Below are 115,343 nucleotides of genomic sequence, written 5' to 3' on the forward strand. Positions count from 1 at the left end.
GAACTTAAAGAGTTAGGAATTGATAAAGTATGGTTACAACCTGTTATGGTACCAAAATGGACTAGAGGAGTAACCGAATTTGCATATATAGAAACTACTCCCGGTAATACTACAAATGTGCCAATTTGTGCACTAGGAGGATCTGTACCAACACCAATAGGTGGTGTAAAAAAACCTATTATAGAAGTAAAAAGCTTAGATGATCTAAAAACCTTAGGAACAGATAAGATAAAAGGAAAAATTGTATTCTTTAACAGACCTATGCAAGCTGATCTGATTAGCACATTTAATGCTTACGGAGGTTGTGTGGATCAAAGATACTCTGGAGCAGCAGAAGCTGCAAAATACGGTGCTGTTGGTGTTCTTGTTCGTTCAATGAATTTAAGGTTAGATGATTTTCCACATACAGGAGCAATGAGTTATGGGGATTTAGCGAATATGGACAAAATTCCTGCGGCAGCAATTAGTACAAACGGGGCTGATTTATTGAGTTCTATGCTCAAACTAAATCCAAAAATTAAGTTTCATATGAATATGAATTGTCGTACTTGGAAAGATGTGAAATCATATAATGTGATTGGACAAATAACAGGTAGCGAATTTCCTAATGAATATATGGCCGTTGGTGGACATTTGGATTCTTGGGATTTAGGAGATGGTTCTCATGATGATGGCGCGGGTATAGTGCAGTCTATGGAAGTTCTTAGACTTTTTAAAGAAATAGGATATAAACCAAAACGTTCTATACGTGTAGTGTTATTCATGAATGAAGAAAATGGATTACGAGGAGGTAAAAAATATGCCGAAATAGCCAAAAATAAAGGAGAAAATCATGTATTTGCTTTAGAAAGTGATGCCGGTGGTTTTACACCTAGAGGATTTTCTTTTGATTGCGATGTCGATAATTTTAAACAAGTCCAAAGTTGGAAACCATTATTTGAACCCTACTTAATTCATTATTTTGCTTTAGGTGGAAGTGGAGCAGATATTGGTCCATTAAAAAAAGATGGTATAGTATTAGCTGGACTTCGACCAGACTCACAACGATATTTTGATTATCATCATGCTAAGAATGATACTTTTGATGCAGTAAATAAGCGTGAGCTAGAATTAGGCGCTGCTACGATGGCGAGTTTAGTATATCTTTTTGATAACTATGGCGTAAAATAGAGCGATTTAATCTCCGAAATCAAAAGATATATTTTTATGAATAAAGAACAATTAATTCACGAATTTAAAAGTGTACATTCATTGTTTATAGATGATATAGAAGTATTAGATGAACATGATTTTGTGAGTTATTTAAAAGGTAAATGGTCTGCAGGTCAACAATTAGAACATATATATCTTTCGGTAAAACCTCTTATTCAAGTATTTTTACTTCCAAAATTTATTTTAAAAATATTTTTTGGTAAGGCTAAAAGAGAAAGTATTTCCTATGATGCTATGATCACAAAATATTCAAAAGTCTTAGAGCAAGGAGGAAAAGCTACTTCTAAATATATTCCCAAGAAGATAACTATCCAACAAAGAGCACAACTCGCCAAATCATTAAAAAGTACCGTAGACACGTTATTGATCAAAATTAAAAGTACAAAAGATCAGGATTTAGATGAAATTTTGGTTCCGCATCCATTAATGGGAAAGTTAACACTTAGAGAAATGTTATACTTCTCTATCTATCATGCTAAACACCATCATAAGTCACTAAAAAAGAATATAGTTGAAAATAAAATATGACTAGTGTGAACTATGCATTTATTAAAAATGATATTGAAAAGACTCTTTTAAAATAATTCTATAATAATACTATAACCAATAGATATTTATGCGATTTCGATTGCTATAATATTGGATATTTAGGCTAGTATTAACTTTTTAATCGATTCTTGTACAAAAAATGTGATCAAAATTTAACCTCCCAAATGAAACGAGCTACGCAGAATGATGAAGAAACAGTAATCAGAATTTTAACCGAATCATTTGATAAAAACAAATCAGTCAATTTTATTATTAAACAAGACCGAAAAAGAAAAAAGAGAATTAAGTTTTTGATGAAATATTCTTTTTTTATAGGAATGAATTTTGGTGAAGTTTTCTTAGGAGAAGATAAATTATCGTGCTGTATCGTTATAGATTCTAAAAAAAATAAAAATACATTTAAAAAACTAATTTTTGATATTAGATTAGTACGTAATGCTATTGGTTTTTTTAGGATAAAAAAAATATTAAAAAGAGAAAAGATTTTAAGACGACATCAACCTAATGAGCCTTTTTTTCATCTCTGGTATATCGGGGTACTACCGCAATATTTCGGAAAAGGAAAAGGAAGTGTTTTATTAAAAGAAGTACTTGCATATTATGAACCCTTTAAGAAGAATATATGTTTAGAGACTTCTATGGTAGAGAATATTAAATTTTACCATCGTCATGGTTTCGATCAAGTTAGTAAAATAGATCAAGAACTTGCATATGAGCTTTTTATATTTAAGCACGAGTTTCCTAAATGATTATAAAGGTGAAATGTATTTGACATTAATGGTTATTAACAATATCAATATGGTAATTATAGTTCCGAAAATATAGTGTTAACACTTAGCCCGAATTTTAATAGTTACTTTTTTACTAACATGCAAAATTTCCATCACAGAAAATAGACATGTAAATAATTGCACCTATACCGATAAGAATATTTAAAAAAGGTAGACTGGCAGAAAGGATAGCCCCAAAAAATATTTTTCTGACAAACAATATCCAAGCTACTATAATACTTATAGATGTTACAAAAGGATAAGCGATTAAACTAATCACTAAAGTGATTGTTGGAATGCTATCTTCTGACCCCGGACTATCAAACATCATAGCAGACATCATGATCATAGGTAAAGAGGGGAGTATTAAAATTCCGAAAACAATGCTAGCTATAATAAGATAGATTTTAGTGGTATTCTTTTTCTTTCTCTCTTTTTGGGATACTGTAGTTTCTAACATGAAATTTAATTAAATAAAGTTAAATATACGATAAGAATATTTTAGTTTATTTTGCATCCAATACCTTTGCGTCTTCAAAATTATATAATGCTGTACCAATATACCAAAGAGTTTAGATATAACTTAAAATTAGCCGCCCCGGTAATGATGGGAATGTTAGGTCATACTTTTGTAGGTTTGATCGATAATATTATGGTAGGACAACTGGGAACGGCAGAATTAGCGGCAGTGTCATTAGGGAATAGTTTTATGTTTATTGCTATGTCCTTAGGGATTGGTTTTTCTACAGCAATTACACCATTAGTTGCAGAGGCAGACGGAGAGCATAATTTTAAGAATGGTAAATCTGCTTTTAAGCATGGTTTAGTCTTATGTACTACATTAGGGATTGCACTATTTTTAATGATACTATTGGCAAAACCGTTAATGTTTTTAATGAAACAACCTATAGAAGTGGTTGAGTTAGCTATGCCATATTTAGATTTGGTAGCTTTTTCATTAGTACCATTAGTTAGTTTTCAAGCTTTAAAACAATTTTCTGATGGCTTATCTATGACCAAATATCCAATGTATGCAACGTTAATTGCTAATGTCGTTAATGTTGTTTTAAATTATCTGTTAATCTTTGGAAAATTAGGATTTCCGCAGATGGGGATAGTAGGTGCAGCGGTAGGTACTTTGGTTTCAAGATTTGTTATGGTTGTTTTTCTATGGACACTACTTAGAAATAAAGAAAAATCAAGTAGTTATGTTACTAACATTAAAATTTTTGTGTTAGAAAATAAAATGATGAAAAAAATAATAGCACTGGGGTTTCCTTCTGCTTTACAAATGTTTTTTGAGGTGGCTATTTTTACTGCTGCAATATGGTTATCTGGTATTTTAGGAAAAAACCCTCAAGCCGCAAATCAAATTGCACTAAATTTATCATCAATGACTTTTATGGTAGCTATGGGATTAAGTGTTGCAGCTATGGTACGAGTAGGTAATCAAAAAGGATTACAACAATTTTCGGATTTAAGAAGAATTGCTATTTCAATATTTCTATTAGGGTTTTTAATAGCTACTGTTTTTGCATTGATTTTTATCATTTGCAATCAAATGCTGCCTAGAATATATTTAGATGTTAGTGATATAGAAAACCTTGCAGATAATAATGAAGTGATTAGAATAGCTGCAAAACTTTTGATTATAGCAGCATTATTTCAAATATCAGATGCTGTTCAAGTAACTGTTTTAGGTGCATTGCGCGGGTTGCAAGATGTAAAAATACCCACATTTATAACGTTTATCGCTTATTGGATAGTAGGGTTTCCGATAAGTTATTATTTGGGGTTACATACTGCGTATAAAAGTGCCGGTATTTGGATTGGTCTCTTTGCGGGGCTTACTACTTCGGCATTGTTATTGTATATTAGATTTAATAAATTAACCAAAGACTTAATTCAAAAGAAGTAAGTTATTTTTAATTAAATTAGGAAAGAAATACGTTTTATCTACATTATTCGTTTATTTTGTATTAACGAATAATTAACTATCTTTCCAAAAAAACAGAACACAAAAAATGAGAGTCCCAAATTCTAAATTTTGTCTGCTGCTGATTCTTTTTACAGTAGTATGTGCATCACCTGGTATAAGCCAAGAGTTCGAACATAGTAAAAAGCAAAACCTTATTCCTAACCCTAGTTTTGAAGATGTAAATACATCTCTTAAAAGACTAGATATGGAGATGCAAAATTTTGCTTTTATGAAGGACTGGAAACCTTCAATAAATACTCCAGATGTACATCATCCAGATCTAGAATTAATTAGATTTATTCATAAATCACCAAACTTCTTAAAGCAGTTTGGCCCGCAAGAACCAAGAACTGGAAAAGGGAAAGTAGGGATGTATATCGCCGGAGGAGCTTATAAAGAAGGCGTAACAGCCAAATTGAAGAAGCCTTTAGGAGCAGGAAAATACTACTATTTTCATATGTATGTTTCTTTAGGAGAGGGGATATCTAATTCATGTACTTCTTCTATTGGCTCATATTTTAGTGCCAGAAATCCTAAGATTACCATGACCTCAAAACTTCCTTTGCATGTCGAGTCTTCTAAAATGGTTTGTGATACAAAAGGATGGGCGAAAGTTTGTGGAGTATATAGAGCAAAAGGTACAGAGAAATATATTTCTCTTGGATTCTTTTCTGATAGCCCAATAGGAAAATCGGTAAAAGGAGGGAAGTATGATACAGGTTATTATTATGTTGATGATGTTTTACTAATGGAAATGAGAGATCCAAAAAATCTAGTATCGGGTCAAGTTTGTGATATGGCTTTAGACTTTTCACCTATTGAATTTTTAATTGGAGAAAGTGAAGCATATACCGAGATCAAAAAAGCTCTGGATTCCTATATCCAGTATGTTACTATTTTTAAAGTTAACACGATCAAAATTACAGGGCATGCAGATGATGCCGGTTCTACTTTTGAAAATGAAATTATGTCAGCAATGAGAGCTAGTAATGTAAAAGCTTATATGATTGAAAAAGGAGTAGATGAATCGTTAATCGAAATTATAGCTGCTGGTAATACCGAACCTATTGTTACCGAAGGATCAGATTTAGATCCAGAATCAAATAACAGAGTGGAAATTAAAATTGAATAACACTAAGATAATTTGTTAGTTTAGTTAAATAACTTATTACCTTTGAACTGTAATTTTAAGTAGTTATTTATGGACTTTCCTAAATTCTTGTTGGGCGACAATACTGATTATCCTTCGGCTATATTTGTAATTCATACCGAATTTCCTAGATTTATTATTAATTTAGAAAATGATGAGGTGGAGTGGTTAGAAGAATTTGATAAGGGAGAAGAGAAAGAATTGTTAGAAGAGGCCGAAAATCTTTTTCAGGCAGCTAATGAATTTTATGACAGAGAGATTGAACGTTATGATGGATAATAACATACTTGAATAATGGAAGAACTTATACAATTAGATAAAGATCTTTTTTTATACCTGAACAATTTAGGAACATCTACTTGGGACTGGTTTTGGTTGTTTATGACTGAAAAGCTTTATCAAATACCATTGTACTTAGTATTGCTTTTCTTTTTTTATAAATATTTTGGATTAAAAGGCACTATTATTACTTTAGTAATTGTTGCTGCTTTGATTACTGCTACTGATCAGTTATCAAATCTGTTTAAAAATGTATTATTTATGAGGCCTAGACCTTGTCGGGCAGAAGGAGTGGCAGAATTTACACGTTTTATTGCAGAACGATGTGGTCGTCACGGTTATTTTTCAGCTCATGCTGCAAGTTCTATGGCTATCGCATTTTTTACAGGACTTGTGCTACAAAAGCGATTAAAGTATATTTTTCCATTTATGGTGATATGGTCTATTGTAGTAAGTTATAGTAGAATTTATTTAGGAGTTCATTATCCTGGAGATATTATTACGGGTATGGCTATAGGTATTTTACTGGGTTTAGGAGCGTACAAATTGCATATATATATGATCAGTAAGTACGGAGAAAAACAACATATTGCTATCTAAATAGCAAGCTCTTCTTTTATTCTGTAGTAAACCTTTTCTTTTTTTTCTTTTTTCCAAAAAGACGTTTTAATAAGTTATCTCGTTTCTCTGGTTTGCAGTCTAAATCTTTTAATACTTCTTCAGACGTTTCTGTAAATTTACTTTTTGTAATCGTATCAAAAGTAGGGTCGATATTCATTTTTTGATACCATTTTGCAAAAATTGGTAATGCGGTATTTGCGCCTTGACCTAGTGCGGTTGTTTTAAAACCAATATTGTAATTATCGTTTCCTACCCATGTGATAGTTACTAAATTTGGTGTAATGCCTACAAACCAACCGTCTTTATTGTCTTGTGTTGTCCCTGTTTTTCCTGCAATATCGTTTTCGAGTTTGTACGTAGTTCGTATTCTTGTCGCCGTACCACTTTCTACTGTAGATTTCATCATTTCTAGCAAAGCTTGCCTTGTATACTCACTATACCCTGGAGTTTCCAGAATATCAGGCTTAAAAGAAGCAATAAGGTTACCATTTTTATCTTCAATTTTTGAAATAAAATATGGAGTAACTCCTTTTCCTTGATTTACATAACTGGCATATGCACCGGCAAGTTCTTTTATCTTAATTGCATCTGTTCCTAAAGCCATAGCAGGCTCTTTGGATAGAGAATCGGTAATACCTAATTTTCGAACTTGATCTATCACTTTTGGAATTCCTACCTCGTTTAAAACCTTTACAGCAATTGTATTTACAGAATTGCTTAGCGCTTTCTCTAGAGTGAAATTAAGATGGGGGTCTTCTTTTTCTGAAGCATTTTTTGGAGTCCAATTGTTTAGATTTGTATATGTAATTTCTTTTGTCGAGAAATAGGAGCATGGTTTCATCCCGTTTTCTATAGCAGTTGTATAAACAAAAGGTTTAAATGTCGATCCAATTTGCCTTTTGCTTTGCGATACATGATCATACTTAAAGTAACGGTAATCAATTCCGCCAAGATATGTTTTTACGGCACCAGTTGAAGGCTCTATAGCAATCATTCCGGTATTTAAAAATTTAAGGTAATGTTGTAAACTATCTAATGAAGAGATTTTTTTGGTGGTATTACCTGTCCATTCAAACAACTCAATTTCTTTTTTTATGGATAAAGAATCTTGTATTTGATTATCTGTGAGTCCTATCTCTTTATATGTTTTATAAACATCAAGATTCTTAATAGCATTTTGAACTAAGGAGGTGTTGTTTTTCCATGGTGCCATATCCCCATAAGATATCTCATAGTCGTTTTGAAGCATTTGCATATGTTCCTTCATCGCTTCTTCTGCAAGAACTTGCATTTTATAATCTAGCGTCGTGTGTATAATTAAACCATCATTGTAAATGTCGTAGGCCGTGTTGTCTGGTTTTTTATATTCTTCAAGAATCGAAATGAGTTCTTTTTTAACGGCTTCTCTAAAATAAGGTGCTACACCAAGATCATGATTAAAATATTGATAATTAAGCAGTATAGGCTTGCTCATTTCTTGATCGGCTTTGTTTGCGTTTAGATATCCATATTTGATCATTTGTTTAAGGACCACATCTCTTCTTAGCTGACTCCTTTCAGGAAAAAGCCTTGGATTATAACTATGATTAGCCTTTAGACTACCTACTAAAACTGCAGCTTCAGATAAGGATAATTGGCTAGTAGACGTATTAAAAAATTTATGGGCGGCACTTTCGATTCCATAGGTGTTATCCGAAAAGGGCACGGTATTGAAGTAAAGCGTAAGGATTTCTTGTTTAGAATAAATGTCTTCTATTCTTTTTGCTACAAAAGATTCCTTTAATTTATTAACTACAGTACTAAATATTTTGTGTTTTTCTCTACCAAATAAGTTTTTTGCTAGCTGTAAGGTTAGAGTACTTCCTCCGCCAGAAGATTTATCCCGAAGTAAAATAGTTTTAAAAAAAACTCTTAAAAGACTCTTGTTATCTACGCCATCATGTTCATAAAATCTAACATCTTCTGTCGCAATAAGTGCGTCTATAAGATGTTGAGGCAAATCTTCAAAGTGAATAGGTTGTCTATCAAAAATATAATATTTACCTATTAATTGGCCATTTTGATCTAGGACTTGAGTAGCCTCTGCTTGTTTGAGTGTACTTAATTCTTCTTTAGTAGGTAAATCCCCCCAAAAACCTAAATAAATACTGGCATAGAAGCACAAAAATAACACGGTAACTGTGCCTATTAAAAATAATGGCAACTTGACCCATTTCTTTTTTAATAATTTTTTAATCATAATCATAATATCCACTAGATAACGGCTAAAACAAAATATTATTAGACAGTTGAGTATTCTTACATTTTTTTGTAGTAGTAAAAGATATGAAAGTAGTAATAAGTTTTTAATGGTTTTATTGTTATGTCATGATAAATCTTGTTTTTTAAGGGTGAACCTTATGTTTTTTATGTGATTTATATCTAAAAGAGTTAAAATGAAATAATTTGATTTTTGAATTAAATATTCTACACTTTTTAGCAAGTTGAAAAGAGTAAAAAATATCAGTTTTTTAAAGATAATTTCTTAGAAATTTCATTTTTTTTAGTTAGAATTGTAAGTGTATAATGTAGATTATTATATTCATATACCCAATTTGAACACTACTTGAGGTATTGCCGTAAAGTATCTCAGGATTATAATTAATAATGTGCTTAGCGCATTTTTTGACTACTAAATATTGTAACTAACTAAACCTGCAAACTCATGAAAAGAGTAATTGTTGATTACAAAAAATTAAATAAGAATATTTTAAATCTTCTCGTAGAAAAATTTCCAGATGGATATAATGATAATGATATTATTTCTTTTCGGAATCATCATAACGAAGCTATTGAAGCGGTTGAAGTGAAAACAGAAGATACGATCTATCTGGTAAAGATCAGTAAAAGATTAGCAGATACGATGGAAAGTTTTGATGACGATACTACCGACTCTACTACAGAAGTTCCTGTTGCAATGAGTAAAGATCAGGTAGAAGATCTAGAAGATTGATGAATTAAGGGTTCTGTTATATCTTTAAAATGCTAGTTTAAAGACATTGTATTGATCATATAGTTTATGTATAACTTTAATATGTGCTATTAAAAAGTTATTATTACATTATATTAATTTGATTTAAACAATGAAACTAGGGTTAAGAACTACCCGTTTGTAGTTGGAATAAAACTTATAAATGGGGAATAAAATATATTGTTTACTTATATTTTTTATAGGTATTAAGTTTTTTGGACAAGATTCTGATACAGTACATAAGAATTCTTTTTTTATAGCTCCAGAAATTGTCGTTGGAAAAACTGGAGAAGCCAATACTGGTTTTCCGGATACCGAAATACAAAAGTCACTTTTTGTAAGTTTTGGGGTTTATACTACTTTAACTGGAAAAAATAGGAGTAGATTAAAACCGTTTAAAACTGGTTTTTCATTAGGCATAACTGATTTTGGAAACATAGAGAAATTGGGTTTAGCGTATACCCTAATGCCTTTTTCAGAGTTTAAAATATTTCAAAAATATTCTAATCGATGGAGTTTAGATTTGGGATTAGGAGTAGCCTATTTAGATACACAATTCGATGCAGATAGAAATGCATTTAATAAAGCGATTACAACAAAAATAAATTGGGCTTTTAGATCTTTTATTTATTATGATCTTATAAAGAAAGATAAGATTAATTGGCGCATGGGTTTAGGGTACGCTCATTTTTCAAATGGACACACACGTTTGCCTAATCAGGGTCTTAATTCATTTTTAATTAGTCTGTCTTCTTCGATTGGTAATGAACCAGAAATGGAAAAAATCGAGAAAGTCAAAGACAAACAAAAAAAACGTTTTTCTGAGACTTATTTTTCCTTTCGTACGGGTATTGGTCAAAATGTACTTTCTCAAGTGTTTAATGATAAAAAAGAAGTATATTCAATAGCATTGTCTGCTGGTAAAATTTTAAATAAAAGAATCAAGCTAGGTACGGGTATTTATTACAGGTTTTATGAGCATTATTATGATCATATAAAAAATGATGGACAATTAATTAGCGAGCAGGTACCAGAATTTAAAGAAAACCCTTATCGATACGCTACTAATCTTGGAGTATTTGTAAATGCCGAACTTTTACTTGGACATTTTGGGACTGAATTTGAATTAGGTATAAACATACACAAACCCTTTTATAAAATTGATTGGCAACTTAGTCAAGGGTTTTTCTTTAGAGGAGAATATACAAAATTAGGAGAGTTGGATTGGTATTATAAAGTAAAAAGAACTGTGTCATCAAGATTAGGAATAAAATACTATTTAATAAATACTTATAAGTCTCCGGTAAATAATGTGTTTTTGGGAGCAAATATCAATGCAAATCTTGGACAAGCAGATTTTTCAGAGTTTAGTATCGGATATGTTTATCGCCTAAAACATTAGATAGTTTTATTTCTCGTTTTTATGTTCACTTAATTTTAGAAGATATCTTGCTGCGGCAAATGGTGTTATTTTATGGTGTATAACATCATCAATTTTAGAGGTAAGCGCTTCTTTAATATTTTTGTGATTATAAAACGAAGTTTTCAATTGTTCTTCTATAGTCTGTAATAACCAGAATTTGTTTTGGCGCATACGGTTTTTTTCAAAAAAACCATTTTCTATGGTTATACTTAAATAGTCTTGGATAAGATCCCAGACCTTATTTATACCTTTGTTTTCGAGTGCACTACAGGTTAACACATCGGGAGACCATTTATTTTCTGATAAAGGATAAAGATGCAATGCTTTTCTAAATTGATTTTTTGCCTCACGCGCTCTTTTCTCATTATCACCATCTGCTTTATTAATTACAATAGCATCTGCCATTTCTATAATACCTCTCTTAATACCTTGCAATTCATCACCAGCCCCAGCTAATTTCAATAATAAAAAGAAATCAACCATACCATGAACTGCTGTTTCACTTTGTCCAACACCAACAGTTTCAATAATAATAATGTCATAACCCGCAGCTTCACATAAAATAATTGATTCTCGCGTCTTTTGAGCTACACCTCCTAAAGAGTTACCCGAAGGTGACGGACGAATAAAAGCCATTGGAGATCGAACTAAAGATTCCATACGAGTTTTATCACCAAGTATGCTACCATAAGAAACGGTACTACTTGGATCCACAGCTAAGACAGCTACTTTCTTGCCTTTATCCAATAATAAATTACCTAAAGCTTCAATAAATGTGCTTTTTCCAACCCCAGGTACTCCCGTTATTCCAATTCTTATAGATTTATTTGCATACGGAAGACATTTTTCTATGAGTTGTTGTGCTTTTTCGACATGTTCTTGTTGCGTGCTCTCTATCAAAGTTATCCCTTTACTTAGAGCAGTAGTGTTCTTAGAGACGATATCATTAAAGATATGATCTATTGAAATTTCTTTTTGTTGTAACCTTTTAAATCTATCAATTACTTGATGATTAGTACTAGATGGTACTTTTGAAGGGTGATTAGTTTTATTTGTAATTTCTTTAGGCACAAAAAAGCTTTATAGCAAAGTTATACATTCCTTTTTGGAAACACATAATAATTTAAGTTTTGAATACTTACTTTTTAAACTTTAATAGGTACAGCTACAGCTGTTCGGTCCCATGCCAAGTATAATATTGTAAAGTCATTCGCATTTTCGAAATATATAGAGAATTGTTCTATTTCGTTTAATAAAGGTTGAGTAGGAACTTCTATGGTTAATACATCAAATTGATCATCACGTTTAACCGTACCATCCATGTTAACTCCCCAATTATATGTTTTACTATTAAAAATAACTTTCCAAGATTTCAAGTTTGGGATAGTCCACAAGGTGTAAGTTCCTGCTTTCAAAATAGTACCATCTACCATAATATCTTTGTTCGTAGTAAATGTTGTAGCTTCATTTGCTCCCGTTCGCCATATTTCTCCAAAAGGAATTAATTTCCCAAAAATTTCTCTTCCTTTTTTATAGGGTCTATTATAAAAGATAGTGAAAGTGGCATCATTTGCGATATGAGTAATAGTTTGTTCAGGGCTATGTTTTTTTGTGTTTTGTCTTAATATATACACTGTAGAAACTCCAATAACTAAAAGACTAATAAGAACAATTATGGTACGTTTTAATAATTTTGACATAATAATTATTTGTGTTTAAAGATAGTTTTTAGAAAATTGTTTACATCTAAAAATAGTTTAAAATATGCCCGACATTACTATTTAGCTACGCGAGCAAGGTTCATTACATGTATAGCACAGGTGTTTCGTATAGAAGTAAGAATCTGAACTATTGATTCGGATAGATGTTTGTTCTCGAGAAGTAGATCAATATGCTTTATTAAAAGCTGTGCGCAATTACTATTCTTTTTTACAAGATTATATATATCATTTACATCATCGATACTCTGATAATCGCAATCATTTTTTATTGTGTGCATGATTTTCTATTTATTGATAAAAGCCGTAGAGTAGTATCGTTTTGCTAGTATTCCTTACTTTGTAAATAGTTAAATTTGTATTAATTGTTTGATATTCAGTAATTTGTTGGTTTGTAATTTTTTTTATGTATAATTTTGCAACAAAGAAAATAGGATTACGTCTTTATAAATGAGTACGATTTAAGATAGTTTTTCTAGTATTAATCACTAACCTAAATAAAGAAAGTTTGTTACAAAGCGAGCTAATAGAACAATGTAGGACTAATGACCGTAGAGCCCAGATGAAGCTTTATAATAAATACTCAAAAGGTATGTATTATGTAGCATTACGATTCCTCAAAGATCCTTTTGAAGCAGAGGAAGCGATGCAAGAATCTTTTATCAAAGCATTTACAAGACTTCATCAATTTACAGGTGATGTGACTTTTGGTGCATGGTTAAAACGGATCGTTATTAATAAAAGCATAGATATGCTAAAAGCCAAGAAAATGAACATGGTAGCAATTAATGAACAAGTAATGTCTACTGTAGAAGAACAAAACGACTGGTCAGTATCAGATTCAGTTACTGTGGATGAGGTTAAAAAGGCTATTGAAAGGTTACCCGAAAAGTATAAATATGCCGTCATGCTTTTCCTTATAGAAGGATATGATCATAATGAGATAAGTGAAATTTTAGATATAACATCAGTAGCATCGCGGACATTGGTGCATAGAGGTAAAAAACAACTACAAGAACAATTAAAACATTTAAGAGATGGCACAGGATATTAGAGAGCTTTTAAAGCAAGATGAGCACATTCCTGTAGAGCAAATACAGGAAGGTCATGAGGATCGTTTTATGGCCAGATTGGAAAAAGAACTTCCAAAAAAAGCAAGACGTTTTAATTATAACTGGCTTAAAATTGCAGCGAGTGTTGTTGTTATTCTTACCGTTTCTTTAATGTCTATTAACCGATTTGGAGATAATTCTGATGGACCAAAAGTAGTAGATACAGATAATGGTCCTGTTCAAAATGCTACAATTAAAATGAAAAAACAGACTTCTACTTTGGCAGAAGCATTCCCAGAATATGAAGAGGTAGAGAATAATATACTAACTACTATAAAGTTTCAACTTTCGAATATAAAAGTAGATGATACGAATAGGGATTTGGTAGATAGTTTTATGAAAAGGTTACAAAACCTAGATAAAGAGTATCAGCAGCTTAATAAAGAACTTATCGAAGTTGGACCAAATGTACAAAGTGTAGAGGCTATGATGGATAATTTGACCATTAGACTATCACTTTTAAAAAGGCTAAATGATAAATTAAAAGAATTAGAGAGAATTGAAAAAGAAAATTACAATGAGGTACAAGCTTAATATAGCTGCGATTAGCGTGTTATGTTGTGCAGGGTTGTTTGCACAAGAAAAGCATGATAAGTTAAGTGAAAAACTAGCTGTAGAAGAAGACGTTACTGTTACTCTTAATACAAGTCATACTAATATTGTCTTTGAAACCTGGAATAAAAACACAATAGCTATAGAGGCATACTTAGAAGGAGACCTTGACGATGATAATAGTAAGCGTATTTTAGAAAGTTGGCAAGTTGATGTGTTAGGAAATAGTAAAGAGATTACTATTAATTCTACTGCGGGTAATTTATGGAGAGGAGAAGTCACAGCTTCTAGTATCAGAACAGATGAAAAACTAAGACAACAATTAAAAATGTTAAGTCCGGTTATTTCTGAAAGATTAGGTCCTCTAATAGAGAATATGGCAAAAAACCCTATGCCAAGTACGCTAAACAATGATAATCAAGCAAATGTAGCTCTTAGTAACGGTCAGTATAAATCGAAAGATGAAAAATATATCCAACAATGGGAGAGTCAAATACGTGAAAAGTTTGATGATGGTAAAAAGGAGGAAAATCAAAAATGGACTTCAAACCTTACCGATGGTTCACAAAATATTTCAGGTAAAATGCAGATTCGTGTAGAAACATGGACACAACAGTACGGGAAACAAATGGAAACATGGGTTACACAAAATATTAGAGATGTAGATGATCAACACGGGGGTACTGCTAATGTAACAGTATATCAATACAGCACTAGCAGAGCAAAAACAAATAATGGCAATAAAATTATTAAAGTTCGTATGCCTAAAAAAGCTAATTTAAGACTTAATATTCGTCATGGCAACGTGCAATTAGCAGAAGTATCGACTAATGTTAAGGCATCTTTGTCCCACACAACCCTCTCTGCAGATGTGATTAATGGAGATCAAACATTTATTAAAGCATCTTATTCTCCAGTTTTTGTGAGACAATGGGATAACGGTAAGCTTGTTGTTAATTATGTCAAGAACTGTAGAATACAAAATGCTAAAAACCTTTTAGTTAATGCAGATTCTAGTAACATATATATTCAAGAGTTAGATAAAAATGCGGCTATCTCTGGAAGTTTTGGAGTAATAACAATTGCCAACCTAGGAGAGTCTTTCTCTACACTCGATCTTGCTGTTCAAAACAGTGACTTTAAATTAAAATTGCCAGAGACATCATTTAACTTGTCTTATAGTGGGGCTCAAAGTATTATTTCGTTGCCTAGAACTCTAGAAATAAATACTCGAAAGAATTTTGGTAATGTATTTATTAATGGATTTCAAAATACTCGAAGTACTGATAAAATGATTACAATCAATGCAAAATACAGTAAAGTAATGCTTAATAATAAAGAGTAAATGCATAAAAGAATTTAGTAGTAATAATGTAGTGTTAATTATAAAAAAGCTCGGTCAGTAGAATGATTGAGCTTTTTTAGTTAACAATACTTTAAGAAATTTTGTTAACTAAAACCTTAAGGTTTAACAACTCTAATATTTAGTATAAAATCCTTCTATAAGTCAAAAAATCAGCAATATACTAGTGTTTTCTTACCTGATTATGAAGACAAAAACTACTTTTTATGAATGTAGAATAAAGTAAGAATAATTGAAATATTGTCTTTTAGTCCTTATAAATTGCATTTAAACCGTTTTGTTTCAATTATTTAAAAAACAAGTAATTGATAATCAGGTACTTAGTGTTTTTTTAGGTCAATTTTAACACTTTTTGTGTTTTTTATCGAAAATCAATGCTATTTGATCTAAAAGTCTGATTTATAGTTTGTCTAACTAGAATTAAGTGATATTATTGTATGGTAAAACCGTAATAAAAACATGGCGATGAGATTGACAGTATTTATTTTTAGTTTATTTTTCTTTTTAAATAATTATGCAAATAATGATGATCAAACTCTTTCTGTAGAGAAAGATGGTCTTGTTGTTATTGTTTTAGATTTTGAAGAAGGAGATAAAATAAAACTGTTTGAATTAGAAACAGGGGATCACATCTTATCTAAGACCTATAGCCAAATAGACCTTAGTCAATTACCTGTTGGTTCTTATCTGTTAGAAAACAGCTACGGTAAATCTGTAGTTATTAATAGATTAGAAGAAGAGCTTAATGTAGACGGTGCTATAGAAACAATCCATAATGACTTTTTAGTAGAGATGGATAGTAAAAAAGCTTTAATGCCTGCTGAAATTGATGTAGAGCAAGAGTTTATTCATTACTATGATAAAACGCAAACTAATTTGTTAGCTATCACAAGAGAAGGTGATATGATAACAGTAGTTGATTTTGAAGAAGGAGATAAGATAAAATTATTTGAATTAAAAAATACGGTTCATATTTTATCAAAGACAACGAACTATGTTGATATGAGTCAATTACCAGAAGGAGTTTATGTACTTGAAAATGGTAATGGAGATTCTGTAGTAATAGAAAAATATTCTGAAGACGAAAGTCTAGTAGCAGATACAGATATGTAAGACATTATAAATACTTATTTCATAAGCCCATTCTAATTTAGGATGGGTTTTTTTATGGTATGAATTGTAATTTGGGCTTGGATGATTTATTAAATGTATTAGTATACAAAACCCTGCTTATACGCAGGGTTTTGTATACAGCAATTAGATAAATTTATTTATCTAATTTTTTTGTCATATTAAACCCTGTAAATAATCCAACTCCTGCCATTAAGAAAATAGTACCAGGATAAGCTATGTCCTCTTCTACACCAACTGAAACATGCAAAATCCCTGCTATAAAAATGCCAATTCCAATTCCCATTAATAGTAAAGAAAAATTTAAAATAAGCACTTTCCAGATTGGAGTTACTCTTTTTTCTTTACTACTATAAAAGATAGACGCATCCGCGCCTTTTTCTATAAGTGCCATGCGTTCTTTGTTTCTTGCACTAATGAATAAATAAAATATGCCAAATAATACTCCAAAGATTAATGGTAAAATAACTACTTCTGATCCCATATTTTTTGATTTAAAAGTTAATAACTGTTCGTTTTCTTGGTATGACGAGGTTTGATTTAAAATGGTTACAAAAAAAGAAAAAAAATAGAATCATATTTTCTGTAACCAAGTAAGACTTAATATCGTCTTATGAATAAATGAACCATCAATCAGATCAATATTATATCGATAAAGTTCTCGAAGGAGAAGTAAATGCTTTTTCAATACTAGTAGAACGCTACCAAGGTTTGGTGTATACTGTGGTATATAGGATGGTGAAAAATAAAGAACATGCAGAAGAAATAGCGCAGGATAGTTTTATTAAAGCATTTAAATCATTAAAAAATTATAGAGGCGACTCTAAATTTTCTACTTGGTTATATACAATAGCATATCGTAAAAGCTTAGATGCTATAAAATCTAAAAATCGAGTACTGACATCCGAATTGATTGAAGAAATTAGTGAAGGAGATATTGCTTTAGTCAGTGATGCACTTAGTTATTTGCAAGCAAAAGAAAGAAAAGAAATGATATCAAATAGTATTTTAAAGTTACCAGAAGATGAGGCAGTTATTGTGACTTTATATTATTTTGAAGAGAAAAGTGTAAAAGAAATCGTTGAGATTGTAGATTTAACGGCAGATAATGTAAAAATAAAGTTATATCGTAGTAGAAAAAAACTATATTCGATATTGAAACATCACATTTTGCCAGAAATTAGTAATAAAAATGGACAAGCAATATAAAGACATAGAACATTTAGTCAAAGATGCTGGGTTGGATAATCCGTCCCCAGACTTTTTGAAAAATGTAATGGATCAAGTTGAGGTTTCAAACATTTCGGCTCCTGTAATATATAGCCCATTGATTTCAAAAAAATCTTGGCTGGTAATAGGATTAATTTCTTTAGTTTTATTATGCATTGTGCCCTTTCTTTCAAATACAAAAATTGATTTTATTCAAAATATTGACTTTTCCTTTTTTCAAATACTAAAAATACAAAACCTATTTTCTGGATTTACATTTCATGTTTCCACAATTTATGGCGTTTTGTTTTTGGCACTTTTGTTTTTTATTCAAATTCCAATACTCAAAAAAAGAATCGACAAAAGTTTTTCATAATGTAGTGTCTGATTTAGAAGCTATGAATACTTATATAGATTCATTTTAGATCACTTTTTCTACTCATTTTGATATGTTGGGTTACATGAATTAAGTAAGCCCATGAGCCAAACTATGTACAGTGTTTGTATAACGGCAATGCCTTTTACTTAAGATATCCAAGAGCACTAGGATATTAGTTTTAATACTTTTAAATAAGTGAAACGAAAAAATATTTTTTAAACTGAAGCACATTCTCTATTTTACAGACATAAATCAAGCTACAAGAATTACAAAAGGTATGTATCCACTTTTATTTTGTTATTCTTTATTATCATTTGAAATATGCAAAAAAGAGTGTGTGTTATTGGTGCAGGACCTAGTGGTATTACTGTTATTAAAAATTTAAGAGATAAAAATATCAATGTTATTTGTTATGATCGAAATACCGAAGTAGGAGGTAACTGGATTTACTCAGAAGATGAAAGTCACTCTAGTGTTTTCGAAACTACTCATATCATTAGTTCCAAAACACTATCTCAATACGAAGATTATACTTTTGACGATTTTGATAAGACAGTCGCAGATTATCCTTCTCATGATGAGCTAAGAAGGTATTTTCAAAGTTATGCCAAACATTTTGATTTGTATTCGTTTATTGTATTTGAAACAAGTATAAAACATTGTGAAAGAGTTGCTGATAATGAATGGCATATTACTATTGTTCAAAATAATAAGGAGCGTATCGAGGTATTTACAGATTTAGTGGTTTGTAATGGTCATCATTCTGTTCCTAGGATGCCAGAATACCCGGGCAACTTTACAGGAAAATTCATGCACTCACATCAATATAAAAAAGCAACTCCTTTTACTGATAAAAAAGTATTAGTTATAGGAGGAGGTAATTCTGCTTGTGATGTAGCAGTAGAAACCAGCAGAGTTAGTCAAAAAACAAGTATAAGTTGTAGAAGAGGTTATCGAATCATTCCAAAGTTTTTTTTCGGACTTCCATCAGATGTTATAGGCGAGCGTTCTTCATGGTTACCAATTAGAATTAGACGTTGGTTTTTTGATAGATTATTAAACATTATGTTGGGTAAAAACAAATTATATGGTTTACAAGAAGTTAAAACTAAATTTGGAGAAACACACCCCACCATTAATGATGAATTATTGTATAAAATTAGACATGGTAAAGTACAACCAAAAGTTGATATTGAAAGATTAGAAAAGAATACAGTCTATTTTAAAGATGGCTCTAAAGAAGAAATTGATGTCATAGTGGCTTGCACAGGATATGTACTCAAACATTCTTTTTTTGATAAAGATTTTATTGATTATAGTAATGGTCCTGTACCGTTATATTTAAAGATGTTTCATCCAGAGTATCATGATGTGTTTTTTGTAGGAATGTTTCAACCATTAGGGTGCATATGGCCGGGGTCAGAATTACAAAGTAAACTATTGGCAAATTATTTAACAGGAGATTGGAAAATGCCATCTAATATCAAGGCTCTTTGTGAAAGAGAGGTTACAAACCCGCATTACAAACAAATTGATACTCCAAGACATACCATTACGGTAGATTTTCATACTTTTAAAAAGGCATTACTAAAACAATTACCTAAAGACTGGAAAGTAAAGAAACTTAAAGTAGTATAAAAAAGGGTTTATTTTATTTTCTGAAGATAAAAAAAGAACTCGTATTTAGCTTTACCTTTCATATCCATTATCCCCATAATAGTATTTTGATCAATTTTTCTAAAATGATCTATTATCGGAAGATAGTAATACACCATGCTTGAAGATGTCTTGCCTCGATAATGGATTTCTCTTAAACATGCTTTGGTAGCAGGCATTCTGTATTTTTGCTGTTCTGTCCATATTTTCCAAGGAAAATAAAGAAGAGTGCCAAGAAAACCAACTACAGAGAAGAATCGAAATTTATGAACCACAGCATCTACATGATTGATGGTGTGAAAAATCTTACCATACCATTGTCCAAGTTCTAATAACCCATCTAAAGGAGTTCCTACTTTCCAAGAACCACCTTTCCAATGGCCTAACATCTCATTAGGTAGAATTTCTGGTAAAGAGTCATAAAAGGTAAATAATTCATCTTTTAGTAGTGTCTTTTGAGCAGTATTCTTTGTTTGTTTACCCTTTGCAATAAGTTGATTAAATATTTCTAAGTTTTGTCTCAAATCATCCCGCATGCTTTTCTAAATAACCGTTAGTAATTATGTTTTTGTAAGATACAATAACTTTAATGCAGTTGAAAAAATATAGAAGAAAGAACCTGTTGGATTTAGTATATTTGAAACTGAATATCTTATATTTCAAACCCAATTAATGCTACAAATTAATGATCATAAGAGATTTTTCAGGATTTATTGAGAATGTCGAGTCAAATTTTATACCGGTAGTATCTTCAAGGTTTTCTCAAGAAGAATATATTGAGATAGATCTATCTGAAGATAATCATAGACTAGATGTAATAGATGTTTCTTCTTCTAAGGCCTTTGAAATTTATATTAACCGATATCTAAAAGAGAATAATGCAAGTATAGCATACGGGGGATATAATGAGATAAGAGGAATCTATCGTAGAAGCACACATTTTAATCAAGAAAACCCAGAAACAGAACGTAATATTCATTTAGGCTTAGATGTTTGGTGTGATGCTAATACTTCAGTTTTAGCTCCTCTTGATGGTAAGATACATAGCTTTAAAAACAATACTGGCTTTGGAGATTATGGTCCTACTATTATTTTAGAGCATACGATACATGATATAGTTTTTTATACGCTGTATGGGCATTTAAGCATAGCTTCGATCGCTAACATTAAGATAGGTGAAAAAATTAAACAAGGACAAGAAATTGCTGTCCTAGGTGACGCATCAGTTAATGGAGATTATGCTCCTCACCTTCATTTTCAAGTCATTAAAGATTTACAAGGTAATATGGGAGATTACCCTGGGGTTTCGAATAGAAATGATATAGAGTTTTATCTTCAAAATTGTCCCGATCCTAATCTATTGTTGAAAATTTAGATTTGTTTATATATAGTATAGCTCTTTAAAAACACCGAAAATATACGAATTCGGTGTTTTTAGAGAGTATATAAACTTAACTGTTAGTTTAAAATTATTTGATCATTACGTAGCGTTGCAGATTTACGAACTCCAGAATCATTATCAATAGTTAAATCGGCAAACGAGACAAACACATTAGCACTGTCATAAATTATTAAAGAAACTTCTATAGTTACTTCTTCATCATTTGGCATTGTGAATTCAATGCGTTCTGTTTCGATATTGAAAGAAGTTATACCCTCAAAAGTATCAGTTACGTATGTAATAGTTAGTCCGTTTTGTTGCGAAGCATCTAGTATTTCTTCTCCATTTTTCTTTTTTACAGAAAAGGTACTTTCAATAAAAATAGAATTTGGATCTATATCTTGTGCTAAGCTCCCAAAACCATAAATCTGTAATGTAACTTTTGAGTTTGCAGGAGCTTTATAAACACCTGTTGTTTCATCATATGATGTAGGGTCTTCTATAACTATAAAATCTCTAACTGCACTTATAGAATTATCCGCTACAGAAGTAACTATTACACTGGTATTTCCAACACCAACTGCCTTGGCTATAGGTCCACTGCTAATTTCCATAACATTTGGGTCTGTAGAGGTAAAGATGATGTCTTTATTAGTAGCATCTTCTGGTTCTATTCTTGGAAATACATTTTGTGACTCACCTGTAAATAAAGTCTTCGGGTTTTCAGAAAAGAACGTAAAACCGCTAATTGGAATTGGTGTACTAACTATACGCAGCATAATACTGGCGGATATTGTGGTGTCAACGGTAGAGGTAACTGTGATAGCTACTGTGCCTTCTTGTAATCCAGTAACATTTCCATCAGCATCAACAGATGCTATTGTTGGGTCACTTGATGTAAAGGTAAAGCTGTCGTCGGCAGAACCTGTTTCGATATTAAATTTATTGACTTGTATTTTTTTACTATCATTAACTAATAATGAGGATCTTTTTGGTTGCGCTGAAATAAATTTAGCACCTATCGGCCTTGGTTCGGTAACTGTGAGTTCAATTGAAACGGTTATTTGAGGGGTGTCAACAGAAGTTGCAGTAATAGTGGCGATTCCAATATTTTTTGTAGTAACATAGCCAGATTTATCTACAGAGGCAATAGTTTCATCACTACTTGTCCAGACTAGATCCACAGCATTTGCATTTGCTGGTGTAAATATTGGAATTAATTGCACAAAACTTTTTCCTTCAAAACTAGTAGTTGTCCCTCTAAAGAAAGTAAAACCAGTTAATGGTACTTCACTTGGATCGGGTAATGTGGTGAATTCAAAATCCAGAGCTGCTGATTTTTGATTTGTACTAATAGCCAAAAGAACACCACTATACGTTGTATCTGACTCTAAATTTTCAAATATATAAGAGGTTTCTGTTAAGTCACTAGAGACCAAATCGCCGTCGACATAAATAGTATATGTTATGGTAGAATTGTCGCTTATAGTGGCAGTATCCCAATTTAATGTTGCGCTATTATTAGTTATATTATTTGCGGTAAGATTAGAAACTTGTGGTATGGGAGCATTAGGATCTGCAAATTGTTTCGTTTTAAGAGAAAATGGGATAGGAGGCAACTCGACAAACACTTTATTCTTTGACCTACTATCATCAGTGGTTTTGGGTACTATGCGTCCTGTATAGTCGGTATTTGCATCTAGTTTTGTTAATGTATAATCTGTATCTGTATTACTATTTTTGATTTTAGTATCACCCAAATAAATATCATAGACTATAGTTTCATTATTTTCTCCCGTGACTACTGGCCATTTGAGATTAACTAAGTTAAATGAAATGTCGCTGTCATTAATTATTATTTCTGAATTTTCCGGACTTTCTTGAGGATTAGATTCATCATCACTACAACTTACAAGTAGTAACAGTGATAGTAAAAAGATAATAGTTGTTGTAAATTTCATAAGACTTGAATAAATAATTTAATTGTAATCGCCTTGTTTTTTTACCAAACAAACCACAAGGCTACATTTGTTAACTACAAATCTTCTAAAATGTTACTTCTATTGGGTACGGTAGTTCATGATATTTATAAATCCGGACTAATTAATTAGATTAAACTTCCTTTTTGAATTAATACTGTACATGCTTCGTTTTCTGAAAATTATTCATTTCGCTGTTAACTATTTCAGAAGAACAATCATTAATGTCACAGGAAAAAAACAGAAAAGCCTGAAGGAATTATCGCTTCAGGCTTTTCTATATTTAACATCAAATATTGTTAATCATTAATAATGACCCACTCTCCTTTTTCGATTAAAGGAATCGCTTGCTTATATTTGACAGTTTTATTTTCACCACTCATTACATGCTTGATGGTAACTTTGTCATTACGTCCAATTTTTGGTTGTTCACGCACTATGGTCTCAGTCACCTGAGGTCTTGATTGTGTTTGACCAGCTTCTCTATTTTGAGCAGCTCGTTCATCCATGTTTGGAATTTCTTCTTTAGAAGTTTCAAGGTTTTCTTTTCTACGTACCTGACGAGCTTCAGAAATATCTTGAGTGTTCCCAGTTGGCAGTTCTCCTTTAAATAAGAAAGAAATAACATCTTTATTAACTTCCTCGATCATGGCTTTAAATAATTCAAAAGCTTCAAACTTATAAATTAACAAAGGATCTTTTTGTTCATGAACAGCTAATTGAACACTTTGTTTCAGTTCATCCATTTTACGAAGATGTGTTTTCCAAGCATCATCGATAATTGCTAAAGTGATGTTTTTCTCAAAATCTGTTATCAGTTGTTTACCTTCAGATTCATATGCTTTTTCAAGATTTGTAGCAACATTTATGTTTTTTACTCCATCTGTAAATGGTACCAAAATACGTTCGTATTTACTAGATGGATCTTCATAAACTTGTTTGATTACAGGATATGCAGCTTCAGCATTACGTCTCATTTTATCCTGATAATGTGTATATGCCGATTTGTAAATTTCACCGGCTATCTTTTTAGAATCCATTTTTTCGAATTCTTCTTCAGATACAGGACTGCTCATAGAGAAGTAACGTATTAGTTCAAATTCAAAATTCTTATAGTCTAGAGATATTTTATTTCCTTCTGCAATAACTTCAGAAGTGTCATAGATCATATTCGCAATATCCACACGTAAACGTTCTCCAAATAAGGCGTGATAACGACGCTTATATACTACTTCACGTTGTGCGTTCATTACATCATCGTATTCTAATAATCGTTTACGAACTCCAAAGTTATTTTCTTCTACTTTTTTCTGCGCTCTTTCGATAGATTTTGAGATCATAGAATGTTGGATAACTTCACCTTCTTTTAATCCCATTCTATCCATCATCTTTGCAATACGTTCTGATCCAAAGAGTCGCATTAAATTATCTTCAAGAGATACATAAAATTGAGAACTACCTGGATCTCCTTGACGTCCTGCACGACCTCTTAACTGTCTATCTACACGACGAGAATCATGACGTTCTGTACCTACAATTGCAAGACCGCCGGCTGCTTTTACAGCATCAGATAATTTAATATCGGTACCACGACCTGCCATATTGGTTGCGATTGTTACAACACCAGGATTACCGGCTTCTGCTACAATATCAGCTTCTTTTTTATGCAACTTCGCATTTAATACATTATGTGGGACTTTACGGATGGTTAGCATTCGTCCTAATAATTCCGAAATTTCAACAGAGGTAGTACCAATAAGAACTGGTCTTCCTGCTTGAGATAGTTCTGTCACTTGCTCAATAACGGCATTGTATTTTTCACGTTTGGTTTTGTAAACCAAATCCTCCATGTCATTTCTAGCAATAGGTCTGTTGGTTGGAATTTCTACAACGTCTAACTTATAGATTTCCCAAAGTTCACCAGCTTCTGTAACGGCAGTTCCTGTCATTCCAGATAATTTACCATACATACGGAAATAATTCTGAAGCGTTACTGTAGCAAAAGTCTGCGTTGCATCTTCGATCTTTACATTTTCTTTAGCTTCAATAGCTTGGTGAAGACCGTCACTATAACGACGACCGTCCATTATACGACCAGTCTGTTCATCAACAATTTTAACTTTATTGTCCATAACTACATATTCAACATCTTTTTCGAATAAGGAATATGCTTTTAACAATTGGCGTAATGTATGTATACGTTCACTTTTTACACTATACTCTCTAAAAAGATCTTCTTTCTTCTCGGCTTCTTCTTCTTTCGATAACCCACCGCCTTCGATTTTAGCGATTTCCATGCCGATTTGAGGCAATACAAAGAAATCAGGATCATCTTTACCAGAAAGATATTCTACACCTTTATCTGTAAGATCAATTTGGTTATTTTTTTCTTCGATCACGTAATAAAGATCTGCATCAATTTTGTGCATTTCTCTATTATTATCTTGCATGTAGAAATTTTCTGTTTTTTGTAGTAATAGTTTTACACCTTCTTCACTCAAAAACTTTATTAAAGCTTTGTTTTTAGGGATACCTCTATATACTTGTAGTAATTTGAATCCTCCTTCTTTAGTATTTCCTTCTTTAATCAGTTTTTTAGCTTCTGCAAAAACGGTAGTCAAGTATTTTTGTTGTACCCCAACGATATCAGCTATTTTTGGCTTAAGTTCGTCAAACTCATGAATATCACCTTTTGGTATAGGACCTGAAATAATTAAAGGAGTACGTGCATCATCGATTAATACAGAATCTACTTCATCAATAATCGCATAATTATGTGGTCGCTGTACTAAATCTTCAGGGGCGTGAGACATATTATCACGCAAATAGTCGAATCCAAATTCGTTATTGGTACCATATGTAATATCTGCATTATAGGCTGCACGACGTTCTGTAGAGTTTGGTCTATGATTATCTATACAATCAACGGTTAAACCATGAAATTGAAATATAGGAGCCATCCACTCACTATCACGACGAGCTAGGTAATCATTTACCGTTACAAGGTGCACCCCGTTACCAGAAAGTGCATTAAGATATACAGGAAGTGTAGCTACTAATGTTTTACCTTCTCCAGTTTGCATCTCGGCAACTTTTCCTTCGTGTAAAGCAATACCTCCAATTAATTGCACATCATAGTGGATCATATCCCACTTTACTTCTTTTCCGGCGGCATCCCAACTTGTTGACCATATGGCTTGATCACCATCTAAAGTAATGTGCTCTCTCGTTCCAGAAAGCTCACGATCATATGCAGATGCTGTTACTTCTATGGATTCATTATTTGCAAAACGTTTTGCTGTTTCTTTGACTACAGCAAAAGCTTCTGGTAAAATATCATTAAGAGCATTTTCTGTAATCGTATACGCTTCTTCTTTTAATGCGTCTATTTCTGCATAAATATCTTCTTTTTTGTCGATATCTTCAGTGTTATTGGCATCTTCATTAAGTGCGTCTATTTTGGCATTAACCTCTGCACGCGCTTCGTTTATCTTATTTTTAAACTCAGTAGTTTTGGCACGAAGCTCATCATGTGTAAGATTTGATAAAGCCTTTTCTGCTTGCTTTACCAGTTCAACCTTTGGTTGAATACCTTTTATATCTTGTTTGGATTTATCTCCAACAAATACTTTTAATACAGAATCTAAAATTCCCATAATTTATGGTTGTTGTGTGTTTAATGAGATTTTAATTTCAATAATGAAATTAATTTACCATCTCTATTGAGATACAATCGGGAAAATTCCTAAAAATGGGACATCCTTAAGTTATCTCAAAGCCTTTATTGGCTATGTTATACAATGTTAAAACGTAAAAAGCCGTAAAGCAACATAATTTACGCAAAAAAAAAGCCTCTTGCGAGACTTTTAATACTATTTCGATGTTTTAATATTCATCCTCATTCCAAAGATAATCTTCGTCAGTGGGATAATCTGGCCATATTTCTTCAATAGAGTCGTATGAATCTCCTTCATCTTCGATTGCTTGTAGGTTTTCTACAACTTCTAGAGGTGCTCCAGTACGAATTGCATAATCTATTAATTCGTCTTTTGTAGCTGGCCAAGGCGCATCACTTAAATACGATGCCAATTCTAAAGTCCAATACATATGTTTACTGGTTTATTTTTTGCAAAAATAATTTTTTAGTTTAAAAAGTCAAGTAAAAAATTAATTATTTCAACAATAATTATAAGAACGTAATTTTTTTAAGGATAAATCCTGATAAATTTTAAAAGGAAAATGGATTATGAATTCTTTGTTGGAATCCATTGTATTTCATTTGCCTTTAAATCGTGGGACAACTTTCGTGCCAGTACAAAAAGATAGTCAGATAGTCGGTTTAAATATTGTAAAGTGGTCTCTTCAAAGGGTTCTAACTCGTAAAGTGCAGTCGCCAAACGCTCCGCTCTTCTGCATACACAACGGGCAATGTGACAGAATGACACAGTTTGATGTCCACCAGGTAATATAAAATGTGTCATCTGTGGTAAAGCGTCGTTCATTCGATCCATTTCTTTTTCTAGCAACTCGATATTTGTAATCGAAATAGTAGGAATGTTTAATCGTTTTTGTCCACTCTTTAGAGTAGCTTTTTCTGGGTCTGTAGCTAGAACAGCACCCACAGTAAAAAGTTTATCTTGTATGTCTACAAGTACTTTTTTGCTTAGTTCATCAATTTCTTGATCTCTAATCAGGCCAATATGCGAGTTAAGTTCATCTACCGTACCATAGCTATCAATGCGAATATGATGTTTAGGTACTCTGGTGCCGCCAAATAGAGCAGTGGTGCCTTTATCGCCAGTTTTTGTATATATCTTCATTATGAGTTTAACTTTAGAATTATAAATTTTGAAAAGTACTATTGTTTCTTTTTCTTATCAAAGTAATTTTTCTTGAAATTACGTTTTTTCCGACCGTATAACTTATTTTTATTCCGTTTGGTGTTCCATGATACTGCAATAAATAGAATCGCAATTCCTACCACCATTAAAATAAGCTGTATTTCTTCAGAAAGGGAATCGAACATTATTTTTACTTTTAGAGTAAAAGTAGAAAAATGCTTTTAAATGTGTAGTAATAATCAAAAGGTATTTATGAAGAGGTCTTCATTAAAAATAGTAAATTTGCTTAGCTATGGAATTTTCTTCAAAATTATTAGAAAATGCAGTATACGAGATGTCGCAGCTACCCGGAATAGGAAAAAGAACGGCATTACGATTGGTACTTCATTTATTAAGACAACCCGAATCACAAACGGCACACTTAGTAAGTGCTTTAGGTACTTTGCGTAAAGAGATTAAATTTTGCAAAAACTGTCACAGTATTAGTGATGATCAGATTTGTGATATTTGTAGTAATAATAGTCGGTTCAAAGATATTATTTGTGTTGTTGAAGACATAAGAGATGTAATGGCTATAGAGAGTACAGGGCAGTATAGAGGTTTATATCATGTTCTTGGTGGAAAAATTAGTCCTTTAGATGGTATTGGACCTCAGGATCTAACAATAAGTTCTTTGATAACAAAAGCTAAATCAGGAGAGGTAAAGGAGTTGATATTTGCATTAAGTGCTACTATGGAAGGTGATACCACGAATTTCTATATTTATAAGCAGTTAGAAGAAATAACGATTAAGACCTCTACTATTGCAAGAGGTATTAGTGTTAATGACGAGTTAGAATATGCAGATGAAGTTACCTTAGGAAGAAGTATTCTTAATAGAATCCCTTTTGAAAATGCTTTAAAAAATCCTTAGAATGAGGTGATTTATGAAATTATCTATTATTATAGTTAGTTATAATGTACGTTATTTCTTAGAACAATGTTTGCTTAGTGTTTATGAAGCTATAGAATCGATTGATTCAGAAATTATTGTTGTAGATAATTGTTCCCATGATGATAGTCTTCATATGTTGCAAAATCAATTTCCGAAAGTTACAGTAATTAAAAATAAAATAAATGTAGGCTTTGCAAAAGCTAATAATCAAGGGGTATCCATTGCGAGAGGAGAGTATGTTTGTCTTCTTAATCCTGATACCGTGATAGGTGCAAATATATTTAAGGACCTTTTAGGTAAAATAGTTAAATTACCTCATGCTGGATTATTAGGTCCAAGATTAATTAATGGTAGAGGAGATTTTTTACATGAGAGTAAGCGAAATATTCCATCACCTTTGTCATCGCTTACAAGACTTTTTGGAATTAGAGTGGAGCAGATAAAAAGCTACTATGCTGATCATATTTCTGGAAAAGCTATTGGGGATGTAGATGTACTAGTTGGAGCTTTTCTATTTGTGAAAAAAGAAATATATAAATTAGTAGAGGGTTTTGATGAGGATTATTTTATGTATGCCGAAGATATTGACTTGTCATATAAAATTAAGAAAAAAGGGCTCCAGAATTATTATATAGGCAATGTTTGTGCAATTCATTATAAAGGAGAAAGTACAGATCGCAATGCAACATATGTGAGAAGGTTTTATACTGCTATGCGGTTGTTTTATAAGAAACACTTTAAAAGTACTAGGTTTTTAGATTTTTTAATTTCGATTGCAATACATATTGTATCTAGGATTCAATCCTTCAAGAATTTTGAAAAAGAAAAAAGAAAAATAACTTTATATTGTTTGCTCTCTAATGATAACGATTTATATGATTTGATAAAGAAAACATTAGGTAGGAACTTAGAGCTTAGAAGCAGTATAGCAAAAGAAGATTTGGGAGATCAAAATATCGAGATTATCTTTGACAATAGTTTTATTAGTTTTGATGAAATTATTAATCAAATGCAAAAATTACGAAAACGCAACGTAACTTTTAGAATAAGACCTAAGAATCGCAATTATATCATTGGGAGTGATTTTAGTGATGGAAAGGGAGAAGTATTATCTTTTTAGGTAAATTTTAATAGAGGAAAATTAATTTTTAAGGTTAATTTTAAGTAAATTCGCAAAAAATATAACGTACAAACACTTTTAATTAGGAATATGGCAAAATTTGAGCTTAAGCTTCCAAAAATGGGGGAGAGTGTTGCAGAGGCAACAATAACAACTTGGTTAAAAGAAATAGGAGATACTATCGAGTTGGATGATACTGTTGTTGAGATTGCAACAGATAAGGTAGATAGTGAAGTACCTAGTGAAGTAGAAGGTGTTTTGGTAGAAAAACTATTTGATGTTGACGATGTAGTACAAGTAGGCCAAACAATAGCTATTATAGAAACTGAAGGGGATGATGTTCCTGTTTCAGCTCCGGAAACGACCAAAGTAGATACTAAAGACGCTCCTAAAGAAGCTGTAGTTATAGAAACTCAAATAGCAGAAACTACTGAAGCAGTTACTAATGCGGCTGTAGATTTTTCTGAAAGTACTTCATTTTACTCTCCGTTGGTAAAAAATATTGCTGCAGCAGAAAATGTTTCATTGGCAGAATTAGAAGCTATTGCAGGTACGGGTAAAGATGGTCGTGTGACCAAAAATGATATATTAGGATTTGTAGAAGATCGTAAGAATGGAACGACTACAACTAAGACTGCAGCTCAACCAGAAAAAGTTCAGCCTGTTGCTGCTCCAAGTAAAAAGGAGAGCGCTCCTAAAGCTACACCAGTAGTAGCCTCTGGAGAAGATGAAATCATAGAAATGACAAGAATGGGGAAACTCATTTCTCATCATATGGTAGAATCTGTTCAAACTTCTGCTCATGTTCAGTCATTTATAGAAGCCGATGTAACTAATATCTGGAACTGGAGAAAGAAGGTAAAAGGTGATTTTATGAAAAGAGAAGGAGAGAACTTAACGTTTACTCCGATTTTTATGGAAGCTGTCGCAAAAGCAATTAGAGATTTTCCAATGATTAATATCTCTGTTTCTGGAGACACGATAATTAAAAAGAAAAATATAAATCTTGGTATGGCAGCTGCTTTATCCGATGGTAATTTGATTGTTCCTGTTATAAAGAATGCAGATCAATTAAATTTGGTAGGAATGACCAAGGCAGTAAATGATCTTGCAAATAGAGCCAGAAATAATGCGTTAAAACCAGATGATATTCAAGGGGGAACGTATACCGTAACCAATGTTGGAACGTTTGGTAGTATTATGGGTACACCAATTATTAACCAACCACAAGTAGCTATTTTAGCACTTGGAGCTATTAGAAAGGTACCTGCTGTTATAGAAACTCCTGATGGTGATTTTATAGGGATTAGATATAAAATGTTCTTATCACATTCATATGACCATAGAGTAGTCAATGGAGCATTAGGTGGTCAGTTTGTACAACGTGTTAAAGACTATTTAGAAGCTTTTGATGTAAATAGAGAGTTTTAGATAAAATAGATTATGTAAGTAGTAATACTGCTTCAATACATCAGATTGATAAAAAACCATGAAAAACTATATTCATGGTTTTTTATTTATAGCATGTCTTATCTCAATAAAGAATTTATATAATGATATTGTCTATAGAAACATTACAAGCAATGAAAGATTAAGGTAACATTTTGTTTTTGTAAGACACAAACACATAATTATTAATAATTTTAAATAGTAAATTGAAGACATGATTATTTTAGGGATGTTAGGCATTTGGCAAATTTTACTTATTCTATTATTTCTTTCGCTTCTTTTAATACCAATAATGGCTTTGATTGATATTTTAAGAAACGAATTTACAGGAAATAATAAACTGATTTGGATACTGGTAGTACTTCTGTCCAACCTTATAGGTGCTGTTTTATACTTTATAATAGGAGTAAATCATAAAATAAAAAAGCAAAAGTAAAAGAACCAAGATAGTACTAGGATCTTGTGTAATTCACGTTAGTCAGGTTATGTCATAATTGAGCAATTTGTTGCATCATTTAAAAGGTATGTTCTCTAGTTTTTACTCCTAAGTTTTTATTTTTATATAACAACCAAAAACAAAAAACTCAGGAATGAAACAGTTTGTCATACAAGTCCTTTTGCTGATATGTATTTCGCAGTATACAATAGCACAATATCAAGAGCAATCTTTTAAATCAAATAAAAAATACAGTAGTAAACAATGGGAGGTTTTGGATATCAAATTAGAATCCAAAAAAGTAACTAATCCCTTTAAAGATTCTAGTACAGTAGTATTTAAACATAATACCGGTAAAGAATTAACGCTGCCTCTAATTTATAACGGAGATGATGCATCTAAAAGCAAGTGGTTGATTCGGTTTTCTAGTGCTATATCTGGAGAATGGCAATTCGTTACAAAAAGTGATCACGCTACTTTAAACAAAAAACAAGGAGTAATAACTGTTTCTGATAATCAAGATCATAAGGGAGGTTTACAATTATCTAAAGAGGATACTCGCAGTTTTTATTATGAATCAGGAGAGAAATATACACCAATAGCATTTGAATGTGATTGGTTATATGCACTGGATTATACTAATCCAAATGAAATACCTAAAACAAATCATTTACTAGATCTGATAAAAGATAATGGATATAATCAGATTGTGATGAATGTGTTTTCTTATGATGTAAGCTGGAAGAAAGATGAAAAGTTAAAGGCGCACAAAGATCATGAATTTGGAGGTCCCGAAGCAATTTTTCCTTTTTTAGGAACAAATGAATCTCCGGATTTTAGTGGTTTGAATATCGATTTTTTTAAAAAATATGATCGTACGATACTTGCAATGCACGATCGACAATTATTTGCTCATATTATGATTTATGTGTGGAACAAGTTGGTTGCTTGGCCAGATATGCGATCCGATGCTGATAATATGTATTATGACTATGTTATTAAACGTTATCAAGCGTTTCCAAATGTACTTTGGGATGTTTCTAAAGAGGCCTTGTATTACGGTCGAGCCGATGAAGCGTATATATCCGAACGTATAGAACGTATTAGGAAGCAAGATAGTTATCAACGTTTAGTCACGGTTCATGATTATGGTTTCTGTAAAAAACATGCTGATGAGGTCGATTATATTTCTTCTCAAGATTGGAGTCATAATCTTTATAATCGTACACTAGAAGTTTATCAAACGTTTAAGAATAAACCTATCTTTAATATTGAACATGGCGGATATGAAACTTCTGACTATACAGTTTTTACAGGTGATTATACAAATGCAGAAGTATGCTTAAGAAGAAATTATATGTGTTTATTTGCTGGAGCAGGAACTACATACTATTGGCAAGGAAGTTCTTGGAATGTTCTAGTATATAATCCATTTGAACAGCCCGAAGACTCTTACAAGCCAAAATTCTCTTATTTTAAACATTTAAGTACTTTTTGGAAACAATTTGTAAATGAAGATTTAAAACCAGCACCGTGGACAAATAGCAGTGGCTATGCTTTGGCAAATAAAAAAGGGTTAAAATTACATTATGTACCCAAAGAAAATTTTCAAATAAAATTGGGTTGGATTTTAAAGCCGGAAAAAGACAAGGTAAAAACTTATTATTGGTTTAATACACTTACAGGTGAAATGACTAAACCAATACCAACCAAAGGGTCAGATTATGTAAACCCTTGGCGATACGAAGCAGATGCTATTTTAGTGTCAAAAGTAATAGATAAAAAGTAAAGGATGTCAGAAAACCTATATCATCATTATAATTTTTAGTATTTTCCTTAAATATTGAATTATAAGTAATAGGGTTAAATGGTTTCAGAAGAATATATAGGCAGAATAAATACTATTTTAAGGTTTATTGATAATAACCTTGATAATCAACTGTCTTTAGAAAAGATTGCTGAAAAAGCAAGCTATTCGCCATTTCATTTTCATAGAATTTTTAAAGCAATCACGGGCGAGCCATTAAATGCATACATTATTCGTAAACGAATTGAAAAAACTGCAGGCATTTTAATAAGGCAAAAAGGAGCTAGTGTCTCAGAACTTTCTTTACAATATGGTTTTAGTAGTAACTCTTCTTTTACACGAGCATTTAAAAAGGTTTACGGGATAAGTCCTTCAGAATTTAGGAAATTGAGTCCAGGAAAATATAGCAAGATATGTAAAGTTGAAAGCAAGAATGGGCAAGAAAATCAAATCTTTGAAAAATATATTTGCAACATTAATAATCAAATAACTTGGATTAAAATGAATGCAAAAATTGAAATTAAAGAATTTTTAGAAACAGATATAGCATATGTAACCCAAATAGGTGTTGAAGGTATAGAACAAGCATTTGATAAAGTACTGAGGTGGGGCAGATCAAAGGGAATGCTAGAAAACCCGAATACTAAAATAGCCAGAATATTTCATGATAGTTTTAAGATTACAGATCCTGATAAAGTGCGTATGAGTATCTGTATGTTTCTAGATAAAGAAATGAAAGCCGAAGGAGAAATAGGAATGGATAGTATAGCCGGTGGAAAACATATAGTAAGTAGGTTTGAAATTACGGTAGAAGAGTTTGAAAAGTCCTGGAGTGGTCTTTTTATTTGGATGAATGAAAACGGATATCAAAAATCAGCACATGATCCTTTTGAGATATATCACAATAACTTTAATGATCATCCTGAAAAAAAATGTATAGTTGATTTTTGTATTCCGATTAAATAAAAGTCTAATGGCTATAAAGTAAAAGAAGATATTTACAAAAGACTTTAAGAAACTGTTTTAATGTGTTTACTAAGAGGTTCCTGTAAATATCTTCTCTTTTTTAGTTAATTTTATTTCTCTCCGGGTTGATATGTTTTTTTTGCTCTTTTTACTACATCTTCTTTGTAATAGGCTACATCCTTAAATTTGACATCAATGTAACGTTGCGCTTGGTCATCAAAATGTGGAGAATCAGGATCACCACTTTGTCCACCAGCTAGCATAGTTTTGGCTTTCACTTTGTCTCCAAATTCAACAACTGCGACAAAACTGTTGCCCGAATTCCCATAAATGCGCTTTGTACCATCGTATGATTTGGCACCATATGAGGCTAAAGCTCCCCATCTACCAGAAGCTAATCCAACTGGCAGACTCGGTTTTGAATCATCAAAAGGTTGTTGTATATCGCCATTAATACGTTGATATCTATTGATTTCTCCCCAAGGAGTATTCCATGAACCAAAATCCGTATTAAGTTGTGAAATAGTTTTAGAAAAAATAGAAAGTCGCTCTTGAGTAGGTGAAGAGGTACCAAAGTAAGTGAAAGTTTCCATTGCACTCAAATTCTCTGGTTTTTTCCCTAGTTTTCGATAAGTTAATCCATAAAAATGCGCCAATGACATTGCCACGGATTCTGAAGACACTGCAAAATCCCATTTTCTTAAAATATCTATAGGTTCTTTTAGGTCTGTATTTTTAACAGGAGATTGGTCATAAGCTTCTATTAATCCTGGGATCAAAGTTTCAAAAGCAGGTAAGTATGGGTCATAACCAATCTCAATCAGCTTGTCTAGCGTTAGGCTGTCTACTTTTTTTAAGAGACGAATCGCATGTATACCTCTAAAATTTTCTCTGTCGATTGACATGTATTTAGGATAATCCTTTTTTTTAGGGCTATATTCGGCTGCAGAAGTGAAAGGAGTCGAATTACAATTTTGTATCCAACCACTTTCAGGATTTACGACCACAATACTTTCATCAACGGTATGTAATCCTTTCCAATCGGTTGCAGGATTACTTCCATCAACAGGTTTTCTAAAATTAAATATGGTATCTCTTTTAGGTATAAAATTACCATGATAATAAGCAATATTTCCATCCGCATCTGCATAAACTGTATTATTAGAAGAATTAGTTCTAATATTCATCATTTGCTTAAACGCTTTATGACCGTTTAATTTTGTGCGAGTGTATGATTGTTCCAGAGCTTTAACTGGGCTCCACATTAGTGCGGTCGAAACCCATTTATCATCTATCATATGGGTAATAGGACCATGATGTGTTTTGTATATAGGAAATTCTCTTTCTCTAATTTGATCACCATCTTTATATTTCAAAGTCACTTCTGAGGTGGTTACATCCCTAGATTCATCGCCATAAGCGTATTTTAATTGTCCATCTTGGCTGGATATAGTCTCTATATACTCATCGATCACATCAGTATAGGTCGAAGTATGCATCCAACCTGTTTTTTCATTAAACCCTTGGTAAACAAAAAACTGCCCCCAAGTAATAGCACCGTAAGCATTTAACCCTTCTTCACTAACAACATGAACTTCACCTCTAAAGAAAAAGGAAGTATGTGGATTGATTAAAAGCATGGCATTACCTGATTGAGTACGTTTTCCCGAAATAGCAAAACCGTTGGAACCACTGGGTTCTGAATGAGGATCTTTGTGTGTTAAGGCATCGCCATAAGCTGTGAGTTTTAGGGCTTCTTTATTTTCGTAAAAAGCTTTAATTCTTTTAGTAGACACCCTTTCTATATCACCACCTATAGACCCTTCACTAAAATACATAGGCATCCATGGCTCAAAATGAGTGATTAATTTAGGCGTAACTTCAGGGTGTGTATAGAGATAATAATTAATACCATCGGCAAAGGCATCACATAGTTTTTTTAACCAAACAGGAGCCTTTTCATAATTGGCAATAGCTTCTTCTTTAGTCATAAATAAACGAGCACGTAAATCACTATACATAGCTTCTTCTCCCTCTACTTCTGCTAGTCTTCCTGTAGCCCAAATATAGTTTTGTTCTACCCTGTTAAAATCATCTTCACATTGCGCATATAATAAACCAAAAACGGCATCTGCATCTGTCTTTCCATAAATATGAGGAACTCCAAAATCATCCCTAATGATTTCTATATTAGAAGCATGTTTCTCCCAGCGGATCACTTCTGTATTTGTGTCTTGTTTTTTACATGCAATTATCGCTACAAATAGAGTAAGAAGTATTTTTTTCATTAAAAATAAGTTTTGAGATGTGTGTGATTGTCTAAAAATACTAAAACATAGATAATTAAATCAATTATAACTCATCTTCTCTTTAAATTTTAGAAAAGATTAAAAAAAGTAATACTAATATTAAGTTTTTGAATGATTAAAATTTTGTCTACCTATTAAAAGGATATTCCTGAATCCAGTTAAAACCTCTGTTCATGAGTCTGAAATCTTTCTTGTCAAGACGCTTTGTTTGACAATCAATAGTATCATTTTTATGTATTCCTTGAAAGCGCATAGTAGAATCTGTCCGGGAGTATATAAAGTTGTATACTTTAGTAGAGTCTTTAGTGTCAGTCCAAATTATTTTTTGATTAATCGTGTCTACTTCAGATTTATAACGAAATCTTTTCATATCCATTCTATAGAATTGCATAGACTTTTTATACTCTATTGCAATATATTTCCAACGAATAGTATCTGTTGTAAGTGGAGGGATTTCTTTTTGATTTACTTTAAAATTGGTGATTTCATATAAACCGTACAAAGGCGTTTTTTTATAAGAATAGCGTCCATATTCTTTTAAATAATCCATGTTTTCCTTTAGAGGATAAAAAAATATAAATAGCACAATCATACCTTTAGAAATTAATAATATCTTTTTGTGGATTGATTTATGAAAAGGCGGTCGATAAGATGTAGTGGCATGTGTAGGTACATTAAGGATTAATAATCTGTACAATTGCTTTATTTTTGGAGTTGAAATGATTAATGCCATTAACCATAGTTCGGTAGAAAATAGTTTTACAGGAATATCATAAAAATAGTTTAAGGCCATAACGTTGCCCATTACTATCATTAAAATCAAACCTCCAAGATATTGTGTGCGTTTATGTAATAAGAGTATGCCTCCTATGAGTTCTGCTATTCCAGAAAATATGGTGTATCCAGCAGAAAATCCCATAAAAGTCCATGCAAGTCCCATTGGTGACATATCTCCAATCGGCTCTAATAATCTATAAAATGAAGGCTCTGAAAACTGTAAAGGAATTGCTTTTGCCCAACCATAGGACATCATATTATATCCAAGGTAATAACGTAATCCTACTCTAAACCAATAATTAATTTTGATTAAGTCTTCTTTGCTTCTGAAAAAGAAAGTCCAAAAAATAGCTCCTATAATAGCAACTAAAATAAAAAATAGAACCAGTACATAGTCATATGTAGTATCTCCGCTACCATTAGTAAAAACTGTGATATCTTCTTTTAATTGAAGAATATTTTTTCCTATCCAAGGGATAATAAAGTGATAAATGTCATTAAAAAAAATGTCTATAAAATCAAAACCTGGGATAATATTAAGGGGAAACGGAATGATTAATAATATGAAGAATAAAACTATAAACCTAAATACTATTTTATGTTTAATCATTGATTTGTTGATTGATTGTGAATGTTCGAAAGTAAATGTTTTGAGTTAATTGTTTTGAAGTGTAAGTAGGATTTTAACTTTTTTATAGGACTAGAGGTGCTTTTGTATTACCAAATGTTTGATTATTTAAATAATACTAAATAATATCATAGGGTTATGATATGTGGTATCGAATGGGGAAATGTAAAACCTAAATTAACCTCTGAATAAGAAAAACCGATCTTTCATATGTTCAATTTCAGAGTTTTTATTGGTTAAGATGTAATCGATCGCTTCTTTGGTAAAGTTCTTTCCTTTTTCTGTTAAAAAAATGATATCTTTTTCAATAGTAATCATGTTGTTTTTAAGAGCAAGATCCAAAACAGATTTAGCTTTCACCTTTTGCCAATTAATATGTTCATTAAGGTGTTTTACGTGTCTTTCAGACTCATCATCATTGTGATTACCTAGATGTAATAAAAATGTAAGTAATGAAACTTCAATACGTTGTTGTTTTTGACGATATAGAACAGAGAATAAACCTTTGTTAGGAGCAAATAAATAAACAAAAAGAAATATAAGTCCTAAAATAGTGGTCATAGATCCTGAGATAGAGGTGTCAAGAGCATGAGCACTCCAGTATCCTATAATAGCACTGCTTACACCAAATATAACAGAAAGCAAAAGCATTTTTTTGAGATCATTGGTTAATAAATACGCTGTTGCAGCGGGCGCAATCATTAAAGCAATAACAAGGATAGCTCCTACAGCGTCAAACGCTCCAACGGTAGTGATTGAAGAAATAGTCATTAAACCATAATGCATAACTACAGGAGAAAGGCCTAATGCAGAAGCAAGCCCAGCATCAAATGTGCTTACTTTTAATTCTTTAAAAAAGGCAAAAAGTAATGTGATAGTAATAAGTAGTATCGTACCAATAATCCATAAAGATTTTGGTCCAATATCTGCTCCACCGATAGTTAGTCTATCAAAAGGAGCAAAAGCAAGTTCGCCTAATAGTACGGCATCTACATCAAGATGAACGTCGTTGGCGTTTTTGGATATCATGATAATACCAATACTAAATAGCGCCGGAAAAACAAGTCCTATGGCTGTATCTTCTTTAACTAATCCTGTTTTTTGAATAAACTCTACTAAAACGACAGTCAACACTCCGCTAGCAGCAGCAAGAATAATTAGTAAAGGGGACGATAAATCATGGGTAATAAAAAAGCCAATTACGATACCTGGTAAAATTGAATGACTAATAGCATCAGTAATCAAAGCCATTTTTCTTAATACTAGAAATGTACCAGGTATAGCACATGCTATGGCAACCATACTGGCAATTAATTGTATTTCAATTTGGGCATTACTCATTTTCTTCTTTGATTAATTGATCATATAAATTAGCAGCTGTATGATATCCAGATGCAGTCATTGACCACATATTTCCATTAATTTTTACATAATCCTTGTCTTCTAATTTTTGCAATGATTTTCTAGTAAATCCTTGAAAATTGTTCAAAATTTTTATAGCATGAGGGTGAGTAGTATCTTCATGAGTTTTGGCAATATTATACATAAAAGAAAGTGTCTTATGTAGTTCAAGATCACTTCTGTTTTTTCTAAATCTAATTTCTCTAAATAATAAACCACGACCAGGAGAAAATATAAAAGAAAATAAAACAAAGACTCCTGCAACTAGTACAATTACAGGTCCTGTTGATAAATTATTGTTACTAGCACTAATTGCAGTGCCTAAAACACCCGAAAAGGCCCCAAATATTGCAGCTAAAATTACCATAACGGCGAGGTTATTTGTCCATTGTCTTGCTGCCGCAGCAGGAGCAAGTAACATAGCGCTCATTAAAACTACTCCAACAGTTTGTAGTCCTAAAACAATTGCAATAACAATAAATGTTGTGATCAGTATGTCTAAAAATTTAGTATTAAAACCAAGGGTTTTGGTGTAGTCGGCATCAAAAAGTAAAATTTTAAGCTCTTTCCAGAATAGTAATAAAATAATTAGACTAATCCCTGTAACAATAGCCATTAACCAAACATCACTTTCTAAAAGGGTGGCAGCCTGTCCAAAGAGATAACTTTCTAGGCCAGCTTGATTGGCATTTGGTATTTTTTGAATATAGGTAAGCAATAACATACCAAACCCAAAAAATAATGACAGTATAAGACCTAATGCGGTATCTGATTTAAGATGTGTTTTACGAGTTATCCCTCTAATCCAAAATGTACCAATTAACCCGCTGATTAAGGCGCCGAGTAAAAAAACAGAACTATTTTTTGTTTCAATAATTAAAAATGCAATAGCAATACCCGGCAAAGCAGCATGCGAAATGGCATCACCTAGCAGACTTTGTTTTCGAAGTACGGCAAAACTGCCCAACATACCACAAATAGCACCAAGAACAGCTGTGCCTAAAGTAATAGTGCGCAAGGTGTAATCTGTAAAAACGAGATCTATGTATTGAATTAAATCCATATTTTTATGTTATGAGTATTATCTATTGCTGAATACTCACTTTGTAATTGATTCCGTATGTTTTAGTTAAGTTATCATCGTTAAAAATATCTTTCACAGGGCCCGTTGCGATCTTTTTTACATTTAGAAAAGTAACCCAATCAAAGTATTCAGGGACAGTTTGTAGATCATGATGTACAACAATAACTGTTTTCCCTTGTTTTCTTAGCTCTTTGAGAATATTAATTATGGCTTTTTCGGTAGTAGCATCTACACCTTGAAAAGGCTCATCCATAAAATAAATAGCAGCATTTTGTACTAAAGCTCTGGCCAGAAAGATACGTTGTTGTTGTCCGCCAGAAAGTTGGCTTATTTGCCTGTTTTTAAAAGAAAGCATTCCTACTTTTTCTAAAGCTTCTAATGAAGCTTTTTTTTCTTTTTGACCAGGTCTTTTGATCCAACCTAAACTTCCGTACGTTCCCATCATAACTACATCTAGGGCTGTTGTGGGGAAGTCCCAGTCTACACTTCCTTTTTGTGGGACATATGCAACTAACGAGCGTTGTTTTTTGTATGGCTTTCCGTATATCTGAACACTTCCGGCAATAGGAGTAATGATATCTAAAATAGATTTAATTAATGTAGATTTTCCTGCGCCATTTGGTCCAACAATAGCCATTAGAACACCTTCTGGAATAGCAAGGTCAATATCCCATAAAACAGGTTTGTAATTATAGGCCACAGTAAGATCATCTATTTGAACGGCTATTTTTTTATTCATTATTTTAAGGCATTTACAATCGTATTGACATTATATTCGAACATGCCGATATAATTTCCTTCGTTAGTATCAGGGTTTCCTAAGGCATCAGAAAATAATGTGCCTCCTATAACGACTTCATGGTTTTTTGATTTTACAGCTGCCTGCAATGCTTTAATTGTTCGTTTTGGTACAGAAGTCTCAACAAAAATAGCTTTTACTTCATTTTTAATAATAAAATTAGCTAATTTCTGAACATCTTGAACCCCAGCTTCTGTTGCTGTTGAAAGCCCTTGTAATCCAACAACATTAAAGTCATATGCTTTTCCAAAATAACTAAATGCGTCATGAGCGGTAACTAAAATACGTTTTTCTTTTGGTAAGGTTGTGATGGTATTTTGTAATTCTTTTTCAAGTTGACTTAATTTATCAAGATATATCTTACCGTTATTTGTATAACTACTAGCATTTTTAGCATCTATTTCTACTAGTTTGTCTATTACAAATTGAGTAACTATTTTCCAATTCATGACACTAAACCAAATATGGGGGTCATAATTTGAAGCAAAATAGTCGGACCCAATTAATGTATTTTTATCTAAGCTTTCTCCTACGGCAATCGCTTTTCTGTTTTGAAGTTTCATTTTCTCAAAAACTTCGACCAGTTTACCTTCTAGATGTAAACCGTTATAAATAATAACATCGGCATTAACTAGTTTAGATACATCACCTTCACTGGCTTTATATAAATGAGGATCCACACCACTCCCCATTAATCCATCAACCTTGATTAAATCTTTACCTATATTTTTAACAAGATCTGTGATCATAGATGTAGTTGTAACTACATAGAGTTTTTCGTTTTTGTCTTTCGTTTCTTGTTTACAAGAAAATAGAGTAATAAAAAGAAAACAAAGACTTATAATTCGATTGATCATGTTAGGATAGTTTTTTTAATATTTTACTAAGCTGTTTAGCACTTAAAAATGATTGTTGCTGAAATATGATTTCATATTTAGCATTTAAAATGGTTAATGTAGGGTAGCCAATTTTATTGTTTACTGTAGCTAACTCTTTTGCCAATTGATGTACTCCTGTTTTATGGCCATTTGGCTGAAAATTAAAATCGTTATTTAAAAATGTAATTCTTTTACGACTTTCAGCATTTAGAGATACGAAATAAAAATTGTTGTTTAAATTTTGAACGATTTCAGAATTTTTAAAAGTAGTGTTCTCCATATTTTTACAGTACATACACCAATCTGTGTGCACAAAAATGACTATAGGTTTTGGAGCAGTACTCATTTTGTCCTTTAGAGACTCGAATGAATTCACTTGTATTTGCGCATTTATATTTTGACTTATTAAAGAAGTGAAAATTGCGACGCTATATAGTAGTATTGTTTTCATAATTATAGTAGAGTATAACGTACCCCTAAGAATCCACGAGCTCCTTGATTAGGGCCGTAAATATAGGTAGAATCAAAAGTAAGGCCATATGGATTATCTGCAGTAACCAAAACATCTCCGTTTTGATTAAATTGCACATTGTTATCAAAAGGATCTTCAGCTCTAGATATTAAAAAAGGATTACCTCGATTAGGTGTCCAGTCTAATAGGTTTTTGACACCTCCGTATATTTCAAGATTGGTGCTAGATTTGTAAGTAAATTGAATATTTTGAATACTATACCACGGAGAATTATCTCTTCTAGGGTCATTTGGGCCTAGGGTAGGCAGTCGCATTGGGCCGTAAGCATTTCCTGTATAATCTAATGTGAGATTTAGAGCATGGACTTTATAGGTAACTCCCCAAGTTCCTGTAAAACTTTCTGTTAAAACCTGACGAGACCTTATGCCATCATCAGTATTAGATACATTTAAAGCACTAAAACCAGCCATTACCTTTAGACCATTAGAAAAATTGATGTCAGAATTAAGACTTACACCTGTCGACACAGCATATCCATCTAAGTTACCATAACGTATTTGTTGTGGGTTTGTATCATAATCAGGAATAATCGCATTGGTAAAGTGGGTATACCAAGCAGAGGCATCTAAACCAATAAATGTTCCGTTATCGAAAAATATTTTTTTGATATAATTTAGATTGACATTATATGATTCTTCGGGGGCAAGATTTTCTTCAACTATGACTTCTCTAGATCCAGTAAGTGCTGCATGTTCTTCTGTAAACAAATTCACTACTCTAAATCCTGTTCCTGCATTTAATCTAAAAATGTTTTTATCATTAATACTCCATTTGTATGCTATTCTAGGAGTGAATATAGAACCATGACGATCGTCATAATCTAGTCTTGACCCTAGCAATAATTTATGATTTGAGGCTAACGTAATTTCATCTTGAACAAAAACGCCTGGTATTTTGGTCTCTTCTGGGTCGTTTGTAATATCAGATCCTGTTGCCGTTGTATTATCGTCATAATATTGATATCGATACGCAGCACCAAACAACAAATCATGAGACTTTAGTCTTTTATCCCAAGCTAATTGTGTAAAACCTATTCTTTGTTTTGCTTGATAAGAAACATCGCCATAAAAAGAATTTTGATCATGGTTTGTATACGAGAAAGATAAAGATATAGGTTCTTTGGTTGGGAGTTCATAACTTCCTAAAACCTCATAACGGGTAGTGTAGATACTTTCTCCATAGATTTCATCACTACCTCTAAATGATCTATCCCATTCATTTTCTCCTCCCCATCTATCTTCATAATAAAAACGACCTGCAAGCGTAAAGTTCTTTCCACTACTTCTTTTAAAATTCCATTTATTAAAAATAGATATACGGTCTTGAAGTGTTAAATCGGTAAAACCATCTTCATTTTTATCAATGACTTGATCATAAAAAAAGTAGTTAGCTCCAACTAATGCTGTAGCTTTTCCTACTCTGGCCTTAAAACCGAAATCAATATTTGTTTCTCCCCAACCAGATGCAAATACATCGGTACTTATTTCGGGCGCAGCATCTGGGTTTTTGGTAATAATGTTTATCAATCCACCTACGGCTTCACTTCCGTAAAGAGAAGAGGCAGGCCCTTTTACAACCTCAATTCTTTCAATTAAAGAATTAGGTATTCCAGAAAGTCCATATACAGTTGATAAACCACTAACAATTGGCATACCATCAATCATAACTAGCGTGTAGGGACCTTCTAAACCATTGATGTGTATATCTCCCGTATTACAGATGCTACAATTAAGTTGAGGACGTACACCGTTAACATTTTGCAAAGCTTCAAATAAATTGGGGGTTGGGTTTTTTTTGAAAAATGTAGGAGAATAAATCTCTACAGGAACAGGACTTTCAGATCTGATAACAGGTTTAAGGGTTCCAGAAACAACTACTTCATCTAAGGTGGATCCTTGTGATAGTGTAAGGCTTATTTTATTTACTCCTTCTTTGATAGAGAGCTTTTTCTTAATTGTATTATACCCCGTAAAAGAAGCTATAATTTTATATGTTCCGATAGGGATTTTATGTATTGAGAATGTACCATTGTCATCACTAGAACTTCCTATAGAGGTTCCTTCAATAAATATATTAGCAAAAGGAAGTACTCCATTTTCATCATAAACTACACCCTCGAGTGATCCGGTAGTTTCAGTTTCTTGAGCATTCAATAAACTATGCTTTGGTATGCTAATAAGAAAAAAAGTAAATAATAATATGGTAACTAATCGCATTAGGTTTATTAAATTTGTTTTATTAATGATGCAAAACTAAAAAAGTTAGCCATGACTAACAAATCAAATTTGAATAATTTAACAAAAAGTGAAGAAGATTATTTAAAAGCTCTTTTTCAGTTGCTTGTAGAAGATGATTCTGAGAAAGTAGGGAACAATTTATTAGCAGACTATCTTAACGTATCTCCAGCCTCTACTAATAACATGGTTAAAAAGTTAAAAACCAAGAATTATGTGGTAAGTGAGAAGTACGGAAAATTAGACTTAACTGAGCAAGGTAAATCAATTGCGGTACGCTTAATTAGAAAGCATAGGTTGTGGGAAACTTTTTTATGTAAATACTTAAACTTTAGTTGGGATGAGGTACATGAAGTAGCAGAACAACTAGAGCACATAAAATCGAGTAAATTAATAGATGAATTGGATCGTTTTATGGATTTTCCTGAAAAAGACCCTCATGGAGAAATAATACCTAATGCCAATGGGGAGTACGCTGTTCTACCTAAAATAATGTTATCTTCTCTTGCCGAAGGTGAAGTATGTAAGTTAATCGCTGTAGATGATGGGTCGGTGAATTTTTTGAAATATGTATCAGAAATAGGATTAGCCTTAAGTAGTGAAATCAAAGTAATTGAAGTTAGAGAATTTGATAATTCAATTCGGATTCAATTTAATGATACAATAGAGACGGTAACTAGAAAGTTTGCTGATAATGTATTCGTTAAGAAGCTTGTATAAATTTAACAAATGTTAAAATAGGGATTCATTATAAGAATGTTAAATAATAGCTGTTATCTTTGAGTATCACACAAATAATTTATGGAGCTTAATTTAAAAAAACCAATATGTTTTTTTGATCTGGAAACTACTGGTGTAAACATATCTAAAGATCGAATTGTAGAAATAGCTATTCTAAAAGTATTTCCAAATGGAACTCAGGAGAGTAAGACATGGTTGGTAAATCCTGAAATGCCAATTCCTGCAGAAACTACAGCTATACATGGTATTGATGATGCGAAAGTGGCCAATGAGCCGACTTTTAAAAAACTTGCAGGTAAAATAAGCGAGATGATTAAGGGTTGTGATTTAGGAGGTTTTAATTCTAATAGGTTTGATATCCCTTTATTAGCAGAGGAATTATTGAGAGCTGATGTCGATTTTGATATGAAAAGTACCGTAGCGGTAGATGTACAAACCATTTATCACAAAATGGAGAAAAGAACATTGTCGGCTGCTTACAAATTCTATTGCGATAAAGATTTAACCGATGCACATTCTGCAGAAGCTGATACTAATGCCACTTATGAGGTATTGAAAGCTCAATTAGATAAATATCCAGAGTTAGAAAATGATACCAAATTTTTGGCAGAATTTAGTTCAAGAAAGCAGTTTGCAGATTTCGCAGGTTTTATTGTATACGATGAAAATGGTAAAGAAACTTTTTCTTTTGGTAAGCATAAAGGGAAGTCTGTAGAACAAGTTATGGAAGAAGAACCAGGTTATTTTGGATGGATTCAAAATGCAGATTTTCCATTATATACTAAAAAAGTGCTTACAGCAGTTAGACTTCGTAAGTTAAATAATAGTTTAAAGCTATAATTTTTTTACTTTTAAAATCACTTTAGGATTATGAAACTCATTTGCATCGGTCGCAATTATACGGATCATATTGAGGAATTAGAGAATGAAAGACCAACAGATCCTGTGGTTTTTATGAAACCTGATACCTCTATCTTGCTTAAAAAACAACCTTTTTTTATTCCTGATTTTTCTAATGATATTCATCATGAAGTAGAAGTACTGATAAAAATAAACAAGGTGGGTAAACATATTGATAAGAAATTTGCTCATAAGTATTATGATGAGATAAGTTTAGGAATAGATTTTACAGCTAGAGATTTACAAAGTAAACTCAAAGAAAAAGGATTGCCTTGGGAAAAAGCTAAATCCTTTGATGGAGCTGCAGTTATAGGACATTGGGTGTCTAAAAAAGAATTCGTAGATGTAGATGATATTGATTTTCATTTAGAGAAAAATGGTAAAACTGTTCAGCGAGGTAATACCAAACTTATGTTATGGAAGATTGACGAATTAATAGAATATATATCAAAATATTTTACTTTAAAGATAGGAGATGTTATATTTACAGGTACACCAGCAGGTGTAGGATCCGTAAAGGCAGAAGATATTCTGACAGGATATATAAGCGATAAACAATTTTTTTCAATAAAAATTAAGTAAATGAGCAAAGGATATAGTTTAAAAAATGTGAATGAATTATCTGGAGGAGATGATGAATTTGTAGCTGTTTTGGTACAGACGTTTTTAGAAGAGATACCACCTGATCTTGATAGTATGGTTCAGGCTGTTGATTCGGATAATCCACAAATGGCATATCAATATGCTCATAAAATGAAACCTAATCTTCAGCTATTTGATATAGATCTTTTGACTCAGATCAAACAAGTAGAAGCCTGGTCTAAAAATAATAAAGCAAAAGAACAGATAAAACCTGTTTTAAATGATATTGTTGCCGCAGTTAATAACGCTATAGAGCATCTTAAGGAAGATTTTGCCTAAATATGCTTGCAGAAATTATTACTATAGGTGATGAAATTCTCATCGGGCAAATCGTAGATTCTAATTCTGCGTTTATAGGAAAAGAACTTAATGATATCGGCGTGGATGTTTATCAGATCACATCAATAAGTGATGATAAAAAACATATTTTAAATGCTTTGGATGAGGCAAAACAGCGAGTTGATATTGTCATCATAACTGGTGGTTTAGGTCCAACAAAAGACGATATAACTAAGCATACTATATGTGAGTACTTTGATGATAAGCTAATTCAAAATGATGAAGTTTTAGTGCATGTAGAAAAGTTATTTGCAAAATACATCTCTACGCCTATTTCGGATGTGAATAAGCAGCAAGCAATGGTCCCTAGTACCTCACGAGTGTTAATGAATCAATACGGTACTGCTCCAGGGATGTGGTTAGAAAAGGATAATACTGTATTTATATCCATGCCTGGTGTGCCTTATGAAATGAAAGGACTGATGAGAAGTCAAGTTCTTCCGGGATTACAAAAAAGATTCGATAGACCTTATATTTTGCATAAAACTGTACTTACCTATGGTATGGGAGAAAGTGCAATTGCCGAGAAAATTGAGTCTTGGGAAGATAATTTACCTTCATTTATAAAGTTGGCCTATCTGCCAAATCTTGGTAGGGTCAGATTACGGCTTTCAGCAAGAGGTAAAAATAAGGCAGTATTAGAAGAGGCAATTAAGATTAATGTAGACCAGTTAAAGACTCTAATTGGGGATATTATAGTTGGTTTTGAAGAAAATGAAACTATAGAGAAAAAAATAGGCAGTCTATTAGTCGATCAAGGTAAAACTTTAGCTATTGCCGAAAGTTGTACAGGAGGAAAGATAGCACAATCTTTTACTATTAATGCCGGTGCTTCGGCTTATTTTAAAGGCGCAGTTGTAACCTATGCTACAGCGTCAAAAATAGATGTTTTAGGAATAGATCCCGCTGTAATCAAAGAATATACTGTTACAAGTGCAGAGGTAGCAGAAGCTATGGCTTTAGCTGCAAAAGACAAATTTAAATCCGATTATGCAATTGCAACAACAGGAAATGCAGGTCCTACTAAAGGTGATGGTGATGTAGAGGTGGGGACAGTTTTTGTAGCTATAGCTACACCTGATAGTGTTTTCTCTAAAAAATATATATTTAGTAATCTAAGAGAAAGAACTATTGGTAAAGCGGTTAATAAAGCGTTTGAATTGATACTGGGGGTGCTAACAAAAAACTTATAAAATATTTTTAGACCAGTTAATTGCATCTTCTAGAGTGTTGAACTGATAGAAGGGTTTTCTGGCAAAATGTTTTTCTACATGTACCGATTTTTCAGAAATCTTATTATACGTAACTACTCCATAGCCCGAAAAATTCTTCATAGAATTTAGAGGGCAATCTAAATAATCTACAGGAGAAATCGAATGAGAATTGACTCTATTTGAAATATAAGAGAATGGTTTCCCATTTCCATAATGTTTAAGTATCAAAGGAATAAGATCATCAAGTTTTTTAAGAGTAATAATCTCTCCTTCTTTTATTTCAGCAATAAAATAATTTTCAAAAAAATAATAGACCCCCAAATTAAGATCGTGTTTTTCTATAAGTTTGTCATTTTCGAGTTTCATGACTTATCTTTTTTTGTTTTTAAGTGAGTCGTTAAAAGGTAAATATTATTTCATTTTATACTTGATATTTAGTGTGTTACAAATTTAAATAATATTTAGTGTTGATTTCTTTTAGAAGGATTAAAGATGATATTTGATAAATTTTGTAAGAATACCATATAACAAATTAGTGCGAAACAATTAGTTCATCGACCCAGTCTATTGCATCTTTTAGACTATAAAAAATACGAGAAGGTATTTTATTGATAAATGCTTGCTCTAATGATGCAACTTCCTTACTTATATCATCGTATATAACGGCTGCAAAACCCTTGAGATTAGGGAATAATTTCTCAGATTTAAAATGAGAAGTTGGTTCGAATGAATAGGAGTTTTTTCTATTTGAAATACAAACAAAAGGGGTTTTGTCAGTATAGTGCATTTGAGCCAGTTCAAATAAAATGGCTGATTTTTCAAAATTTAATGTTATTCCTTCATTTATTTCGGCAACAAAGAAGTTTTCGTAAAAATAAACTTGACCGATTTTGAGGGTGTATTTTTTGATAAGTTTTTTGTCAATTTTGTCTATCATAACATATAAAAGGCCGAAAATAAGAGAATGATTTTTAAAATGTAATGTTTATAATGATTTTTTAATCGGGAATAAAAATTAATCAGGTAATACAATTTGATCTACCCATTCTATGGCGCTATCAAGATTTTTGAAAATACATGTAGGCCTATTGGTGAATAATTTTTCTAAGTTGGCAACTTCAAAACTGATATCATCATAAGTAACAATAGCATAACCTTTGAAATTCGGAAAAATATTTTCTAACTTATAATGTTCTGTTGGTTTTACAGAATATGAATTAATTCGATTAGAAATATAAACATATGGAATAGTACTTTTGTAATAGTCTTGTGCAAGCTGAAAAAGTTGTTTTCCACTTTCAAAATTAAGATTGATGTTTTCTTTTATCTCTGCAATAATAAAGTTTTCATAGAAATAAAATTTTCCAATATCCAAAGTGTGTTCATTAATTAATGACTTGTTTGTTTTTCTGCGCATTTATAATAAAGTTGGTCTATCTAAGATAAAACAATGCCTTTAAAAATTCAATATTTCTAATTGTTTTTTGTAGTCATAGTGGTTAATTTATGGTATAATCGTTTTTAAATAAGGTAAAAACTTCCAAAGTCACTGTGTTGCAAAGCCTAATTTATTTACTTTACAGCACCAAAATGTTCTTTAAAATAGTTGCAAATCCTTGTTTTTTATAATTCTGAAAAAAAGTTACACTTAAACAAAAAAAAGACTAAAGTATTATTGGTTGTTCGGTAATTAATTCGTTAATTTGCACCCTGTTTTGAAATAATACCAAAATTAAGAAGAGATGTCAAGAGTTTGCGAGCTTACAGGTAAAAAAGCAATGGTTGGGAATAATGTTTCTCATGCGATGAATAAAACAAAACGTAAATTCAATGCGAATTTAATTAAAAAGCGTTTTTATATCCCAGAAGAAGATCGTTGGGTAACACTAAAAGTGTCTACTTCTGCGTTAAAAAATATAAATAAGAACGGAATCTCTGCTGTTTTAAAAGAAGCAAGAGCAAAAGGTTTCTTAACTAAATAATCTCCTTTTTTAAAAGATACTAAAAAATGGCAAAGAAAGGTAATAGAGTCCAAGTAATATTAGAATGTACAGAGCATAAGGCCTCTGGAAAACCAGGTACATCAAGATACATTACTACAAAAAACAAAAAGAACACTCCAGATAGAATCGAGTTAAAGAAATTTAACCCTGTTTTAAAGAAAATGACTGTTCATAAAGAGATAAAATAATTAGACATGGCAAAGAAATCAGTAGCAACGTTACAGACAGGATCAAAGAGATTGACTAAAGCCATTAAAATGGTAAAATCTCCAAAAAGCGGAGCATATACTTTTGTTGAATCAATCATGGCACCAGAGGCTGTAAACGATTTTTTCAAGAAAAAGTAATTTCCCAAACAAGATATTTTAAAAAGAAGCCGTTTCAATTGTATTGAAATGGCTCTTTCTTTTTATATTTAGTAATTAATACTATTATTGTTGAATTTTAGCATATTGAATAATACAAATGGGGCTATTTAAGAAAATATTTTCTTCAGAGAAAAAAGAAACACTGGATAAGGGGTTAGAGAAATCTAAAACAAGTTTTTTTTCTAAATTAGGAAAGGCTGTAGCCGGAAAATCAAAGGTTGATGATGACGTTTTAGATAATCTAGAAGAAGTTTTAGTTACCAGTGATGTAGGTGTAAAGACTACTATAAAAATAATAGAGAGAATCGAAAACAGAGTTTCAAAGGATAAATACCTAGGAACTGATGAGTTAAATACTATTTTAAGAGAAGAAATAGCAGGTTTACTTTCAGAAACTAATGTAGGAGAAGCTACCGACTTTGAAATTCCAAAGGACAAAAAACCATATGTACTTATGGTTGTAGGTGTTAATGGCGTTGGAAAAACTACAACTATAGGTAAGTTAGCTCATCAATTTAAAAATAGAGGATTAAAAGTCGTTCTAGGTGCAGCAGATACATTTAGAGCAGCTGCGATAGATCAGCTTCAAGTTTGGGCAGATAGAGTAGATGTTCCTATAATTAAGCAAGCAATGGGAAGTGATCCAGCTTCTGTGGCATTTGATACATTAGAATCTGGCGTAAATCAAGACGCCGATGTTATTATTATTGATACTGCTGGTAGATTGCATAATAAGATTAACTTAATGAATGAGCTTACTAAAGTTAAGCGTGTTATGCAAAAAGTTATAGGGGATGCACCTCATGATGTGTTGTTGGTTTTAGACGGTTCTACCGGGCAAAATGCTTTTGAACAGGCAAAGCAATTTACAGCCGCTACCGAAGTTACATCATTAGCAGTAACTAAATTAGACGGTACGGCAAAAGGTGGTGTGGTAATTGGAATTAGTGATCAATTTCAAATCCCTGTAAAGTACATAGGAGTAGGAGAAGGGATAGAAGACCTTCAGGTATTTAATAAATATGAATTTGTAGATTCTTTTTTCAAATAAAAAGTAATCGTTATAAAATAGTTAAAAAGGTATTTTGATCTCTTCAAAATACCTTTTTTTGTTACTATTAAAAGTTGAATAGTGAATTGTGTTTTTAAGGATTATTTATAAAAACGTTTAATTTAAAATGGGCAAATATGGTTAAAAAGTTATTTTTTATAACATTATTATATTACTGTACTTGTCTAAATGTAATTCAGGCTCAGGATCATGTCGATGCAAATCAATTATTTTGTAGAGTCTTAGAAGAAGGTTCGAAACAACCAATTCTTTATGCAACTGTAAAGTTTATAGGAACTAATAGAGGACTCATATCTGATGATAGAGGAGAGTTTAGACTTCCTCTTGATCTAAATACAATAGAAAAAATCGAAATATCTTCTATAGGTTTTGGAACCAAAGAAATATCGGTAAAAGAACTTCGAAAGGATCAAATTAATATCATTTACTTAAAATCAAAAGTTGAAGAGCTAGATGCTGTAGCTTTAGTATTGAAAAAGAAAAAACTACCGCAGCCTTCAGCAGAAGAGATTGTAGCCAAAGCCCTTAGAAGAATCCCTATGAACTATCCTAAAACACCTTTTTCTTATATAGGGTATTATAGAGATTATCAGCAACCTGCTGATGACTCTTATTCAAAACTGTATAAGGGTAAAGGAAGTGTTCAGTATGTTAATCTAAATGAAGGTATAATTGAAGTTTTTGATGCTGGTTTTGGAACAGACTATTTTGGAGATAACAAAAACCAAACATTGCTTTATAGTTATGGTAGAAATGCTACTTTTATTCAAGACAGTACCCTTTCAGTCCCTTATGATAATGATAAAAAGAAATACTTAAAAGATGTTACTATATCACCATTGGGGGGTAATGAACTAAGTGTACTTAATATTACAGATATATTAAGAAATCATGATAAGGTAACGTTTTCTTTTGTCGATATGTTTGATAAAGATTTCATGAAAAATCATTTTTTCACATTAGAAGGTCTTAGTTATCTGGGGGATATTCCAATTTATAAAATTGGTTTTCTAACGGAAGCAAAGATTGCAGGAACTCTTCATTATGGAAAAGGGAAAATATATATATCTAAGGAGAATTATGCAATTCATAAATTTAATTATGAAATGTACGAAAAAGACAAAGAGATTAAAAAAAGTCCATTATACGCAGCGACATTAGAATACAAGGATATTAATGGAAAGATGTATTTAAATTACCTAACATTTAATAACAAATTTCAAGCAAATAGTGATCATTATTTTAAAGTAAAGAAAACTGTTTTTGATGAAGAAGATCTTTTCTTTGATGTTTATTTTAATAGAAAATTTGATAAAAAAACAATAAGTTCTAAAAAGAATAGATTTAAAATCGAATATACTTACAAACAAGAAAAAATAAATGTAAAGGAAGTTTTGATTTTTGATGATTATGTTAGGGTTTTAATTGATAAAAATCAATTACTATCCTCTCCTGATTTTAATAAAAGTACCCTTAAGAGAGATCTTAGGTTAACGATTAAAAATATAAAAGATATAGATGGAAATCTTTTAGATAAGATTCCTTCTGTAAAAGTAAATCAATATAGAGAGATATTTGTTCAAGAAGTTTTTCCGGGAAAAAAAGTGGACAAAAGATTGAAAGTAATGAATAAATATGCTCCTTTATTAGAGTCTGAGATCAATCCATTAGAAGAAAAAGAAAAATATTGGGTAAATACCCCATTAAAAAGGAATCGAAACAACTAAGAAAAAAGAGTATAAAGATAGCATTGATAGGTGTACAATCGTTATAAAATAGTTAAAAAGACGTTTTGATATAATCGAAACGTCTTTTTTTATAGATTTTTATAAAACTAGAAAACTACCTTTAATTAGGGGTTAAGTATTGAACAGAATTAATAAAGACAAAAGTAGGTATGTGGTATAAAATTGATATAATCAAAATAACAATTTTGTTTATCACGATGACTTGCTATAATATGCAAAGTCAGCTTAATACTGATTTTTATTTTTGTCGAGTTGTGGATCAAGGTTCTGATATGCCTGTAGTTTATGCAACAGTTAAACTTGTAGGAACAAACCTAGGAGTAATTGCTGATGACAAAGGACAGTTTAAGTTACCTTTTGATCTAGAGGTTTCTGAGAAAATTAGTTTGTCTTCTATTGGTTATAAAACTAAAGAGGTTTTTATTAATCAACTCAAAAAAGGGCAAATTAATACGATCTATATCGAGCCTGGTATTGAAAAATTAGAGACTGTTACTTTAGTTTCTAACAAAAATAAGTCTGTTAAAAAGTTCACTGCAAGAGAAATTGTAAATAACGCAATAGATAATATCTCAAATAACTATCCCCAAAACCACTTTTCTTATATAGCGTATTATAGAGATTATCAACAGCCCAGAGATAATTCATATAAATTAATATTTAATGAAGATGCAGATATAGAATATATTAATTTAAATGAGGCTATTGTCGAAGTTTTTGATGCTGGATTTGGAACGAATTATTTAACAAATGAAGAAAATCAAACACTTCTTTATAAATATAAACAAAACACAAGTTTTTTAAGGGATAGTACATTAGCAATACCTTATGACAATAAAACAAAAAAATATTTAAAAAATGTTATAATTACTCCTTTTGGGGGAAACGAACTTAATCTTTTAAATATTACGAATGCAATACGAAATCATGATCAACTTGCTTTTTCTTATGTGGATAAATTTGATAGTGATTTTGTGAAAAATCATCTTTTTAAATTAGTCGGGGTTCGCAATTTAAACGATGTACCAATTTATGAAATAGAGATATCAACTAAGGTTGGAGCCACAGGAGGAAAACACTATGCAAAGGGTAAAATTTATATTTCTAAAGAGAATTTCGCAATTTTTAAGATGAGCTATCAATCGTATGAGAAAGAAGTTAAAGAACCTTTATACGCTGTTACCGTAGAATATATCCCTATAGGTGAAAAAATGTATCTAAACTATATCACTTTCAATAATAAGTTTGAGGCAAATAGTGATCACTATTTTAAAGTTACAGATGTTGTATTCAATATAGAGAATACCTCTTTTGATATTTTTTTTAATAGAGAACTAGATCAAAATTCAATTACATCTAGAAACAATAATTTAAAAATTACCTATAAAGAAGAAAAACTAGCAATTAAGAACATTTTAATTTTAGAAGACCACTTAAGGGTTATAGTCGATAAAAAGAAGTTATTTTCCTTACCAGATTTTAGTCTGGAAAAATTACCCCAATATATTACTATAAAGGTTAAAACGATAAAGGATCTAAAGGGAAATACATTGCATAAGGTACCTAAAGTTTCCGTTAATCAATATAGAGAATTGTTTGTGCAAGAGGTTTTTCCTGAAAAAAAGAAAAATGACAATACAGCTTCAATGAATAAATTTAAGCCCTTATCAACGTCAAGAATAAATACTTTTGAAGGAGAAAATGTATATTGGGAGAATACGCCACTAAAAAAGAGTAAAAAAAATTAAGTAAAAAAGTAAGCATATAATTTATAAATAATAAATCAGAACACCTCATGAAAAATATAAGCCTTTTTCTTCTTGCAATTTTTGTTTTAATTTCCTGTAAACAACAACAAAAAGAAGTTGTAAAAGACAAGTTAGAACCTAAGGTGGTTTGGCAACCTTATGACGAAACAGCTGATCTAGCAGCTACACAAGAGTTAGAGCAAACACGAATGCATTTAAAACTTGTGAATTCAAAAGTTGTAGATAAAAATGATATTTGGAGTACATTGGCATCAGAATTAGAAAACTTTTCTGAGGAAAAGTATAATGAATTGAAAGAAGTTGTTCTTGAAAAAGATATTCCTACCCTTCAAAAGACTATAAAAGAAGGTAAGATTACCTATGAAGAACTTACAAAGTTCTATGTCTATCGTATTAGAAAGTATGAAAGTGATAATAAGTTATCGTTAAATTCTGTAATATCATTAAACCCTGAAGTCTTTAATGAAGCAAGGATTTTGGATAAAACAGACAAATCTACAATCGATGTAAATTCTGTTTTTGGAATGCCGATATTACTTAAAGATAACATTAATACTAAAGGTATGCCCACAACTGCTGGCGCAATTGCTTTTCAAAATAATCATACTAATAACGCCTTTATTACAAAAAAATTACTCGAAAAAAATGCATTGATTTTAGGTAAAGCTAATTTAAGTGAGTGGGCTTATTTTTTATGTTCAGGTTGCCCAGTGGGGTATAGTGCAATTGGGGGTCAGACTATGAACCCTTATGGAAGAATGATTTTTGAATCTGGAGGGTCAAGTTCAGGAAGTGGTGTTACTGTAGCAGCTAACTTTTGTGTAGCTGCCATAGGAACAGAAACAAGTGGTTCTATTTTATCTCCAGCAAGTCAAAATTCTGTGGTAGGACTTAAGCCAACAATAGGAGTTTTAAGCAGAACAGGAATTGTGCCTATTTCTAGTACTCTAGATACTCCAGGTCCAATGACAAAAAATGTTATTGATAATGCTATTCTTCTTAAAGCTGTCGTAGGAAAAGATAATGATGATGCAGCCTCGATTGAACTCAAAGATAATTTTGTAGATTCAATAAAGGGGGTATCTTTAAAAAACAGAAGATTTGGTGTCATAAAAGAACTCTTAGAGGATTCACTTTATCAAATTGCTGTCAACAAAATTAAAGATGCCGGTGCCAGTGTTTATGAAATAGAACCAAAACAAACCCCTTTGCCTAGCTTTTTAAGTATTCTTAATATTGACATGAAAAATGACCTACCTGATTATATCAGTACTCAAGGAGGAAATAATGTAAATATCAAAAATATTGAAGATGCTGTAGCTTTTAATAATCAAGATACAGTTAGAAGAATTCCTTATGGTCAACAGTTGTTTGAGGGTATTCTTGTTGATAGTACAACAAGTGATGAATTAAAGGTGATTAAAGAAAACTTGAAAAAAGTGGCTCGTAATTATTTTGATATACATATTGATGCACATAAGTTAGATGCTATCCTATCGATTAATAACTATCATGCTGGATATGCAGCTGTGGCAAAATACCCGGCGCTTACCGTTCCAATGGGATATACGTTAAAAGGACAGCCTAAAGGGTTAACGTTAATTGCAAAACCTTTTTCAGAAACAAAACTATTACAGTTAGGGTATGCTTATGAACAAGTATCGAAAGAACGAAAGACTCCTGTTAATTACAGATAATAAAAAACTATTTTAAATAAGAAAACCTCCAATATATATTGGAGGTTTTTTTGCTATTTAGTTATTTGGTTAAATAGTTAGTCTTGTTTTGAAACAAGAAGATGCTGTAGGTCAAAAATTCAGATTTACAATCAAATACGCCATAAAAATGCAATAAACTACTAGAAAAGTTCCACTTATTAGTAGCTTGTACTTGGACATTCGTTTTAATAATTTTGACATGGGATTTCGGTGTTTGTTGAGTTTAGTATTGTTAAGCCTTAATGTATTTGTGTTTAAGTTTTGTGTGTTATACATTAAGTGAAATCTTTTTCTGAAATTATAATCAGACTCAAGTAGTGGTGTTTTTGAGCGATCAAAATAACAGCAAAAGAGCAATGGTTATAACGCTATTTAAAAAAATAAATACGTTTCTAGGTCTGCAGAGTATTTTTTGATACTGCTTATTAGAATTTGTTTGAAAGGTCTTTTGTTTTTTTAAAGCATTGAAACAAAATTATAGTATTAATTGATAAAATCCCTATAATTTTAAGATAAATTAGCATAATATGACAATTATTTAGGTTAAAAGATTTGGTATTCTCTGTTTTTACTAGTTAGAAACATTATCACATCTATTTCTTAACACATCATCAAAAGTATTTTCTAACTCTCCGATACTACTAACTCTTAAAACAGCACCATCAGAAATATTAACTGTAATAGGAAAATCTATAGTAATCAGATCATCTCTTTTTAGATCATCAATGAATTGGTAAAGGTCAAGGTCTTTTTCGAAATTTATAGTTCGTATTAATTCTACTTGTGAATCAAAACCTGAGGCAGAAAAAGGATATTCAAAGTCTATACATGCTATATTTTCATCAGTGTCATTACAAGTATTTACCAATTGTACAAATTGCGTATTATCATTAACTAATACCTCAGAAAAATCACCATAGACAAGAGTTATAGGAAAACTATAAGTAACTGGGTTAGAAGGGTTGTAAGAGGCTTCAAAAGTTCTTAGTTCTACTATAGAAGCTAGTGTTGTTTGTACCCCTGTAACAGTTATGGTGTATGGGAATTTTACTGTAAAACAACTGGATTTGTCAAGACTGTCATCTAATGCACCATCATTAGTAGCTGCTCGCAATATAAAATTAGTAATTCTAGAATCAGGTTGAAGAAACCCATTATCTACTATCTGAGGTAATTCATCAGATTCACTCCTACAAGAAGAGAAAAACCCTAATGTAATTGTGATAAATAAAAATAGAATTATACTGATTTTCGTATTCATAAAAATGTAATCTTTTTGTACTCAGATTATACTAATAAAACAACTAACTTTTAAAAACTCCTTTTTTATTTTTGTTTTTTTCTAAATTTAGACCCAAGAAACTCCATACCAATGCCAAAAGACCTACACGATAATGTTTGTAAAGAGGAGGTATTCTCTAAAATTTACACAAAATACGCAAAAGATTTGTATAACTATCTATATTATAAATACGGAGAGTCATTAGGCCCTAATGATAAAATGCAAGATGCTTTTATTAAATTATTAGATAATTGTAAAAAAGTAACACCTTCTAAAGCAAAAGGTTTTCTTTTTAGTGTTGCAAAAAATATGATGCTTAATGAGATAAAACATCAGAAGGTTGTGCTGCGTCATAGAGAAAATAAACCTAAAGAGTATACAAATGAGTCTCCTGAGTTCGTAATAGAGGAAAAAGAGTTTTTAAAAAATTATCAGGTCGCTTTGAGTAGATTAACCGAAGACCAAAGAGTTGCCTTTTTATTGAATAAAGTTGAGGGGAAAAAACATGCAGAAATAGCTGAAATGTTGGGAGTTACAAAAAAAGCTGTTGAAAATAGAATTTATGCTGCATATAAAAAATTGAAAAGCGAATTAGAAGGTTTTAAATAATTTTAGGGGAAAAACTAAAACTTAGTTGTTTTATAAATAGTAAGGAATAAAAGATGGATAAAGAAAATCTTATAAAAAAATGGTTGAGCGATGAACTAACCACAGAAGAGTGGGAAGCCTTTAGAAGATTAGATGATTATAAGAGTCATGTTAAAATTCTTGAAGGAGCTCAAAATTTTAAAGCTTCAGAAGTGTCTGAAGTGGCTAGTTTAGATGATTTGTATGCAAAGTTAGATAAGCAACAAATCTCTTCGTTCAAAGAGAAAGACTCTAATACATGGTACAAACCATTGCTGAGAATTGCCGCAATACTTGTGTTATTGTTGGGTATTGGATCCTTTTTCTTTATGGATAACGGTACAAGAAATTTTGAAACTTTGATCAGTGAAAAAACTTCTGTTGCATTACCAGATGCGTCTACAGTAATGTTAAATTCAAAATCAAAAATAGCATTTAACGAAGACAAGTGGGGTGATAAAAGAGAGGTTGTACTAGATGGTGAAGCTTTTTTTAAGGTGGCAAAAGGATCAAAATTTGATGTTGTTGCAGGTACGGGAATCGTAAGTGTCAAAGGAACACAATTTAATGTTAAAAATCGTAAAGGATATTTTGAAGTTAAGTGTTTTGAAGGACTTGTAAATGTTCAATACAATGGGCAGAATAAGGATTTACCCGCAGGTAGCACCTTAAAAATTGTAAACGGAACTATGACTTCTGATATGACTTCAGATATATTTCCTAATTGGTTGAACAATATAAGTAGTTTTAAGAGCGTTCCGCTTTATGAAGTAATAAATGAATTTGAAAGACAATATGATGTTGTTTTTTCATTAGAAAATATAGATACTTCACGTATATTTACTGGAGGATTTGTGCATACAAATTTAGAAGATGCCTTAAAATCCATAACGTTACCTTTAGATTTTACTTACAACATTGATTCGGATAACCATATTAGACTATATAAGAAGTAACAATAATAGCCCTAAAAAGAATATCTTAGGGTTATTTTTTGTGTTTTTTGTATTGTTGTCAAATGGTCAGACTTCAAAAAAAAATAAAATCTTATTAACTGATGTAATTGCTGATTTAGAAAATCGATTTCAGTACACATTTACTTTTGCAGATGATACAGTAAAAGACATTTTTGTACCATCATTTAAGAAAAAGAGTTCTTTTGATAAAACATTAGAATTTCTAAAGCAAGAAACAGAACTTACCTATACAAAACTTGCTAATAACTTTATTTCAATAAATAAAAAAGACATTTCCTATATCATTTGTGGAAAGCTAAAAGATAAAGAAACAGGTTTAGCTTTAGCAGATGCTACAATACAAGGAAAAAAATCTTCGGGCATAAGTAAAAGAAATGGAGATTTTGAAATAACTGCATATTCTAAAGGAGAAACAATTATTATAGGTCATCTGGGTTACAAAACCGTTTACAGACTATCTAGCTCGTTTAAAAGTGATAAATGTGCAGAAATTCTTCTAGAACCTAAAACAGAAGAACTCACCGAGGTTGTACTAAGTAATTATATCACTAAAGGAATAAAAAAGACCACTGACGGAAGTTTTCAAATTGATTTTAATGATTTTGGAACCTTACCGGGACTTATTGAAAGTGATGTGTTACAAACCGTTCAGGCACTACCAGGTATTCAAAGCACAGATGAAACAGTTTCTAATATTAATATTCGAGGAGGTACTCATGATCAAAATTTAATTCTTTGGGATGGTATAAAAATGTATCAGTCTGGTCATTTTTTTGGACTTATATCAGCCTTTAACCCTACATTAACTAGAAAAGCTACTTTATATAAAAACGGTACCAGTGCCGAGTATACAGATGGAGTGTCTGGAACTATTATAATGAATACTGATAAGGAAATCAATGATAAATTTGAAGTAAGCGCGGGTATCAATATGATTAATGCAGATGCATTTACAGATATTCCGTTAGGAAAAAAATCATCAGTGCAGCTGGCAGGTAGGAAATCTATAAGCGATGTTGCAGAAACACCAACATATAGAGAATATTTTAAAAGAATTTCTCAGGACAATGAGCTTAGTGCACAAGAAGATATTGTTTTTGATTTTTATGATATTGGTATGCGTTGGAACTATAATATCACGGATAAAGATGATTTACGAGTCAACTTCTTAGTGATTAATAACGAATTGGTTTTTACAGAAAACATTGATGCTACTACTGCTCAAGAGTCAAGACAGAGTAGTTTGATGCAGAATAGTTATGCGGGTGGGATTTGGTATAAAAGACAATGGAGTGATGTTTTTGAATCTGTACTTCAGATTTATGAGACCGATTATGAGCTTAAAGCTATTAATGCAAACTTTGGAGATGGTCAACGTTTTGTCCAAGAAAATAAAGTTTCAGAAACAGGAGCAAAGTTAAGCACGTTTTATGACCTTAATAAAGGAATGAAATGGCTTAATGGATATCAATTTATTGAAACGGGGGTAGCTACTTCAAATGATATTGGAGATCCGACTTTTAATAGAAAAGAAAACAGAGTAATTAGAACTCATGGACTTTTTTCTCAATTATACTACAGACCTCAAACGATTGCGAAGACCACTAAGATTAATTTGGGAATACGATATAGTTTTAATGAAAAGTTTAACTCACACATCATAGAACCTAGATTAAATTTTAATCAACAATTTTTAAAATATTTTAATCTTGAGATATTGGGAGAGTTCAAACACCAGAATATTTCTCAGTTAATCGATGAACAAAACGATTTTTTAGGCATTGAAAAAAGGAGATGGATACTATCTGAAGAAAATAAAGAAATACCAATTATTAAAAGTAAACAAGCATCGTTAGGATTGCACTATAACAGGAAAGGTTTTTTAATTAGTATTGAAGGGTATTATAAAACAGTAGACGGAATAACAGCAAAAGGACAGCGGTTTAGAAACGATTTTGAATTTGAAGATGCAGTTGGTGAATATACGGTAAATGGCGTTGATGTTTTAGTAAATAAAAGATTTAGAAAAATTAATACATGGGCGAGTTATTCGTACGCAAAGAATGATTATATTTTTAAAGACTTTCAAGAGGATGCTTTTCCTAATAATTTAGATGCTAGACATTCTCTATCATTTGGGACATCTTATATTTTAAAAGATTTAAAATTATCTTCTGGATTAAATTGGAGTTCTGGGTTGCCTACAACTAGACCTGTACAAGGAAATGAGAGATTTGGGAACCGAATTAATTTTGAAGATGTTAATAGTAGTAGATTAGATGATTATTTTAGATTAGATATCTCCGCAACATATGATTTTAGATTTGGTAAAAAGGTTTTTGCTCATGCAGGAGTATCTGTCTGGAATATTACCAATAACCAAAATGTAATCAATAATTACTACAGAATTTCAGAAAATTCTCTGGAAGAAATTCAAGAAGAGTCATTAGGGCTAACACCAAATGCTACTTTTAGAGTTTCTTTTTAAAAAAGTATTTCCTATAAATATATCTTGAGTTTAGAGAGAGTTCTTTTTTTAATGCTTATAGTAATTAAATTTATAGGCTAAACTATACTTATTCATTGTATCTTTGCACACCTTTTATTCAAAAGATATGAGAACAAAGACTTTAAAGAAAAATAAAATCAACGTTGTTACATTAGGCTGTAGTAAGAATGTCTACGATAGCGAAGTGTTAATGGGGCAATTGAAGGCGAACAACAAAGAAGTTGTTCATGAGGAAGAAGGAAACATTGTGGTTATTAATACTTGCGGTTTTATTGCTAATGCTAAGGAGGAGTCTGTAAATACTATTCTTGAGTATGTGCAAAAAAAAGATGAAGGTACTGTTGATAAAGTATTTGTTACCGGTTGTTTATCAGAACGCTACAAGCCGGATTTACAAGAAGAAATCCCTGATGTGGATCAATATTTTGGTACAACAGAACTTCCTGGGTTATTAAAGGCTTTAGGAGCAGATTATAAACATGAATTGATAGGAGAGCGTCTTACTACTACTCCAAAAAATTATGCTTATCTTAAAATTGCAGAAGGTTGTGATCGTCCTTGTTCATTTTGTGCGATACCTTTAATGAGAGGAAAGCATAAATCCACGCCAATAGAAGAGCTCGTTATTGAAGCAGAAAAATTAGCTGCAGATGGAGTAAAAGAATTAGTGTTAATAGCTCAAGATCTTACATATTATGGTTTAGACTTGTATAAAGAGCGAAAATTAGCAGATTTATTAAGATCTCTTGCAAAAGTAGAGGGTATAGAATGGATAAGACTTCATTATGCATTTCCAACAGGGTTTCCTATGGATGTATTAGCAGTTATGAAACAAGAATCAAAAATATGTAACTATATTGATATCCCACTTCAGCATATATCAGATCCTATATTAAAATCAATGCGTCGTGGAACCACAAAAGCCAAAACCACTAAATTATTAAAAGAATTTAGAGAGGCTGTACCAGAAATGGCAATTCGTACTACCCTAATTGTAGGATATCCAGGAGAAACGCAAGAAGATTTTGAAACTTTAAGGTCTTGGGTTAAAGAAATGCGTTTTGAGCGTCTAGGGTGTTTTACATATTCTCATGAGGAGAATACCCATGCTTTTAATCTTGAAGATGATGTTCCTGAAGATGTGAAAATGGAACGAGCAAATGAGATCATGGAAATTCAATCTCAGATTTCTTGGGAATTAAACCAACAAAAAATAGGTAAGGAATTTAAGATAATTATAGATCGTAAAGAAGGTAATTATTTTATAGGTCGTACCGAGTTTGATTCACCCGATGTAGATAATGAAGTATTAATAGATGCTACTAAACATTACCTCAAGACAGGGGATTATACCACAGTAAAAATTTATGAGGCAGAAGATTTTGACCTATATGGAGAACCTATATAGGTTAAGGTTTATTTTGCTTTTTGATAATTAAACCGGAAAATAAGTATCAATAGTATCTTCTAATTTTTTTACGGTTAAAGGTTTTTTAAGGTAGATATTAATTTCAGGTGTTGTATTGGCAATGTGTTCATCATCAGGGTTTACACTGGTAGTTAACATAGCAATTATAATTTTTTCCTTTTGCATACAGGGCAGTTTTTTGTATTCGTCAATAAAATCCCACCCACTCATACCGGGCATGTTGATATCCAAAAAAATAATCCCTGGCCTGGGAAACTCACTACTAGAGCCTTGATCCATTTCCTTTAAATAGTTTAAAGCTTCGGTGCCATTATAATTAACTTTAATCGTAACATCTATATCAGCACGCTTAATAACTTTCTTATTAATAAAGTTTGTAATCTTATCATCATCGACCAATATGATGCAATCTAAACCTGTTATCTTTTTCATGATAGTCATATTTTGATGTTAATGGTAAAATAAAAAGAGCTACCTCGTCCAGGTACCGATTCTACCCAGATATCTCCATCATGGATTTCAACAATTTTTTTACAATGTGATAAGCCTATTCCTGTTCCAGAATATTCTTCTTTAGAGTTTAATTGTTGAAAGATAGTAAAGATCTTATTTATGAATTTCATGTTCATCCCAATGCCATTATCTTTTATACTAAAGAACCAAGTATCTAATTGTTTTTGCGCTGAAATTTCGATAATGGTTGGCACATGTTTTTTTCTAAATTTAATAGCATTGCTAATAAGGTTTTCAAACAATACTTTTAATTCAGTTCTATAACCATAGATGATTGGTAAATCCCCAATTTTAAATTCGATTTGAAAATCTTTGATAATAGTAGAAAAATCATCTATAACTTCTCGAATCAAGGTATTACAGTTTATTTGTTTTAATTCAAGATGTCGTCCTAAACGTCCATAATCTAAAAGAGCAGAAATAAGATTTTTCATGCGACTAGTAGATTCATGTAGAAAAGTAAAAGAATTTTTAATTTCTTCATTTAGATGATCTCGATACTCATCGGTTATCATCGTTGTCAAACTAGAAATAGATTTTAATGGTTCTTGTAGATCGTGAGAAGCAATATAATTAAATTGTTCAAGTTCCTTATTTTTGTTTTTTAGTTTTTTAATATGTTTTTCTAAAGTATTTTCCGTTTTTTTTCTTTCACTAATATCTATTAAAGAGATAAGAATCATTTTTCCATCAGAAGTATCGATAGTATTTGATTTTATTTCTAAAGGAATCTTATTTTTATTTTTTCGTATCCCAAAAATTTCGACGTTTCTATCAGTAATTTTAACTTCAGGGTCTTTAAATATAAAATCTAAGTACTGATAATGCTGCCAATTAAACCATTTTGGGATAACGGTTTCAATATTTCGCCCAATAATTTCATCCTTTTGATATTGTAATAAGTGTTCTGTATAAGTATTTATATATACAATTTTTCCTTCTTGATTAATTAAAATCAATGGATTAGGAATACTATCAATCATTGTTCGAAATGTGAATCCTTCGTGTTTATGTAGGGGGTCAATAACATTCATGAAAAGTTAGTTTTAAGTTTAAATTAGAGACTGACTAAAAACTATTTTGACAATGAAAATATAAGCGGGTGTTTATCGAAGATAATAAAAATTTAATTCACTTTTATACGGGATTCCATAACCTTTTTTAAGAAAAATTACAATTGTAATAAAAACGGAAAATTCCCCGAATTTTTGACTAGTTCTTTTTGCAAAAAACTAACTAACATTATTAAGATTTAGGAACTAAGTTTATCTTATCTGTGAAAAATAAAGGAACCCTTTAGAGGTCTAATTGTGCCGTTGGGAAATTTGTATAAGCGATATGCTAAAGGGTGACAATAATAACAATGTTTTACTTGAAGTCGTAAAAAATGCTTGTAACATAAAGATACTTCATTTTGGTATTTTTCGCAGTATCAATAAGTACTACAAAAAAAAGAAGCCTTTATAGGGCTTCTTTAATTTATTTCAATAGGTCTTTTATTATTTTGAGGCTAATTCAAATGAAAAAAACTATTAGGTTTGGGGTATTATAACTTAAATATTTTCTATGTCTTATTTATTGACCGTCAACTTCGTCTAGTTCATCTATTGTAACATCAGGATCTACATCAGGATTGTTTTCTTGAGGAAAAGGAGCAGCATCATTTAATGATTCTGTTTCACAAGAAAAAAGACTAACGGCGATAACGAGTAGGATTAAAAAATTTTTCATAATAATAAAGTTTTGTGTTTTGTTTATTTAAATGTATCTTTTATTGTTCTGAGGCGAATTAAAATCAAAAAACTATTAGATTTGGGGGGATAACTAAAATGTTTTTTTATGTCTTAGTGACTAACCTTTTATTTCGTCAACTTCGTCTAATTCATCAACAGTATCATTTGGTTCTGTATCAACAGGGTTGTTTTCTTGAGGAAAAGGAGCAGCATCATTTAATGATTCTGTTTCACAAGAAAAAAGACTAACAGCGATAACAAGTAAGATTAAAAAGTTTTTCATAATAGTAAAGTTTTGCGTTTTTGTTTTTTAAATCGGTGGCAAATGTATTCAAAAAATCAATCCAAAATCATAAAGTTTTTCTAACAAAATTGATGATGAACTGGTTCAAGAAAAAAATAAGATTATTGGGTTTGCAATAGAAACAAGAGAGGTGTTCTTAATTATGTAATAAACCGAAGATCAGAGATGGCTTTTATGTAATTTTTAAGCTGTTTTATTAAGAAATTGGTAAACTTAATTTTGTTGTAAAACTGTTAATTATTAACAATTTGGTAATATAAAAACGTTTGTATCTGGTATTTTTATTGTTTTCTCATGTAAAACATTATTTTAATAAGAATAGTGTATTTTTTGATAAAGAGGTTTCGTGTCTTGCTAAGGATTAAAGTGATACAAGAGTAATCTGATAATTTTATTGACAAATTATAGAGATAATTGGTAGTTTTTTACTCTAATTTTGAAAACATACAGGGTCTATTTAAGGACGAAAAATGCAAAAAAAAGTCAAATGTTACGAATGTTGACTCTATAATTATTCTTGTAGGTTATTTATGTAAAGCTTTTAATCCATCATACACTATAATACTAACAGCATTTGCTAGGTTTAAACTTCGAATATGCTCATTGTAAATTGGAATTTTATAAGTTCTATGTAAATTATTCGCAATAATATTTTCAGAAAGCCCTTTTGATTCTTTCCCAAATACGAAAAACATATCATCTTCATAATCTATAGACCAATATGAATTTTCACTATGACTAGAGAAAAAAGCTATTTTTTTGTCCTTATGTATTTCAAAGAATTCTTCTTTACTCTCGTATATGGTTATAGAAAGATGTTTCCAATAATCTAGCCCAGCTCTTTTGACCCTTTTGTCACTGAGTTCAAATCCAAATGGTTTTACTAAATGCAAATTGGATCCTGAAGCTAAACTTAACCGACCTATATTTCCCGTATTGTTAGGGATTTCAGGTTCGATAAGAACTATGTTATATGCCATGAATTTTATTGTCTTTGTATACTTAAATTTGGGTACGAATTACTTCTTCTGTTTGTGTGTCAAAAATAAGAATTCCTTGATTTATGTTATCTAATTGTGCTATAAGTTTTCCTTTAGAATTCCAAATAGAAGAAGTTCCTGTGCTCTCAAAAGTATCACAAAGTCCAATGCTATTACACATTAAAATAGGTGTCGAATGTTGTTGAGCTAGTTTAGCATAATGTTTTAATGAATGATCAACCCCTTTTTTTGATTTTGCAACAGATGTTAAATAGTATTTGGCTCCTCGTTTGATAGATTTTTTAAAATGAACTAGTTGTAAACTTTCATAACAGATGGCCAAGGCTACCTTTATGTCATTTATAGTAATAATATTACAATCTTGACCTGTAACAAAATAGGGGAGTTCATCATCATGCAAATATTGCTTGTGATAGATTTGTTTTGGTAGATTAGGCCGAAATATAATCATACTGATATGAATACCATATTCTGATTTTGTAGGTAAACCTACACCGACAGTAATTGTATTGCGGTTACTAAGTTCTTGAAAAGGCTCAAGTCTAATGTCTTCTTTTGTGATAGCTAATTCTTTAGCAAGTTTGGGCTCATATCCTGTTAATGATAACTCTGGAAAAAAAACAGCATCTGCCTGTAACGAAATACATGAATTGATTAACTTTTTATGATTAGTAATATTGGCAGCGATATCGCCTTTAATAGATTTTGTCTGTACCGTTGCTATTTTCATTAAACCTTAATTTGCATTTTTGAATTATCGTAAAGGTATAATTTTAGAGTGTTACATTTTTTATTTCTGATTTAGAAATGTTTGTAATATAGATATTGAATAAAATGTAAACCTTTTACTTTTGGATATTTTTTACCAATCAAAAAGAACCCATACTATTCTAAAATGGGGATTTGTACATTAAACGAGTGTATAACATTTTGAGAATCTTTTATATCAGCTGCACAAAGTAGTGCAATTGGTCTTCCATTTTCTATATAAAGTTGGGGTCGTTCTAAATGATCTACAGTTTGTGTATATCCATTGGCCCAATCAATTTTTAATTCGGAAACCAATGGAGTATCTGATAGTTTCCAATCAAATCCATCTTCGGATTCAAATAATACTAATGAACGACCAACATTGGTAAAAGCCCCATGCATGTCTTTAACAATGGCTCGGTATTTACCTTTTTGATACCAAATAAAAGGATCTTCAGCCGGAAAATCATAATCTTTTGTTTGAAATACAGGTTGATCATATTTTTTAAATGGGCCGGTAGGATTTTCTGAAGTAGCTATACAATGTACTACAGGTCCACCCCAAATTCCAGGTTTTTGTTTTCCAACAGCTTTGTACACCATAAGATAACCACCTTCTGGACGCTTAGTAACGGATGGATTGCTAACCATTAATGCGTCTAGGGCGTTTTCATGCGTACCAGTATTAATAAGAGGAGTATCAAACCTTTTCCAAGGACCATTAGGACTATCAGAAACAGCAACACCAATTCGTTGATTATTGCGATGGCTTGGATTTAATACTAATTTACCCGGAAAAGTGGTCGTTTTGCCATCTCCAGTATTTCCCATATAGTAGAGATAATATTTTCCATCAAACTTGTGTATATTAGGGTTATGCGTACACAATCCATCCCAATAATTACTACCTCTATTTGAAAGTGCTACATCCCTGAACGTAAAGGGACCAAATGGAGTATTAGAAACTGCATGAGCGATTTCAGAATCAGTTACCCAGGCCCATCCTAATTCTTTTTTCCAACGTGAATAAAACATGTGGTACAATCCGTCATTTCCTTTTACCATAGAACCACCCCAGATACTCCAAGTATCATTTTCAAATTTTGATTTAAGAGTTGGTTTTCCTAAATCTAATTTAAAATAATTAACGGATGAATCACTTTTCTTAACATTGCTTTCTTCTGAAACCGAACTGTTATTTTTGCAAGAGTTTGATAGGAAAAGAATCAAAACAAATAGAGGATAATATTTCATTATATATTACGAATTATTTGAAATTTAAATGCGCTTGGACCCTGGTTGTTTCATCATTTCTTTTAATTTATCCAAATGGTCTTTATACACACCTTTAGGAGTAGTATTATATTTCGAACAAATAGCTGCGGCTTTACCTACTATTTCACCCATCATTCCACAGGTTTTCATTACTCTTACAGGACCTAATCCTTCTCTACTAACACTAATATTTCGACCAGCCATAAACAAATTTGTAATGTTCTGACTATAAAGTGCGCGATAAGGGGCCCAATATGGGCCTTCATAATCATATCCTTTTCCTGTGGTAGCAAAAGAAATAAATTCTTCGCCTTTTAAATCTTTATCAAAAGATTCATGGGGGCTATGAACATCTATACCCCAAGAGCAAGGAAAGGCACCATCGGGAAACTTAACCTTATCTCTAAAATGATTAGCGGTTAATTTTATGTCTCCCATAAGTCTTCTGGATTCTCTTTTTCCTGAAATAAAGGCTGACCATCCTAATCGATGATTAGGGTATAATTTATCTATATTTTTTAAAGCATCCCATGCACCATACATGGCTCGAAAGTTTAGATCTCGAATTTTTTCTACGTCAGTTATAGGGTCTTTATCAAAACCACTTTCCCAGAACCATCCTCCAAGATTACCTAACGGATCTTCTGATCCCCATTGCCCTTTGTAATTGGCCCTTCCTGGAAATGGTTTATCACTTAAATCTATGGCCCAAGGACATCTCGGAAATGGTTGTGCTGTATCTCCAATCTCACATGATAGTGTGAGTGCTGCTTTATCTTTACATTCACATTTTAAAACATCTTCCTCATTTGCTGCATCCATTACATTCCACATATTAGAAAACCCCATGAATCCCGAGCCGGATATTTCATATTTTGCTCCCCCCAGAAAACCAACAGTTGCATCACCTGTGCAGTCCGCAAAGAATTTACCTTTAATTTCAGTCTGCACCGCAGTTCTGGTATTTTGAGAAACTACAGCATTAATTTTGCTGTTCTCTTGTGTAACTTGAATTACTCTTTCTTCTAGGAATAATGTAATACGAGGTTCCTGTTTGATAACTTTTATTTTGCGCTCATCATCATACACATTGCCTAATCTGGCATTACGTGTTCCATATTTTCCATGATCTACAAAGTCGGGTGCAATTTCGTCAACAATTTCTCCTATATGCACGTAGGGTTTCTGTCGAGTATGGCCTTCTGGCCAAACTCTTACCTCCGAACTTCCGTTCCCACCTAATACGGGACGATCCTGAATAAGTGCCACAGATAACCCATTTCTTGCTGCAGAAATTGCGGCACAAGTTCCAGCAAATCCACCACCTGTAACCACTAGGTCAAAATATCCACCATCTAAAGGTTTTTCTGGTAATCCTAATAACTCTCTCCTAAATTTGGTAAGAGCTGCAATATCATTTACAGGTTCAAAATCTAAATCTTTACAAAATAAGATGGCTTCACATCTTCCTTCAAAACCTGTTAGATCATGTAGTGCTACTTTTGTCTTTTGAGATACTTCTACAAGCCCACCATCGTGCCAATGCCAATCGGCTCCTTTGGTTCCAAAAGTTTCTTCTAATGGTTTGTCATTAATAAGTAATTGAAACTTTCCTGGAGCACCTGGTGCTTTCCATGGAGCTACCCAATCTCTAGTACGTACCCATACTCGATATTTTCCTTTTTTAGGAAATGTTAGCATTGTAGAAGCATCCTCGACAGGAATGCCTAATCCATGAGCTAATAAATAAGGAGAACCCATTTGATCCATCGATTGCTGATCTAATTCCCATCCTCCGTGATTGGCAAATTGTTCTGCTTCGGCAAAGACGAAATCGCCCGACATGTTATCAAGAATTTTACTCTTAGCTAATAGTTCTATTGGTGCCAATAGTAATAATGTAGCCTTTCCAACGGTATTAATAAACTGTCTCCTTTTCATAATAAATTAGTTACCTAAAAATAAATAATTCTTTAAAGCGCAGGAGATAATTCACTATAACAAAAGATTAAAAACCTATAACAGAAAAATAAATTACAAAGTAAAATATGATGATAAAAAATATCCCCTTTATTCCAATAGGAGTAAAGAGGATACTATGTATGATTATGTTGAAAAGAATTCTTATATATTAATTATGAGATAGCATATTGGCATAAGAATCTTTTGCAGTACCTGTTGTAACTATAATTGAAGCGTCACCATCAGTATTAGTTTTTAGTGTTGCTATATCGGTTAAAAATCGGACCGTTGCAAGATCATGTTTGTCTTTAGTTCCTGGATTAAATTCAAGGTCATCTGTCCAGTACGTCATAAAAAAGTCAATGATTAGATCTTTATTACCTTCAAAAACGACTTTGGTACTTATTAGTTTACCAGTTGGTAATTTTTCAAAGTATACTTTATAAGATATTTTTCTCTTTTTTAGAGTACTGGGAGCATTGGTTTGGTGAACCCATTGCTGGCAATTTGTTCCGCATGATGAATATTGCGCTTCCCAATTCGTTTTAGCTTGAATAAAAGGTTGGACCATCTTTGTTATGCCATAGGCGTAATCTGTCTTGTCTCCTGTTGTATTAGTAAGTAGCCATTGTTTCTCGTGCGAAGCAGCAGCTGTAATATCCTCTTGCGAGTAATTCGTCTGTGCAAAAATAGTAAGAGGAAGTAAAAGTAAAAATAGTAGAAATTTTTCCATAAGTTGTTGGTTTGTATAAGGTTATACAACAATTTACGAATTTTTTCTGACATTTTAGTACTAGTAGAGTCTAATTTTTTGTTAACATAATGATATGCAAAATCCTATATACGTATTGTAGAGCACTAAAAGATTTGCTTTTTTTAATTTGATCCGGACTTACCTTTTAAAAGACTATCGTTTATACTTTTGAGATTATATACTTTTAACAAAACTCGAAAACACCTTTTTGTGAAGTTCAAAATCCAAATTAGCTGAAAGCGCTACGCGTACAATATAATCTTTGTCATCCTCTTTAGTTGTACCTTGAGTTGAGGTTGCAGGTATTGTCCAATAACACCCTTTTAACTGCCCGTAGCTTACACAAAATTTACTTTCATTTGGAATTTCACTAATCATTAAGTTGATTAATTTGAGATTAAGTGCTCGTTTGTATGTTTCTTTTTCTTCGTCAGTATTACCTTTTGTTGGAAGGTCTAATGAAAATACTGATGGGGTGAATCCTTTATTAGCCAACTCTTCTGAAACAAAATTGATTTTTGCTTCTGGTAATATATCATTGATATAGTTTACAAATTCACGTGTATTCTTATAAGCATCATGTATTCTTTGATTCATTGAAGGTAACTGTTTGGCGAGTATTTCCATTTGAAGATTTGTAGCCTCATTGTCACAAAGTCTTAAATGTAGCTCTATTTTTTTCATCAAAGCCTCAGATTTATTATTCGCGACACAGTAACCAGCGGTACATTTACCGCCACTTGGAAATTTAGATCCACTTACATATGCAATGGTTCTAACAGAAGAGAGTATTTCATATTTGCCAAGAAAATGAACATTAGGGCAAAATGTTTGATCCAATATAAAAACTGGATCAATTGCGGTTTCATTATTCTTAGTCTTACGTTCTTTACTTAAAACGTCTTTTAACTTTATAAGATCTGGGACTTCAACTCTTGGGTTTGTTGGAATTTCAGCAATGATATAGGGAATTGCATCTTCATCAGCAATTTTATTTAAAACTAGATCAATGCTTTGTACCATATCTTTACCGCCGTCAACAGGTAAATCCATTACTTCAATAGTATCACTGCAAGCTGCTACACGTCTTGCTTGGTCGTTTGTTCCTCCATAACAATTTGGGGGAACGATAATTTTTATGGCTTTTCCTTTATGATTTTCGAGTGCATGATGAACCAGCCCCATTACAATAGCATACTGCATAGAGAGTCCACTAGATCCAACTAATGGTTCTACAGTGGTATCAGTAATGTGTTTTATTGAATTTAAGACAAGTGTTTTATTAGTTTCAATAGCATTATTTGGACTATCGATAGTAGTTTTTTCTAAAAGGTAATTCAGTGCAACCAAAGTATTAGCCGGTGTCATTGCAATAGTTTCTCTTCTTCTTACATGTTGAATTTCTGAGATATAACTTTTGTTTTGCTCACCATTTACTAATATTAGACTACCTAGGTCAGGATGAATGTTTATAAAAAAGTCAACATTTGAAATGAGATCAAAATTGCAAATATCATCTCTTTGTGAAATGAAAATTGTACTGTCATCGAGTTCAGGAATCTCTTGAATACTATTTATTTTCTTTACATCAAATTTATAACCGTATATGTGCTGTATTACATCTGGATCAAAAAAATCGGGTAATTCATCGATATAAAAGATCTGAGTGTTTTTATTGATTAATAAGTTCTTTCTAAGAACAGATAAAACAGGAACTGTTTTTGAAGAAAAACTGATTATATTTTCTGCTTTTGAATTGTTTAATTTTGCAACAACCCATTCCAGAACGCAAGATAATGGGTGACCTAATCGAATATAATCGTATGCAGTAGGTAGTTCATTTAATGCTGAAGATTGAGAATTATTTGTGTCAAATAAAATTTCAAGCTGTTCTAAAAACTGACTTTTGGCCAATTCTTCATCATAAATATCTAATCGATGCGTTGTTAGATTTAACCAATCCTTAGGCATATTTTCTATTACATCTTTAATGTAAGTCAGCACGGTATTACTTTGCATATTTTTTACCTTTAAATAGGGCGGTAATATACATTAATTAGATTTTTGTTTAAAGTGTTTCAGAAGTTTTTATTTGGTCATAGTAAGGCTTATTGTATACTACTTCTGTCTTCCTAAATATAGCAAATATCGTCTCCTGTTAATTTGTGTAACGTATTATTTGTTAATCAATGGCTTAGCTTGTATCGGTTAAAGGAATTCTAATTTAAAGACTGTTGCAATTTCATCCATTTCTGTTGTTTCAGGAGTTTTTACGATAAGTTTATCATCATTAACAGACCAATCTAGTGTGCTTTTACTACCAATTATAGAAACACGTTTAATAGGTTGATTTTTTGAAATATCTATCACATTGTTAATTTCTAAATTTGTCTTCGCTTCGGGCATTCCTAATGTAAAAATGTATATAGTTTTTTTATCTTTTGAGGTTGTAAATCGAACATCATCTTTAGTATATTTAATAGTAGCGGATTGTCCACCATGCACGTTATCTTTGACAGTAACAACACCATAACCATATGTAGTATGTGTTCTTGTTTCGTATACCGCTTCTTTATGTTTGTTCATCCATTTGCCAATAGATTTTAAAACTTCTTGTTGTTCATTAGGGATGGTTCCGTTTGCACGTGGAGATAGGTTTAATAATACTACTCCTTTTTTACTCCATACATCTATCATGTTGCGGATAAGTATATCTGGTTTTTTACACTTTAACTTATTGGTATAACTCCAACCCCATTTGGTAATAGTAATATCTGTTAACCAATATTGTTTTGACATACCTTTTTTACCTCCTTGCTCAATGTCTAATAGGCCAACGTTATCTGGTAAATCTTGTTGCTTGTAAAATACGATAGGTTTTTGTCCTCGGTTTACACCAGTATTAAAATGATGAGCTACCATTTTTTTGCGATAATTTTCAGGAATTAAATGCAACCAAGAATCAAACCAGATCATATCTGGTGCATAATTTTCGACTACTTCGTTTACCTGATTGAGCCAATAATCATTAAATTCTTGTTCTGAAATATTACCATACAAGTATTTTAATTCGGCATCTTTGGTAGAAGTAATTAAATTAGGGTGATAAGGATAATAGCTATCATTTGACATCATTGGCTTATCGCATTTATCTGCCCATTGACTGGTGTCATTTGCATGACGTGCTAAATTTCTAGCATGATGAAATGTAGCAATAGTTTTGATTTTACGTTTTTTAAGCTCTTGAAATAGCTCACCAGTGATGTCTTTTTTAGGTCCTTTATCCATAACATTAAATGGATTTACATCACTATCCCACATAGCAAAACCATCATGATGTTGGGCTACTGGTCCCGCAAACTTAGCTCCGGATAACTCAAACAATTCTGCCCATACCGCTGCATTGAATTTCTCTGCTTTAAACATAGGAATAAAATCATGATAATTGAATTTCTCTACACCACCATAAGTTTCATTGTGATATTTACGAACTGGACCTCCCCATCCTTTTTCGGGTAATTTTTCAAAATACATCCATCGGGGATACTTTTCATCATAGTACTCGGGTACCGTAAAAAGACCCCAGTGAAAGTAGATTCCAAACTTTGAATCTTTGAACCACTCAGGTTCTGTATCATGTTTAGCTAAAGATTCCCAAGTAGGTTCAAAGATTGTTTTTTTGCTATTAACATTCTTAGAGTTACAAGTAATAAGAACGAAGGTTCCTATAATCATTGAAGCAATTTTAGAACCTAACTTTAACTTATTTATTATAAATATCATTTTATGCTTACCTAAAAATTAGTGTTTTGTGTGTTATTATTTTTTAGAAGAGATATACGCAGGTTATGACTCAGAGTTAAAGATAATTAATGCAGGTTAATTTCTTACGAGAAATTTTTGTAACAATTAAGAACACGTATTTATGGAGTCATTAAACTGTCATAGTATATTTACAATTTGCCATTTTTGAATAGTAAATATAAACTAGAAATAAATATGAGACTTAAAGTGATTACTAAAATAATGTCAAAAGTATTTAACTCAGGTTGTGTTCCTATTATGTAAATTGAAAACCCAACTAAAGAAAAATTAAATAAGATTGTAATAGGTCTTTTGAAGTCAATTTTTTTTAATGTTTTATCCTTTATAACAAAAGTGCCAGATAAGTTATCATGAATAGCTCTTTCATGATCGCTAACACCAGAAAAAATGCTTACAAATCGACTTGAGTTTCTTATTATTAGTTGAGTTATGGTTGGTTTTTTGTTGTTCATACGTACAACTTTGGTTTGTGTTTGATATTTTCCCGGTGTTCTGCCTAATAAAAGCTCAAAACAGAAATAATAGAGAAACCTAAGAATTGTGTATACGAAAAAAGCAAAAACTAAATTTTGAAAGGTTAGAAAGGAAACTATTAATCCCAATACACTAGATAAAATAAAATCAATAATAAAGTTTTCGGCACGTTCTTCTTCAATAGCTAATTTTAGGTTTTTATATTTTTCGTTTGTAATTTTCATTAAGTTCGAGTAAACATAGTTTATATAATATTGACTATATTTTTTTGTTCACTTTTGATTTTAAAACCTTTAAAAAAGTCTTTCCTTGATTTAAAGGAGCAATTTCGATCATCATAATATCTCCGTTTTTGCTAGTTACTTCGATAATATCTCCGATAAAGGGCTCGGTTCTGTTTTGTATGTCAAAAATATCATTAATATCAATAGATGTTGTTTGTGTGTTCTTGTTGTGATAAATTAATCTAGAATTGGTTAATAAAACAGATTCTGTACCTACAAGGGAAATAGTATAATCGTAATAAGCTGATATTTTTTCACCTTCTTCTAATAATTGGTTCTTGTTAATGTACTCCAAAGCATATTTTTCCATGTTGTTTCTTGTTCTTACCCCTCCTTCTTTTAAATTACAGGAAGAAAAAAGATATGGAAATACTACAATTATTAAAATAAATTTAATTTTCATTTTTTAAGTTTAAGTATTATTCATGTTATACATACATGTCACAATACCAGAATATGTTACTTTATTTTTTTATTTTTCTGATATGAATTGAAAATCTTTTTTCTAAAAGCACCGAACTTCAGTAAAAATACAATAACCTGATTACTATGATACTATATTGCATAGGATCTAGCTGTATTTGAATATGAGGGTTCGATGTTTCATTTAATTAAAAGTTATAGCCAGTAACATTATACAAGATGGATACTTTGTTTTATGATAAATATGAGAATTGAAATTAATAAGACTTTTGATTAAACCTTTTTTTTTATGGATTGGTCTTTATTATATTATTTTACTTTGATTTTCATGATTTCATAAGGTTTCAACTTTTTTAAATCCAAAATCGTATTCGTATCCTCATCAAAATTATCTATTTGTGTATTGGTCACAAAAAAAATGTTTTTATCAAAAATGTCGAAAGTAGTCGGGGTTTTAAAACTCTCTGTAAATTCGACTATTTTTTCATTTTCCAGAATTTCGGTTCGAGCTTTGTTGAGTTTAAATTTGAATAATCCATTTTGCGTTCTGTCACGCTTAGCATTTACTATGCCGTATAAATTATTATTATAATATTTTAAACCGTCTATGCCCGAATAATCTTTTCTGGGTTTGTTTATTATTTTTTTTGATACTGTTTCAATAATTCGAATTCCTTTACTTGATGCTAAGTATAACAATTCATCATCATTAGATATAGTAATTCCATTAGAGTTAGAAACTTCTTCAGCATCCAAATAAACCTCAATGTTCTTGCTGGGTCTTTGTATGGTATAGATTTTATTACTTTCTGAGTCTGTTATAAAAATCTTATTGGTTGAACTAACAGCTAAGTCATTTAAGTAGTGAAAAGTTGAATCATTAATTGAGTAGGAATCAATTAGGTCACCAGAAGAAAGTTGTAAAAGTAAAAGAATTGATTTGTTTTTATTTTGTGTAAGACTGTTACCAAGAGCATATAAAGTATCTCCTTTAATTGTCATTCCAAAACCAGCTAAATAATTATGTTTGTTAGATTCGAGAAAGGTTGTAGGGGAACTACCATCGAGTGAGCTACTTACTATTTTATTATTTTTTAAACTGTTTAAATATAACTTTTTTGTACTACTATTGATCGCAATACCTTCAGGCATTAAATCTTTTTCGAAATTCAACTGAATCAACTCTGGTTTTTCACTCATACAAGAGACAATTCCAAGTAAAACTAAACAAACAAAAAATAATTTGACATTTGACATCTCCCTTATTTTTAATACTCCGCTATGTAAAATAATCATTTACAATTTCAGACACAAAATTAAAATCTTGTTAGGTTATATCGTTTTTTATTTATTTCTGATAGTATTGAATTTAATAGAATAAAAAGAGTTCCAATTACAACAGATACATCTGCCATATTAAAAATCCCAGTATGTAGAGAACCAAACTCTACATACATAAAATCTGTTACAGAATTAAATAGGATTCTATCGTATATATTTCCAATTCCGCCCCCAATTATGAAAGAGAATCCAATTAGATTAAATTTTGAAATCTTCTTTTCTTTAATAATATAGATAAACATAAAAATAAGTACTAATAGTGGTAATACTTGCAAAAAAATAATCTTAGCATTAGGAGTTAAATTTTCTCCTAAACTTAATGCAGCACCTGTATTTTCTACTTTTGTAAGAATGAAATTATCACCTATAATTTTAATGGTTTCATTTTTTGATATTTCTTGTCTAACTTTTTCTTTAGTAATTTGATCACAGCTTATATTACTAAGTATAATAATTAAAGAGAATAGAATTTTAATAGGTTTTTTAAATTTCATGATCTTGTTTTTGCTCGCGATGATCTTTTAGATAAGTAAGAAAGTAATTTTCGACTATTTTTTAATTAGTAGTCTGTTTTTCAAGTTCGTTACATGTTTTTTTATATGATGATCAATATTTTTTGAAAACTTCTTTAATCTAAAAAATCGAAATACTTTTTAATTGATCATCGCTGGGAGTATGTATTCTTTTAAAATTTTTCTTGGTTGATTACCTTTGCGATTTCTAAAATTTCCTGATGTGATCACTACTACTGCTTCTAATTCTGGAATTATAAAAATAAACTGACCTCCGGCACCTCTGGCTTCAATAGATTTAATTGCTTTTTCGTTTACTATATACGTATCATGCCACCATAGATAACCATACTCATTTTTATCTCTAGAATCTTGTAAACGCATACGTTTCTTAAATGATTCTGCAACCCAATGTTCTGAAATAATTTGTTTTCCATTCCATTGACCTCCATTGAGGTAAAGTTGACCAAATTTGAGTAGATCTCTTGACGTCAAAAGCATGCCTCCCCCAAAGTATGGTGTAATTTGTGTGTCATCTGTTTGATTAATGTAGTTTATGATACCTAAAGGACCAAAAAGCTTTTCTTGCATGTAAAACTCAAGAGGCTTTTTTAGCCGTTCGTTTAAACATATACCAAGTAAAAAAGGATTTGCAGATCCGTAATCAGCATAAGTTCCTGGTTTTTTTACCATAGGAGCTTCTAAAACAGTTTGCAGCCAATTTTTCGTGCGACTAGGATCTTGGTAATAATCTTCTGAAGCTAGATTGTTGACATCTAACCCCGAACTCATGGTTAATAGGTCTTTGATTTTAATAGTAGCCTTTAATTCATCTTTGGTGTATTGATAATCTTTAGGAACAAAATCATAAAGAGGTTCGTCAACATTTTTTATTATTTTATCATCAATGGCTATCCCAATGATAGCAGAAGAAATACTCTTTGAAGCAGATCGTAGGTCGTGAGGAATATTTCGGTTAAATCCACCAAAATAGTTTTCAAATACAAGTTTGTTTTTCTTAGTAATAAGAACACTATGTGTATTTACTAGCTTATTAGCATTAATACTATCTATGAGTCGGTTTAACTCGTTTTTCTTAATTCCAAAACTATTAATGTTTGCAGTAGACCAACCATCATTTAATTGTTGAGGTGTATTTGTGTTTTGTGATTGATCAATAGCATCTGTTTTATATTCCCAACCATCATTAGTATGGGTTAAGCTAGTCTTGGTAATGACCACGTTGCTTAAAAGGATTTCAAGATCAATAGTGCTTTCTAATAACTTGGCACGAAAATTAAATCCGGTATTACCATCTGTAAATAGCAGTGTATTTCCTTTCATTTTAAAATCTCTGGTCCAGGTTCCTCTAAACCTTTGATCTCCCAAAAATGGGTAAGCAGCTAGACTACCATCGTCCATATTTTCTATGTATAAAAGAATATCATTAGACTGTATACCATTGTCTACCATAAAGGCATTCCAGACACCGGTAAACTTTTGATCACCAATATGTTTTAAGTCAATATGATACAATAGCTTTCCGGATTTAATAAATCCTGTTAGTTGTTGTTTATCCTGGCTATATTCTAAATCTAGAAATAATTGCTGGTCTACATTTAATTGTACACGTTTCTTATTAGATGACTCTAAATTTTTATCAATAACAGTTTTATCATTAATTAGAGTAAGATGATAACGATTAGATGCTAACTGTTTTAATGATACTTGAAAATTGAAACTACCTTTATTTGGTAGAAAACCTACCCATTCTCCTTGATAATTTTGTTTACTATTTTGTGCGCATGATGTTAGTATAAAAGTTATACTTAGTAGAAGAATAATACTGAGATTTCTCATGAAAGATTTGATTAATGATTAAAGTGTAAAACTATTATGGAAATGATTACCAAAATAGAACGAAATTAACATCAACGACATTTTTTATAAAATTCTCTTGGCGTCATTGCCATATATCTTTTGAAAGTTCTTGAAAAGTGACTTTGGTCTGAAAATCCACATTCATAGGAAATAGCAGAAAGCGAAGTAGTAGAATAGAGCATAAGATCGATTGCCCTTTTTACCTTAACTTGTCGGATATAATCACCTAAAGTTGTTGAGAAATATTTTGGGATAGCTCTTGATAAATGTCCGGGATGTATTCCTAACTGTTGAGAAAGAGATTTTAAATCGAACGGTTCATTGTGTAGATGAATAATTTCAATAAGAGCTGTAAGCCAAGGCGGGTTTTCTTCAAACAAATAAATCTGTTCTTTTTCTATGTTTTCACATAATTCTGATACTAAGAGTTCACAGGAGATTTCAGAATAAACATCGGCATATTTAAATTCAGCATAAATCTTCGCCAATATATGATGTGATTTAGGGTTTTTTATAAGTTTACTACCTTCCCAAAGATCAATATCTATATTATTCTTTTCAAACCAGCTCTTTTCAAATTCAATATGAAACCCTCTAGCTTGAGTTGACGCTTTTGAGTTAAAATGAGGTTCTTGCCAATTATGAAGTAAAAAACTTCCTGAAGGACATGTGGTTTTACATCTCTTATTTACATCATATAAATTGCCTTGAAGAAGATACATGAAATAAGGGTTCTCATGAAAGTGCCAATCAGTTTTATCTGTCAGGTAATCGTATTCTGAAAATAAGACGCCATTCATCTGCTGCTCGGCATGCATCGCTCCATAATAGGTGCCTTTAGTTAATATTTTCATTTTTTATTGAATTTGAACATTCATTGTTTGCTGTACCAATTCGAATGTCACATCTTACCAAAAATACAACAATCATTCAATTGATCGCAGAGCTGTGATAATAACAGTAACTGAACGTAATTACGTATTCATTATCATATTATTTATGAGCGCGAACGGATTCTGCTGATTGATTCTGGAGAAATTCCTAAATATGAAGCTAATACATACTGCGGTACTCTATTTGCAATTTGCGGATATTTATCAACGTACTCCCAATATCGCTCTTCTGAAGTTTTACTGATATTGGAAATGGTTCTTTTATGAGAATAGGCAAACCCTTTTTGTATTAACAATCTAAAATATTGGCATATAGGATGTATTCTGTTGCAAAGCTCTTCAACATCTTCGTATTTCATTTGTAGAATTAAAGAGTCCTCAAGTGCTTCAGCGTAATATTCTGCAGGAGTTCTATGTACATAACTATAAAAATCTGAAAAAAACCAATCTTCGATTCCAATAATTATAGTATGCTCTTTTCCAAGGTCATCTAAATAAAAAACTCTGACTGCACCTTCTACTATATAGTTCTGATATTCAGATATAAAGCCTGGTTGAACAACAAATTGCCTTTTCTTTATTCTGGTCGTTTTTAATATAGAGGTAAACTCTTTTATTTCATCATCTGATAGTGTAACATATCGGGCGATGTTATCCAATATTCCTTTGTATTTACTCATTGGTGTGTGTTTTTTTGCCAATCGTCAATAATGTGTTAAGACGTGATTTTATCTTACATTTCATGAACTAATTTAGCAAATACTTCTTGAAGAGTAACAAACTTAATTTTATCCTTATTTCATTACACGATTATAACAAATGGGATTAATAGTATAGGTTATATGATTGTTTTAATTCATACTCTTACAGTATCACATTACCGTAACTCTGTTTGCTAGTAAGTCTATACATTGATTTTTTTTTCATATCTAAAAACCATTAGTTTGGGCAAAATTGTTCATTTTCATGATATTGAATAGGAGTTATGTAGGATTAATATCCTCTTCTTTTTTGAGTTGCGCTTTGTATTTTGCAAATCTAGGCTTGAAATGAGCAGGAGTATCGGCTCCTGTTTTTTCCAACGCTATCAACGCATTTTTGAAATCGTTTTTCGCTGAAAAAGCCCTAGCCAATCCATAATGACTTGGAAAAGCTCCATCATTATTTTTGACATTTGCTTGCATGATTTCGAGTGCTTTGTCTAATTGGCCATCTGCGATGAAACCTAAGCCTAATCTATAAAGTTCATCTGGGTTTCCTAATGGGATGGCTCTTTGTAGTATATGCTTTGCTTCAGTGGTTTTTCCTTGTTTTTCTAAAATCTTAGATTTTAAAGAAAGGTTTATAAATGTTTCTTTACTGAAAAAGTTACCTTCAATAGATGCATTAATCCATTGCAGCGCTTGGTCTAATTCACCAATACTAAAAGCATAATTTGCGGCACTATCCCAAGTAGATTGTTGAAATCCTTTTGGATTCCTTAAATCGTTACTAATTCCTGCCATTACAATTTTATCAACTGCTACATCTATTTTAAAGGGTATCTCTTTGGTACTCCAATGTAAAGAAACTGTAGCACTAGTAGGTTCTACAAAATCAAAACTATAAGTCAACATTTCAGTAGATGTAGTTTTATCTATAGAAGTAACTTTAAAGCGAAGGATATCTTCTTTTTCATCGTAATAATAAGAACCCCATGAAGAAGTATTGGATGATAAGATAATAATCACTTCTCCATTTTCTTCAGGTGCTATAAATAAAGCATATTTTCCTGCAGGAACTTTATGACCCTGTATACTTACCTCGTGTGAGAAATCGATCGTTGTGTTATAGTCTGACCCAGCCCTCCAAGGTGCGGCTTTGGCAGTTCCAAAACCTAAATAATTAAATCCATATGGTACCAAATTACCCCAGATTTTTCTGCCTTTAACGTATGGCCTGTTGTAATGAATTGTAATATCGGTAATCCCTATACGTTGGCTGACCTCTGCTTCTGGACTTGAGGTAGGTAGGGTGATTTGGGCTCTTAAGTTTGACATACTAAAAAAATAAGAATGGTTATTATTAAAAGAGAAGTAACATGTTTTTTTATGATTAATGAGCTGCTTTTACGGGTTTTGTGACCCTTATTAAAGTAAATTCATTAAATTTTGGTGTATAAGACACTATAATTAGATATTCTTATGATACCTATTTATTGATAGATGTTAGAGTAGGATCTGCATTCCAAATGTCTACAGCCATTTTCCACTCACCATTTTTGTCTTTTTTCCAAATAGAAACAACTTTTTCAAATTGATTTACTGTATTGCCATCTGTATCATCAAAATTCACCAACATTTTATCTATAGTATACCCTAAATCTCCGCTATTAGATACAAATACTTCTTGTGGTTCCCAAGTAACGTTAAAACCAGGTAGTGATTGAAATTGTTCTAATACGTTTCTAATTTTTTCATGACCTTGTAAAAGAGGTTGATCCGGAGCCATCATAATACCATCTTCGCCGATAAAACTAAAATACTTTTCAGTAGAAAATGCTTTAGACCATTTGCGGCTGGTTTCCATTAAATTGGTTTCTTCCTGTTTTCTTTGTTCTGTTGTTTGCTTATTTGTACAAGAGACTAATAAAAGCCCTGCTAATACACTTAAAAATAATGTTTTCATGTTTTTATATTCTTAGTTTGTAATTTTTAAAATTGTTCTTTGATCGAGTAATAAAAAGAAGAATTAGTACCGTTTATACCAGATAATTTTTTTGATAAAAAATGTGTCAAAAAAGATTTTTTTAAACCTTTTTCGACACATAAATTTTGATACAACTTTACTTTCTATTACAAAGAATGTTATGGACGTAATGCTACTTTAAGTGTTCCTGATGAACGATCACGCATTAAATCATATCCTTTTTCTGCCTCAGACAGGGGTAAAATATCAGTAAAAATCTTACTAGGATCAATCACACCTCTTTCTACAATAGGAAGTAACTTTTTCATATAAGCTGCTACATTTACAACACCAGTATGAATCGTTATATTTCTAAATAGGGCTGAAGAATAAGGCTGCTCAACTGGTTCATAAAGATGACCAAATCCTAGAACACTAATCGATGCTCCGGCCTGAGTCATTTCCATACCTTGTGCAATTGCTGTTTTATTACCAACAGAATCAATAACAGAATTTGCTCCTCTTCCTTCTGTAAGTGATTTTACAAATGCTACAGGATCTTCATTTTTTGAGTTCACTACGTGGGTTGCTCCAATAGTTTTAGCTAATTCTAATCGACTATCATGACGGCCTACAAGAATAATAGTAGAAGGTCCAAATAACGTAGCTGCCATTACTGCGCTTAGTCCTACCGCACCATCACCTATAACTACGACAGTTTCTCCTGTTTTAATATTAGCATTTAATGCACCATGATAACCTGTGGCAAAATTATCTCCAAGTGGAAGAACCTTAGTGTCATACTCATCTCCAGTTAGACCTTCTGGAAGTTTAAATAGTGTTGAGTTACCATAAGGGACACGTATAAATTCAGCTTGGCCTCCTTGGATATCATCCCCTCCATGCTCGGCAAAAAGAGGTGTCCCAAATAAACCTCCATGATCACATGCAGAAGGTAAATCACGTTTACAATAGTAACAATCTCCGTCGATAAACATAGCAGAGGCTATGACCCGGTCTCCAACTTTTAAGGAATGAATATCTTTACCTACTTGGTCTACTACACCTACAAATTCATGACCTATTCGCATTCCTTTGTATAAACCCATTTCAGGTCCGTTTTGCGTAAATTCTAAATCTGCTCCGCATACACCTGCTAGTGTAATACGTACGATAACATCATCGTCTTTTAATAATTGAGGTTTTGGTATATCAACGACCTCAATTTGTGCTCTTTCTTTATATACAACTGCTTTCATAATAAATTTTTTAATTTGTTTTTAATTTGTTTTTACTCTGTTTTTATTTTTTTTCTTTTTATAGAATTTTCTATTGTTAAAAGTTATAAATCGACTTTGCCATAAACTATGTTTACGCAGTACTCATCTTTTAATAAAGTGTCGAGATACAACAGAATTAAAGGGGTTAACTCTGGATATTTTCTAAATTGTATCCGTTGTTAAACTTTACATTCTTGGTGAATTGTTCTGTCCATGAGCCTTTTAGTTTATTGCCATCCCAATCAGCAGGTGCATATTTACGATAGGTAGATAAATAGATACCTTCTATTTTCTCATACTTCACTTTCATTATACTTGGCTCAGTTATACCAAATCCCGTAGCGTTGTATAGAAATTGATCTATCCTATATGTTTTTGGGTTGATGTATAAAATGTATTTATCCTTGCTTGATTCTCCTACGTTATCTCCAAAGGTCATCTCAACGATCTTGTAAGTTATTCCGTCTACAATTCTAGGAGTCAGTATTTTATGGTTTACACCTGGATCTAATAACTTGAACATCATTGTAAACCAGTAATAGTTTGTTTTTCTAAGGATATGACCAATAAATGCAGGTTGTTGCTCTGTGATAGTCTTTCCATTTATTTTAGAAACAGAATTGTTACCATTAAAGAACTGTGTGTATGTTTTACCAGGGATTTGAGGTAGTGCATAAACCTGTCTTTTTGTATATGCTGCATAAGAAACTTCGCCATCAAAAATGTACCGTTCTTTGGAAACATCTACTACATTGTTATCTTTAACCTTGAAGGTGTAATCGAAGGATACATCTTTTAATTTGTGTAAAGTATTCTTGCCGCCATTAGCTTCTACTACTTTACTAATAAGTTGTTTAGCTTCTTGTGCTTGGAGCGTAGTTATGAACGTAATTAATACGAATTGGAGGGTTTTAAAGATTATTTTTTTCATGATAAATTATTTACTTGTTTTTACTTTGTTTTATTTTTAAAATAGATTGTTACTAAGTTTTATAGAACTAATGGTCGGGTAAACTTCAAACCAGATTTTAGTTATCCTGGGATGTTGACTAGAACATTTATTATTTATTTAAAGCAGCAATGATATCCGACGATTCAACACGATTTCTATAATCACCACCTTCAGTTTTTGTAAAAGAAACTGTTCCATTTTTTTCGATGATAAATGTTGCAGGAATAGGAATTGCACTTCCTTCATCAGAATAGTAACTATCGTAATTGTATCCCAATTCGGTCATTTTATCTAATGATTTTTTAGGATTTTTATGGATAGTTGTAAATTCTTTAGACACGATATTCCCATTATCACTTAAGACTTCAAATTGTAATGCATTTTTCTCTTTTATATTCAAAGATTCGTCTGGTGTTTGCGGAGAAATAGCGATTAGTGTAGCTCCTGCTTTCTCTATTTCTGGAAGAACAGTCTGATACTGGCTCAATATTAAATTACAATAAGGACACCAAGTACCTCTATAAAAAGTAAGAACAACTCTTTTGGTTTGTAAAACGTTATAAAGGTTAATGCATTCATTAAATGTATTTAATAGTGTAAAATTTGGGGCTTTTTCTCCAACTTGAAGTTTTAAAATAGAAGTGTGTTCTTTTCTTAATCCTTCGGCATCTAAATTAAATACGTCACCTGCATGAGCAGAAAGCATCCGTGATGTATTTTCTTTTAATTCCTTTAAACCTTCTCGATAGGAAGGAATTGTCATAGTTTTCATTATTAATTCTTTTATATTAAAAAATATAGTAAGCCCTTATAAAGGGAATGCTTTTACATTTTCGATCTTGGGAACTTTACCAAATGATTTTTCATTTGATCAAAGATTACTCGATTATCAGGAGAAATTTGTTCCTAGTTGGTGCTTCAAAACTTTACTTTTATGAAGCCTCCATTTTTCATGATCTATTTGTTAATTATTAACATTACAAAGTTGCGTCATATGTGAAGAGATTAATATGACGTGTGTTAAGAAAAAAGCTTGACCTCTATCAAGGAGTAAAATTGATCTAGATCAATTTTTATTCTTAGAAGGTTTAAAACCCTAAAGTTTGCGGCTCTAGTAAAAAGTCGAAGAGTTTAAAAATGAAGAATCTGTTTGATGTTTTGTGGGATTACCACATAGATTTTTAACTTAAGAGCGCGAACGTATTCTGCTTATAGATTCTGGTGAAATTCCTAAATAAGATGCTAAGACATACTGTGGAATTCGATTTGCTATTTGAGGATATTTATTAACGTACTCCCAGTATCGTTCCTCTGAGGTTTTACTAATATTTGAAATAACTCTCGTGTTAGAATAAGATAAGGCTCTTTCTATATACAATCTAAAATACTGACATAAAGGGTGTATTCTACTACAAAGTTCTTCAACATCTTCATATTTCATTTGTAAAATCAAAGAATCTTCAAGAGCTTCGGCATAATATTCTGCAGGAGTTCTATTTAAATAACTGTGAAAGTCTGTAAAAAACCAATCCTCGATTCCAATACTTACGGTGTGCTCTTTACCAAGGTCATCCAAATAAAAAACCCTGACTGCACCTTCTACAATATAATTTCGATATTCGGATACAAACCCAGGTTGAATAACAAATTGCCTTTTCTTTATTCTAGTAGTTTTTAATATGGAAGTAAACTCATTAATTTCATCATCTGTTAGTTTCACATATCTGGCTATGTTATCCAATATTCCTTTGTATATACTCATCGATTCGTGTTTTTTGACTCTTGCCAATAACGTCTTTATTTATTATGTGTAGTATTTAAGAAATAAAGATAGCAAAAAGAGAAGAACCTCTAGGTATTTCAAGGGAAATCCGATATGATTATTACAATCTAATATTTGTTTTTGTATGTTGTTGTGTGCAGTTTTTCTGGATACTCGTAAAATGCTGCACATTTTCTAACATCATTTTTTTTCTATGGATAGCTATGTAAATTCTATTATTTTTAGAAGAGTTTTTAATTTACATTTTCTCGACTTTCTTTATTTCAAACTGGTAGGGATTTCCTAATATTCTTTTTAAACTAGCAAGCTGTCCACAATGCCACATTGTATGTTTAATGTTCCAATCTATTGCTTCAAACTTGGTTTTGGCAACAGGATGTTCTACTTTTCCGGGTACCAATTCATTTTTAAGTTCTTCAGGAGCTAATGAGTTTATTATTTCAATTGACTTCTTAACAATAATATCAAGATGATTTTTTAATTCTCTTAAACTAAATTTTCCAGTAGAATTTCTAGGCGAAGAATAGAAGGTATACAAATCAGAGTATTTCTTAATAGGAACTAGTTTTAAAACATCTTTTTGATGTCCTTTAACTACAAGAATTGAATGATAATAAATACTAATTATTAAATGCCCTACTTGCCAAGTGACATTAGATTCTAATACTTCAGGAGTTTCATTCCACTTTTCTTCGGGTATTGAATCTATAAGGTTGTATATCCATTGATATGTATCATGGGTTTGCTTACTTAGCATTTCAATTTCTGTCATTTTACTTGTTTTAAATTTCGAGAATACCCTAGAACTTGTTAATGTACGATGAATTGTTTTTTTGTACACCTAAATTTATGAAATACAAGTCAAATAGAAAACTTGTAAGCTAGTATAAAAACGAAATTTGAAAGGAACTTCTTTAAGTATAGTGGCGTATAATAGCCATTTTTCTTGGAAAATGGTTTTCTAAAGTTAATCCAGAGCTCTTACTACATTTGTCTTGATTCTTTTTTTGGAATATTTAGATAAAATGAGCAATCGAAATACCCAAACATACCACTACCAGCTTGGATAAATTAAATTTATGACCTTCACTAGTTTCAAATAGAATAGTTGTAGCAATATGTAAAAAGATACCGATGACTATCGCATTAACAATATCAATATGTTCGGTAGCTAAGACTGTATTATTTGATATGTAAGTACCTAGAGGTGTCATTACAGCAAATACTACCAAGAATCCAATAATTTGAGTTTTATTATAACTAGATTGAAGTAAAAATGTAGTTATTAAGGCTGCTATCGGAATTTTATGAATCAGTATGCCATACACCATATCATTGTGTTGATGAATAGGAAACCCTTCTAAAAAACTATGAATGCAAAGACTTACAAATAGTACCCACGGAAACTCTTTACCTTCTTTTTGTATATGTTCATGACCATGCTCGACACCCTTAGAGAAAAATTCTAAAACAATTTGCAATAAGATACCGCACATTATAAAAAGCCCGGTTTGCTTGCCGTCTAAATGATGATATACTTCTGGCAATAGATCAAAAAGTGCTAATGCTAATAGAAATGCACCACTAAATGCTAATAAGAGTTTAGTGCCTATTGATTTTTGCTTTTTGGTAATAAAAGCAATAATAACACCAACAACAATGGCTATAACTGGGAGTAAATACTTATTCATGAGGATATTATTTATTTTGGTTTTATTTTATTTTTTTAAAGATTAGGCTTTAGTTTTATATAACTAATAGTCAAATAAACCGTATACTAGATTTATCAATTATTTACATTACAAAGTTGCGTCATATATGATGAGATTAATATGACCTGTGCTAAGAAAAAAGCTTGACTTCTATCAAGAAGTAAAATTGATCTATATCAATTTTATATATGAACGTGAAAATAGTATGCTTATAGACCCTGAAGAAATTCCCAAATGTAATGTTTAGGACATATTGTGGTATTTAAGGGTGTTTATGAATATTCAAAAGGATTTGTTGGTAAAAATAGACTAGGAGAGGGGAGATAGATCTAAAAAAAGGTATTGTACATTTTACACCATAGTATAGCTATTCGGATGTACCTCTTAATTGAATGACAATTGCCTTTTCTTTATTCTAGTGATTTTATATTAAAAATTAATTATTGTATTTCAGTAGGTAATAATCATTTGTTGTTATTCATCAATTTATGTTTTTAGGCACAGTACTTTTTTATACGTTTAGGAATGTTTTTAACAATTTTAGAGTGGTCTTTCTCTACTTTTTTTCTATCCAAAGTTCCACCTAAAATTATTAGCTCTTTATTACTGAATCGTTGCCCTAATCTGTCATCAATCATAATATTCCTCATGCTTTCAGCGATTCCGATTTCGTCTAAAAACATATTTGGATGCCCCGCAGTACATAAAGAAATACCATATTTAACAGTTTTCATTTTTTTATTTTCTTTTTCGGCTTTGTCATACCCGTAAGCATAACCAACTGTATAAACTCTATCAAACCAACCTTTTAATTTGGCTGGGCAATCACTCCACCACACGGGATATAAGAAAATTATACAATCTGCATTTTCAATTTTTTCTTGTTCTTTTTGTACATCTTCAGGGATGGGTAAATCCAAATTAAGAAGTCCTTCTCGCATATACTCCTGTTCTGTCATTTCTGTTTGAAAGTTCATTTCATACAAATCCGAAATTTCGAATTTTATACTTTCGTTTTTCAAAACCTTTTTTAATTGTTGTAGAATTTGATGCGTGTAAGATTTTTTACTTGGGTGACAATATATAATTAAAACATTCATCTTAAAGCATAATTAATGGGGAGTTATAAGAACTATGATCTTTTACAAGTCAATTGTAATATTTCTTTTAATCCGATTTTTCTATCTTCAATTTTTTTAAAACATGATGTACGGATTCTAGTCAGAACAAATTAATATTTTCTCAGAGTTGATTGCTAATTTTTACTTTTTGTGGGGATTACGGCTTACCAAAAATAAAACAACTATTTGATTAAACACGGAATTGCTATGATCACATATAAAGTGTTAGCAATGGTAATTTCATTTATTCATCATTACATCTAATCTTTTTTCTTGCTCAATGAAACCTTATAATCATCGATACTACCTTTTATCTTTAGATTGAGATATTTTATTTTTTTGTTAGGATCTATTTCTACAATTTCATTTTCTTGTTCCTTGCTAATGATAGTATCTTTTTTATTTCCAAATAATTTTTGCCAAGCAGCTTTTCTTACAGTTTTCCAAGGAATGCGTAAATAATAATCTATATTTTGATTACTATCATGAGTTCCTGATAGTTCTATATGTCCCAAAGTAGATTCGATCCTCATAGAAGGGATATTGATTTTTCCTTTCTTTATTGCTAAGCTATTTTGTAGCGTATCAAACCGAATATTTTGCAGGTTTTTATCTCCCATGTAATCCGAAAGTGCTAACATTGGATCATAATTTTTTAATCTTCCATTTAAAACTTTTACATCCATTTCTAGAGTAGATTGATCTAGATCAGGAACCATATCGGGGTATACTCTAATTTTTCCTTTAATTCTAGAGGTGAGTTTTCCTTGTAAATTTTCTGAAACAAGATGATCTTGTCCAAAATTTTCGAATTTAAATAGCAGTTTATCTAAATCAACATTATTCATAACCAAATCCGGCTGCATATAGATATGTTTTGGATCGCTACCATTAAAATACCCACTCAATCGAATATTTCCTCCTGCAGCATCCATGTTTAATGTATCTATATAAATGTAATGGTTAGGTGTTGTTCTTAAATCGGCTTTGATATTTTGAAGATCTAGTCTATGGTAAATAAAGTGAGTGATATCTGCCTTAAATTGCATATCGGTAAATGGTAACTCATATAAATTAAAAGCATCTGCATGTTCTTTTACATCTTCAGTTTTTGAAGTTACAGCTTCTGTTGGTTTTGATGAACCTAAGTCGAATTTAAAAAGCGCATCAAAGTCAATATAATTTGCTTTTAAATCGAGGTAATTATCTCTTTTCTTTATTTGCGAATCTTTCCCCAAATAATAGTTCAAATCGAAACTAAAATTGGTCGTTCCTATTTCACCATGAAAGTCTTTTATCATTAAGTGTTCCTCTTCGTAATGTATGTTTCCTCTAAAATTATCAAAACGTAGTGGATGCAATTTCATTTTTGTATCTAACTTGTCTAAAGTAAGATCGATAGAATGTAACGCAGAATCTTTATAATGCATACTAGTGGCAATATGCAATGCCAAATCGTCAAATTCTTCATGTCTATACTCTTCTGGAACATAATTTTCTCCCTTGTACGAAAAAACATCTTCTAATCTTAGCTTTTTAGAAGTGAGATTGATATCTAAATCTACATCTCCTTTAAGTTGAGGTTTCATCCAAAAGGCGTAATCATGTATTAGAGCGTCAAAATGAAAATCACTATCATCTATATAGCCTGTAAAATCTATTACTTTTAAGTCTTTGTTATCGATTAAGACATCGGCATGAAAATCATGTAACTTATGCGGATAATGCTTCAAATCTGCATATAAGCTATCAATAAAAAATTCGCCTTTTGGTAAATACTCAGATTCTGTGAAATCTTTTGCAGAAGCTTTAAAAGAAAGACCTAGACTTAGATCCTTTATTTGTTCATCGAACCCAGTTTGGGTTGTGTCCTGTTTTGAAAAGCTTGTTAACTGGGCAATATCTAGGTGCTTAGAGGCAATATCTAAATGTACATCTATTGGGATGTTTGTATGGTGTAAAATCGCAGGTAAGTCCGAAAGAAAACCTTGTATTGATAAATCAGAATCTCCCATCAACATTTCGAACTTGTTTAGGGTTGCTTCCTTACCATTCATTACCAAATGTACATTTAAATCATGTAATGGAGCAGGAAGTTCTTGGGCAACTAAACTTAAATCTTTTACAATCAATTCTGTAAAATATGCCTGATTGAGTTTTTCTAATGCTTTTTCGGGATTGTCAATATCTATAATATCATGAAAATTCATTTTCAACGAAACTTCTCCAGTAGCGTCCTGTACTTGCTCTAGTTCAAAAAATTCTGTAATAAAATCGAGATTAAAATTCGAGTTTATTTGCATATTTACTTCTGGGGATTCAAAATTCTTCACAAAAATAGAACCTGTAAACTCTCCTTTTTCCAAAGACGCTGTCATATCGGTTAGCGAAAACTCCATGGTACTTGCATCTCTATTTTTCCCATTCGTAAAATGACCGTTAAAGCCCATATGATCAATCTTTTTTGCTCTTTTAGTATTTTCTAAAAAGGCTTTTCCTGCTCCAAAATTGGCTTTGATAAAAGGTCTGTTTCCTTTGTTGGCAGGACCTTGGATATTAGCATTAAAATAGATTTCACCAGCATTTCTGTATTTTTCTAATACTGGTATGACATCTGTGGGAGCAAAAGCGATCAACATATCAAAGTTGGGCTTCGTTCCTTTTATAGCTAGATCAAGATCTACATCATTTTTTGTATCTATCGAGCCTTCTAATTCAAAATCGCCATTTTCCATAACAATACTAGAAGGTTGTATGTCGAGAATGCCTGTGTATTCATTAAATATTAGGTCTGTATGTACTTCAAAATGTTTATCATGAATGAAAGTTGTATCTCCGTCTTTGATTACATTTAACTCAAAATGAGTGTCAACATGCCCAGCAATAATGCTATCCTTTTGACTAAAACCACCCGTACCGGCGTACATGTATTTTTCGACATCTGTATTGGTAGCTTCATCTAATGTATGAATGTCTAGACTTTTAAATCGTATTTTTTTTAGATGAATATTAGTAGAAGGTGTTTCCGTTTCAGAAGTGCTTGCTAAGGAGTTTTGAATATTCGTAGTATTATTTTCATGAATCACAATATTAAAAACACCTTCTTCTACTATTAAAGACTGAATATCATAGTTTCCTTTCACCATATCCCATAGGTTAAAGCCTATATATATATCTTTTACATCCATTATTATGGGTGCATTGTCTTCTTTGGTTTCCAAAATTTTTACATCGTATACTTTTATAGAGATATAAGGAAAGTTACTAAAAAGTGATAATTCACTTTTACCCACGCTAATAAGGCCTTTGTGTTCTTTATTAAGTTTAGCGATCTCGTCTTTTATAATTTCAGATTGATTATTCTGAATATATAACATTAGTCCTCCTACTACTAAAATTGGAACTAAGATTAGGGCTAATAAAATTCGTTTCCAGAATTTTTTAATCTTCAAAGTAGATGTCTTTAGGGTTAAAAAAGATGTTTGACACTAAAATAACGAATTACTATGACAAAATCTTGTTTTAAATTGCGATTTAGTGTTTGGGTTAACCGTATTGGTTACTTTAAATATGTAAAGCAACTTCTCTTTAAACAACGATCTGCTTATTTGATTTGGAAAAATGGATAGTTACAACATTAATTTTTCAAACTTAATTCATAATTGATGTAATTAGTTATGTGTTTTAAACAACGAATTTAACGAATGTATGTTAAATAAAAATCCGCTAGTTTTTTTGTTATTAGGCTTGTAGTAATTAATTTTATTGGTCGTTGTACATTCGTTTTAATTTATAAATCTTTTGCAAGGCATAAGCTATCAGGAATATCCTTTAGTATACCGTATTTCTCTATAGAATTGTAATTGTTTCTTTGATAAAGTTTACCAGCCTCGGGTTGTTTTAATCCCATAAAAAGTACACATCTAGAATATCCTAATTCCTTAGACCAGTTTTCTAATTCAGATAAAACTTTTTCTCCAACTCTTTGACCTCTTGTTTCTGGCGATACGTACATTCTTTTAATCTCCATAGAACTATAATTGTATTCAGAGATTGCTCCGCAACCAATTGCTTTGTCCTCTTTTAATGCCAAAACAACATAATTTAAATTGGAGATGTCATTAAATTGAGACAAAGGATGAGCCTTACCATCTCTTCCTGCGAGGTCTAGATTTAGTAATTGTACAAGTCTTTTAAATTCTGGATTTTGAGAATTTGTTCGTATTATTTTCATTATGCGTTATAGTGAGTTAAATGGCATACAACGTTTCGACTATGGCCTAGTTGTGATGTACTCTTTTAGGACATTCTGAGAAAACCAAACCACCACAACAAGATAGGAATTTCTGTTTAAGAAATTTCACCGCCATGAATTATAGCTGTTGTTGTACTCACGTTAATTTAAAATAACTTAATTTTTAAAAATGCTTACATTGATTAAATAAAAGTATTAGCGATGTTTCTAGTTATCGTTACACCAAATCAAAGTAGATACAAATTAAAGCTATGGTGTTAAAAAAACCGTGTACCGCAATGACAAACCACAAATCATATTTGCGTAAGTAGAATATCAGAGCTATAAGTGCTCCGGTAATCCAAGTAACAAGTTGTCCTGTAATACCTTGTTGACCGTGCATGAAGCCAAAAAAACCAGTAACTAGAATAATATTAATTACGATACTAATTTTGCTTTCTCCAAAGAATTTTACAAATTGTCGCATAAAATAACCGCGAAAAATTATCTCTTCTCCGAATCCTGAAGTGCCCCATACTATTAATAAATTAAATAATAAGGTAGGAAGATTTCCTTTTAATTCATCAAAACTTGAATAATCTATAGGAACTCCAGTGAGTTTAGTAATTACAGGTACCAATAAAAAGGCATAAAAAATAAAGAGCCCCAGTGCAACTAATGGAGCAAGTACGAGAATGTTTTTGGTTGTGAATTTTTCCCGTTGAAAGCCAAGTTCTGAAAATGCTTTTCTTTTGTATTCTATATAATTTGCTATAATGATTACTATCGAAGCAATAATATTTGTAAAGAAACTTAAATAAATTGGTCCAAACCATAAAAAGCAGATAATTGTAAATGTAATTAAAGGAATTAATATTTGTCGTAAGGTGATTTTATTCATTGTTTTTTGATTTTAAATTCTAGACGAAATAATGAACAAAATCTCTGAAAACCCCTTTAAATACTTGTGTTTTTACTGAAGGGTCGTAATTTATAACTGAATAGTCGGTACTTTTTTGAATCTTTTATTGAAACCAATCCATAAATGCTTTTCGTTTGTAACGACTGATGTTGATTTCTGAAATTGCATCGTTTTTAATGAAAGATTTTAACTGAATACGCAACTTGCCATTTTCAATTTTTTCAATTAGGTCTACGGTATCTTTGTGGATTATAATTTGCCGATTGGCCCTAAAAAATAATTGATCGTTTATAGTTTCTTCGAGTTCATTTAATGTAAAATCGGTGTTAATTGTGGTGCCATTATTTTGAACCGTATATACAATTTTGTTTGCGCTATAAAAACATGCAATATTTTCGTAAGTAAGCTTTGTTACTTTCGCACCGCTGTCAATAATAATTTCAGCATCTTTTATAGATACCTTATATAAATTATGTAGATCTTTAGCATACAATAGACCTATGAGAATAAAACATATTAATAACGAAATTACTAAACCAATTAATGTATAATAGAACTGTATTTCTCCATCTAAAACTATCTCTAAAATAATATTTACAGGAATATAGATTATTGTAAAGTATCCTAAAGTTGAAGCCATAAACCTTATGATAGTAGCAATTTCTACTTTCTTAGAGAAGTACTTTTTCTTATAAAATTTAAAATTAAGTTCTGCAATGATTCCCACGACAATAAAAAAAACAATAGTAAAAAGAAAGCCTACAGTAGGAAATCTATACGTTGCACTATCAAGAAAATTATCACTCGCTGCTAAATGATTTGCGACTAACGAGAAAATAATCAATATAATTGCTTTCTGAAACCAACGCCATACAGAACTACTAGCAAATGAACGCCATACGGTTTTTAAAGTATTCTTGGACGGCTCTTTAGTGCTCATAAATTAGAAACTTTTTTTTTGTAAGATTCAAAAGTAAAAAATAATTTCTCCAAGAATAGGTTTAAAATATTTTCGATTTTACTCTAAAAAGTAAGTTTTGTCTAATTTTTCTAAAGAATTTTAGTCTTAGTTAGCGGTTTATTATACTGAAGCGCAACGTATAATATATGTATCGTAATAGGGCAGAATATTATCTTACTTTTTGGTTTTTTTGCACATTGGTTGCTAACTTTTACTTTTTGCAAGCATTGTGCATAATCAAATATAGTTGCTATTCGATGTATTGCTTAGCTGCTATGACATCATACTTAGTGTTATACACCGTTTTTTATTCTGCAATATATTCCAATAATTGTTCAATTTCTAGATCGTTCAATTCAAAATGATGTTTATAATCAAAGTTATATTCCTCATTAATTGATAAAGTATGCTTGTCTTTTTCTTCAATTAATTTTTGTTCATTCCGTACATACTCAAAAAAAAACTCTTTTGAGAGATAACGTTTATTTTGGAGAAGCCCTTTTAGACTTGGTCCTGTCATTCTTTTATATAACTTATGACAAGCAGCACAATTTGCATTAAATATGTCTCTTCCTTTAAGCTCGTTTTCAGCTAGCCTATTTTCCGTTCCGCATATTGATTGTGGTATTTCAGTTGCACATCCTGGAAAGGTTTTTTGAGTATTGATATACACAAAAACAATTATTCCAATTGCTGAGATTAAAAAGGCATTTAGAAGAAATAATATTTTAATAGCGACTTTTTTCATTTATTCTTAATATCCACATCAATAGTATACAACGTTAAATATAACGAACGTTACTGACCTATAGTGCGGCTATTTTTTGTTATATAGTGTTAGTAGTTTTTATTTTTTCCAATGCAATCCATTCGTGTTCAATATCTCTCATCAAAAGAGCATTATCAAATTTCACAGAACCTTTTGGAAAAATGTCTTCATTCTCAAAAAAACTTGATTGCACCTCTTTTACCTCCAAAAGAGATACTTTCCAGTTATATGCCTCGAGTTTTAATCCGTCAAATTCATTTTTGCCAGGAGAATAACCAATTGAACCATTTTCGAAAAAATCTGAGACACAATTTAGATTTTCAAATACACTTTCTTCATTCCATTTGTCAGTCTCACGAGCCTCGATTGATAAAGAGGTTCCATCATCACTAATAAATGCCACATTATAATTCCTGTCTGATTCATTAACCGTAAATTCAGTAAGATGATGAATTCCAGGAAACATAGTTCCTCCAGCTAAAGAGTTCAATTTCGAAGAAGTATCTCTTCTCGGAATATAAACACCTTCGTTTAATTTTCCATTTTCATTCCATTCAACTGCAATTCTATGAGCTCCGTTCTCAGAGGAAATTCCGATTTGTTTTGGTAACCCTTTAGGTCTGATTTCTTTTAGTCTGATTAAACATATTCCAGCAACACCTTTTCCATTTACCAGTTTAGGTTTAAATGGCTTCGGTAAATAATTTTCTAAAACTTCCTTGTCAACTTGGTAGTTGATTAGAATACGTCTGTCAATTATTCCTTTAATTTTAGGTATTTTCATTTTTGGGTAATTAGCACTAACGTTTAATATATGTCTCGTAGCAGAGCAAAATGTTACTTTGTTTTTCGGTTTTTTCTGGACATTAGCTGCTAACTTTTACTTTTTGCAAGCATTGCGCATAATCAAATATAGTAGCTATTCGATGTATTGCTTAGCTGCTATGATCACATACTGGTTGTTGTAAAATGTATTCTTTTATTATAGTTTATCAAGAATTTTATCACCCAATTCAAATTCTTCCTTTTTTTTAAGAAAAATTGCTGATGGCCCAAGAGGATTCCCTATTGCTAAAACCCCATAATTCTCGTTGAATAATACGGGTGACATACCATCTATTTCGGGCTTAATAAAAGTGTAACTATCAAAATGTTTTATAGAAATCCTATTATTCTTAAATCGATTAATTTCGGATTTTTCATATTCATTCTGTGTGAATACTAATTTATTCTTATGTTTTTTAAATTCAACATTAAAATCTCTTAAAGAATCAGTGTGACTAGAATAATCAAATTTGATAATTGAGTCAGTTATGGTTTTAGTTAAAGTATATTCAGTTCTTATTTTCAGTGAATCATTTGAAAATCCACATAAATACCTTTTTTCCTTGGTTGTTGATTTCTGTTTATCAGAATTTGTACAACTAACACATATTAGTAGAATTAAGAATATTATTTTTACACTTTTTTTCATATGTTTTACAACGTTTAGCTATGCGTAGTGCGGAATCAGAAAATCAACGATCTTCGATCTGGCACATAGCCAAAGTTTATATTTTGTTTTTATCTTTTTTCTAAAATACTAAATTTAACACTTTGGCGACAAACCAAATAAGCACTGACCTTTGGATTAAGCCAAAACCCCACATTATTGCATAGGTGTTGTTACCTACTTTTTTTTATTATTTCACTCATCCAATTCTTCAAAATTCATTTCAATATCTATTAAAGAACTAGAATAGGGTTTGTCATAACCATCACAAAGAACCATAACCCATTTAGATTCAATTTTGTCAGTATCTACATACACAGTATCTCCATCTTTCATAACAAATTGTATAAATCTCTTATCCGTAGAATATGATTTCATTGACCTTGATTTTATAAAAATATCAGCCTCATAAGAATAATTATTAGCATCATCTGCAACTGTATAAAAATCTTCTTCCCCAATCTCTTCTTTCATTTTTTCTATTTCGGTTTCATTTGGATAAACTGAAATTATACTTTTTTCATTTGCAATGAATAAGTCATTTAAATCTACAGATGTTTTGTTCACCAATATTTTTTCCTTTTTTATTCGTTCTAAATTCTCTTTTATTGGGTTAAATTTTTCTTGTTCTTTTTTTTCTTCCTTTTCTCGTTTCTTTTCAGGTTTACTATCTACTTTTTCAGTTTTCTTTTCAATGTGATTTTTAGTCGTTCTCTTATCATCTTTACAGGATAAAATTAACAACATAGAGAATATAAAGATTAAGTTTTTCATAATTGTAGGTAACAATGCACAATGTTTACTAGCCAACATATTTATTATATATAAAAATACACATATATCTAGATTATCTAGATATATGTGTATGCTATCACTGTATTTTAGATTCTTAAGATTTTGGAACTGGAAATCCTCTATCTTTCATTAAAGCTTCAATTTTAGCATCTCGACCTCTAAATTTGCGGTATGCTTCTGCAGGGTCCATAGCATTGCGGGGTGCAAATAAATATTTAACAAGTTTAGCTGCAACTTCCTTATCATAAAACCCTCCGGGAGCTTCAGCGAAAGCTTCAGCAGCATCAGATGTTAGTACATCAGCCCACATATAACCGTAGTATGCGGTAGCGTAACCTTCTCCAGAAAAAACATGTCCGAAATGCGGTGTACGATGACGCATTACTAATTCTTTAGGCATTTTTAATTCGGCTAGAGTTTCTTTTTCGAATGCGTCGACATCTATATTTTCTGGATCGGCTAAATGAAATTTCATGTCCATTAATGCAGACGCCAAATATTCTGTTGTAGCAAAACCTTGATTAAATGTAGCTGCTTTTTTTACTTTTTCAATCAATGCTTTAGGCATGGTTTCTCCTGTTTTGTAGTGTACTAAGTAGTTGTCGATTACTTTATCTGTTGCTAACCAACGTTCTAATAATTGAGATTGAAATTCGGTATAATCACGAACACCTCCATTTAAGGTTGGGTACCTTACTTCTGAAGAAAAGAAGTGGAGTGCGTGTCCAAACTCATGAAAAAAGGTAGAAGCGTCATCCCATGAAACTAAAACAGGTTCTCCTGGGGCTGGTTTTACAAAATTAGAATTATTAGAACCCAATACTGTTTTGTTACCATCAAATGTAGTATGGCTTCTGTAGGTTGTAGCCCAGGCACCAGAACGTTTTCCAGTTCTTGCAAAAGGATCTAAATACCAAAGTCCGATATGTTTTCCTGATGTTTTATCATTTACCTCCCATACTTTTACATCTTCATGAAATACGGGAACTTTACCATCTGCTACAGGGGTAAATTTAAAATTGAACAATTCACCAGCCACAAAAAACATAGCTTCTCTTAACTTATCTAATTGCAAGTATTGCTTTACTTCATCAGAATCTAGATCGTATTTCTTTTTTCTAACTTTTTCTGCATAGAATCTATAGTCCCAAGGTTCGATAGTAATGTTGTCTTTGTTTGAATTAGCGACAGCTTGCATATCGGTAACTTCTTCTTTTACTCGAGCAATAGCAGCAGGCCAAACAGCATTCATTAATTGCATCGCATTTTGAGGGTTTTTGGCCATTCGGTTTTGTAACCTCCAATCAGCAAAGTTATCGTACCCAAGTAATCCAACACGTTCTTTTCGTAGTTTTAAAATTTTGGCGATATTTTCATTATTATCTTTATCATCTCCATTATCACCACGCGAGTAATAATTCTTCCAAACTTTTTCTCGTAGGGCTCTTTCTGTTGAGTAAGTTAAAAATGGATCCATAGATGAACGTGTATTGGTAACCGCATATTTACCTTCTTGTCCACGATCTTTAGCCGCTTTTGCATATGCTTTAATTAAAGGTTCTGATAATCCATTTAATTGATCTTTGGTAAGATATGTTACATATCCTTCTTCATCGGCTAATATGTTGTTAGAAAAATTAGTGTATAATCCAGATAGTTCTTTGTTAATGGCGGCATACCTTTTTTTCTTTTCTGCATCTAATTCTGCGCCGTTCATAGCAAAACCTTCATAGGTGAGCTGCACAACACGTTGTTGATCTTCTTCTAAAGGTGTTTTTAAGGCACTATCATAAACAGCTTTGATACGTTTAAATAATTTTTCATTCTGTGATATTTTTGATCTAAATTCTGATAGTTTAGGAGCCATCTCTTTTTGGATCTCTCTAAACTCTGGTGAAGACATATTACTACTTAAAATGCCATAGTAAGTAAATACACGATCAAGCTCTGATCCTGCTTTTTCCATGGCAACAATTGTATTTTCGAAAGTTGGTGCTTCACTGTTGTTAGCAATTTGATCAATTTCTTCAAGGTTTAAAGCCATACCTTTTTCAAGTGCGGGCTTTAGATCGCTAAGGTCCATTTTGTCAAACGCAGGTGTTCCTCCGTAAGGTCCTGTCCATTCTTTTAATAAAACATTTTCTGTTTTTTCATTTGCTGTACTTGTTTTCACAGGTTCTTTCTTTTGATTACAACTGGTTATAAAAACAGTGGCAGAGAGCGCCATTATTTTTACAGTTTTAGTAATGTGTAGTGTATTCATCGTATTGTGTATTAATTATGTGTATTTTGATTGATGAGATTTGATTAAATAGAATATCGCTTTTAGCTTAATTTATGATGTGCTAAAGCCTAAATTTATTATTATTGGTGAAAAATATAGCATTTACTAAGAAAAGCTTACCATTTTCCCAGAAAGACCGAAACATAGGATTGTCGACCATGTAAATAACACTTCCTTTACCAATTCGGGCTTCACCAAATACTAGTGAATTATTTAAGTTTTTAAGAGCCGTTTTTCCTGAAAATCCAGATACATTTTCTGGACTTTGCATATACGCTATATTGTATCCTTTTTTTAGTAATTTATATGAATTATTATTTAATTTTAAACTAAAATAGGTGTCATCATATCCAAAAGCCATAGGGTGAGAGGGGTCTACTTTAGTTTTAAAAATACTACCAGTTATTAGATCTTTTACATTTTCACGTTCTCGCTGGTCATAGGGAGTCAAATTTCCGATAGAATCCTTTTTTTTCGGTTTAGGTTTGTTTTTTATAAGATCAAACCCTTCTTTACCTGCAAAAGTTCCAACGGCCCCTGCCATAGCAATTAATTTTCCACCTTGTTGCACCCATTTTTTTAATTTGTTAAGTGTACTAGCACTTATTTCTCCTCTATAAGACCCATTGGGTAATATCAGAACATCATATGAATTAAGATTTACTTTATTAAAATATTGCGAGTCTATACTTGTTATGGGGTAGTTTAATTGTTGTTCAAAGAAATGCCAAAGTTCACCATAGCTTAATGAAGAAACATAGTCACCCTTTAATATAGCAATTCGCTGTTTATTAATTAGTTTTACTTCTGGAGAACCAAAATCAACACCTTTAGATGCAAAACTACTTGTTGCAGTGAATAGTTTACGATGATGTTTATTGGCAATTTTTATAACAATTTTGTCATAGTCTTTAGTACTTATATTATCGCTCTTAGTTATAATTAAACTTCCTTTTTTAAAATCATCACCATTATTAGAGAAGTTTTTTTCGCTAAAACGTACTCTGATAGAATTTTGTACTAAGTCTGCCATAAATGCAGCATCATTGATGCTATTCCATTTTGTGATATATCCTGCTCCCGATGCATTAGCGATGTTGGCTATAGGTTCTTGTTGTTTACTTTGATTTGTGGCAACAAGTGATGTAGACGCAATTGCTTCCAGACCATAGGCATGAGGTATACTCCAAGCAGTAATATCATAGGTAAGGGGGTTACTTAATTTAGCGTCGGGTTCAAAAAGTACTTTGACCATTTTTCCTTTGGGTTGATTAGTGCTTACTACAAGTGCTCCATTAGCATTAATACTACCTTGTTTGTTTTCTCTAAAATTATATCCAGTTACTTTAGGCGTTTTAGTGAAACCATATTTGATTTCTTGTTTATCAAGTAATGTAGTTAATGCTTTTATTTTGTCTTTAGGACCATTTAGCACATAACTTTTATATTTTAAATCGGTATTGATAAAGAATTTTTTAAATTCTTCATTTAATTTAAGTGCATTTTTAGAAGACATTTCTACAGTAGATAATCCCGTAGTAGTATGGTGTAATGCTCTATCTTTTAAAGTTAATACATATCCTTCGTCTGTTTGTATACCTAATCCTGCCCGACCATGACCTGCTTGTTCATATGTCATTCCTATAGCTCCCATAAATGTAGGGTAGGTATCTCCGTAACTTGGGTATAGTAAATCAAAACGTTCTCGGGTAAAAAATAACCACCCTTCTTTATCAAAATATTTAGCATGGTTTTTACCGATCTGAGTTTGAAAATCACGTTGCCAAGGTGTTATGATTTCATGAAAAGGTTCTGCAGCAGGAGCAAAATAGTATGGTTCATTTATTCCTTGTTCATGAAAGTCTACATGAATATGTGGCATCCATTGATTGTAAATTTTTAAACGTTGTTGAGATTCTATTTGTGTGGCCCATGCCCAATCACGATTTAAATCGAATAGATAATGATTTGGTCTTCCTCCTGGCCAAGGTTCATTATGTTCTGTAGCATTTTGATCAGTATTATACGGAGTTGCTTTTACTTGATTATACCAATTTACATATCGATCGCGACCATCAGGGTTTATACAAGGGTCTATAATTACCACGGTATTTTCAAGCCAAGATTCTTTTTTTGTAATTAATTCATGAATCGTTTTCATGGCAGCTTCTGTGCTTGATGCTTCATTGCCATGAACATTATAACTCAGCCATACAATAGCTTTTTTTGACGTAGCCGTTCCTTCTACAATTCCAGCATTTTTAAGATGTTCTAATCGTATGTTTTCAATAGTGTTAATATTTTCTTCAGAAGAGACAATAGCATAGGTCAAAGGTCTTCTTTCATTTGTCTTCCCATAGGTTTTATAGCTTACCATTTTAGAGTTGTTTGCTACATGTTTGAAGTATTGAATTACATCAGAATGGCGCGTAAATTGATCTCCAATTTTGTATCCTAAGAACTCTTCAGGAGACTGTAATTTATTTTGAGCGTAAGTTATACATGTCGTTGCGACAAAAAGTGTGAAGAATAGTTTTTTCATTGAATCATAAGATGTTTGTACTTGATAGCGCCCTCATTTACTCGTAGAAAGAATAGAGAACGCGTGTAAAATACCGAGTAATATCAAGGATATAATCTGTGTTAACTAAAATTTAAGATTTACAATCACAATCTAATGTATATTTATCCTCTCAAAAAAAAAGTTTATGCCTAGTGACTGTATTCCGTTTAGAGATACGAATTACTTTTCAACGTTTATTTGTGATTATTTAGAAAAGAAACCCGAATTAAATGAATTTTATCATCGCTTCCCAGAGTTAGATAATTTTGGTGCGCAGATAAAAGAAAAAGGAGAGTCATTTTCTAACGAAAACAGAAAAGTATTAGTAGATGTACTTCAGAAACAATATAAAAATACAGCTGTTTCTGATGTTACAAACGACAATATTAAATTGCTGGCTAATGAAACCACATTTACGATTACCACTGGACACCAACTTAACCTTTTTACTGGGCCACTATATTTTTTGTACAAGATCGTTTCTACAATAAACTTAGCTACTACTTTAAAAGAAAAGTATCCTGAAAATGATTTTGTGCCGATATATTGGATGGCTACAGAAGATCATGACTTTGATGAAATTAATTACTTTAACTTATTCGGAAAAAAGATACAATGGAATCGTGATGATGGGGGAGCAGTAGGTGTTTTTGATACAGAAGGATTGGATAAGGTTTTTGATATTTTTAAAACTGAAATTGGAACTGGAAGAAATGCTGAACGATTAAAAAGTCTTTTTGAAAAAGCATATTTAGAACATAACACGCTTAGTGACGCAACACGGTATTTAGCCAATGCCCTTTTTGAATCCTATGGGTTAGTAATAGTTGATGCAAACGATCAAAAACTGAAACGTCTTTTTATTCCTTTTATGGAAAAAGAACTTCTAGAACAAACATCGTATCAAAATGTTCAACCTAAAGCAAATAAATTAGAAAAAGCAGGTTATAAAGTACAAGTAAATCCAAGAGAAATTAATCTGTTTTATTTAGCAGAAGGAGTACGAGAACGAATCATTGAACAAGATGGAGATTATGTAGTTAATGAAACAAATATTCGTTGGAGTAAGAATGAAATATTAAAAGAACTCACTGAATTTCCAGAACGATTTAGCCCTAATGTAATGATGCGACCATTATATCAAGAGGTGATCTTACCTAATTTATGCTATATCGGTGGGGGAGGAGAACTAGCGTATTGGTTGGAGCTAAAAGACTATTTTGATGCTGTCGCGATACCTTTTCCTATGCTGTTATTGCGAAACTCTGTATTAATGCAAACAAAGAAACAAACAGAGAAAGTGAATAAATTAGAAGTTTCTGATAAAGATTTGTTTTTAAAACAACACGAGTTAATCAATCGCAAAGTTCGACAAATATCAAATATTGATATTAATTTTGATACACAGAAAAAACATCTTGAAGAGCAGTTTAAAGAAATGTATGAATTGGCAGAGCAAACAGATGTTACTTTTGTTAATGCAGTTAAGGCTCAAGAGATAAAACAACTTAAAGGTTTAGATATGCTAGAGAAACGTTTGCTTAAAGCACAACGACGAAAGCTTAGCGATCAGGTAAAAAGACTTGCCGAGATACAAAACCAGTTATTTCCTAACCAAAGCTTACAAGAACGAAATACTAATTTTTCTGAAATGTATTTGGAATACGGTGAAGATCTAATACCTACCTTAATTACATATTTGAACCCTCTTAAAGGTGAATTTGTAATTATAAAAGAATGATTAAATATTTAAAATCATATCCATAAGCATTTTATTTGATGGAATATCTAATTTTTTGCGAAGTCTGTAGCGAGCTTTTCTTACTCCTTCTTGTGTAATGTTAAGAATACTTGCTATTTCTTTTGACGATAGATTAATCTTTAGAAGGGCCATCAAACGTAGCTCATTAGAAGTAACATTGGGATACTTACTTTTAATAATGCTATAAAAATCCTTATGTACCTGTTCAAAAGACCGTTTGAAATTCTCCCAACTTGTATCATCACTAAGATCAAAGTTAATAGTTTGTATAAGTTTAAGGTAATTAAACTGTGCATTTTGATCTTCAGAGCATCGAATGTGTTCAACTTCTTCTTTTAAACTTTCTAATACTTTGTTTTTTTTAACTAAATGTAGAGAATGAGTAGTTAATTCCTTTTTTTTAGTATCTAATTCTCTATCTAGTATCTCTTTCTCTAAAGATGTATGTTTTATTTTTTTTATAAAAATCAATAAACCAACGGTTAACAAGGCCATTGCGAGTATTAATGCAGATACCAAAATTGTATAGCGTTGCTTTATTTTATTATTTAATTGTTGTAGTATGTTAATTTGATATTCCTTCTGCTTTGTTTCATACTTTGCATATAATTCTTTTGCAACTTCTTCTTGTTTTATGATTTTTAATGAATCTTTAAGTATAGATAAATTTTTAAAATGTTGATAGGCAGCAAGACTATTTTCTTCTCTTTCAGCAATACTAGCAAGTGTTTGATTTGCCTCTGTTTCGGTCTCTAGATCAGATGCTTTTTTTGAACTTGAAAGTGCCTTTGTGGCGTTAGATTTGGCAGAGTCGATTTGATTTAATTTTAGAAAAGACCTTGCAATTGAATTATATGAAGTAGCTTTTTGTCTATAACTACCTTTGATACTATAATTTTGTAATGCCTTTTTTTGATAGTGTAACGCATCTACGTACGATTCCATTTCAAAATATGTATTTCCAATTTCTGATTGAATTACTGCAACTGTCTTTGAGTTGCCTTTTTCTTTTCGCAAAGCCAAGGATTTTTGTAAATATGCTAATGCATCGTCATAGTTTTTTAATCCTCGTTGACTAATTCCGATATTTTTTAAAACTACACTTAAATGTCTTTTGTTACCACCACTGTGTATATGAGGCAATGATTTCTTTAGATAGCTTAGCGCTTTTTCATACTCTTTTTGTTTAATTAGAATCTGGCTTATATGAATATAAGTACGACCAATACCTGATGTATTATGCAGTTGTTTGTATAAAGTATTCGCAGAAAGGAAGCGTTCTAATCCTTTTTTCTGGTATTTCATTAAGTTATAGGATACACCAATATTCTCTATAGTTTTGATATAGGATAAAGAGTCATTTAACGATTTAAACACCTTACCCGCTTTCTGAAAGCTTTTAATAGCTTTTGAGTATTTGTTTAAGTGATTCTGAACAACTCCAATTTGATGCAATGCAGATGCTTGACCCCAAGAATGTCCCATTTCTGTATTTATCTTATATGCTTTATTAAAATACACTAAAGCTGAGTCATATTCTTTTTGATAGTAATACACTACTCCAAGACAATTATTGGCTCCGGCAATACCACGTGGTTTTTTGATTTTGTGAGCTATACGAAGTGCTTTGTTTATATTTTGTTTTGCCAAAATAGGATTAGAAGTAGCATGTTGAATACCTAAGTCATTATAGGCTTTTATAAGTGTAGTATCTGCAGTTTTAGGGGTGTTAATTAATTTTTGTAGACTATCTATTTTGTTAAGGTTTTGAGCTAATGCTCTAGAGTTTAGTAGTAAAAGAATACTAAGGCAAAAGCCAAAGTAAAAGGTTTTCATAGAGAATTATTAATCGTTAGTTAGCAAGACAAAAGTAGAGTTTTGATTCAGTTTTTTTGTGTGCTTAACAATCGGGTAACGTAATAGTAATTTTGATCTAAAATAGCTAATGTATTGATCTGAGTCCGTCATAATACAAAAAAATACCCCAGTATAAGTACCGGGGTATTCGCATTAAGAAAATCAGTATAAATGTAATCTTAATTTTTTATAATCTTTCTAGTAATTCGCTTTCCACTTGGCAATATTACTTTAAGAATATAGATACCAGGAATTAATGCTTGAATACTAATAGTTCCTGTTAATAGATCTCTTCCATTCAAAAAGTCGTCAGTTTTTAATAATTCCTTACCGGACATATCTAATAATGAAATTAAAACTTTTCCTTGTTCATGAGTATTTAGATTAAAATTTGTAACTAGTTTACTCGGGTTCGGGTATACAGAAAGGTCTTCTTGCGTTTTTAAGAGCGGTATTGTTTCTGGTAGATCTTCTGGAGCAGGGTTGCTACGTTTTGCGTTTGAATTTAAACTTGCACAATACTGGAGCATTAAATCTTCAAAATCAGATTGCGTATTGTATAAGTTATACTGTAAACCCCAATCAGAATTATCTACAAAAGTATATTCATTAAATTGAGCATTAGCGAGCTGTTTTGCTCTGTTTTCAAAATGATATAAAGATGCAGCTTCTTCTTTACTGTAGTGAAACTCACTTTCTCCTCTATAATAATTGTCCCCATTAGCAAATACTCTTGCCAAATCACGAGATTTAATATTACTTAAGGTTAAAGACCATATTTCATAAGATACACGAATCCATGATGATAGTTCTGTATTGATATCACCATTTGCTCTTATATTTTTTTGTATTTGCTCCCAATCAATTAATGATGTAATATCCATATTACCAGGTAAAGGATTATTGATATCGTTACCAAAAAAGTTCGTGTATCCATTACTTGTAAATCCACTGATTCTTTTCCCGGTGCGATTAAAAGTTTCTACATGTACTGCAATTTTAAAAATATCATCTAGCTTACCAAGTGCTTGTGCATTATGAACGATGTAAGGCTTTTCTTTGGTTTTTAAATAAGCACTATACCCAAAACTTTTGTCATGTATTATTTTGATGCCAAATTTAGGAGATTTAAGCAAGGAAAATTTCCCCATATCCTTATTGTATAAAGGCGCAGCACCTCTAGTACCATTATTATACCATTCTGGAGTGTTATCTGAATTTTTTGCTCCTGGTGTAGCGATAAATTCGGCATTTATTAATGTAGTTTCAATAGATAAAGTACCTTTTAATGCAATTTCACCAAATACAGCTTGCGGACGAGGAGGAGGAATGGATAGTTTAATATTTTGATCACTTCGTTTTGTCTTGTCTTTGATGTTATCATAGTATAGTTTTCTAGCATAGGCTACTTTTTTTCTAGAATTTCCTTTTGCAACAGTAGCTCCACCTTGTCCGATTTTTGCTGCGCCTTGAGCGATTTTCGCTCCACCTTCGCCAATTTTAAACCCCAAAAACTTTAATGGATTAGAATTCATTTTAGCTGCGCCTTCAGCTATTTTAGCAACGCCCTCAGCTATTTTAAAACTTCCGTCGGCAATTTCAGCATTTGCAATTTGATTTTTGCCCTCCCATTCTAAACGTGCAGCTTCTTTTTCCCATGCTTGGATTTCTTTACCTTCTAAAGTTCCGGTAATTTCTTCGGTAAACTCTTTGGCATTAAAGTTTTCATATTGATTAAAGGTTACATCGCCCAATGTGTTTTCTAATTCTCCAAAATCGTTATCCATGGCTCCAAGTAAGAACTTATCTTTGTTATTTTGCCAATCATCATATTCTTGGGTTCCTGCGGGTATTGCCCCTCCTTCTAAACGACCAATCATGGTTAAGTCACCTTGAGTAGTTTTTGTAACATTAATTTTAATACTAGATTCAAAAAAATCTATACAAGGGTCATACTCCATTACAAAATCTGCAAAGTACCAGCTACGCCCTGGACTGGCTAGATACGGTAGTGAACGGCTATAAGCAGAGCTTTCAGAATTATTAAGTGCCTCAAACTGTTGTAGACCACCCCATAGTTTTGGAGTATAACTTGGGTCATTAGATTGATTCCCAGGAAGTCCCCTGTCCATTTTAAGGCTAATTGTTAACTGGTTGGCAATGCTTTCATTTTTAGTATACATAAATACTCTAAGAGTTCCACTAATCCTATCATAGAGTATGGCATATGGATATACTGAAGCTTGATTTCTCTTTGTACCATCTGCATTGTATCCTAAGTTAGATTTTATCAATTCCCAACCTTCTACTGCAGAAAAGTCTTCTCCTCCTAGATAACTACCATTAGGACTATACTTAGCTGATATACCTGCAAAATCTATTTCGTTAGAATAAAATGGGCTAAATACGCGTTCTTCTACTAAGCCATTATCGCCAATATACCTTACATCCCATTGGGTCTGTTGCCAGTTAAAAGTATTAACAAATGCTTTTCCTTGATTATAGGGTAAATAAGCATTTGTAGAGATAAAATTTGAACCATCATTATCCCCTTTGTCATTTGCCGATCCTATAAGAAAATTCTTTGGGGTAGAAGCTATAGTAATTTCCCCTTTTTTAAGTCTTGCGATTGCGCGAGCGGTTCGGGTAATTGATTGATTGAAGAAAAACTCTGTGGGAACCGCACCTTTTAGTTCAAAAACCTTATCCCCTTGAGATGCCACGAATACATCTTGACCGCTAAAACCAAAGGTGATGTCTTGTCCAAATACGAAATCTGTAAGTATTTCATGTCCAATTCCTTCTTGACTAAAAGGAAGTGGTTGATTACCAGAAAGATAAAATAATGAAATTTTGTCGTCTATTATTTTAATACCAATTTGAGGTTTTGCATTGGCAAAAACATTTTTAGTATAATGATGATGGGTATAATGCAAAAAACCTATTGTTCCTTGAGTACCCGGCGTGATGTTTACTTTAAAATCATCTTCTGCAAAATTTTTGACATAAAAATTAGTAGAGACAAAGTTCTGAAAGTGTTGCGTTTCGGGTTGTGTGATAATCGTTTGATCGTTTATTTCGCTAATAATACCAGTATTATTAATACTCGCTTTTTCAAAAACAATAGGGCGGTATTCATTAAAACTATCATTTTCAGAACGAATGATTTTAAATTTGGAATTTCCTTCTATTTGTAGCACATTACATTTACAATTTGTATCACTATATTCGGTAAGAGATTCTGTAACTATGATAGCTTTTGATGCTTTGGGATTATTGCTATCATTCATAGGGCCTTCAGGATACATTTGTAATAGCAGGTGAGATCTATCTTCATCTACGGTAGTAGCAAATCGAGTAGTACCGTCATTGGTAATACTTAAGGGTTTACCTTCACTTCCAATTCGTGCGCTATAGAGTTGAAACGTTCCTTTAAAGGCGTTTTCTATACCCCAAAAATAAAACTTGCTAGCGGCAGTATTAAAAGTGTCATAACTTAATATTCCGTCAGATTCTTTAATATATTGACCAGCAGGATCATCGGCCTGTAAGTGATAGAGACCTTTAATATAAGCTCCTTCAGGAAGTTCTCCTGAAGAAGGTATTCGTAATTCTTGTGCTGCTCCAAAATATAGGTTTGATAGTGCAAAGAGAACTATTAGCACATGATATCGACATGATATAAATATATTTTTCATAAGTTGTTGTTTTTTAGGAAATAAGTAAATAGGTGGTTTATTTCTGTTGTTTCCTTTTTAGTATTGTATTTTCAGCTTCTAGTGTTTTTATTCTCTTTTCTAGTTCGATGAGGTGTAGGTATATTTCTTCTATATTTTCTACAGACTTGGTAACTATTTTAGGAATATTCATTCCTTTTTCTACGATTTCTTTTTCACTGGGCATGTTTGGAAGATGCCTATGTGTAGTAACATAGGATTCCACAGAAGAAAGCGAACGTTTTTTATAGTCAGGGTCAAAAACATAATCTGGAAAACTTTGAAGCGATGTAACAAAAGAACTGGCTTTAATTTTACCCAAAACTTCCAGTTTTTCTGTTGGTACACTGGTTCCGATTCCTAAATATCCTTCATCCGTTAATCTCATTTTTTCTTGAATAGATTCACGAGAATTTCCATCAAAACCAAAAATGATATCCTCGCTTTCCGAGTTACCATCACGATCTCCTATAAGATATAACCCTGTATCGTCAGATAGTGTTCCTTGTTTAAGAAGTATATTGTGACCAGAAGCTGTGGTAATATTCCCTTGTACGTCTAGTTTTTCGGATGGTGAGGTAATTCCAACCCCGATATTACCAGTGGGATCAATTTTAAAAGCATTGATAAAATTACCTTCTTTTTGGGTTCTAAACTGAAGTCCAATATTAGAGGTTCCAGATCCATCTTTTGCCTGTAGATAGGCGGTTCCTGATTGGTTTTCTCCTTCATTTGCAAATAACTGAACATTTCCTTTTGCATAGGTATTTCCATTTACATGAAGTTTTTCTGTGGGATCTGTTGTTCCGATACCCACATTACCATTTGGGTTAATTTTAAGAGCATTGATAATGCTGCTACCATTTTTACTGCGTAATTGAAGGCCTATTTTAGAATCGTTAGATTTGTCTCGAGCTTGTAGATAGGCGGTTCCAGATTTTCCATCTCCTTCGTAGGCATGCAAATAAACATGTCCTTTTGCATAGATATTGCCTGTTACATGTAGCTTCCCTTTGGGGTTAGAAGTGCCTATTCCTAATCTTCCTTCATCGGTTAATCGCATTTTTTCTTTAATTCTCTCTTTTTGATAGCCATCAAATCCAAAAATGATGTCTTCAGTATTTCGAGAATTATCCCAGTCAGCAATTAGGTAGAGATTACCTGCATCAGCATGTATACCATTCATCGTACTGATTGTGCCGTTGGCGTGAACTCTAAAACGTATGTTGTTATACCAACTTCCTTTACCACGAGAGACAAAAAATTCTTCATCTTTATGACTTGAACCATCATCGTTCATATGCATTACAATGGCATTATTTCTACCAAAAATTGAAGCACTTGATCTTGGTTTATTAGTGCTGGTTTGTGCTGTTAATTGACTTGAACTAAACAAAGTTGCAATCAAAATAGCATGAATAATAATTGTGCTTTTCATTGTTTAATTTTTAAATAGGTTTATTGAGTTTTATTAAGGTTTTTCTAATTGTTCAATTCGTTGTTTTAAATTTTGAATAATTTCTTGTTGTTGGATCACGTAAAG

104 protein-coding genes (2 of these 104 cut by a window edge) are annotated in these 115,343 nt (G+C 31.6%); 40 read left to right on the forward strand and 64 right to left on the reverse strand.

Annotation, left to right across the window (positions count from 1 at the left end; translation table 11 throughout):
• From D1816_RS24045 to D1816_RS24055, 3 genes are all read left to right on the forward strand, one after another.
• Nucleotides 1-1,170: the 3' portion of a M20/M25/M40 family metallo-hydrolase gene (locus D1816_RS24045; RefSeq protein WP_066313893.1), read on the forward strand. Its footprint begins 219 nt before the window's first position; 1,170 of the gene's 1,389 nt are visible here — the last part of the coding sequence; its start codon lies off the left edge, out of view; its stop codon occupies nt 1,168-1,170.
• Between the two features lie 36 nt (nt 1,171-1,206).
• Nucleotides 1,207-1,740, forward strand: coding sequence for a DinB family protein (locus tag D1816_RS24050; protein ID WP_118506005.1), 534 nt, complete (start codon nt 1,207-1,209; stop codon nt 1,738-1,740).
• Nucleotides 1,741-1,925: 185 nt separating this feature from the next.
• Nucleotides 1,926-2,510, forward strand: a complete 585-nt coding sequence (locus D1816_RS24055) for an N-acetyltransferase (RefSeq protein ID WP_118506006.1) — start codon at nt 1,926-1,928, stop codon at nt 2,508-2,510.
• Nucleotides 2,511-2,625: 115 nt separating this feature from the next.
• Here the strand turns inward: D1816_RS24055 and D1816_RS24060 are convergent, their stop codons facing one another.
• On the reverse strand, nt 2,626-2,991 hold the full coding sequence (locus D1816_RS24060) for a hypothetical protein (protein ID WP_066313887.1): 366 nt from the start codon (nt 2,989-2,991) through the stop codon (nt 2,626-2,628).
• An 84-nt stretch (nt 2,992-3,075) separates the two neighbouring features.
• Between D1816_RS24060 and D1816_RS24065 the strand changes: the two genes are divergently transcribed.
• The 4 genes from D1816_RS24065 to D1816_RS24080 all read left to right on the forward strand — a co-directional run bounded on the left by D1816_RS24065 (nt 3,076) and on the right by D1816_RS24080 (nt 6,538).
• Nucleotides 3,076-4,449, forward strand: a complete 1,374-nt coding sequence (locus D1816_RS24065; RefSeq protein WP_066314632.1) for an MATE family efflux transporter — start codon at nt 3,076-3,078, stop codon at nt 4,447-4,449.
• A gap of 106 nt (nt 4,450-4,555) precedes the next feature.
• A complete protein-coding gene (locus tag D1816_RS24070; protein WP_118506007.1) occupies nt 4,556-5,641 on the forward strand; it encodes an OmpA family protein in 1,086 nt (361 codons plus the stop codon).
• 69 nt (nt 5,642-5,710) lie between these two features.
• The gene (locus tag D1816_RS24075) at nt 5,711-5,938 is read left to right on the forward strand and encodes a hypothetical protein (protein WP_066313885.1); all 228 of its coding nucleotides are present in this window, start codon (nt 5,711-5,713) and stop codon (nt 5,936-5,938) included.
• A gap of 15 nt (nt 5,939-5,953) precedes the next feature.
• Nucleotides 5,954-6,538, forward strand: a complete 585-nt coding sequence (locus D1816_RS24080; RefSeq protein WP_118506008.1) for a phosphatase PAP2 family protein — start codon at nt 5,954-5,956, stop codon at nt 6,536-6,538.
• A gap of 16 nt (nt 6,539-6,554) precedes the next feature.
• On the opposite strand, the gene D1816_RS24085 is transcribed toward D1816_RS24080, so the two are convergent.
• A complete protein-coding gene (locus D1816_RS24085; protein ID WP_118506009.1) occupies nt 6,555-8,798 on the reverse strand; it encodes a transglycosylase domain-containing protein in 2,244 nt (747 codons plus the stop codon).
• Nucleotides 8,799-9,263: 465 nt separating this feature from the next.
• Here D1816_RS24085 and D1816_RS24090 point away from each other — a divergent pair, with 465 nt between their 5' ends.
• Together D1816_RS24090 and D1816_RS24095 are read left to right on the forward strand one after the other, a co-directional pair.
• Nucleotides 9,264-9,551, forward strand: coding sequence for a hypothetical protein (locus D1816_RS24090; protein ID WP_066313882.1), 288 nt, complete (start codon nt 9,264-9,266; stop codon nt 9,549-9,551).
• Between the two features lie 181 nt (nt 9,552-9,732).
• Nucleotides 9,733-10,971, forward strand: a complete 1,239-nt coding sequence (locus D1816_RS24095) for an acyloxyacyl hydrolase (RefSeq protein ID WP_118506010.1) — start codon at nt 9,733-9,735, stop codon at nt 10,969-10,971.
• Nucleotides 10,972-10,977: 6 nt separating this feature from the next.
• Here the strand turns inward: D1816_RS24095 and meaB are convergent, their stop codons facing one another.
• From meaB to D1816_RS24110, 3 genes are all read right to left on the reverse strand, one after another.
• Nucleotides 10,978-12,063, reverse strand: coding sequence for a methylmalonyl Co-A mutase-associated GTPase MeaB (meaB, locus tag D1816_RS24100; protein WP_066313878.1), 1,086 nt, complete (start codon nt 12,061-12,063; stop codon nt 10,978-10,980).
• Nucleotides 12,064-12,137: 74 nt separating this feature from the next.
• Complete coding sequence (locus D1816_RS24105; RefSeq protein ID WP_066313877.1) at nt 12,138-12,692, reverse strand: DUF2911 domain-containing protein; 555 nt, start codon at nt 12,690-12,692, stop codon at nt 12,138-12,140.
• A 77-nt stretch (nt 12,693-12,769) separates the two neighbouring features.
• Nucleotides 12,770-12,991, reverse strand: coding sequence for a hypothetical protein (locus D1816_RS24110; protein WP_066313875.1), 222 nt, complete (start codon nt 12,989-12,991; stop codon nt 12,770-12,772).
• Between the two features lie 281 nt (nt 12,992-13,272).
• On the opposite strand from D1816_RS24110, the gene D1816_RS24115 reads away from it, so the two are divergent.
• From D1816_RS24115 to D1816_RS24130, 4 genes are all read left to right on the forward strand, one after another.
• Nucleotides 13,273-13,764, forward strand: coding sequence for an RNA polymerase sigma factor (locus D1816_RS24115; RefSeq protein WP_066313873.1), 492 nt, complete (start codon nt 13,273-13,275; stop codon nt 13,762-13,764).
• Complete coding sequence (locus tag D1816_RS24120; RefSeq protein WP_118506011.1) at nt 13,748-14,356, forward strand: hypothetical protein; 609 nt, start codon at nt 13,748-13,750, stop codon at nt 14,354-14,356. The genes D1816_RS24115 and D1816_RS24120 overlap by 17 nt, the downstream gene beginning before the upstream one ends.
• Nucleotides 14,340-15,719, forward strand: coding sequence for a hypothetical protein (locus D1816_RS24125; protein ID WP_118506012.1), 1,380 nt, complete (start codon nt 14,340-14,342; stop codon nt 15,717-15,719). Before D1816_RS24120 ends, D1816_RS24125 begins: the two co-directional genes overlap by 17 nt.
• Nucleotides 15,720-16,202: 483 nt before the next feature.
• Entirely contained in the window at nt 16,203-16,850 is a 648-nt protein-coding gene (locus D1816_RS24130) for a hypothetical protein (RefSeq protein ID WP_066313869.1), read from the forward strand.
• A 154-nt stretch (nt 16,851-17,004) separates the two neighbouring features.
• Here the strand turns inward: D1816_RS24130 and D1816_RS24135 are convergent, their stop codons facing one another.
• Complete coding sequence (locus D1816_RS24135) at nt 17,005-17,352, reverse strand: DUF6249 domain-containing protein (protein WP_066313867.1); 348 nt, start codon at nt 17,350-17,352, stop codon at nt 17,005-17,007.
• A gap of 137 nt (nt 17,353-17,489) precedes the next feature.
• Here D1816_RS24135 and D1816_RS24140 point away from each other — a divergent pair, with 137 nt between their 5' ends.
• The 3 genes from D1816_RS24140 to D1816_RS24150 all read left to right on the forward strand — a co-directional run bounded on the left by D1816_RS24140 (nt 17,490) and on the right by D1816_RS24150 (nt 20,094).
• Nucleotides 17,490-18,077, forward strand: coding sequence for an RNA polymerase sigma factor (locus tag D1816_RS24140; RefSeq protein WP_118506014.1), 588 nt, complete (start codon nt 17,490-17,492; stop codon nt 18,075-18,077).
• Complete coding sequence (locus D1816_RS24145) at nt 18,061-18,453, forward strand: hypothetical protein (RefSeq protein ID WP_066313861.1); 393 nt, start codon at nt 18,061-18,063, stop codon at nt 18,451-18,453. Before D1816_RS24140 ends, D1816_RS24145 begins: the two co-directional genes overlap by 17 nt.
• Nucleotides 18,454-18,777: 324 nt before the next feature.
• Nucleotides 18,778-20,094 carry an NAD(P)/FAD-dependent oxidoreductase gene (locus D1816_RS24150; RefSeq protein WP_118506015.1) on the forward strand — a complete coding sequence of 439 codons (1,317 nt, stop codon included), beginning with the start codon at nt 18,778-18,780 and terminating at the stop codon, nt 20,092-20,094.
• 8 nt (nt 20,095-20,102) lie between these two features.
• On the opposite strand, the gene D1816_RS24155 is transcribed toward D1816_RS24150, so the two are convergent.
• Nucleotides 20,103-20,648 carry a DUF4334 domain-containing protein gene (locus D1816_RS24155; protein ID WP_066313859.1) on the reverse strand — a complete coding sequence of 182 codons (546 nt, stop codon included), beginning with the start codon at nt 20,646-20,648 and terminating at the stop codon, nt 20,103-20,105.
• 149 nt (nt 20,649-20,797) lie between these two features.
• On the opposite strand from D1816_RS24155, the gene D1816_RS24160 reads away from it, so the two are divergent.
• The gene (locus tag D1816_RS24160; RefSeq protein WP_118506016.1) at nt 20,798-21,487 is read left to right on the forward strand and encodes a peptidoglycan DD-metalloendopeptidase family protein; all 690 of its coding nucleotides are present in this window, start codon (nt 20,798-20,800) and stop codon (nt 21,485-21,487) included.
• Between the two features lie 83 nt (nt 21,488-21,570).
• Here the strand turns inward: D1816_RS24160 and D1816_RS24165 are convergent, their stop codons facing one another.
• The 4 genes from D1816_RS24165 to D1816_RS24180 all read right to left on the reverse strand — a co-directional run bounded on the left by D1816_RS24165 (nt 21,571) and on the right by D1816_RS24180 (nt 28,292).
• The gene (locus D1816_RS24165) at nt 21,571-23,454 is read right to left on the reverse strand and encodes an Ig domain-containing protein (RefSeq protein WP_118506017.1); all 1,884 of its coding nucleotides are present in this window, start codon (nt 23,452-23,454) and stop codon (nt 21,571-21,573) included.
• Between the two features lie 317 nt (nt 23,455-23,771).
• Complete coding sequence (gene secA, locus D1816_RS24170; protein WP_118506018.1) at nt 23,772-27,128, reverse strand: preprotein translocase subunit SecA; 3,357 nt, start codon at nt 27,126-27,128, stop codon at nt 23,772-23,774.
• Nucleotides 27,129-27,357: 229 nt separating this feature from the next.
• Nucleotides 27,358-27,579, reverse strand: coding sequence for a DUF2795 domain-containing protein (locus tag D1816_RS24175; protein WP_008272287.1), 222 nt, complete (start codon nt 27,577-27,579; stop codon nt 27,358-27,360).
• 137 nt (nt 27,580-27,716) lie between these two features.
• The gene (locus tag D1816_RS24180) at nt 27,717-28,292 is read right to left on the reverse strand and encodes a cob(I)yrinic acid a,c-diamide adenosyltransferase (RefSeq protein ID WP_118506019.1); all 576 of its coding nucleotides are present in this window, start codon (nt 28,290-28,292) and stop codon (nt 27,717-27,719) included.
• Nucleotides 28,293-28,605: 313 nt separating this feature from the next.
• Between D1816_RS24180 and recR the strand changes: the two genes are divergently transcribed.
• The 6 genes from recR to D1816_RS24210 all read left to right on the forward strand — a co-directional run bounded on the left by recR (nt 28,606) and on the right by D1816_RS24210 (nt 35,025).
• Entirely contained in the window at nt 28,606-29,226 is a 621-nt protein-coding gene (recR, locus tag D1816_RS24185) for a recombination mediator RecR (protein ID WP_066313852.1), read from the forward strand.
• A gap of 13 nt (nt 29,227-29,239) precedes the next feature.
• On the forward strand, nt 29,240-30,367 hold the full coding sequence (locus D1816_RS24190) for a glycosyltransferase family 2 protein (protein WP_118506020.1): 1,128 nt from the start codon (nt 29,240-29,242) through the stop codon (nt 30,365-30,367).
• A 90-nt stretch (nt 30,368-30,457) separates the two neighbouring features.
• A complete protein-coding gene (locus D1816_RS24195) occupies nt 30,458-31,798 on the forward strand; it encodes a dihydrolipoamide acetyltransferase family protein (protein WP_066313848.1) in 1,341 nt (446 codons plus the stop codon).
• A 310-nt stretch (nt 31,799-32,108) separates the two neighbouring features.
• Nucleotides 32,109-32,252 carry a PLD nuclease N-terminal domain-containing protein gene (locus D1816_RS26180; RefSeq protein WP_233565242.1) on the forward strand — a complete coding sequence of 48 codons (144 nt, stop codon included), beginning with the start codon at nt 32,109-32,111 and terminating at the stop codon, nt 32,250-32,252.
• Nucleotides 32,253-32,406: 154 nt separating this feature from the next.
• Nucleotides 32,407-34,041 (forward strand): DUF5060 domain-containing protein, encoded by a 1,635-nt coding sequence (locus D1816_RS24205; protein WP_118506022.1) that lies wholly within the window; start codon nt 32,407-32,409, stop codon nt 34,039-34,041.
• Nucleotides 34,042-34,119: 78 nt separating this feature from the next.
• Complete coding sequence (locus D1816_RS24210) at nt 34,120-35,025, forward strand: GyrI-like domain-containing protein (RefSeq protein WP_118506023.1); 906 nt, start codon at nt 34,120-34,122, stop codon at nt 35,023-35,025.
• Nucleotides 35,026-35,135: 110 nt separating this feature from the next.
• On the opposite strand, the gene D1816_RS24215 is transcribed toward D1816_RS24210, so the two are convergent.
• The 8 genes from D1816_RS24215 to D1816_RS24250 form a co-directional block, all read right to left on the reverse strand.
• Nucleotides 35,136-37,313 (reverse strand): acylase, encoded by a 2,178-nt coding sequence (locus tag D1816_RS24215; RefSeq protein WP_118506024.1) that lies wholly within the window; start codon nt 37,311-37,313, stop codon nt 35,136-35,138.
• A 148-nt stretch (nt 37,314-37,461) separates the two neighbouring features.
• On the reverse strand, nt 37,462-38,721 hold the full coding sequence (locus D1816_RS24220; RefSeq protein ID WP_118506025.1) for a hypothetical protein: 1,260 nt from the start codon (nt 38,719-38,721) through the stop codon (nt 37,462-37,464).
• Nucleotides 38,722-38,916: 195 nt separating this feature from the next.
• Nucleotides 38,917-40,080, reverse strand: a complete 1,164-nt coding sequence (locus D1816_RS24225) for a metal ABC transporter permease (protein WP_118506026.1) — start codon at nt 40,078-40,080, stop codon at nt 38,917-38,919.
• Nucleotides 40,073-41,203, reverse strand: a complete 1,131-nt coding sequence (locus D1816_RS24230) for a metal ABC transporter permease (protein WP_118506027.1) — start codon at nt 41,201-41,203, stop codon at nt 40,073-40,075. The genes D1816_RS24225 and D1816_RS24230 overlap by 8 nt, the downstream gene beginning before the upstream one ends.
• Nucleotides 41,204-41,225: 22 nt before the next feature.
• Complete coding sequence (locus tag D1816_RS24235) at nt 41,226-41,963, reverse strand: metal ABC transporter ATP-binding protein (RefSeq protein ID WP_066313838.1); 738 nt, start codon at nt 41,961-41,963, stop codon at nt 41,226-41,228.
• A complete protein-coding gene (locus D1816_RS24240) occupies nt 41,963-42,880 on the reverse strand; it encodes a metal ABC transporter solute-binding protein, Zn/Mn family (protein WP_118506028.1) in 918 nt (305 codons plus the stop codon). The genes D1816_RS24235 and D1816_RS24240 overlap by 1 nt, the downstream gene beginning before the upstream one ends.
• A gap of 1 nt (nt 42,881) precedes the next feature.
• Nucleotides 42,882-43,352, reverse strand: a complete 471-nt coding sequence (locus D1816_RS24245) for a thioredoxin family protein (protein WP_118506029.1) — start codon at nt 43,350-43,352, stop codon at nt 42,882-42,884.
• A gap of 2 nt (nt 43,353-43,354) precedes the next feature.
• The gene (locus D1816_RS24250; RefSeq protein WP_118506030.1) at nt 43,355-45,649 is read right to left on the reverse strand and encodes a TonB-dependent receptor; all 2,295 of its coding nucleotides are present in this window, start codon (nt 45,647-45,649) and stop codon (nt 43,355-43,357) included.
• A gap of 51 nt (nt 45,650-45,700) precedes the next feature.
• On the opposite strand from D1816_RS24250, the gene D1816_RS24255 reads away from it, so the two are divergent.
• The 5 genes from D1816_RS24255 (at nt 45,701) to D1816_RS24275 (ending at nt 49,482) form a co-directional block, all read left to right on the forward strand.
• A complete protein-coding gene (locus D1816_RS24255; RefSeq protein ID WP_118506031.1) occupies nt 45,701-46,387 on the forward strand; it encodes a metal-dependent transcriptional regulator in 687 nt (228 codons plus the stop codon).
• 81 nt (nt 46,388-46,468) lie between these two features.
• Nucleotides 46,469-47,248 carry a 3'-5' exonuclease gene (locus D1816_RS24260; RefSeq protein ID WP_066313829.1) on the forward strand — a complete coding sequence of 260 codons (780 nt, stop codon included), beginning with the start codon at nt 46,469-46,471 and terminating at the stop codon, nt 47,246-47,248.
• Between the two features lie 30 nt (nt 47,249-47,278).
• Entirely contained in the window at nt 47,279-47,890 is a 612-nt protein-coding gene (locus D1816_RS24265; RefSeq protein WP_066313828.1) for a fumarylacetoacetate hydrolase family protein, read from the forward strand.
• The gene (locus D1816_RS24270) at nt 47,891-48,229 is read left to right on the forward strand and encodes an Hpt domain-containing protein (protein WP_066313826.1); all 339 of its coding nucleotides are present in this window, start codon (nt 47,891-47,893) and stop codon (nt 48,227-48,229) included.
• A 2-nt stretch (nt 48,230-48,231) separates the two neighbouring features.
• Nucleotides 48,232-49,482: a CinA family nicotinamide mononucleotide deamidase-related protein gene (locus D1816_RS24275; RefSeq protein ID WP_118506032.1), complete on the forward strand. Its 1,251-nt coding sequence runs from the start codon at nt 48,232-48,234 to the stop codon at nt 49,480-49,482.
• Here D1816_RS24275 and D1816_RS24280 read toward each other — a convergent pair.
• The 3 genes from D1816_RS24280 to D1816_RS24290 all read right to left on the reverse strand — a co-directional run bounded on the left by D1816_RS24280 (nt 49,477) and on the right by D1816_RS24290 (nt 50,920).
• On the reverse strand, nt 49,477-49,869 hold the full coding sequence (locus D1816_RS24280; RefSeq protein ID WP_066313822.1) for a hypothetical protein: 393 nt from the start codon (nt 49,867-49,869) through the stop codon (nt 49,477-49,479). The two genes, D1816_RS24275 and D1816_RS24280, sit on opposite strands and share 6 nt — an antisense overlap.
• A gap of 166 nt (nt 49,870-50,035) precedes the next feature.
• Nucleotides 50,036-50,440, reverse strand: coding sequence for a hypothetical protein (locus tag D1816_RS24285; protein WP_066313821.1), 405 nt, complete (start codon nt 50,438-50,440; stop codon nt 50,036-50,038).
• Between the two features lie 78 nt (nt 50,441-50,518).
• Complete coding sequence (locus tag D1816_RS24290) at nt 50,519-50,920, reverse strand: hypothetical protein (RefSeq protein ID WP_066313820.1); 402 nt, start codon at nt 50,918-50,920, stop codon at nt 50,519-50,521.
• A 325-nt stretch (nt 50,921-51,245) separates the two neighbouring features.
• Here D1816_RS24290 and rpmB point away from each other — a divergent pair, with 325 nt between their 5' ends.
• From rpmB to D1816_RS24325, 7 genes are all read left to right on the forward strand, one after another.
• On the forward strand, nt 51,246-51,485 hold the full coding sequence (gene rpmB / locus D1816_RS24295; RefSeq protein ID WP_066313819.1) for a 50S ribosomal protein L28: 240 nt from the start codon (nt 51,246-51,248) through the stop codon (nt 51,483-51,485).
• Nucleotides 51,486-51,511: 26 nt separating this feature from the next.
• Nucleotides 51,512-51,694, forward strand: a complete 183-nt coding sequence (gene rpmG, locus D1816_RS24300; protein WP_066313818.1) for a 50S ribosomal protein L33 — start codon at nt 51,512-51,514, stop codon at nt 51,692-51,694.
• A 6-nt stretch (nt 51,695-51,700) separates the two neighbouring features.
• The gene (locus D1816_RS24305; RefSeq protein WP_082832419.1) at nt 51,701-51,853 is read left to right on the forward strand and encodes a DUF4295 domain-containing protein; all 153 of its coding nucleotides are present in this window, start codon (nt 51,701-51,703) and stop codon (nt 51,851-51,853) included.
• Between the two features lie 118 nt (nt 51,854-51,971).
• Nucleotides 51,972-52,925: a signal recognition particle-docking protein FtsY gene (ftsY, locus tag D1816_RS24310; RefSeq protein WP_066313816.1), complete on the forward strand. Its 954-nt coding sequence runs from the start codon at nt 51,972-51,974 to the stop codon at nt 52,923-52,925.
• A 137-nt stretch (nt 52,926-53,062) separates the two neighbouring features.
• The gene (locus D1816_RS24315; RefSeq protein WP_066313815.1) at nt 53,063-54,673 is read left to right on the forward strand and encodes a carboxypeptidase-like regulatory domain-containing protein; all 1,611 of its coding nucleotides are present in this window, start codon (nt 53,063-53,065) and stop codon (nt 54,671-54,673) included.
• Between the two features lie 233 nt (nt 54,674-54,906).
• Nucleotides 54,907-56,442 (forward strand): carboxypeptidase-like regulatory domain-containing protein, encoded by a 1,536-nt coding sequence (locus D1816_RS24320; RefSeq protein WP_158597729.1) that lies wholly within the window; start codon nt 54,907-54,909, stop codon nt 56,440-56,442.
• Between the two features lie 47 nt (nt 56,443-56,489).
• Nucleotides 56,490-58,160 (forward strand): amidase family protein, encoded by a 1,671-nt coding sequence (locus D1816_RS24325; protein ID WP_118506034.1) that lies wholly within the window; start codon nt 56,490-56,492, stop codon nt 58,158-58,160.
• Between the two features lie 592 nt (nt 58,161-58,752).
• Here the strand turns inward: D1816_RS24325 and D1816_RS24330 are convergent.
• A complete protein-coding gene (locus tag D1816_RS24330; protein ID WP_118506035.1) occupies nt 58,753-59,442 on the reverse strand; it encodes a hypothetical protein in 690 nt (229 codons plus the stop codon).
• A gap of 111 nt (nt 59,443-59,553) precedes the next feature.
• On the opposite strand from D1816_RS24330, the gene D1816_RS24335 reads away from it, so the two are divergent.
• From D1816_RS24335 to rimO, 4 genes are all read left to right on the forward strand, one after another.
• A complete protein-coding gene (locus D1816_RS24335; protein WP_066313811.1) occupies nt 59,554-60,072 on the forward strand; it encodes an RNA polymerase sigma factor in 519 nt (172 codons plus the stop codon).
• A gap of 53 nt (nt 60,073-60,125) precedes the next feature.
• Nucleotides 60,126-61,046, forward strand: a complete 921-nt coding sequence (locus tag D1816_RS24340) for a FecR family protein (RefSeq protein WP_066313810.1) — start codon at nt 60,126-60,128, stop codon at nt 61,044-61,046.
• A complete protein-coding gene (locus D1816_RS24345; RefSeq protein WP_158597728.1) occupies nt 61,009-63,555 on the forward strand; it encodes a TonB-dependent receptor plug domain-containing protein in 2,547 nt (848 codons plus the stop codon). Before D1816_RS24340 ends, D1816_RS24345 begins: the two co-directional genes overlap by 38 nt.
• A gap of 127 nt (nt 63,556-63,682) precedes the next feature.
• Nucleotides 63,683-64,984, forward strand: coding sequence for a 30S ribosomal protein S12 methylthiotransferase RimO (rimO, locus tag D1816_RS24350; protein ID WP_118506037.1), 1,302 nt, complete (start codon nt 63,683-63,685; stop codon nt 64,982-64,984).
• Between the two features lie 27 nt (nt 64,985-65,011).
• Here the strand turns inward: rimO and D1816_RS24355 are convergent, their stop codons facing one another.
• The 37 genes from D1816_RS24355 to D1816_RS24525 form a co-directional block, all read right to left on the reverse strand.
• Nucleotides 65,012-65,437: a response regulator gene (locus D1816_RS24355; RefSeq protein WP_066314619.1), complete on the reverse strand. Its 426-nt coding sequence runs from the start codon at nt 65,435-65,437 to the stop codon at nt 65,012-65,014.
• Nucleotides 65,438-65,442: 5 nt separating this feature from the next.
• Entirely contained in the window at nt 65,443-66,552 is a 1,110-nt protein-coding gene (locus tag D1816_RS24360) for an ATP-binding protein (protein ID WP_066313808.1), read from the reverse strand.
• Nucleotides 66,553-67,093: 541 nt separating this feature from the next.
• Complete coding sequence (locus D1816_RS25925; protein ID WP_157766086.1) at nt 67,094-67,249, reverse strand: hypothetical protein; 156 nt, start codon at nt 67,247-67,249, stop codon at nt 67,094-67,096.
• Nucleotides 67,250-67,369: 120 nt separating this feature from the next.
• Nucleotides 67,370-67,534, reverse strand: a complete 165-nt coding sequence (locus tag D1816_RS25930; RefSeq protein WP_157766085.1) for a hypothetical protein — start codon at nt 67,532-67,534, stop codon at nt 67,370-67,372.
• A 545-nt stretch (nt 67,535-68,079) separates the two neighbouring features.
• Complete coding sequence (locus tag D1816_RS24365; RefSeq protein WP_118506038.1) at nt 68,080-68,535, reverse strand: tRNA (cytidine(34)-2'-O)-methyltransferase; 456 nt, start codon at nt 68,533-68,535, stop codon at nt 68,080-68,082.
• Between the two features lie 22 nt (nt 68,536-68,557).
• Nucleotides 68,558-69,286 (reverse strand): carbon-nitrogen hydrolase family protein, encoded by a 729-nt coding sequence (locus D1816_RS24370; protein ID WP_118506039.1) that lies wholly within the window; start codon nt 69,284-69,286, stop codon nt 68,558-68,560.
• A gap of 155 nt (nt 69,287-69,441) precedes the next feature.
• Nucleotides 69,442-70,560 (reverse strand): glycoside hydrolase family protein, encoded by a 1,119-nt coding sequence (locus D1816_RS24375; RefSeq protein ID WP_118506040.1) that lies wholly within the window; start codon nt 70,558-70,560, stop codon nt 69,442-69,444.
• A 24-nt stretch (nt 70,561-70,584) separates the two neighbouring features.
• Nucleotides 70,585-72,522, reverse strand: coding sequence for an FAD-dependent oxidoreductase (locus D1816_RS24380; protein ID WP_118506041.1), 1,938 nt, complete (start codon nt 72,520-72,522; stop codon nt 70,585-70,587).
• 190 nt (nt 72,523-72,712) lie between these two features.
• Nucleotides 72,713-73,276, reverse strand: a complete 564-nt coding sequence (locus D1816_RS24385) for a hypothetical protein (RefSeq protein ID WP_066313798.1) — start codon at nt 73,274-73,276, stop codon at nt 72,713-72,715.
• 195 nt (nt 73,277-73,471) lie between these two features.
• Entirely contained in the window at nt 73,472-75,316 is a 1,845-nt protein-coding gene (locus D1816_RS24390) for a PLP-dependent transferase (protein ID WP_118506042.1), read from the reverse strand.
• Between the two features lie 189 nt (nt 75,317-75,505).
• Nucleotides 75,506-77,080 (reverse strand): alpha-L-fucosidase, encoded by a 1,575-nt coding sequence (locus D1816_RS24395; RefSeq protein ID WP_240338677.1) that lies wholly within the window; start codon nt 77,078-77,080, stop codon nt 75,506-75,508.
• A 170-nt stretch (nt 77,081-77,250) separates the two neighbouring features.
• Nucleotides 77,251-77,820: an RDD family protein gene (locus D1816_RS24400; RefSeq protein WP_066313796.1), complete on the reverse strand. Its 570-nt coding sequence runs from the start codon at nt 77,818-77,820 to the stop codon at nt 77,251-77,253.
• 34 nt (nt 77,821-77,854) lie between these two features.
• Complete coding sequence (locus D1816_RS24405) at nt 77,855-78,283, reverse strand: hypothetical protein (protein WP_118506043.1); 429 nt, start codon at nt 78,281-78,283, stop codon at nt 77,855-77,857.
• A gap of 329 nt (nt 78,284-78,612) precedes the next feature.
• Nucleotides 78,613-79,560 (reverse strand): SMP-30/gluconolactonase/LRE family protein, encoded by a 948-nt coding sequence (locus tag D1816_RS24410; RefSeq protein ID WP_158597727.1) that lies wholly within the window; start codon nt 79,558-79,560, stop codon nt 78,613-78,615.
• 59 nt (nt 79,561-79,619) lie between these two features.
• Complete coding sequence (gene lspA, locus D1816_RS24415; protein ID WP_118506045.1) at nt 79,620-80,138, reverse strand: signal peptidase II; 519 nt, start codon at nt 80,136-80,138, stop codon at nt 79,620-79,622.
• Between the two features lie 159 nt (nt 80,139-80,297).
• Nucleotides 80,298-82,016, reverse strand: a complete 1,719-nt coding sequence (locus tag D1816_RS24420; protein ID WP_118506046.1) for a serine hydrolase — start codon at nt 82,014-82,016, stop codon at nt 80,298-80,300.
• Nucleotides 82,017-82,087: 71 nt separating this feature from the next.
• Nucleotides 82,088-82,891 (reverse strand): AraC family transcriptional regulator, encoded by an 804-nt coding sequence (locus D1816_RS24425; protein WP_118506047.1) that lies wholly within the window; start codon nt 82,889-82,891, stop codon nt 82,088-82,090.
• Nucleotides 82,892-83,034: 143 nt separating this feature from the next.
• Nucleotides 83,035-83,610: a Crp/Fnr family transcriptional regulator gene (locus D1816_RS24430; protein WP_066313784.1), complete on the reverse strand. Its 576-nt coding sequence runs from the start codon at nt 83,608-83,610 to the stop codon at nt 83,035-83,037.
• 303 nt (nt 83,611-83,913) lie between these two features.
• Nucleotides 83,914-84,969, reverse strand: coding sequence for a DUF2911 domain-containing protein (locus D1816_RS24435; protein ID WP_118506048.1), 1,056 nt, complete (start codon nt 84,967-84,969; stop codon nt 83,914-83,916).
• A gap of 151 nt (nt 84,970-85,120) precedes the next feature.
• A complete protein-coding gene (locus D1816_RS24440) occupies nt 85,121-85,597 on the reverse strand; it encodes a DUF4440 domain-containing protein (RefSeq protein WP_066313780.1) in 477 nt (158 codons plus the stop codon).
• 179 nt (nt 85,598-85,776) lie between these two features.
• A complete protein-coding gene (locus D1816_RS24445; protein WP_066313779.1) occupies nt 85,777-86,856 on the reverse strand; it encodes a zinc-binding dehydrogenase in 1,080 nt (359 codons plus the stop codon).
• Between the two features lie 166 nt (nt 86,857-87,022).
• A complete protein-coding gene (locus D1816_RS24450) occupies nt 87,023-87,808 on the reverse strand; it encodes a DUF6503 family protein (RefSeq protein ID WP_118506049.1) in 786 nt (261 codons plus the stop codon).
• Between the two features lie 130 nt (nt 87,809-87,938).
• Nucleotides 87,939-88,601 carry a peroxiredoxin-like family protein gene (locus D1816_RS24455; protein ID WP_066313777.1) on the reverse strand — a complete coding sequence of 221 codons (663 nt, stop codon included), beginning with the start codon at nt 88,599-88,601 and terminating at the stop codon, nt 87,939-87,941.
• 414 nt (nt 88,602-89,015) lie between these two features.
• Complete coding sequence (locus D1816_RS24460) at nt 89,016-89,591, reverse strand: Crp/Fnr family transcriptional regulator (RefSeq protein WP_066313776.1); 576 nt, start codon at nt 89,589-89,591, stop codon at nt 89,016-89,018.
• Between the two features lie 259 nt (nt 89,592-89,850).
• Nucleotides 89,851-90,384: a DinB family protein gene (locus D1816_RS24465; protein WP_066313775.1), complete on the reverse strand. Its 534-nt coding sequence runs from the start codon at nt 90,382-90,384 to the stop codon at nt 89,851-89,853.
• Between the two features lie 244 nt (nt 90,385-90,628).
• Nucleotides 90,629-91,303, reverse strand: coding sequence for a ZIP family metal transporter (locus D1816_RS24470; RefSeq protein WP_118506050.1), 675 nt, complete (start codon nt 91,301-91,303; stop codon nt 90,629-90,631).
• Nucleotides 91,304-91,818: 515 nt separating this feature from the next.
• Complete coding sequence (locus D1816_RS24475; RefSeq protein WP_118506051.1) at nt 91,819-92,424, reverse strand: NAD(P)H-dependent oxidoreductase; 606 nt, start codon at nt 92,422-92,424, stop codon at nt 91,819-91,821.
• 281 nt (nt 92,425-92,705) lie between these two features.
• Nucleotides 92,706-95,897, reverse strand: coding sequence for an AsmA-like C-terminal region-containing protein (locus D1816_RS24480; protein WP_118506052.1), 3,192 nt, complete (start codon nt 95,895-95,897; stop codon nt 92,706-92,708).
• 338 nt (nt 95,898-96,235) lie between these two features.
• Nucleotides 96,236-96,679 carry a GNAT family N-acetyltransferase gene (locus D1816_RS24485; protein ID WP_118506053.1) on the reverse strand — a complete coding sequence of 148 codons (444 nt, stop codon included), beginning with the start codon at nt 96,677-96,679 and terminating at the stop codon, nt 96,236-96,238.
• A gap of 238 nt (nt 96,680-96,917) precedes the next feature.
• Entirely contained in the window at nt 96,918-97,580 is a 663-nt protein-coding gene (locus D1816_RS24490) for a CPBP family intramembrane glutamic endopeptidase (RefSeq protein ID WP_118506054.1), read from the reverse strand.
• A gap of 124 nt (nt 97,581-97,704) precedes the next feature.
• Nucleotides 97,705-98,541, reverse strand: coding sequence for a LytTR family DNA-binding domain-containing protein (locus D1816_RS24495; RefSeq protein ID WP_066313767.1), 837 nt, complete (start codon nt 98,539-98,541; stop codon nt 97,705-97,707).
• A 328-nt stretch (nt 98,542-98,869) separates the two neighbouring features.
• Nucleotides 98,870-99,310 carry a cytochrome c gene (locus D1816_RS24500; RefSeq protein ID WP_118506055.1) on the reverse strand — a complete coding sequence of 147 codons (441 nt, stop codon included), beginning with the start codon at nt 99,308-99,310 and terminating at the stop codon, nt 98,870-98,872.
• A gap of 79 nt (nt 99,311-99,389) precedes the next feature.
• Complete coding sequence (locus tag D1816_RS24505) at nt 99,390-100,115, reverse strand: DUF2071 domain-containing protein (protein WP_118506056.1); 726 nt, start codon at nt 100,113-100,115, stop codon at nt 99,390-99,392.
• 198 nt (nt 100,116-100,313) lie between these two features.
• Nucleotides 100,314-100,805, reverse strand: coding sequence for a hypothetical protein (locus tag D1816_RS24510; RefSeq protein ID WP_118506057.1), 492 nt, complete (start codon nt 100,803-100,805; stop codon nt 100,314-100,316).
• 213 nt (nt 100,806-101,018) lie between these two features.
• Entirely contained in the window at nt 101,019-101,597 is a 579-nt protein-coding gene (locus D1816_RS25935; protein ID WP_147405041.1) for a hypothetical protein, read from the reverse strand.
• Nucleotides 101,598-101,712: 115 nt separating this feature from the next.
• The gene (locus D1816_RS24520) at nt 101,713-103,881 is read right to left on the reverse strand and encodes a M3 family metallopeptidase (RefSeq protein WP_118506059.1); all 2,169 of its coding nucleotides are present in this window, start codon (nt 103,879-103,881) and stop codon (nt 101,713-101,715) included.
• Between the two features lie 82 nt (nt 103,882-103,963).
• Entirely contained in the window at nt 103,964-106,444 is a 2,481-nt protein-coding gene (locus D1816_RS24525) for a M14 family metallopeptidase (protein WP_118506060.1), read from the reverse strand.
• A 166-nt stretch (nt 106,445-106,610) separates the two neighbouring features.
• Between D1816_RS24525 and bshC the strand changes: the two genes are divergently transcribed.
• Nucleotides 106,611-108,206 (forward strand): bacillithiol biosynthesis cysteine-adding enzyme BshC, encoded by a 1,596-nt coding sequence (bshC, locus tag D1816_RS24530; protein WP_118506061.1) that lies wholly within the window; start codon nt 106,611-106,613, stop codon nt 108,204-108,206.
• Here bshC and D1816_RS24535 read toward each other — a convergent pair whose 3' ends face one another.
• The 4 genes from D1816_RS24535 to D1816_RS24550 form a co-directional block, all read right to left on the reverse strand.
• The gene (locus D1816_RS24535) at nt 108,207-110,063 is read right to left on the reverse strand and encodes a tetratricopeptide repeat protein (RefSeq protein ID WP_118506062.1); all 1,857 of its coding nucleotides are present in this window, start codon (nt 110,061-110,063) and stop codon (nt 108,207-108,209) included.
• Between the two features lie 200 nt (nt 110,064-110,263).
• Nucleotides 110,264-113,782, reverse strand: a complete 3,519-nt coding sequence (locus D1816_RS24540) for a T9SS type A sorting domain-containing protein (protein ID WP_118506063.1) — start codon at nt 113,780-113,782, stop codon at nt 110,264-110,266.
• 37 nt (nt 113,783-113,819) lie between these two features.
• Entirely contained in the window at nt 113,820-115,238 is a 1,419-nt protein-coding gene (locus tag D1816_RS24545; RefSeq protein WP_066313752.1) for a hypothetical protein, read from the reverse strand.
• A gap of 33 nt (nt 115,239-115,271) precedes the next feature.
• Nucleotides 115,272-115,343: the end of a hypothetical protein gene (locus tag D1816_RS24550; RefSeq protein ID WP_118506064.1), read on the reverse strand. It continues 1,416 nt past the right edge of the window; only the last 72 of its 1,488 coding nucleotides appear in the window; its start codon lies beyond the right edge, outside the window; it ends in the stop codon at nt 115,272-115,274.

This window comes from Aquimarina sp. AD10, from assembly GCF_003443715.1.
Lineage (GTDB): Bacteria > Bacteroidota > Bacteroidia > Flavobacteriales > Flavobacteriaceae > Aquimarina > Aquimarina aggregata.

Coding starts and splice junctions, on each gene's coding strand:
- D1816_RS24050 (WP_118506005.1), top strand. CDS start 1,207: ATGAATAAAGAACAATTAATTCACGAATTTAAAAGTGTACATTCATTG.
- D1816_RS24055 (WP_118506006.1), top strand. CDS start 1,926: ATGAAACGAGCTACGCAGAATGATGAAGAAACAGTAATCAGAATTTTA.
- D1816_RS24060 (WP_066313887.1), bottom strand. CDS start 2,991: ATGTTAGAAACTACAGTATCCCAAAAAGAGAGAAAGAAAAAGAATACC.
- D1816_RS24070 (WP_118506007.1), top strand. CDS start 4,556: ATGAGAGTCCCAAATTCTAAATTTTGTCTGCTGCTGATTCTTTTTACA.
- D1816_RS24075 (WP_066313885.1), top strand. CDS start 5,711: ATGGACTTTCCTAAATTCTTGTTGGGCGACAATACTGATTATCCTTCG.
- D1816_RS24080 (WP_118506008.1), top strand. CDS start 5,954: ATGGAAGAACTTATACAATTAGATAAAGATCTTTTTTTATACCTGAAC.
- D1816_RS24085 (WP_118506009.1), bottom strand. CDS start 8,798: ATGATTAAAAAATTATTAAAAAAGAAATGGGTCAAGTTGCCATTATTT.
- D1816_RS24090 (WP_066313882.1), top strand. CDS start 9,264: ATGAAAAGAGTAATTGTTGATTACAAAAAATTAAATAAGAATATTTTA.
- D1816_RS24095 (WP_118506010.1), top strand. CDS start 9,733: ATGGGGAATAAAATATATTGTTTACTTATATTTTTTATAGGTATTAAG.
- D1816_RS24105 (WP_066313877.1), bottom strand. CDS start 12,692: ATGTCAAAATTATTAAAACGTACCATAATTGTTCTTATTAGTCTTTTA.
- D1816_RS24110 (WP_066313875.1), bottom strand. CDS start 12,991: ATGCACACAATAAAAAATGATTGCGATTATCAGAGTATCGATGATGTA.
- D1816_RS24115 (WP_066313873.1), top strand. CDS start 13,273: ATGAAGCTTTATAATAAATACTCAAAAGGTATGTATTATGTAGCATTA.
- D1816_RS24120 (WP_118506011.1), top strand. CDS start 13,748: ATGGCACAGGATATTAGAGAGCTTTTAAAGCAAGATGAGCACATTCCT.
- D1816_RS24125 (WP_118506012.1), top strand. CDS start 14,340: ATGAGGTACAAGCTTAATATAGCTGCGATTAGCGTGTTATGTTGTGCA.
- D1816_RS24130 (WP_066313869.1), top strand. CDS start 16,203: ATGAGATTGACAGTATTTATTTTTAGTTTATTTTTCTTTTTAAATAAT.
- D1816_RS24135 (WP_066313867.1), bottom strand. CDS start 17,352: ATGGGATCAGAAGTAGTTATTTTACCATTAATCTTTGGAGTATTATTT.
- D1816_RS24140 (WP_118506014.1), top strand. CDS start 17,490: ATGAACCATCAATCAGATCAATATTATATCGATAAAGTTCTCGAAGGA.
- D1816_RS24145 (WP_066313861.1), top strand. CDS start 18,061: ATGGACAAGCAATATAAAGACATAGAACATTTAGTCAAAGATGCTGGG.
- D1816_RS24150 (WP_118506015.1), top strand. CDS start 18,778: ATGCAAAAAAGAGTGTGTGTTATTGGTGCAGGACCTAGTGGTATTACT.
- D1816_RS24155 (WP_066313859.1), bottom strand. CDS start 20,648: ATGCGGGATGATTTGAGACAAAACTTAGAAATATTTAATCAACTTATT.
- D1816_RS24160 (WP_118506016.1), top strand. CDS start 20,798: ATGATCATAAGAGATTTTTCAGGATTTATTGAGAATGTCGAGTCAAAT.
- D1816_RS24165 (WP_118506017.1), bottom strand. CDS start 23,454: ATGAAATTTACAACAACTATTATCTTTTTACTATCACTGTTACTACTT.
- secA (WP_118506018.1), bottom strand. CDS start 27,128: ATGGGAATTTTAGATTCTGTATTAAAAGTATTTGTTGGAGATAAATCC.
- D1816_RS24175 (WP_008272287.1), bottom strand. CDS start 27,579: ATGTATTGGACTTTAGAATTGGCATCGTATTTAAGTGATGCGCCTTGG.
- D1816_RS24180 (WP_118506019.1), bottom strand. CDS start 28,292: ATGAAGATATATACAAAAACTGGCGATAAAGGCACCACTGCTCTATTT.
- recR (WP_066313852.1), top strand. CDS start 28,606: ATGGAATTTTCTTCAAAATTATTAGAAAATGCAGTATACGAGATGTCG.
- D1816_RS24190 (WP_118506020.1), top strand. CDS start 29,240: ATGAAATTATCTATTATTATAGTTAGTTATAATGTACGTTATTTCTTA.
- D1816_RS24195 (WP_066313848.1), top strand. CDS start 30,458: ATGGCAAAATTTGAGCTTAAGCTTCCAAAAATGGGGGAGAGTGTTGCA.
- D1816_RS26180 (WP_233565242.1), top strand. CDS start 32,109: ATGGCTTTGATTGATATTTTAAGAAACGAATTTACAGGAAATAATAAA.
- D1816_RS24205 (WP_118506022.1), top strand. CDS start 32,407: ATGAAACAGTTTGTCATACAAGTCCTTTTGCTGATATGTATTTCGCAG.
- D1816_RS24210 (WP_118506023.1), top strand. CDS start 34,120: ATGGTTTCAGAAGAATATATAGGCAGAATAAATACTATTTTAAGGTTT.
- D1816_RS24215 (WP_118506024.1), bottom strand. CDS start 37,313: ATGAAAAAAATACTTCTTACTCTATTTGTAGCGATAATTGCATGTAAA.
- D1816_RS24220 (WP_118506025.1), bottom strand. CDS start 38,721: ATGATTAAACATAAAATAGTATTTAGGTTTATAGTTTTATTCTTCATA.
- D1816_RS24225 (WP_118506026.1), bottom strand. CDS start 40,080: ATGAGTAATGCCCAAATTGAAATACAATTAATTGCCAGTATGGTTGCC.
- D1816_RS24230 (WP_118506027.1), bottom strand. CDS start 41,203: ATGGATTTAATTCAATACATAGATCTCGTTTTTACAGATTACACCTTG.
- D1816_RS24235 (WP_066313838.1), bottom strand. CDS start 41,963: ATGAATAAAAAAATAGCCGTTCAAATAGATGATCTTACTGTGGCCTAT.
- D1816_RS24240 (WP_118506028.1), bottom strand. CDS start 42,880: ATGATCAATCGAATTATAAGTCTTTGTTTTCTTTTTATTACTCTATTT.
- D1816_RS24245 (WP_118506029.1), bottom strand. CDS start 43,352: ATGAAAACAATACTACTATATAGCGTCGCAATTTTCACTTCTTTAATA.
- D1816_RS24250 (WP_118506030.1), bottom strand. CDS start 45,649: ATGCGATTAGTTACCATATTATTATTTACTTTTTTTCTTATTAGCATA.
- D1816_RS24255 (WP_118506031.1), top strand. CDS start 45,701: ATGACTAACAAATCAAATTTGAATAATTTAACAAAAAGTGAAGAAGAT.
- D1816_RS24260 (WP_066313829.1), top strand. CDS start 46,469: ATGGAGCTTAATTTAAAAAAACCAATATGTTTTTTTGATCTGGAAACT.
- D1816_RS24265 (WP_066313828.1), top strand. CDS start 47,279: ATGAAACTCATTTGCATCGGTCGCAATTATACGGATCATATTGAGGAA.
- D1816_RS24270 (WP_066313826.1), top strand. CDS start 47,891: ATGAGCAAAGGATATAGTTTAAAAAATGTGAATGAATTATCTGGAGGA.
- D1816_RS24275 (WP_118506032.1), top strand. CDS start 48,232: ATGCTTGCAGAAATTATTACTATAGGTGATGAAATTCTCATCGGGCAA.
- D1816_RS24280 (WP_066313822.1), bottom strand. CDS start 49,869: ATGAAACTCGAAAATGACAAACTTATAGAAAAACACGATCTTAATTTG.
- D1816_RS24285 (WP_066313821.1), bottom strand. CDS start 50,440: ATGATAGACAAAATTGACAAAAAACTTATCAAAAAATACACCCTCAAA.
- D1816_RS24290 (WP_066313820.1), bottom strand. CDS start 50,920: ATGCGCAGAAAAACAAACAAGTCATTAATTAATGAACACACTTTGGAT.
- rpmB (WP_066313819.1), top strand. CDS start 51,246: ATGTCAAGAGTTTGCGAGCTTACAGGTAAAAAAGCAATGGTTGGGAAT.
- rpmG (WP_066313818.1), top strand. CDS start 51,512: ATGGCAAAGAAAGGTAATAGAGTCCAAGTAATATTAGAATGTACAGAG.
- D1816_RS24305 (WP_082832419.1), top strand. CDS start 51,701: ATGGCAAAGAAATCAGTAGCAACGTTACAGACAGGATCAAAGAGATTG.
- ftsY (WP_066313816.1), top strand. CDS start 51,972: ATGGGGCTATTTAAGAAAATATTTTCTTCAGAGAAAAAAGAAACACTG.
- D1816_RS24315 (WP_066313815.1), top strand. CDS start 53,063: ATGGTTAAAAAGTTATTTTTTATAACATTATTATATTACTGTACTTGT.
- D1816_RS24320 (WP_158597729.1), top strand. CDS start 54,907: ATGCAAAGTCAGCTTAATACTGATTTTTATTTTTGTCGAGTTGTGGAT.
- D1816_RS24325 (WP_118506034.1), top strand. CDS start 56,490: ATGAAAAATATAAGCCTTTTTCTTCTTGCAATTTTTGTTTTAATTTCC.
- D1816_RS24330 (WP_118506035.1), bottom strand. CDS start 59,442: ATGAATACGAAAATCAGTATAATTCTATTTTTATTTATCACAATTACA.
- D1816_RS24335 (WP_066313811.1), top strand. CDS start 59,554: ATGCCAAAAGACCTACACGATAATGTTTGTAAAGAGGAGGTATTCTCT.
- D1816_RS24340 (WP_066313810.1), top strand. CDS start 60,126: ATGGATAAAGAAAATCTTATAAAAAAATGGTTGAGCGATGAACTAACC.
- rimO (WP_118506037.1), top strand. CDS start 63,683: ATGAGAACAAAGACTTTAAAGAAAAATAAAATCAACGTTGTTACATTA.
- D1816_RS24355 (WP_066314619.1), bottom strand. CDS start 65,437: ATGAAAAAGATAACAGGTTTAGATTGCATCATATTGGTCGATGATGAT.
- D1816_RS24360 (WP_066313808.1), bottom strand. CDS start 66,552: ATGAATGTTATTGACCCCCTACATAAACACGAAGGATTCACATTTCGA.
- D1816_RS25925 (WP_157766086.1), bottom strand. CDS start 67,249: ATGAAAAATTTTTTAATCCTACTCGTTATCGCCGTTAGTCTTTTTTCT.
- D1816_RS25930 (WP_157766085.1), bottom strand. CDS start 67,534: ATGAAAAACTTTTTAATCTTACTTGTTATCGCTGTTAGTCTTTTTTCT.
- D1816_RS24365 (WP_118506038.1), bottom strand. CDS start 68,535: ATGGCATATAACATAGTTCTTATCGAACCTGAAATCCCTAACAATACG.
- D1816_RS24370 (WP_118506039.1), bottom strand. CDS start 69,286: ATGAAAATAGCAACGGTACAGACAAAATCTATTAAAGGCGATATCGCT.
- D1816_RS24375 (WP_118506040.1), bottom strand. CDS start 70,560: ATGAAATATTATCCTCTATTTGTTTTGATTCTTTTCCTATCAAACTCT.
- D1816_RS24380 (WP_118506041.1), bottom strand. CDS start 72,522: ATGAAAAGGAGACAGTTTATTAATACCGTTGGAAAGGCTACATTATTA.
- D1816_RS24385 (WP_066313798.1), bottom strand. CDS start 73,276: ATGGAAAAATTTCTACTATTTTTACTTTTACTTCCTCTTACTATTTTT.
- D1816_RS24390 (WP_118506042.1), bottom strand. CDS start 75,316: ATGCAAAGTAATACCGTGCTGACTTACATTAAAGATGTAATAGAAAAT.
- D1816_RS24395 (WP_240338677.1), bottom strand. CDS start 77,080: ATGATATTTATAATAAATAAGTTAAAGTTAGGTTCTAAAATTGCTTCA.
- D1816_RS24400 (WP_066313796.1), bottom strand. CDS start 77,820: ATGAAAATTACAAACGAAAAATATAAAAACCTAAAATTAGCTATTGAA.
- D1816_RS24405 (WP_118506043.1), bottom strand. CDS start 78,283: ATGAAAATTAAATTTATTTTAATAATTGTAGTATTTCCATATCTTTTT.
- D1816_RS24410 (WP_158597727.1), bottom strand. CDS start 79,560: ATGTCAAATGTCAAATTATTTTTTGTTTGTTTAGTTTTACTTGGAATT.
- lspA (WP_118506045.1), bottom strand. CDS start 80,138: ATGAAATTTAAAAAACCTATTAAAATTCTATTCTCTTTAATTATTATA.
- D1816_RS24420 (WP_118506046.1), bottom strand. CDS start 82,016: ATGAGAAATCTCAGTATTATTCTTCTACTAAGTATAACTTTTATACTA.
- D1816_RS24425 (WP_118506047.1), bottom strand. CDS start 82,891: ATGAAAATATTAACTAAAGGCACCTATTATGGAGCGATGCATGCCGAG.
- D1816_RS24430 (WP_066313784.1), bottom strand. CDS start 83,610: ATGAGTAAATACAAAGGAATATTGGATAACATCGCCCGATATGTTACA.
- D1816_RS24435 (WP_118506048.1), bottom strand. CDS start 84,969: ATGTCAAACTTAAGAGCCCAAATCACCCTACCTACCTCAAGTCCAGAA.
- D1816_RS24440 (WP_066313780.1), bottom strand. CDS start 85,597: ATGAAAACATTATTTTTAAGTGTATTAGCAGGGCTTTTATTAGTCTCT.
- D1816_RS24445 (WP_066313779.1), bottom strand. CDS start 86,856: ATGAAAGCAGTTGTATATAAAGAAAGAGCACAAATTGAGGTCGTTGAT.
- D1816_RS24450 (WP_118506049.1), bottom strand. CDS start 87,808: ATGAAAAAAATAATCTTTAAAACCCTCCAATTCGTATTAATTACGTTC.
- D1816_RS24455 (WP_066313777.1), bottom strand. CDS start 88,601: ATGAAAACTATGACAATTCCTTCCTATCGAGAAGGTTTAAAGGAATTA.
- D1816_RS24460 (WP_066313776.1), bottom strand. CDS start 89,591: ATGAGTATATACAAAGGAATATTGGATAACATAGCCAGATATGTGAAA.
- D1816_RS24465 (WP_066313775.1), bottom strand. CDS start 90,384: ATGACAGAAATTGAAATGCTAAGTAAGCAAACCCATGATACATATCAA.
- D1816_RS24470 (WP_118506050.1), bottom strand. CDS start 91,303: ATGAATAAGTATTTACTCCCAGTTATAGCCATTGTTGTTGGTGTTATT.
- D1816_RS24475 (WP_118506051.1), bottom strand. CDS start 92,424: ATGAATGTTTTAATTATATATTGTCACCCAAGTAAAAAATCTTACACG.
- D1816_RS24485 (WP_118506053.1), bottom strand. CDS start 96,679: ATGAAAATAATACGAACAAATTCTCAAAATCCAGAATTTAAAAGACTT.
- D1816_RS24490 (WP_118506054.1), bottom strand. CDS start 97,580: ATGAATAAAATCACCTTACGACAAATATTAATTCCTTTAATTACATTT.
- D1816_RS24495 (WP_066313767.1), bottom strand. CDS start 98,541: ATGAGCACTAAAGAGCCGTCCAAGAATACTTTAAAAACCGTATGGCGT.
- D1816_RS24500 (WP_118506055.1), bottom strand. CDS start 99,310: ATGAAAAAAGTCGCTATTAAAATATTATTTCTTCTAAATGCCTTTTTA.
- D1816_RS24505 (WP_118506056.1), bottom strand. CDS start 100,115: ATGAAAATACCTAAAATTAAAGGAATAATTGACAGACGTATTCTAATC.
- D1816_RS24510 (WP_118506057.1), bottom strand. CDS start 100,805: ATGAAAAAAAGTGTAAAAATAATATTCTTAATTCTACTAATATGTGTT.
- D1816_RS25935 (WP_147405041.1), bottom strand. CDS start 101,597: ATGAAAAACTTAATCTTTATATTCTCTATGTTGTTAATTTTATCCTGT.
- D1816_RS24520 (WP_118506059.1), bottom strand. CDS start 103,881: ATGAATACACTACACATTACTAAAACTGTAAAAATAATGGCGCTCTCT.
- D1816_RS24525 (WP_118506060.1), bottom strand. CDS start 106,444: ATGAAAAAACTATTCTTCACACTTTTTGTCGCAACGACATGTATAACT.
- bshC (WP_118506061.1), top strand. CDS start 106,611: ATGCCTAGTGACTGTATTCCGTTTAGAGATACGAATTACTTTTCAACG.
- D1816_RS24535 (WP_118506062.1), bottom strand. CDS start 110,063: ATGAAAACCTTTTACTTTGGCTTTTGCCTTAGTATTCTTTTACTACTA.
- D1816_RS24540 (WP_118506063.1), bottom strand. CDS start 113,782: ATGAAAAATATATTTATATCATGTCGATATCATGTGCTAATAGTTCTC.
- D1816_RS24545 (WP_066313752.1), bottom strand. CDS start 115,238: ATGAAAAGCACAATTATTATTCATGCTATTTTGATTGCAACTTTGTTT.